At 44.4% G+C, this 115,343-nt stretch carries 95 protein-coding genes, 13 tRNA genes and 1 pseudogene (1 of these 109 running past the window's edge); 72 read left to right on the top strand and 37 right to left on the bottom strand.

The genetic code is table 11. From position 1 onward, the window contains the following. Positions 1-1,752, bottom strand: partial view of a bifunctional 2',3'-cyclic-nucleotide 2'-phosphodiesterase/3'-nucleotidase gene (locus tag L5L98_RS17090; RefSeq protein WP_263142517.1) — the 5' portion only. Its footprint begins 294 nt before the window's first position; 1,752 of the gene's 2,046 nt are visible here — the first part of the coding sequence; it begins with the start codon at positions 1,750-1,752; the stop codon falls past the left edge of the window. Between the two features lie 707 nt (positions 1,753-2,459). On the opposite strand from L5L98_RS17090, the gene L5L98_RS17085 reads away from it, so the two are divergent. Beyond that, positions 2,460-4,604 (top strand): M3 family metallopeptidase, encoded by a 2,145-nt coding sequence (locus L5L98_RS17085; RefSeq protein WP_263142515.1) that lies wholly within the window; start codon positions 2,460-2,462, stop codon positions 4,602-4,604. A 206-nt stretch (positions 4,605-4,810) separates the two neighbouring features. Here the strand turns inward: L5L98_RS17085 and L5L98_RS17080 are convergent, their stop codons facing one another. From L5L98_RS17080 to L5L98_RS17070, 3 genes are all read right to left on the bottom strand, one after another. Beyond that, on the bottom strand, positions 4,811-5,194 hold the full coding sequence (locus tag L5L98_RS17080) for a GCN5 family acetyltransferase (RefSeq protein WP_113940933.1): 384 nt from the start codon (positions 5,192-5,194) through the stop codon (positions 4,811-4,813). Continuing rightward, a complete protein-coding gene (locus tag L5L98_RS17075; protein ID WP_263142521.1) occupies positions 5,195-5,644 on the bottom strand; it encodes an acetyltransferase in 450 nt (149 codons plus the stop codon). Between the two features lie 276 nt (positions 5,645-5,920). Further along, positions 5,921-8,134, bottom strand: a complete 2,214-nt coding sequence (locus tag L5L98_RS17070) for a M3 family metallopeptidase (RefSeq protein WP_263142512.1) — start codon at positions 8,132-8,134, stop codon at positions 5,921-5,923. Positions 8,135-8,375: 241 nt separating this feature from the next. Between L5L98_RS17070 and L5L98_RS17065 the strand changes: the two are divergent. The 3 genes and pseudogenes from L5L98_RS17065 to L5L98_RS17055 all read left to right on the top strand — a co-directional run. Continuing rightward, a pseudogene (locus L5L98_RS17065) lies at positions 8,376-8,589 on the top strand (hypothetical protein); the annotation flags it as partial. Between the two features lie 568 nt (positions 8,590-9,157). Then, complete coding sequence (locus L5L98_RS17060; protein ID WP_263142510.1) at positions 9,158-9,970, top strand: hypothetical protein; 813 nt, start codon at positions 9,158-9,160, stop codon at positions 9,968-9,970. A 197-nt stretch (positions 9,971-10,167) separates the two neighbouring features. Next, positions 10,168-10,467, top strand: coding sequence for a hypothetical protein (locus L5L98_RS17055; RefSeq protein WP_263142508.1), 300 nt, complete (start codon positions 10,168-10,170; stop codon positions 10,465-10,467). A gap of 702 nt (positions 10,468-11,169) precedes the next feature. Here L5L98_RS17055 and ggt read toward each other — a convergent pair. After that, positions 11,170-12,909: a gamma-glutamyltransferase gene (gene ggt / locus L5L98_RS17050; protein ID WP_263142506.1), complete on the bottom strand. Its 1,740-nt coding sequence runs from the start codon at positions 12,907-12,909 to the stop codon at positions 11,170-11,172. A gap of 108 nt (positions 12,910-13,017) precedes the next feature. Between ggt and L5L98_RS17045 the strand changes: the two genes are divergently transcribed. Further along, on the top strand, positions 13,018-14,358 hold the full coding sequence (locus L5L98_RS17045) for a GNAT family N-acetyltransferase (RefSeq protein WP_263142504.1): 1,341 nt from the start codon (positions 13,018-13,020) through the stop codon (positions 14,356-14,358). A 74-nt stretch (positions 14,359-14,432) separates the two neighbouring features. On the opposite strand, the gene L5L98_RS17040 is transcribed toward L5L98_RS17045, so the two are convergent. Together L5L98_RS17040 and L5L98_RS17035 are read right to left on the bottom strand one after the other, a co-directional pair. Next, entirely contained in the window at positions 14,433-15,056 is a 624-nt protein-coding gene (locus tag L5L98_RS17040; RefSeq protein ID WP_219251667.1) for a LysE family translocator, read from the bottom strand. 225 nt (positions 15,057-15,281) lie between these two features. Further along, positions 15,282-15,752 carry a hypothetical protein gene (locus L5L98_RS17035; RefSeq protein WP_263142501.1) on the bottom strand — a complete coding sequence of 157 codons (471 nt, stop codon included), beginning with the start codon at positions 15,750-15,752 and terminating at the stop codon, positions 15,282-15,284. Between the two features lie 297 nt (positions 15,753-16,049). Between L5L98_RS17035 and L5L98_RS17030 the strand changes: the two genes are divergently transcribed. From L5L98_RS17030 to L5L98_RS17005, 6 genes are all read left to right on the top strand, one after another. Beyond that, the gene (locus L5L98_RS17030) at positions 16,050-16,583 is read left to right on the top strand and encodes a YbhB/YbcL family Raf kinase inhibitor-like protein (RefSeq protein ID WP_263142500.1); all 534 of its coding nucleotides are present in this window, start codon (positions 16,050-16,052) and stop codon (positions 16,581-16,583) included. A gap of 11 nt (positions 16,584-16,594) precedes the next feature. Then, positions 16,595-17,761, top strand: coding sequence for a major royal jelly family protein (locus L5L98_RS17025; protein ID WP_263142499.1), 1,167 nt, complete (start codon positions 16,595-16,597; stop codon positions 17,759-17,761). 141 nt (positions 17,762-17,902) lie between these two features. Next, a complete protein-coding gene (locus L5L98_RS17020; RefSeq protein WP_028759587.1) occupies positions 17,903-18,379 on the top strand; it encodes a VOC family protein in 477 nt (158 codons plus the stop codon). Further along, on the top strand, positions 18,366-19,235 hold the full coding sequence (locus L5L98_RS17015) for a glycine betaine ABC transporter substrate-binding protein (protein WP_263142498.1): 870 nt from the start codon (positions 18,366-18,368) through the stop codon (positions 19,233-19,235). The genes L5L98_RS17020 and L5L98_RS17015 overlap by 14 nt, the downstream gene beginning before the upstream one ends. 116 nt (positions 19,236-19,351) lie before the next feature. Next, positions 19,352-19,837, top strand: a complete 486-nt coding sequence (locus tag L5L98_RS17010) for an Atu1372/SO_1960 family protein (protein ID WP_263142497.1) — start codon at positions 19,352-19,354, stop codon at positions 19,835-19,837. Positions 19,838-20,006: 169 nt separating this feature from the next. Continuing rightward, positions 20,007-20,561 carry a sugar O-acetyltransferase gene (locus L5L98_RS17005; protein ID WP_219251665.1) on the top strand — a complete coding sequence of 185 codons (555 nt, stop codon included), beginning with the start codon at positions 20,007-20,009 and terminating at the stop codon, positions 20,559-20,561. Between the two features lie 124 nt (positions 20,562-20,685). Here L5L98_RS17005 and hppD read toward each other — a convergent pair whose 3' ends face one another. Continuing rightward, a complete protein-coding gene (gene hppD / locus L5L98_RS17000) occupies positions 20,686-21,726 on the bottom strand; it encodes a 4-hydroxyphenylpyruvate dioxygenase (protein ID WP_263142495.1) in 1,041 nt (346 codons plus the stop codon). Positions 21,727-21,802: 76 nt separating this feature from the next. After that, positions 21,803-22,963 carry a homogentisate 1,2-dioxygenase gene (locus tag L5L98_RS16995; protein WP_263142494.1) on the bottom strand — a complete coding sequence of 387 codons (1,161 nt, stop codon included), beginning with the start codon at positions 22,961-22,963 and terminating at the stop codon, positions 21,803-21,805. Between the two features lie 207 nt (positions 22,964-23,170). Between L5L98_RS16995 and L5L98_RS16990 the strand changes: the two genes are divergently transcribed. Together L5L98_RS16990 and L5L98_RS16985 are read left to right on the top strand one after the other, a co-directional pair. Then, positions 23,171-24,085: a LysR family transcriptional regulator gene (locus tag L5L98_RS16990; RefSeq protein WP_263142493.1), complete on the top strand. Its 915-nt coding sequence runs from the start codon at positions 23,171-23,173 to the stop codon at positions 24,083-24,085. A gap of 256 nt (positions 24,086-24,341) precedes the next feature. Then, on the top strand, positions 24,342-25,136 hold the full coding sequence (locus tag L5L98_RS16985) for a TIGR00266 family protein (protein WP_113940919.1): 795 nt from the start codon (positions 24,342-24,344) through the stop codon (positions 25,134-25,136). A gap of 111 nt (positions 25,137-25,247) precedes the next feature. On the opposite strand, the gene L5L98_RS16980 is transcribed toward L5L98_RS16985, so the two are convergent. From L5L98_RS16980 to L5L98_RS16965, 4 genes are all read right to left on the bottom strand, one after another. Next, complete coding sequence (locus L5L98_RS16980; protein ID WP_263142492.1) at positions 25,248-28,109, bottom strand: TonB-dependent receptor plug domain-containing protein; 2,862 nt, start codon at positions 28,107-28,109, stop codon at positions 25,248-25,250. Positions 28,110-28,620: 511 nt separating this feature from the next. After that, the gene (locus tag L5L98_RS16975) at positions 28,621-29,868 is read right to left on the bottom strand and encodes a hypothetical protein (RefSeq protein ID WP_263142490.1); all 1,248 of its coding nucleotides are present in this window, start codon (positions 29,866-29,868) and stop codon (positions 28,621-28,623) included. 369 nt (positions 29,869-30,237) lie between these two features. Continuing rightward, the gene (locus L5L98_RS16970) at positions 30,238-30,576 is read right to left on the bottom strand and encodes a hypothetical protein (RefSeq protein ID WP_105252185.1); all 339 of its coding nucleotides are present in this window, start codon (positions 30,574-30,576) and stop codon (positions 30,238-30,240) included. A 109-nt stretch (positions 30,577-30,685) separates the two neighbouring features. Next, positions 30,686-31,147 (bottom strand): EVE domain-containing protein, encoded by a 462-nt coding sequence (locus L5L98_RS16965; RefSeq protein WP_105252186.1) that lies wholly within the window; start codon positions 31,145-31,147, stop codon positions 30,686-30,688. A 277-nt stretch (positions 31,148-31,424) separates the two neighbouring features. Between L5L98_RS16965 and L5L98_RS16960 the strand changes: the two genes are divergently transcribed. The 5 genes from L5L98_RS16960 to L5L98_RS16940 all read left to right on the top strand — a co-directional run bounded on the left by L5L98_RS16960 (position 31,425) and on the right by L5L98_RS16940 (position 36,850). Beyond that, positions 31,425-31,805 (top strand): DUF6508 domain-containing protein, encoded by a 381-nt coding sequence (locus L5L98_RS16960; protein WP_168827411.1) that lies wholly within the window; start codon positions 31,425-31,427, stop codon positions 31,803-31,805. A gap of 139 nt (positions 31,806-31,944) precedes the next feature. Further along, positions 31,945-33,657 (top strand): AMP-binding protein, encoded by a 1,713-nt coding sequence (locus L5L98_RS16955; protein WP_263142489.1) that lies wholly within the window; start codon positions 31,945-31,947, stop codon positions 33,655-33,657. A gap of 353 nt (positions 33,658-34,010) precedes the next feature. Continuing rightward, entirely contained in the window at positions 34,011-34,757 is a 747-nt protein-coding gene (locus tag L5L98_RS16950; protein WP_263142488.1) for a substrate-binding periplasmic protein, read from the top strand. Positions 34,758-34,922: 165 nt separating this feature from the next. Further along, the gene (locus L5L98_RS16945; RefSeq protein ID WP_263142487.1) at positions 34,923-35,963 is read left to right on the top strand and encodes a M14 family metallopeptidase; all 1,041 of its coding nucleotides are present in this window, start codon (positions 34,923-34,925) and stop codon (positions 35,961-35,963) included. After that, a complete protein-coding gene (locus L5L98_RS16940) occupies positions 35,960-36,850 on the top strand; it encodes an alpha/beta fold hydrolase (protein ID WP_263142486.1) in 891 nt (296 codons plus the stop codon). The genes L5L98_RS16945 and L5L98_RS16940 overlap by 4 nt, the downstream gene beginning before the upstream one ends. Before the next feature lie 35 nt (positions 36,851-36,885). Here L5L98_RS16940 and L5L98_RS16935 read toward each other — a convergent pair whose 3' ends face one another. Beyond that, positions 36,886-37,293, bottom strand: coding sequence for a YccF domain-containing protein (locus L5L98_RS16935; RefSeq protein WP_028759602.1), 408 nt, complete (start codon positions 37,291-37,293; stop codon positions 36,886-36,888). A gap of 267 nt (positions 37,294-37,560) precedes the next feature. On the opposite strand from L5L98_RS16935, the gene L5L98_RS16930 reads away from it, so the two are divergent. The 4 genes from L5L98_RS16930 (at position 37,561) to L5L98_RS16915 (ending at position 42,112) form a co-directional block, all read left to right on the top strand. Next, the gene (locus L5L98_RS16930; protein WP_263142485.1) at positions 37,561-38,589 is read left to right on the top strand and encodes a pyridoxal-phosphate dependent enzyme; all 1,029 of its coding nucleotides are present in this window, start codon (positions 37,561-37,563) and stop codon (positions 38,587-38,589) included. Positions 38,590-38,670: 81 nt separating this feature from the next. After that, positions 38,671-39,384 carry an NrtR DNA-binding winged helix domain-containing protein gene (locus L5L98_RS16925; protein ID WP_113940909.1) on the top strand — a complete coding sequence of 238 codons (714 nt, stop codon included), beginning with the start codon at positions 38,671-38,673 and terminating at the stop codon, positions 39,382-39,384. A 357-nt stretch (positions 39,385-39,741) separates the two neighbouring features. Continuing rightward, positions 39,742-40,629: a ribose-phosphate diphosphokinase gene (gene prs, locus L5L98_RS16920; RefSeq protein ID WP_263142484.1), complete on the top strand. Its 888-nt coding sequence runs from the start codon at positions 39,742-39,744 to the stop codon at positions 40,627-40,629. A gap of 10 nt (positions 40,630-40,639) precedes the next feature. Next, the gene (locus tag L5L98_RS16915; RefSeq protein WP_263142483.1) at positions 40,640-42,112 is read left to right on the top strand and encodes a nicotinate phosphoribosyltransferase; all 1,473 of its coding nucleotides are present in this window, start codon (positions 40,640-40,642) and stop codon (positions 42,110-42,112) included. Positions 42,113-42,269: 157 nt separating this feature from the next. Here the strand turns inward: L5L98_RS16915 and L5L98_RS16910 are convergent, their stop codons facing one another. From L5L98_RS16910 to L5L98_RS16890, 5 genes are all read right to left on the bottom strand, one after another. Continuing rightward, complete coding sequence (locus tag L5L98_RS16910) at positions 42,270-42,530, bottom strand: hypothetical protein (protein WP_263142482.1); 261 nt, start codon at positions 42,528-42,530, stop codon at positions 42,270-42,272. 300 nt (positions 42,531-42,830) lie between these two features. Next, positions 42,831-43,004, bottom strand: a complete 174-nt coding sequence (locus L5L98_RS16905) for a hypothetical protein (RefSeq protein WP_006082106.1) — start codon at positions 43,002-43,004, stop codon at positions 42,831-42,833. 726 nt (positions 43,005-43,730) lie between these two features. Next, a complete protein-coding gene (locus L5L98_RS16900; protein WP_263142479.1) occupies positions 43,731-44,453 on the bottom strand; it encodes a ChrR family anti-sigma-E factor in 723 nt (240 codons plus the stop codon). Further along, entirely contained in the window at positions 44,446-45,108 is a 663-nt protein-coding gene (locus L5L98_RS16895; protein WP_028759609.1) for a sigma-70 family RNA polymerase sigma factor, read from the bottom strand. The genes L5L98_RS16900 and L5L98_RS16895 overlap by 8 nt, the downstream gene beginning before the upstream one ends. A gap of 145 nt (positions 45,109-45,253) precedes the next feature. Then, positions 45,254-45,805 carry an LON peptidase substrate-binding domain-containing protein gene (locus L5L98_RS16890; RefSeq protein ID WP_028759610.1) on the bottom strand — a complete coding sequence of 184 codons (552 nt, stop codon included), beginning with the start codon at positions 45,803-45,805 and terminating at the stop codon, positions 45,254-45,256. 101 nt (positions 45,806-45,906) lie between these two features. Here L5L98_RS16890 and L5L98_RS16885 point away from each other — a divergent pair, with 101 nt between their 5' ends. Continuing rightward, entirely contained in the window at positions 45,907-46,521 is a 615-nt protein-coding gene (locus L5L98_RS16885) for a class I SAM-dependent methyltransferase (RefSeq protein WP_263142478.1), read from the top strand. Between the two features lie 295 nt (positions 46,522-46,816). Continuing rightward, positions 46,817-47,761, top strand: a complete 945-nt coding sequence (locus L5L98_RS16880) for a chemotaxis protein CheV (protein WP_105252200.1) — start codon at positions 46,817-46,819, stop codon at positions 47,759-47,761. Between the two features lie 184 nt (positions 47,762-47,945). Here the strand turns inward: L5L98_RS16880 and L5L98_RS16875 are convergent, their stop codons facing one another. Continuing rightward, a complete protein-coding gene (locus tag L5L98_RS16875) occupies positions 47,946-48,587 on the bottom strand; it encodes a hypothetical protein (protein ID WP_131525011.1) in 642 nt (213 codons plus the stop codon). 51 nt (positions 48,588-48,638) lie between these two features. Further along, positions 48,639-48,998: a DUF2750 domain-containing protein gene (locus L5L98_RS16870; protein ID WP_028759614.1), complete on the bottom strand. Its 360-nt coding sequence runs from the start codon at positions 48,996-48,998 to the stop codon at positions 48,639-48,641. Positions 48,999-49,428: 430 nt separating this feature from the next. Between L5L98_RS16870 and L5L98_RS16865 the strand changes: the two genes are divergently transcribed. Together L5L98_RS16865 and L5L98_RS16860 are read left to right on the top strand one after the other, a co-directional pair. Further along, positions 49,429-50,727 carry a lytic murein transglycosylase gene (locus tag L5L98_RS16865; RefSeq protein ID WP_263142475.1) on the top strand — a complete coding sequence of 433 codons (1,299 nt, stop codon included), beginning with the start codon at positions 49,429-49,431 and terminating at the stop codon, positions 50,725-50,727. 135 nt (positions 50,728-50,862) lie between these two features. Continuing rightward, the gene (locus L5L98_RS16860) at positions 50,863-51,351 is read left to right on the top strand and encodes a peptidylprolyl isomerase (RefSeq protein WP_263142473.1); all 489 of its coding nucleotides are present in this window, start codon (positions 50,863-50,865) and stop codon (positions 51,349-51,351) included. Positions 51,352-51,590: 239 nt separating this feature from the next. On the opposite strand, the gene L5L98_RS16855 is transcribed toward L5L98_RS16860, so the two are convergent. Further along, positions 51,591-53,534 carry a M1 family metallopeptidase gene (locus L5L98_RS16855; RefSeq protein ID WP_263142472.1) on the bottom strand — a complete coding sequence of 648 codons (1,944 nt, stop codon included), beginning with the start codon at positions 53,532-53,534 and terminating at the stop codon, positions 51,591-51,593. Positions 53,535-53,788: 254 nt separating this feature from the next. On the opposite strand from L5L98_RS16855, the gene L5L98_RS16850 reads away from it, so the two are divergent. The 4 genes from L5L98_RS16850 (at position 53,789) to L5L98_RS16835 (ending at position 59,944) form a co-directional block, all read left to right on the top strand. Further along, positions 53,789-54,016 carry a DUF3389 family protein gene (locus L5L98_RS16850; RefSeq protein WP_006082094.1) on the top strand — a complete coding sequence of 76 codons (228 nt, stop codon included), beginning with the start codon at positions 53,789-53,791 and terminating at the stop codon, positions 54,014-54,016. A 92-nt stretch (positions 54,017-54,108) separates the two neighbouring features. Further along, positions 54,109-54,780, top strand: coding sequence for an alpha/beta hydrolase (locus L5L98_RS16845; RefSeq protein ID WP_263142470.1), 672 nt, complete (start codon positions 54,109-54,111; stop codon positions 54,778-54,780). 363 nt (positions 54,781-55,143) lie between these two features. Further along, positions 55,144-56,862 (top strand): bifunctional UDP-sugar hydrolase/5'-nucleotidase UshA, encoded by a 1,719-nt coding sequence (gene ushA / locus L5L98_RS16840; protein WP_263142468.1) that lies wholly within the window; start codon positions 55,144-55,146, stop codon positions 56,860-56,862. Positions 56,863-57,283: 421 nt separating this feature from the next. Continuing rightward, a complete protein-coding gene (locus L5L98_RS16835; protein ID WP_173244258.1) occupies positions 57,284-59,944 on the top strand; it encodes a TonB-dependent receptor in 2,661 nt (886 codons plus the stop codon). 89 nt (positions 59,945-60,033) lie between these two features. Here L5L98_RS16835 and L5L98_RS16830 read toward each other — a convergent pair whose 3' ends face one another. Both L5L98_RS16830 and L5L98_RS16825 read right to left on the bottom strand, forming a co-directional pair. After that, positions 60,034-60,393, bottom strand: coding sequence for a TraR/DksA C4-type zinc finger protein (locus L5L98_RS16830; protein ID WP_105252207.1), 360 nt, complete (start codon positions 60,391-60,393; stop codon positions 60,034-60,036). A gap of 187 nt (positions 60,394-60,580) precedes the next feature. Then, positions 60,581-61,531 (bottom strand): tRNA-dihydrouridine synthase, encoded by a 951-nt coding sequence (locus L5L98_RS16825; protein ID WP_105253104.1) that lies wholly within the window; start codon positions 61,529-61,531, stop codon positions 60,581-60,583. Positions 61,532-61,799: 268 nt separating this feature from the next. Here L5L98_RS16825 and L5L98_RS16820 point away from each other — a divergent pair, with 268 nt between their 5' ends. The 11 genes from L5L98_RS16820 to L5L98_RS16770 all read left to right on the top strand — a co-directional run bounded on the left by L5L98_RS16820 (position 61,800) and on the right by L5L98_RS16770 (position 71,572). Next, the gene (locus L5L98_RS16820; protein ID WP_028759624.1) at positions 61,800-62,228 is read left to right on the top strand and encodes a hypothetical protein; all 429 of its coding nucleotides are present in this window, start codon (positions 61,800-61,802) and stop codon (positions 62,226-62,228) included. A gap of 116 nt (positions 62,229-62,344) precedes the next feature. Continuing rightward, on the top strand, positions 62,345-63,214 hold the full coding sequence (locus L5L98_RS16815) for a DUF692 domain-containing protein (protein WP_263142465.1): 870 nt from the start codon (positions 62,345-62,347) through the stop codon (positions 63,212-63,214). After that, positions 63,214-63,960 carry a DUF2063 domain-containing protein gene (locus tag L5L98_RS16810; RefSeq protein WP_263142463.1) on the top strand — a complete coding sequence of 249 codons (747 nt, stop codon included), beginning with the start codon at positions 63,214-63,216 and terminating at the stop codon, positions 63,958-63,960. Before L5L98_RS16815 ends, L5L98_RS16810 begins: the two co-directional genes overlap by 1 nt. 150 nt (positions 63,961-64,110) lie before the next feature. Further along, entirely contained in the window at positions 64,111-64,233 is a 123-nt protein-coding gene (locus tag L5L98_RS16805; protein WP_006082086.1) for a hypothetical protein, read from the top strand. 81 nt (positions 64,234-64,314) lie between these two features. Beyond that, complete coding sequence (locus tag L5L98_RS16800) at positions 64,315-64,683, top strand: YbaN family protein (protein WP_028759627.1); 369 nt, start codon at positions 64,315-64,317, stop codon at positions 64,681-64,683. A gap of 268 nt (positions 64,684-64,951) precedes the next feature. Beyond that, complete coding sequence (apt, locus tag L5L98_RS16795; protein ID WP_263142462.1) at positions 64,952-65,503, top strand: adenine phosphoribosyltransferase; 552 nt, start codon at positions 64,952-64,954, stop codon at positions 65,501-65,503. Positions 65,504-65,621: 118 nt separating this feature from the next. Next, a complete protein-coding gene (gene dnaX / locus L5L98_RS16790; protein ID WP_263142461.1) occupies positions 65,622-68,855 on the top strand; it encodes a DNA polymerase III subunit gamma/tau in 3,234 nt (1,077 codons plus the stop codon). A gap of 223 nt (positions 68,856-69,078) precedes the next feature. Further along, a complete protein-coding gene (locus L5L98_RS16785; RefSeq protein WP_028759630.1) occupies positions 69,079-69,408 on the top strand; it encodes a YbaB/EbfC family nucleoid-associated protein in 330 nt (109 codons plus the stop codon). Positions 69,409-69,420: 12 nt separating this feature from the next. Further along, complete coding sequence (recR, locus tag L5L98_RS16780; RefSeq protein WP_028759631.1) at positions 69,421-70,020, top strand: recombination mediator RecR; 600 nt, start codon at positions 69,421-69,423, stop codon at positions 70,018-70,020. A 440-nt stretch (positions 70,021-70,460) separates the two neighbouring features. Beyond that, on the top strand, positions 70,461-70,952 hold the full coding sequence (locus L5L98_RS16775) for a GNAT family N-acetyltransferase (RefSeq protein ID WP_263142459.1): 492 nt from the start codon (positions 70,461-70,463) through the stop codon (positions 70,950-70,952). 206 nt (positions 70,953-71,158) lie between these two features. After that, a complete protein-coding gene (locus L5L98_RS16770; protein WP_131523277.1) occupies positions 71,159-71,572 on the top strand; it encodes a hypothetical protein in 414 nt (137 codons plus the stop codon). Between the two features lie 384 nt (positions 71,573-71,956). Here the strand turns inward: L5L98_RS16770 and L5L98_RS16765 are convergent. The 5 genes from L5L98_RS16765 to L5L98_RS16745 form a co-directional block, all read right to left on the bottom strand. Beyond that, positions 71,957-72,033, bottom strand: a tRNA-Met gene (locus L5L98_RS16765). 151 nt (positions 72,034-72,184) lie between these two features. Further along, positions 72,185-72,261: transfer RNA gene (locus L5L98_RS16760), tRNA-Met, on the bottom strand. A gap of 145 nt (positions 72,262-72,406) precedes the next feature. Further along, positions 72,407-72,483: transfer RNA gene (locus tag L5L98_RS16755), tRNA-Met, on the bottom strand. A 144-nt stretch (positions 72,484-72,627) separates the two neighbouring features. Beyond that, a tRNA-Met gene (locus L5L98_RS16750) sits at positions 72,628-72,704 on the bottom strand. Between the two features lie 41 nt (positions 72,705-72,745). Then, positions 72,746-72,822: transfer RNA gene (locus L5L98_RS16745), tRNA-Met, on the bottom strand. 257 nt (positions 72,823-73,079) lie between these two features. On the opposite strand from L5L98_RS16745, the gene rlmKL reads away from it, so the two are divergent. The 5 genes from rlmKL (at position 73,080) to rmf (ending at position 79,611) form a co-directional block, all read left to right on the top strand. Continuing rightward, entirely contained in the window at positions 73,080-75,209 is a 2,130-nt protein-coding gene (rlmKL, locus tag L5L98_RS16740) for a bifunctional 23S rRNA (guanine(2069)-N(7))-methyltransferase RlmK/23S rRNA (guanine(2445)-N(2))-methyltransferase RlmL (RefSeq protein WP_168827462.1), read from the top strand. Then, a complete protein-coding gene (locus tag L5L98_RS16735) occupies positions 75,202-75,456 on the top strand; it encodes a glutaredoxin family protein (RefSeq protein WP_131523279.1) in 255 nt (84 codons plus the stop codon). Before rlmKL ends, L5L98_RS16735 begins: the two co-directional genes overlap by 8 nt. 1 nt (position 75,457) lies before the next feature. Next, a complete protein-coding gene (locus L5L98_RS16730) occupies positions 75,458-77,383 on the top strand; it encodes an ABC transporter ATP-binding protein (RefSeq protein ID WP_263142457.1) in 1,926 nt (641 codons plus the stop codon). Between the two features lie 28 nt (positions 77,384-77,411). After that, on the top strand, positions 77,412-79,247 hold the full coding sequence (locus L5L98_RS16725) for a DUF3466 family protein (protein ID WP_263142456.1): 1,836 nt from the start codon (positions 77,412-77,414) through the stop codon (positions 79,245-79,247). A gap of 187 nt (positions 79,248-79,434) precedes the next feature. Further along, positions 79,435-79,611 (top strand): ribosome modulation factor, encoded by a 177-nt coding sequence (gene rmf / locus L5L98_RS16720; protein WP_006082074.1) that lies wholly within the window; start codon positions 79,435-79,437, stop codon positions 79,609-79,611. Between the two features lie 122 nt (positions 79,612-79,733). On the opposite strand, the gene fabA is transcribed toward rmf, so the two are convergent. Both fabA and L5L98_RS16710 read right to left on the bottom strand, forming a co-directional pair. Beyond that, positions 79,734-80,249 carry a bifunctional 3-hydroxydecanoyl-ACP dehydratase/trans-2-decenoyl-ACP isomerase gene (fabA, locus tag L5L98_RS16715; protein WP_028759638.1) on the bottom strand — a complete coding sequence of 172 codons (516 nt, stop codon included), beginning with the start codon at positions 80,247-80,249 and terminating at the stop codon, positions 79,734-79,736. A 74-nt stretch (positions 80,250-80,323) separates the two neighbouring features. Next, the gene (locus L5L98_RS16710) at positions 80,324-82,057 is read right to left on the bottom strand and encodes an AAA family ATPase (RefSeq protein ID WP_263142453.1); all 1,734 of its coding nucleotides are present in this window, start codon (positions 82,055-82,057) and stop codon (positions 80,324-80,326) included. Between the two features lie 221 nt (positions 82,058-82,278). Here L5L98_RS16710 and L5L98_RS16705 point away from each other — a divergent pair. The 11 genes from L5L98_RS16705 (at position 82,279) to L5L98_RS16655 (ending at position 90,070) form a co-directional block, all read left to right on the top strand. Then, positions 82,279-82,369 (top strand) — tRNA-Ser (locus L5L98_RS16705). 454 nt (positions 82,370-82,823) lie between these two features. Further along, positions 82,824-84,821 (top strand): methyl-accepting chemotaxis protein, encoded by a 1,998-nt coding sequence (locus L5L98_RS16700; RefSeq protein WP_263142451.1) that lies wholly within the window; start codon positions 82,824-82,826, stop codon positions 84,819-84,821. A 178-nt stretch (positions 84,822-84,999) separates the two neighbouring features. Further along, positions 85,000-85,090 (top strand) — tRNA-Ser (locus tag L5L98_RS16695). 471 nt (positions 85,091-85,561) lie between these two features. Further along, positions 85,562-85,652 (top strand) — tRNA-Ser (locus L5L98_RS16690). Positions 85,653-86,126: 474 nt separating this feature from the next. Beyond that, entirely contained in the window at positions 86,127-86,771 is a 645-nt protein-coding gene (uvrY, locus tag L5L98_RS16685; RefSeq protein ID WP_006082070.1) for a UvrY/SirA/GacA family response regulator transcription factor, read from the top strand. 103 nt (positions 86,772-86,874) lie between these two features. Then, complete coding sequence (uvrC, locus tag L5L98_RS16680; protein ID WP_263142449.1) at positions 86,875-88,704, top strand: excinuclease ABC subunit UvrC; 1,830 nt, start codon at positions 86,875-86,877, stop codon at positions 88,702-88,704. Between the two features lie 47 nt (positions 88,705-88,751). Further along, positions 88,752-89,300: a CDP-diacylglycerol--glycerol-3-phosphate 3-phosphatidyltransferase gene (gene pgsA, locus L5L98_RS16675; RefSeq protein ID WP_028759642.1), complete on the top strand. Its 549-nt coding sequence runs from the start codon at positions 88,752-88,754 to the stop codon at positions 89,298-89,300. Between the two features lie 214 nt (positions 89,301-89,514). Continuing rightward, a tRNA-Gly gene (locus L5L98_RS16670) sits at positions 89,515-89,590 on the top strand. 44 nt (positions 89,591-89,634) lie between these two features. Beyond that, positions 89,635-89,708: transfer RNA gene (locus L5L98_RS16665), tRNA-Cys, on the top strand. Between the two features lie 49 nt (positions 89,709-89,757). Continuing rightward, positions 89,758-89,844 (top strand) — tRNA-Leu (locus L5L98_RS16660). 139 nt (positions 89,845-89,983) lie between these two features. Next, positions 89,984-90,070 (top strand) — tRNA-Leu (locus L5L98_RS16655). Between the two features lie 467 nt (positions 90,071-90,537). On the opposite strand, the gene L5L98_RS16650 is transcribed toward L5L98_RS16655, so the two are convergent. Continuing rightward, positions 90,538-92,121, bottom strand: coding sequence for a glucan biosynthesis protein G (locus L5L98_RS16650; protein ID WP_242068355.1), 1,584 nt, complete (start codon positions 92,119-92,121; stop codon positions 90,538-90,540). A gap of 452 nt (positions 92,122-92,573) precedes the next feature. Continuing rightward, positions 92,574-93,287 (bottom strand): dipeptidase PepE, encoded by a 714-nt coding sequence (pepE, locus tag L5L98_RS16645; RefSeq protein WP_219251641.1) that lies wholly within the window; start codon positions 93,285-93,287, stop codon positions 92,574-92,576. A gap of 434 nt (positions 93,288-93,721) precedes the next feature. Here pepE and htpX point away from each other — a divergent pair, with 434 nt between their 5' ends. After that, positions 93,722-94,585 carry a protease HtpX gene (gene htpX, locus L5L98_RS16640; protein WP_006082065.1) on the top strand — a complete coding sequence of 288 codons (864 nt, stop codon included), beginning with the start codon at positions 93,722-93,724 and terminating at the stop codon, positions 94,583-94,585. Between the two features lie 109 nt (positions 94,586-94,694). Here the strand turns inward: htpX and L5L98_RS16635 are convergent, their stop codons facing one another. Next, complete coding sequence (locus L5L98_RS16635; RefSeq protein ID WP_219235328.1) at positions 94,695-95,630, bottom strand: LysR family transcriptional regulator ArgP; 936 nt, start codon at positions 95,628-95,630, stop codon at positions 94,695-94,697. 125 nt (positions 95,631-95,755) lie between these two features. On the opposite strand from L5L98_RS16635, the gene L5L98_RS16630 reads away from it, so the two are divergent. Continuing rightward, entirely contained in the window at positions 95,756-96,373 is a 618-nt protein-coding gene (locus L5L98_RS16630) for a LysE/ArgO family amino acid transporter (protein WP_028759646.1), read from the top strand. A gap of 245 nt (positions 96,374-96,618) precedes the next feature. Here L5L98_RS16630 and bcp read toward each other — a convergent pair whose 3' ends face one another. Together bcp and L5L98_RS16620 are read right to left on the bottom strand one after the other, a co-directional pair. Further along, complete coding sequence (gene bcp / locus L5L98_RS16625) at positions 96,619-97,086, bottom strand: thioredoxin-dependent thiol peroxidase (RefSeq protein ID WP_263142444.1); 468 nt, start codon at positions 97,084-97,086, stop codon at positions 96,619-96,621. A gap of 3 nt (positions 97,087-97,089) precedes the next feature. Then, the gene (locus L5L98_RS16620; RefSeq protein ID WP_028759648.1) at positions 97,090-97,641 is read right to left on the bottom strand and encodes a glycine cleavage system protein R; all 552 of its coding nucleotides are present in this window, start codon (positions 97,639-97,641) and stop codon (positions 97,090-97,092) included. 172 nt (positions 97,642-97,813) lie between these two features. On the opposite strand from L5L98_RS16620, the gene dapA reads away from it, so the two are divergent. From dapA to nadE, 10 genes are all read left to right on the top strand, one after another. Then, a complete protein-coding gene (gene dapA, locus L5L98_RS16615) occupies positions 97,814-98,698 on the top strand; it encodes a 4-hydroxy-tetrahydrodipicolinate synthase (RefSeq protein WP_113940880.1) in 885 nt (294 codons plus the stop codon). 3 nt (positions 98,699-98,701) lie between these two features. Continuing rightward, positions 98,702-99,799 carry an outer membrane protein assembly factor BamC gene (bamC, locus tag L5L98_RS16610; RefSeq protein ID WP_198572357.1) on the top strand — a complete coding sequence of 366 codons (1,098 nt, stop codon included), beginning with the start codon at positions 98,702-98,704 and terminating at the stop codon, positions 99,797-99,799. Between the two features lie 368 nt (positions 99,800-100,167). Then, positions 100,168-101,250: an efflux RND transporter periplasmic adaptor subunit gene (locus tag L5L98_RS16605; RefSeq protein ID WP_173244299.1), complete on the top strand. Its 1,083-nt coding sequence runs from the start codon at positions 100,168-100,170 to the stop codon at positions 101,248-101,250. Continuing rightward, a complete protein-coding gene (locus L5L98_RS16600; RefSeq protein ID WP_263142442.1) occupies positions 101,247-104,342 on the top strand; it encodes an efflux RND transporter permease subunit in 3,096 nt (1,031 codons plus the stop codon). Before L5L98_RS16605 ends, L5L98_RS16600 begins: the two co-directional genes overlap by 4 nt. 181 nt (positions 104,343-104,523) lie before the next feature. After that, positions 104,524-106,437: a molecular chaperone HtpG gene (htpG, locus tag L5L98_RS16595; protein ID WP_263142441.1), complete on the top strand. Its 1,914-nt coding sequence runs from the start codon at positions 104,524-104,526 to the stop codon at positions 106,435-106,437. A 298-nt stretch (positions 106,438-106,735) separates the two neighbouring features. Continuing rightward, positions 106,736-107,599 (top strand): co-chaperone YbbN, encoded by an 864-nt coding sequence (locus L5L98_RS16590; protein WP_263142440.1) that lies wholly within the window; start codon positions 106,736-106,738, stop codon positions 107,597-107,599. Between the two features lie 140 nt (positions 107,600-107,739). Beyond that, positions 107,740-108,384, top strand: a complete 645-nt coding sequence (gene adk / locus L5L98_RS16585) for an adenylate kinase (protein ID WP_028759655.1) — start codon at positions 107,740-107,742, stop codon at positions 108,382-108,384. A 112-nt stretch (positions 108,385-108,496) separates the two neighbouring features. After that, positions 108,497-109,516 (top strand): ferrochelatase, encoded by a 1,020-nt coding sequence (gene hemH / locus L5L98_RS16580; protein ID WP_131523292.1) that lies wholly within the window; start codon positions 108,497-108,499, stop codon positions 109,514-109,516. 411 nt (positions 109,517-109,927) lie between these two features. Then, complete coding sequence (locus L5L98_RS16575; protein WP_028759658.1) at positions 109,928-111,232, top strand: inosine/guanosine kinase; 1,305 nt, start codon at positions 109,928-109,930, stop codon at positions 111,230-111,232. 201 nt (positions 111,233-111,433) lie between these two features. Further along, positions 111,434-112,264: an ammonia-dependent NAD(+) synthetase gene (gene nadE, locus L5L98_RS16570; protein ID WP_212600171.1), complete on the top strand. Its 831-nt coding sequence runs from the start codon at positions 111,434-111,436 to the stop codon at positions 112,262-112,264. A 117-nt stretch (positions 112,265-112,381) separates the two neighbouring features. Here the strand turns inward: nadE and L5L98_RS16565 are convergent, their stop codons facing one another. Beyond that, positions 112,382-112,882: a DUF6942 family protein gene (locus tag L5L98_RS16565; protein ID WP_263142437.1), complete on the bottom strand. Its 501-nt coding sequence runs from the start codon at positions 112,880-112,882 to the stop codon at positions 112,382-112,384. Positions 112,883-113,121: 239 nt separating this feature from the next. Between L5L98_RS16565 and L5L98_RS16560 the strand changes: the two genes are divergently transcribed. From L5L98_RS16560 to L5L98_RS16550, 3 genes are all read left to right on the top strand, one after another. Further along, the gene (locus L5L98_RS16560; protein WP_263142435.1) at positions 113,122-114,651 is read left to right on the top strand and encodes an alpha/beta hydrolase; all 1,530 of its coding nucleotides are present in this window, start codon (positions 113,122-113,124) and stop codon (positions 114,649-114,651) included. A gap of 311 nt (positions 114,652-114,962) precedes the next feature. Continuing rightward, positions 114,963-115,039, top strand: a tRNA-Pro gene (locus tag L5L98_RS16555). A gap of 178 nt (positions 115,040-115,217) precedes the next feature. Beyond that, on the top strand, positions 115,218-115,343 hold a 126-nt coding region (locus tag L5L98_RS16550), incomplete at its 3' end, for a transposase (protein ID WP_263142520.1).

Below are 115,343 nucleotides of genomic sequence, written 5' to 3'. Positions count from 1 at the left end.
GTCGCTACCCGTACCAGCAAACTTACCCCCGAAGGCGCGGTAGTTATTTGAGGTAACGATAAACTCTTTCGCGGCAAATTCTTCACCTGTGATGACTTTGCCGTTTTCGTCTTTATAGCTTAAATCAACGATACGGTTTGCGTTGGCATTAACGACGGCGCAATCGCGGTCAAACTTGCTCGGTTGGGTCACATCAATTTTATAGGTTAAGCCATCGAGTACGTCGAAGTTATAGGTTGGATGACCATCCCAGTTGATTAAACCTTGTGGGGTGGTTTTTGCTGGGTCGATTTGATTGAACTGGTTTGCTGAGCACTCGAGCCAATCTTTCAATTCGGCGCCCGTCGCTTTGACTGCCACCATAGTATTGGGATACAGGTACAGATCGGCGGCGTTTTTAAAGGTCAGTGGGCCTTTATCAACTTGCACAAATTGATCGGCATCACTGGTTGTACCGTGGCGACCGCCCGCTTTAAAGGGTGCAGAGGCTGATAGCACTGGCAGACCTTTTAATGCTGCAGGTAATTTCGCTTTCACGTTAGCGATTTGCGCATCGGAAACGATTTGTACCGTAGGGTCGTCCTGCACTAAGGTAAGGAAGCTGTACATGTCGGCTGCGGCAACGCCGATAGGTTCATCCACAAAGGCGAGGGTGCCTTGGTGTTCTGCTGCGACTGCATCTTTAATTGCGGGATCTTGGCTAACTAACTCTTCCTTAGTTGCACCATTATATATGGGGCGAGCTTGCGTTTTGGCACTAAGGACATGCCATTTGCCATCTCTACGTTCAAGTTTAAAGTCAACAACCCCTAAGTTATCACCCCAACGACCTGGCATCACTGCGGGGACGCCGTTCAGTAGGCCTTTAGTGACATCAGTATTGGGTAAGTCGGCATACTTAGCATCAGGGAAGATAGAGTGGCTGTGGCCGAATAGAATCGCATTGATACCATCAACATAAGTCAAAGCGTAAGTGGCATTTTCAGCCATAGGATCGCCAGGATTTTCCGTTGAACCAATGCCAGAGTGAGGAATGGCGATAATGATATCGGCCCCTTTGGCTTTCATTTCGGGGACATATTTTTTCGCGGTTTCAATAATATCTTCGACCGTCACTTTACCCGTCAGATTTTGTTTATCCCACAATAGAATTTGCGGTGGCACAAAACCAATATAACCAATGTTAATGGTTTGATTATTACCTTCACTGTCGATGATGTTTTTTTGTTTGATGATATAAGGGGTGAATAAATGCTCACCTTTTTTAACCTCATTCCAGCAACCATTATCGTCGGCGCAATAAACGTTTGAGTTGATATAAGGGAAATCTGCACCACTAATAGATTTATTTAAGAAATCTAAACCATAGTTAAATTCATGGTTACCGATATTACCGACTTCATAATCTAATAGGTTCATGGCTTTATAGGCTGGATGAATATCACCCATTTGCAGGCCAACTTTAGCCATGTAATCGCCCATTGGGCTGCCTTGTAGTAGATCGCCGTTGTCGACGAGTACGCTGTTTTTGGCTTCGTTGCGTGCAGCGTGGATTAAGCTTGCAGTACGGGCTAGACCGATAGTTGGGTCATTTTTGCCACTGTAGTAGTTGAAATCCATGATATTTGTGTGCAGATCTGTGGTTTCGAGTACCCGTAAATCGGCTTGAACGACTTTGTCGTCATCAGAATTACAGGCGCTTACACCAAGGGCGGCAGTGATCATCACTGCGAGTATTTTCTTATTTAACATAGTTATCTCTATTTATATTTATTTGACCCCAATGCATGTTCCGTAAAAGAACATGCCCATCATCCCGTTAATTCAGCGTAATTTAACTGTTAGGTTAATTTGCCGCTAAGTTAACGAGCGGGAATTATAAAGACATTTGATGATCTGAATGTGACATTAATCGGATAAAAGCTGTTTCAAATTGTGATTCAAGGTTTGCTTGCCTAAATAGTGAGCCGTTTAGCCTGTTTATTTGTTACAGCAATGTTTAAATAATTACAGTAAACAGTTTATTAAGAAGAATTAATATTTGTTATTGGAATGGCATTTTATTTGCTCAGCCCCTTGTCTATGTCGGGGATATTTGACGTAAAACTTCAGTAGAATTGTTTTAAATAATTCTTTTACATCAAATTTTAGCCAATGTTGATCACTTATGCGCGCATGTCTCTTGGCTTGATTGAGGTGAGTTAGGTTTAGCGTAGCGTTGGCATAGGCTTATTTAGACGGGTAATACACATAAAGTGATACAAATTAGCGGCGCTCTGGGCGGGTAAAACTTGGCTGAAATGCGCGTAACTTGTTAAGGTAGTTCATCGAAATTGACGTACGAAGCTACACAAGTTCGTTAAAACAGACTGTTGTAAACCGAAAGCCAAAATCCGTTTGCGCGCACCTTTCACCTTAAAAATACAATCGAAAGGGCAGCAACATCCAAGGGAGTTAATATGCGTAAGTCCGTTATTACCACAGCCGTAGCTGCGGCATTGTTACTTGGCGCTTGTTCAGACAAGCCTGATGTAAGCACCAATGAAGCCAAAAATGCCGTTGCGACTCAATCCGCCGTCAAAGCTGAAGCAGCTAATGTGCTGCTGAGCAAGAGTCCACTGCAAGATCAAGCGCCGCAATTTAATCTTATTCAGTCCGCAGATTATGCTCCCGCCTTCGAGCAGGGCATTAAAGCTCACGATGCAGAAATCGCGGCGATTGTGAATAACAAACAAGCGGCTAGTTTTGACAATACCATTCTCGCCATGGAAACCTCAGGTGAATTATTAACGCGCGTATCGCGTACCTTCTTTAATCTCGCAGGTCTGATTTCTGATGATGATTTCCAGAAAACCGAAGCGGATCTTGCACCTAAGCTATCTGCCCACCGAGATAATATTTATCTTGATCCGACTTTATTTGCCCGTGTTGAAGCCGTATACCAGCAAAAGGGCAGCCTAAATGCGGAAGATCAGCGTTTAGTTGAATACTACTATGAGCAGTTTGTCCGCGCTGGCGCGAAATTGTCGGCCGAAGATAAAGCTAAGATGCGAGACTTTAACGCTGAGCTTGCAACCTTAGCGACGGACTTTTCACAAAACAGCTTAAAATTATTTAAAGATGATGTGATTGTTGTGACTGATAAAGCCCTGTTAGCCGGTTTATCCGACAGCGAAATTGCTACTTTAGCTGCGGCTGCTAAAGCTGCTGGTAAAGAAGGCTATTTGATTACTTTAGTCAACACGACACGCCAACCTGTTCTTTCTAGCCTGAGCAACCGTGAACTGCGCCAAAAAGTGTGGGAAACCTCGGCGCACAGAGCCGTCGCAACCAATGGTCCATTGATTGTTAAAATGGCGCAAATTAGGGCTAAAAAAGCCAATTTACTGGGGTTCGATACTTGGGCATCCTATGCGGTTGCTGATCAAATGGCGAAAACCCCAGCCGCTGTGTATGAAATCCTCGACGATTTAGCGCCAAAAGCTTTAGCTCGCGCCAAAGTGGAAGCGGCTGATATTCAAGCTGAAATCAAAAAGGCGGGCGGTGATTTCGAGCTTCAACCTTGGGATTGGGCTTATTACGCCGATAAAGTGCGTCAAGAGAAATACTCCCTCGATGAAAGCAGCATCAAGCCTTATTTCGAGTTTAATACTGTACTGAAAGACGGGTTGTTTTTCGCTATGCATAAATTGTATGGCATCAGCTTAAAACCGCGTACTGATTTACCTGTGTGGCATTCCGATGTTTTAGCCTTTGAAGTCTTTGATAAAGATAACAGTTCTATTGGCTTATTCTATCTAGACCCGTATGCCCGTGAAGGCAAAGGCGGCGGCGCGTGGATGGATGAGTTCGTCACCCAAAGCGGTCTGCTCGGCACTAAGCCCGTTGTCTATAACGCGCTTAATATTCCTAAGCCAGCCGATGGCCCAACGCTAATGACCTTCGATGAAGTGACCACTCTGTTCCATGAATTTGGCCATGCGATACACGGTTTATTCTCGCAGGTGAAATACCCAAGCGTGGCTGGCACATCAACCGCACGTGACTTTGTTGAGTTCCCATCACAGGTTAACGAAGATTGGAATATCGATCCTGCTGTGATTGCTAACTATGCCAAACACTATAAAACGGGTGAGCCAATTCCTAAGGCGCTGCTCGATAAAATCTTAGCGGCAAATAAGTTTGGCCAAGGTTTTGATACCGTTGAGTACCTGTCAGCGGCCTTGTTAGATATGGAATGGCACTCTATCAGCGCCGATACTCAAATTAGCGATGTAGAGAAGTTTGAGCACCAAGTATTAGCTAAACACGGCCTCGATTTTGCGCCAATTCCCCCGCGTTATAAATCGAGCTACTTTAGCCATGCCTTCTCTGGCGGTTATTCAGCTGGATATTATGCGTATTTGTGGACCGAAGTGTTTGCCGCCGATGCCTTTGCCTATATGGGCGAGCAAGGTGGCTTAAAAGCCGATAATGGTGACAAATTCCGTAAGGAAGTCTTATCTAAAGGTAACAGTGAAGATCTCATGCAAGATTATATTCACTTTACTGGTAAAAAACCGACAACAGAGGCACTGTTAAAGCGCCGCGGTTTAGTCGATTAATTGTAATAAGATAAAGGCTTGTTAGGGAAACCTAACAAGCCTTTATTTATTGATGTTGGGGCGGATTTATTAACCATTTTTTGTTTCAAGACAGGAGGTTTAGAGGATAAGGAAATCTACCGATAACGCGCTAATCACAGTTCCAAAATAGTTTGTTGAAATGTTGTCGAAAGACAGTCTTAAACTATTTTTTATTGATTAAATTGTTATGTTTGATTGTCGCTTATAAAGTTAGCAATAGTGTCCTCCTTACGTTGACTCTCTAATAGCCACTCAACCCTCCATTCTGTTAGGCGTTCACCTGTTTTATGAATGAATTTTCCTGCTTCTGGTTCATCAATCCATTCAAGCTGTTTAACAAGTACTAAAGGCGCTTCAGACCCGTCAGTTTCATTCGAAAATTCAAGAGCCTCATTATAAGTATGAAATGCGTAATAGTAGATTTCACCATCAAATTCATCTGGAGCACCTTGCCAAGGGCGGCACCAAACACGATATTCTAAGACTTGATCATAGAAATAACCGCCGCCTGATTTTGTTTCCGCCGGATACTCTCCAACCCTATTCTCATCGATTGAATCAGGATACATCTACAATCCCTCAATGGAATATAACGCCATATGCAACAGCGGATAAGGTTTACCCTGTCCATCAACGGGTGAGCGACCTGTTACTGAAAAACCAATATGCTGGTAAAAACCTAATGCTTGCTCATTCTGCTCATTAACATCAACCTTTGTGGCTCCCAGTTCATTAATGGCATGTGTCGCTAGCATGGAACCAATCCCTTTTCCGCGCGCGTCAGGTGAGATGAACAGCATTTCAATATTGCCATCATGTACCCCGCAGAATCCGAGGATTTCTCCATTGTCATTTTTAGCGCACTTTAAGTGAACGGCGTCAAAATATTGTTCGAGGATCAACGGCTTTAATTCCTGTAGATCTTCTTCTGCTAAAAAGTCGTGGGTTGCTCTCACCGATGCTTCCCAAATATCGAGCAGACTAAGATGATCTGCTTTTTCTACCATCTCAATATTCATCATATAACTCTATTGAAAATTTAATGCCGCCTAAGTGGCGAATAATAGTGGGTTAACATGTGAAGCGGGAACGTACCATTATTACTAATCCGCATTTAAGAAGTTTAGGCGTAAGTTCCGTAACATCTTTTTCCCAAGATGTTACCTGTCAAGCTGCACTCTGTCATCTTGACCTTTCTCGCTATTTCCCTATTTAGTATCAGTAAAATAAAAACAGGGAGTATTCGCTCCCTGTTTATGATATTTAAAACTTCAATTTAGAGGGATGATGTTATGTTACTCGGCCAGTAATCCGCGGCTACGCAGTAGCGGCTCGATACCGGCCTCTTTACCGCGGAAGTTTTTATACATCAGCATAGGATCATCGCTGCCGCCTTTCGAAAGGATATTGTTACGGAAGGAGTCCGCAGTGGCCTTGTCGAAAATGCCGTTTTCTTTAAAGGCTTCGAAAGCATCCGCACCTAAAATATCCGACCAGAGGTAGCTGTAGTAGCCTGCTGAATAACCGCCTGCGAAAATATGCGAGAAGTAAGTGCTGCGATAGCGTGGGCTAATTTCCTCAATCAGTCTCATTGCTGCTAACGAGTCCGCCTCAAACTTGGCCGCATCCTTTGGCGTTGTATCGGTTAGTGTGTGCCAATCTAAATCGAGTTTAGTGGCCGCCATGTATTCAACGGTAGAAAAACCTTGGTTGAACTTGCTGGCCGCTTGGATTTTCTGTACTAGCTCCTGCGGGATCACTTCGCCGGTTTTGTAGTGCTTGGCAAATTGGGCTAACACTTCTGGCTGAGTCATCCAGTTTTCATTCACTTGCGATGGGAACTCAACGTAATCGCGAGGTACGGCGGTGCCGCCCTGTGAGCGATATTCGACGTTCGATAACATGCCGTGTAGTGCGTGGCCAAATTCGTGGAATAGTGTGCTGGCTTCATCGAAAGTCAGCAACGCTGGCTCATTACCCGCTGGTCGAGGGTAGTTTAATACGTTGACAATAATAGGTTTAGAATCAACGCCATTCATATTGTATTGCTTGCGGAAGGAGTTCATCCAAGCGCCGCCACGTTTGCTGTCACGGGTGAAATAGTCACCCATAAAGATGGCCATCAGTTTGCCGTCTTTATCGTAAACTTCCCAAGTACGAACTTCTGCATTGTATTTGGGTAAGTCGGTACGTTCTTTAAAGGTCAAACCGTACAAACGGTTAGCCGTGTAGAACACGCCTTTTAATGTACTGTCGAGGGAGAAATACGGGCGAGTTTGTTGCTCGTTAAAGCTGTACTTAGCGACACGAATTTTGTCGGCGTAGTAATCCCAGTCCCACGCTTGCAGCTTAAAATTGCCACCTTGAGCGTCAATCATGGCTTGCATATCAGCCACTTCGTTTTTGGCTTGGGCCAATGCCGCTGGCCATACTTTATTGAGTAAACCGTAGACGTTTTCTGGTGTTTTAGCTGTGCGTTCTTCTAACACGAAATCCGCATGGGTTTTATAGCCCATCAGTTGAGCACGTTCAGCACGCAGGGCAGCAATCTTAGCGAGGATAATCTTGTTATCGTTGGCGTTATTGTTGTTACCGCGCTCGATATAGCCTTTGTAGAGTTTTTCACGTAACTTGCGATTATCGGCATAGGTCAAAAAAGGCGTAATAGAAGGGCGAGACGTGGTAAATACCCACTTGCCTTCATGGCCACGTTTTTTGGCGGTTTCAAAGGCAGTGGCAATCACATCTGCGGGTAAACCCGCGAGATCGGCTTTACTATCAACCACTAATTCGAAGGCATTGGTTTCGGCTAATAGATTGTCACCGAAGGTTAAATTGAGTTTGCCAATTTCTTCGTTCAGCGCGCGCAGTTTGGTTTTATCTGGCTCGCTTAAGTTCGCGCCGCCACGGGTGAAAGATTTATAGGTATCTTCCAGCAATTTGGCTTGGGCTGTGCTGAGCTTCAGGTTGTCTTTTGCGTCGTGGACGGCTTTAACTTTTTGAAACAGTTTGTCATTAAGCAAAATATCGTCTTCGGCGGACGATAACATAGGCGACACTTCTTTCGAGAGTGCTTGCAATGCTTCATTCGTATCCGCGCCCGTCAGGTTAAAGAAGACGTTAGAAACGCGCGTCACTAGATCGCCAGAAAACTCCATGGCTTCAATCGTATTGGCGAAGGTGGGTTTGGCTTTATTATCAACAATTGCTTGAATTTGTTCGTGTTGTTGGGCGATTCCCGCTTTAAATGCGGGGAGGAAATGCTCAGGCTTGATTTTATCGAAGGCCGGAATTTCCATAAAAGTATCATAGGGTTTAAAGAATGGATTAGTCGCATTCTGGCTGATAATTTGCGCTGACACTGCATTTGGCGCCGCACTTGTTTGAACACTGGCATCGGGTTGTTGTGTGCTACAAGCGCCCAAAGTTAAGGCTAAAGCGATAGCACTTAGCGTGAGCTTAGCAGTGCGTGGCATGAGGGCTTGCGGTTTGAGGGTTAGTCCCTTCATTATTTGTTCCCCGTTAGGTCAATATTGTTATGGATGTTTGCATGATGATGGCCTTGGATTTCAGGAAAAAATTGAAGTCTACGTGCGGCTAAAACCATTAAATTAAGCTTAATATGACTGTTTAACATGTATCGGACTAGGGGTTCCATCGATTTTGTGTTTAGTTTGTAACAAATGTTTTGTTTCAGGCTTTTAAGCAAAAAATGATGGCAAACTGGGCGAGGATATTACCGCGTCTCAGGCACGTTTTCTTGGCTTAGTTGACCCTAAACCCATTGCAATTGGCGGCTCAACGAACAGTAAATTATTCCCCAATGTTTTAAGTTTTGGCACCGCCATGCTGGGCGTGAGATACACAGGCCATATTGAAAAAAAGTTCATCACCCATAAGCAATTAATGCTGAACATTAAAAATGTATACCGCAGCATTTATCGAGCTATCGGCGGTGAAATAGTGATCTCTACCATTACAAACTTCGTTTGAATTCTTTAATCACAATCAAAGTCGTGGGGTTTCACCCCCTGATGTTTAATTAAGAGTCGAGCAAGGAGGACTGCTCGTCCTATCCTCCTTGGATGCTCCATGACGCCCCCAACGGTGTTGAGAGCCCCTTGTGCTCATTGCCAAATTTGCTATTGCTTCCGAAGGATGCGTCCCTGCACCTGCGAAAGCTAGTCGGTCATCCATGACTGAACTCACGCACTCTTTATTAAATCAAGAGCTCTATTCGCCCTGCGGCAACTCCGAGGGGAGGTGTATTCCTTGGAGTTTAGAGTCGTTAGATAGCAATTCATCAGCAAAAAATAAGTGCGAAAAATGAGAAAGCTAAAACGATATCAAGTGATTACCCATCAAACTGTATAAAAAACCGCTTCCGCAAAAAAGCAAATTCCTATAGCATCATTTATACCAATTGACATGGATGTGGCAGCGGCCATATTTGAGATTTAGTAAGCAATTTATGCCCTGCAAACAGCGCTGCGCATAAATACTAAGACGTTAGGCAAAAAAGGATAGCATTCGTGAATATCTACAATGAAATAGAAAATAAAGTTCTGGATATAAATTGTATTTCAATGACGCTAATCCAATGTAACGCAGAGTGCTCAATGATTTTTACTGGAACTGGGTTTATTAAACAAAACAGTGAAGGTATATTAAACTTTAGGCTTTTATATGATGGACGGCAGGAGCAATCAATACAAGCCAGGCTAGCATTCCGTGACTCATTATCTGCCGGTTCAATTATTCCAGAAGAGCATTTCTTTGATCTTGAAGCTACAGATATTCACGGGAATAAATGGTATTCAGAGAAAATATATTTAAGTGTTGATATTAATGTAAGTCACAATACTGGTGTTATAAGTTCTTATTTAGACTCTCTTAGGCTTGAAAAGCCAGCAAAGGAAAAAGAAGATGCCAGTTTTTCGATAGCTTGTTTAGGCGATTACAGAATACCGTATTCTGTAATGAGACCATGTGGAAATGGTGGTAGCAGACTATGTGAAACTAATATCGAACTTGATGGTGTCAGTGTAAATGTGGTTAATGAAGATAAAGTATTGTATATCTCTGTTAGTTCCTGCGATGTTTCTCGCCAAAAATGTTTTGAAACCTCCATTATTCAGTCTTTAGGCATTCTTCTTGGGAAAAGGTTGCCTGTACTATATGTAGTGAGGGATAAAAATGGAAAAAAAGAAACTGAAATTAAGTCTGATATATATATCAGAGATGGAACGCTAGAAAGCCCAATACATATATATCATCCCGCAAGGAAATGTGACTTTGATAGTTTTTTACAGTCGTATTGTAAAAATACATTACAGGTGAAATAGATACCTTATATGGATTTTGGTATAAATTATTTAATGTTTCAAATAGTGTTCTTGAAGCAAGCACACTATCTTGCGGTGTTGCAATAGAAGGGATAATAAGAGCATATTATGAAGATAGATTCCCTGTTACATCTGCTGAATTAGAAGCTATTTCAGAAGCTAAATCATCATTAAAGAAGCTAGAAATTAATCAAGAAGTGAAGAATAAACTTCAAAACTCACTGGGTAATTTTAAAACTAAGTCTCCTAAGAGAGTTATGTTTGAAATTTGTGAAGAGATAGGACTAGCCGATACCTTAGTCAAAGATTGGTCTGATATGCGAAACAAATCTGCTCATGCTTCGGATGTTGATCTTAACAAGTCTGAATTTGAAGTGGCGTTGTTAAGATATAAACGTTGTTTATATTTTTTCTATCGCATAATGTTTGACATCATAGAGTATCGAGGTAAATGTATTGATTACTCAGCAGATAATCTTCCAGATATTTCAGTATAAATTGCCTAGCAAGGTAATTAAATCTAACTAAAATAGTTGGTTAGGTTTCGCTTCGCTACACATTATAACCCACCATTTTAGTCCGCTTATTGCGGCGTTACCCATAGAAATTTTAATTCGAATTCACTAATTCGAGCTAAAGTCTAACTTGGAAATGTCCAAAAGCGTGCTGCGTAAGGCTTTTAAATCTACAGATTACGCTAATGCCAAAAAGGTGCGCCATGGTGATTTGCGAGACGACCGTCCGCCCCATGGACGGGGCGGTCGAGCATCCACGGACGGACTGGCTGCGAGTCGGAGAGTGAATGCCATGGCAAGCCTATATGAGTGGATACCAGCCAACGCAAGTGTCCCAACGATAGAAATAACTGGCCACCCAGTACAATTCACCTACATGTTTTGTCTTGAAGTGAGTTGCGTTTAGTATGATATTTCATGATTCAGTTGCAGCGTCACTAAAGTAAAAAAACAATGAAAATCAGCACAATAACTTTTCCTCGCAATAAAAGCCCTGCTTATACAGTGATGTATAGCAGGGCTTTTTTAAGCGAGAGTTTGCATTCACTGAGCGGAAGGACAAGCTTTACTCAGGGTTTATGACCTAGTTCGAATAGGTCATAAATCCTTTTATCTCATTCACTTCTTTATCTCACTCATCTCTTTACACTCATCTCTTTCACTAACATTGGCATCATGGGGATGCTAGTAGCCGATAGCTTCGCTACCTGAGTGGCGCGGATCAGACGCACCAAAAATTCCTTGTTCGGTCACCATGATTGATTGTGTACTGCCCATAGCGGATTGAACTTTTACCTTGTGTCCTTTGGCTTCGAGTAGGGAAATGGTATCGCGATTAAAGCTGGACTCGACTCGCAATTCATCGGGTTGCCATTGATGATGAACCCGCGCCGCATTACTGGCTTCGGCGATGTTTAATCCATGGTCGATCACATTCATGATGATCTGCAGTGTGGTGGTGATAATGCGCGAACCACCTGGACTGCCAGTGACGAGGAAGGGTTTGCCATCCTTCATTACTATTGTTGGGCTCATTGAACTGAGTGGGCGCTTATTGCCTTCGACCGCATTGGCATCACCGCCCACTAAACCGTAGCCGTTTGGCACGCCGGGTTTGGCAGAGAAATCATCCATCTCGTTATTGAGCAGAATCCCTGTTCCCTTCGCCACTAAACCTGAGCCGTAGCTGAAGTTTAAGGTGTAAGTATTTGAAACTGCATTACCCCATTTATCGACTACCGAGAAGTGAGTGGTTTGATCGCTCTCATAGGGCGCGAGCTTGCCGGGCTTGATTTCAGCACTCGGTGTTGCCTTATTCATCGCAATTTGGCTGGCGATTTTTTGGGCGTAGTCCTTACTGGTTAAGGCTCTGACGGGCACCTTATAAAAGTCGGGATCGCCTAAGTATTCGCTGCGATCGCTATAGGCGTACTTCATGGTTTCTGCCATCAGATGAATCGTCTGGGCGGTATTGTGGCCGAGTTTGTCTATTGGGAATTGCTGCAATACGTTGAGCATTTCGATGATGTGCACGCCGCCCGATGATGGCGGTGGCATAGACACAACCTCATAGCCACGGTATTCGCCGCGCACGGGTTCACGTTCCACAACCTTATAATTTTTAAGGTCGTCTAAGGTCATAATGCCGCCAGCGTCTTTCACCGCATTGATGAGCTTAGTGGCGGTTTCACCTTCGTAGAATCCTTTGGTGCCTTTTTCAGCGATAAGACTTAACGAATGGGCAAGTTCAGGTTGTTTAAGAATATCATCCACTTGATAGTCACTGCCGTCAGCTTTGTAGAAGATAGCGGCCGTGGTTGGCCATTGGGCCATGCGGCGTTTGAGGCCTGCAAGGGATTGGGCAAGATCTGGGGTGATGTTAATGCCTTCCTGCGCCATTTTAATCGCGGGTGCCGTAACTTGGGCGAGAGTCATAGTGCCATATTTTTCAAGGGCTAAGCTCATGCCCATCACAGTACCTGGCACACCCACGGCAAGACCGTGTTCGCGGCTTAGTTTTTCAACTGCATCACCATTTTCGTCGAGGAAAATGTTTTTCTTGGCTTTAGAAGGAGCCATTTCACGGTAATCGATAGCGATGGTTTTGTTTTCTTTGGCAATATGCACCAGCATAAAACCGCCGCCACCGATATTGCCAGCACGGGGTAAGGTGACTGCCAAACTGAAGGCGACAGCCACGGCGGCGTCAACCGCATTACCGCCTTGCTTTAGGATCTCAACGCCGGTGCGACTGGCGAGAGTTTCTTGGCTTGCGACCATGCCATGCTTAGCCCACACAGGTTGTGCGGTGGCCATCTGGCTGAAAATTGGCGATTCATCGGCAAGCAGACTGGGAGATGATAGTAAGGGAAGCGCCATCGCAATGGCGAGAATAAGAGGTCTAAAAGGTCTTGTTGGACGCATACTCAATCCTGAATTTATTTTAATTATGGCTATGCAATGTGCCGAGAATTAGGCTTAATTGCAACCTCGTATACTTGTTCACACCAGTAAAGGACGATAATTTACCCAATGAGACAGCTTATCTTGGCTTTTGCGAGCTCAATGTCGGATATTTCGGCCAGTGCGTGGAATGCTGCCATGGGTGAGGCGAATCCCTTTTGCCGCCATGAGTTTCTGTTGGCACTTGAGCAAAGCCGTTCCGCCTGCACTGCAACCGGTTGGACGCCTCGACATTTATGCGTGTTCGATGCGGGTGACACATTAAATGATGTCGCCAGCAAGGATAAAAGCTTGTCGCCTTTGGCTGAAGGAGGGGTTATCAGTGTGCAAACTGCTAAGCACTTCAATCAGTTTCCACTTATTGCCGTCATGCCCTTGTACCAAAAATCCCACTCCTACGGTGAGTATGTGTTCGATTGGGCGTGGGCCGAAGCCTATGAGCGCCATGGGCTCGATTACTATCCCAAATGGGTGAATGCGATCCCTTTTACCCCAGTGCAAGGTCAACGGATGGGCATTCATCCCGCATTAGATCGCGCCGAACAACTGCGCGTGGCGGCATTACTGCTGATGACATTGAATCGCCGACTAATATCAGCGCAGGATAATCTCGTACTTGAGGAAGCTATTCTTAATGAGCCAGAGCAGGGCTATACCCCAATTTCCTCATGGCACAGCCTGTTTGTTACCCCAACACAAACGCCGTTATTTGAAAGTTTGCCAAATTCGCTGTTAAAACGCTTAGGTACTCAGTTCCACTGGCATAATCGCAGTTATCGGGATTTTAATGATTTTCTGGCGGGCTTTAGTTCCCGTAAGCGTAAAAATATCTTGAAGGAGCGGGCGCAGTTACAGCCTTTTAATCTTAAGTTTCAGTTTGTCGAAGGGGAGCAGATCACCGCTTCGCAATGGCAGACTTTTATCCAATGTTATCAATTAACTTACCTTAAACGCTCCGGTCATCGCGGCTATTTAACGCCAACCTTTTTTCAGCAGTTGGGGGCACAACTCGCTGCGCAAGTCCTACTCTTGGTGGTTGAAGATGCAAAGGGCGAGATGGTCGCTGGCGCCTTGTATCTCAAAGGTGAGAATACCCGAGGGCAGAAATGCTTATATGGTCGTTATTGGGGGACGACGGTTGAGCTTGACGGTTTACATTTTGAGGCCTGTTATTATCAAGGTATTCAATATTGTATTGAACATGAGTTTCAAGTGTTTGATGCGGGCGCACAGGGGGAACATAAGGTGCTGCGTGGCTTTGAACCCGTAGTAATGTATTCCTACCATAACATCGCCCATTTGGGATTTAAGGCGGCGATTGCCGACTTTGTTGAGCAAGAAACACTGCAAATGCAGCAATATATGGTGCAGATGCAGGATGTGTTGCCCTACAAAAATGCGCCTTCATAAAGACCGAGTTAACGGGACTTTATTGGGCTCATTTTAGGTAGAACGGGTTACATTTAAGCGGTTAGTTCAAACCGTTAGCTCATGGCTAACCAAACACCTACGCCTATCATTAGGCTGCCCGCAATGCGGTTTAACCAGCGAATATTATCACCACGGCTCAAGAAGATGCGCAGGCTTTTGCCACCACTGGCGTAGGCGAGCATAGAGGTAAATTCGGTCACCATGATAATGCTCAGTAAGGCGAGGAGCTGCGGCGCGACGTCGCGCTCGGCATTGATAAAAGGGGGCAATAGCGACACCATAAATGCCCAACCTTTAGGATTGGCAATGGCGGTAATAAAGCCTTGAGAGATCAAGGTGAAATTGCTGGCTCTGGGGTTAGTGTCATCATCACTTAATATGGCCATCTTGCCGCGCGCGCGCCACATCTGTACGCCGATATAGCCTAAATAAATCCCGCCGATCCATTTAAAAATTTGAAATACTTCGGGATAGTTGAGCATGATACTGGCCACGCCCATCACGGCGGCTGTCGCTACTAACGCTACGCCTACCAGTTCACCCAACATCATCCACAGGGTGCGGCGCACACCTATGCTCATACCCAGGGTCATGGCGAGTGTCATGCACATGCCCGGAGTGATAGAAACAAAGAAAAAAGTCGGGATAAACACAGCGAGTAAGGCAAAATCAGGCATGGTTTGGTCATTCTTGGGTGAAGATGAGAAGGTCGATAGTGTAATGAAAACGGCGGATTTAGCCAATCTGCTTATTTTGAACTTGCTCTCTTTAAATGTAATCGGTTGTGTTGGCTGGCGATATTTCACGCAAAAAGCATATTGTAGTTATTATTAACAATATGCTCACTAACCCCATTGTGATTAATTCTGCAGTTGTTCGGTTAACAGCGATTAACTTCATAGTTAACAAGATAAGACATTGACTGTAGGTTCTACATCAGTATCGATCAAGTAGACACTATCGGCGCCCACTATATAATAACTGTATAGGTCTTGGTAAATATGTTCGCCTAATTCACCATAATAAGGACGGCGTGCATTTTTTACCGACTTCCATATTGGCCAAGGTAAAGAAAAATAATCGGCATTGGATTGATTCGTGATATTTAAATCTGAATCAATAGGGAATGGCGTATTGCATTTATCATCATGTTGAATATCACTTATGTTATCTAAGAAGGTTTGATAACTTGACTCATCAATTACTTGTATTCCTGATATCGTAGGGAAATATAATTCCATCGTGAATGCATCGTTATCAAGTTCCTGCCACAGTATGGTTAAAGATAAATGGTCTAATCTGCAACTCAGGTTCGGGTGTGGTTTTAGGTTTCTGTTCAAGGGAAACCAAGGTTGATAAGCCGCTTTAATCATAGCGAATCCTCGTTATATTATTGTATTAAGAACATATCTTAGTCGTTTGGTTGTTACTTTTTTGCATTATTTTTGCTGAAAGTACCATAACCTAAAAATAACTGAGAAGCATGTTGAGATTATCCAATATTTTTTGAAACTCATATCAACCAAATGCGCCTTATCAATCATAATTTGATTGATATGCTAACCCACATTCTCAAATCAATGGTTAATGACTGTTCTAGGACAGTTCAAAAATGGGTTCAGCACATTATGAAATCGCCTTATTTCTCCTCTTTTAAAAAGACTCTCTTGGTGACTGTCGCTTTGGCCGCCAGTATTAATTACGTTATGGCTGACGACAGTGCCTCTGCGTTTAGTCTCGAAAGTAATTTAGCTGATAATTCAAGGTTCCCTCCTGAGTATTATTGGAATCAATTTGGTTGTTCGGGCGAAAATATTGCGCCGCGTTTAACTTGGCAAAATGTACCTGCCGGTACCAAGAGCTTTGCTGTCACTTTATATGATAAAGATGCGCCTACTGGCAGTGGTTTTTGGCACCGTGTTGTGTATGACATTCCGGCACAGGTGTCGACTCTCGCAGGTGGTGTGAATGGCGGAGCACTACCCAGTGGTGCCATTGAAGCTAATACCGATTTAGCTAAACCTGGATTCTTTGGACCTTGTCCACCAGAGGGACGTGAACACAGCTATGTATGGACAGTGCATGCTTTGGATGTGGCGCAGTTGCCGATAGACAAGGGATCAACGCCCGCTTTGGTGGGATTCTATCTTTGGCAGCATAGATTAGGCGAAGCAAGTTTAACGCTTTTAGCTGGCCCACGTTAGGAGGAATGAAGATGACCATATTATCTACGCGCATTACATACCCAATGTTATCAAAGGTTTTTACACTACTGGCAACCAGTTTGTTGTGTTCTCACTCATGGGCGACACAGACTGAGCCGCTGGCAAAAATGGAAGTCTTTGCCGAACTTGATGGGGCTGTGGGCGGTATTACTTTCACATCAGATGAACGATTGATTTTCAGTTATCACCCTTTCTATCAACCTAATATTAAGGTGGCTGAACTTTTAGCGGATGGTAGTACTAAGCCATTTCCTAATTCGGATTGGCAGCAATGCCATGATCCGCAGGGCAAAGCGAAAGAACCTGACACTTGCCTTAATTGGGTTTTAGGGCTGCGAACCGACGATCAAGACAGAGTTAGGCTATTAGACTCTGGCCAGCAGGCGCCACGTATTGAGCCTAAATTAGTGGCGTGGGATACCAAGAAAAACCAATTAGATCGCATTATTCATTTGCCCGCGCCAGTCTCTCTTCCTGAGTCACAACATAATGACTTTGTTATCTCATCTCGATATCAAGCGATTGTGATTGCCGATGAGGGGATTGGCACGGGTCCCATTGGTGAAAAGGCTGCGTTGGTGGTTGTGGACTTAAATACAGGGAAAAGTCGGCGCCTATTACAGGGTGATAACAGTGTGATGCCAGACTTACAGCGGCCACTGATTATCGATAAAGACTCAAAAGATAGAAAGCAGATTGAAGTCTATGTGGGTGCCGATGGCATTGCTTTAGATAAAACCCAAACATGGCTCTACTTTGCCCCGATGAATAAAGACAAAGTTTACCGTGTGCGGATGACAGATCTCATCAATCCTTCGTTAACGCCTGCGGCACTCTCTGCCAAAGTGGAGGCTTATGCCGATAAGCCCGACAACGGTGGCTTAAGTATTGATGAAGCGAATAATTTGTATCTAACGGAAGTGGGAGAGCGGGCCATTGGCGTGATCCCTGCTGATTCTCGCCAGTATCGCACTTATGTCCATGATGAACGTATGGTTTGGCCCGACGGTGTGAGTTATGGCAAGCAAGGTTATTTGTACTCTGGGGCTGCGCAATTACCGTTATCGGCGCCATTAAACAATGGCAAAGCTGAAAACAGTCCACCTTATTATATTTTCCGTTTTAAGCCGTTAGCGGCGGGCGTTCGTGGTAATTAACCTTAACCATTAATCTTATAACCTTACGTCAAGTGCTTATCTGAACTGAATTTATTCACACGATTTTTGCGGATTAAAACGGTTTGGATTTGCACTTGGTTATACCGAGTCACTGAGTCACGACATCCAGAGGATGACAATATGAACATTATCGGATTGGATCACTTTACCATCAGAACCCCCAAACTGGTTGAAACGCTGTTGTTTTATCAAGTCATTCTTGGATTGAAATTAGGTTGGCGGCCACAGTTTGGTTTTCCTGGACATTGGCTCTATGCCTCAAATAAGCCCATTTTGCATTTAGTGGAAGCGGGCGATCAGGCGCTAGATGCCTACTTAGGGGAAAGCAGAAATATTTATGGCTCGGGACGTGTTGACCATTTGTCGTTTCGTGGCACGGATTTACACCAGATGCAGCAGCATTTATGCCAGCAGAGGATGATTTTTCAGGAACGAATTGTGCCTGAGATTGGTGAGCATCAGTTGTTCCTTGAAGATCCGAATGGCATCAAAGTAGAGATGATATTCCCCTATGCAAAGGATAACGCAATCGTAGGGATTGTGATGGATAGGCTCACTATTTTAGACACCAAGGAGCCTGAACATGGCGGAGATTAATGTCTTTAGAAGGCAATTATTGCAAACGTTGGGATTGGGCAGTTTGGCATCATTGGCATTATTTCCTCGAGGTGCGATGGGTATGAATTCATTGAATAAGAGTACAAATATGGAGAGCTCACAGGGTAAGCCGATGATTCGCATGGGAGTGACGGACTTAAGTTTTCATCGCGTCACCGCCGCTGTGGTGGCCCATGTGATAGGGATTATGGGCAAAGAGGTGCAACGAAGCTATGCATTGCACGAGGCTAATTTTGAGCAGCTAGGTGAAGGTAAAGTGGATATGCTGTGTTCAGCATGGCTGCCCCATAGCCATGGGATTTATCGACAAGGTGTCGAAGAGCGAGTTGCTACGCGGCAACTCGGACTACATTATGAGCCCTATGCGCTCTGGGGCGTACCCGATTATGTGCCTGCAGAGCAAGTGTCGAGCATTGAGGATTTACTCAAGCCTGACGTGCAGCAACATATGCGGCCTATCATTCAAGGGATTGGTGAGGGGGCGGGGATCACGCGATTTTCTAAAAATATCATGACGCAATATGGATTAACGGCGGCAGGTTATCAATTTAGAACAGGCACTCAAGCCGACTGTGTCGCGGCTTTTGAGTCTGCCGTAGCGGTAAACGAGTGGGTGATCGTTCCTTTGTGGCATCCACAATTTTTACACCATCAATACGGTATTCGCGATCTTCAGGACCCTAAAGGTTTACTCGGGGGAAAAGATAAAGCGGTATTGCTCGCCCGTGAACGCGAGTTAGCGGTTAATTTCTCGCCCGTACAAATTCAGGTACTTGATAATATAGTATTATCGAATCAAATGGTTGCAGAACTCGATTATGCGGTTAATCGATAAGCAATGACGGAAGATGAGGCCGCTGCGAACTGGCTGACAGTCAATCCTCAGCATTTGACGACCTGGTTAGCCCCGCTGCTTAATCCTGCGAATGCCTCATCTCAGGAGGTGACATTATGATGATCACACCTGAATCGCGGCTAGTAGCGGCAGGGCTTGAACTACCTGAGGTTGCTGCGGCTCTTGGAAATTATGAACCCTATTCAATTGTTGGCAGTCAGTTAATGACCTCGGGTCAGTTTCCCTATTTAGAGGGCGAGCTTCAGTATCAAGGACAATTGGGCGCCGATCATACTGTGAGCGAAGGCTACGCTGCCTGTCGTCTTGCGACCCTAAATGCCATTGCCCAATTGAAACAGGCTTGCGGTGAGCTTTCGCGGATAAAACAAATTTACCGCTTGGAAGGGGTGCTGAATGTGCATCAATCTTGCTTTGAACATCCTAAAGCACTCGAGGGGGCTTCGGATTTATTGCTTGAAATCTTCGGTGAAGCAGGGCGTCACAGCCGGATGATTTGGACAAATCCTGTCATGCCGCTGAACAGTTTGTGTCTAGTGTATTTATTTGCAGAACTCTATTGTGATGACGAACAAAGGCAATGACCTTTGTCTCGATTGAGATTGAATGCTTGAATGTGACTCACATTGGCTGTTAGCTAAATGTTCTGTCAGCAAGACGGGTAGTTCATTCAAGAGCATATGAGGCAGTTCTTGAACTTTCATCAATCGATTGTTAGGGTTAGGTCATCATTGACGGAATGTTGACAATACGATGACTGAGAAACAAAAAATGTTGGCGGGCCAGCCCTATAAGGCTTGGGATAATGAGTTATTGGCTGAGCGGATGCGGGCGAAATCCATTTGTCATCAGTTTAATCTGGCCGAACCGACTTTACTTGATGCCCGAATGGAGCATCTTCGTGGCCTGCTTGATATTCAACACTGTGCCCATATTGAGCCTAATTTCTTTTGCGATTACGGCTATAACATCCATATTGGTAAACAATTTTACGCCAATCATAATCTAACCATATTAGATGTTTGCTCCGTCTCGATTGGCGATAATGTGATGTTTGGTCCCCATGTGATGATTTCTACCGCAACGCATCCTATTAATCCTATCGCGCGGCAAACGACGGAATACGGCGCGCCAATTCAAATCGGCAATAATGTTTGGCTAGGCGGAAACGTCTCTGTACTGCCCGGTGTGACCATTGGTGATAATTGTGTCATTGGTGCTGGTAGTGTCGTGAATAAGAGCATTCCGGCGAACTGTGTGGCGGCGGGGAACCCTTGTAAGGTTATCAAACCTATCGATGTGGACTAGCGCAGGAAAGTTAAAGCCGAGTGATTGGTGTCAAAGCTGATAGTGATTTAGATGACGATATAGATATTCGTAGAAAGAAAAACGGTACGCAGTGCGTACCGTTTTTTATTAGTTGGATGACAATTTACAGTACGCCGCGGCGCATTTGGTCCCGTTCAATTGATTCAAACAGGGCCGTAAAGTTGCCTTCACCAAAACCTAAGTTATTCTTACGTTGGATGATTTCGATGAAAATCGGTCCAAACAGGTTTTTAGTAAATATTTGCAATAAATAGCCTGTATCATCACCATCCACCAGAATTTGGTGATGTTTGATGCGCTCACGATTCTCAGTCACTTGAGGCAACTTGTCGAAAATGGTGTCGTAGTATTCAGGGATGATGTCTAAGCATTGGATTGAGCTGCCTTCCATCGCATCCAGAGATTTTACGATATCGCGGCTTCTAAAGGCTAAATGTTGCACACCTGGGCCATTGTATTCCTTCAGATATTCATCAATTTGGTTTTTATCGCTGCCTTTACCTTCGTTAATCGGGATACAGAAGCTGCCATCGGGCGAACGTAGGGCGTAGGACACTAGCGCGGTTTGTACGCCGCTGATGTCAAAGTAGCGCACTTCAGTAAAACCAAAAATGTTTTTATAGAAGTTAGCCCAATGTTCCATTGTGCCTTTGTAGACGTTGTTGGTTAAGTGATCGACCTCGATAAAGCCTTTCTCTTGGGTGATAATTTGCTCGTCTAAATCTTCAAAATCAGCGGCATAGATATTGTTATCTGCGCCAAAGGTGTCGATGAAATAAATTAAGCTGTCACCAATGCCGTAAATCGCAGGATAAGGCAGATCTTTGTTGGCATCATCGGCGGGTTTTGCACCACGTTCAACGGCAATGCGATAGGCAAAGCCGGCATCTTCTACACGCCAGCCCATAGAACAAATGGCTGGGCCGTGGGATTTAGCAAACTTAGCTGAGAAACCTTCGCGTTCAGTGTTGAGCAGAAAATTAATGTCATTCTGTTTGTAGTACAGGATGTCTTTGTTCTTGGCTTTTTTCAGCAGAGAAAAACCAAAGTCGATAAAGACTTTGTGCATAAAATCAGTATCAGGGCTGGCGAATTCAGTGAATTCGATGCCTAATAAGCCCAGTGGATTTAGTTCGCTTGCCATGTTGTTTTCCTCGTTATTTTAGTGCAACACGCCGTCACTCTAATGACTCCCGCATGGGAGTGCTGGTGGCTTGGGGCTAGTCTTCTAGCCAAGAGCGGTTGTAGTCTTTGCTCATGCAATTTTGTACATGTTCGGTTAATTTCAGTGGGGCGAACGTGTCCACCATCACTGCATATTCATAGGTTTCTTTTTTGCCAATCGAGGCTTCAGTGCGGCCCGGTTGTGGTCCGTGGGCCACGCCTTTTTGATGTAAGGTCATGTAACCCGCTTCAATGCCCGTGCGGCTCATAAAGTCGCCATCGACGTAATACAAGACTTCGTCGCTATCTATGTTGTTGTGGTAATAAGGCGCCGGAATCGATTTAGGGTGGAAATCGTAGGGGCGCGGTACGAAGTTACAAATCACAAAGTTATGGGCGGTAAAGACTAAGTGATCAGAAGGAGGTAGATGGATTTTGCCTACCTTTGGTGCGTATTCTGTGATGTTGAATGCCCAAGGATAAACGCAGCCATCCCAACCCACTAAATCAAAGGGATGCCATTCGAGCGTGGTGAGTTGGTACTTATCGCCAAACTTACACACTAAGGGGAAGGAGCCGCGCTCAACCACAGCATCTTGCAATGTAGGTACGCGTAAATCGCGCTCGCAGTAAGGTGCCGATTCTAATAGCTGACCATACTCGTTACGGAAATGCTTAGGCACTTCCACCATAGAGAATGACTCGATAACGAAAAGTCGCACATTGCTGTAATCGTTGAATTTTAGTTGATAAGTGGTACCGCGTGGGATCACGAGATAGTCCCACTTTTGGATCTTAATCGTGCCGTACTCGCTGTAGAGTGTGCCTTCGCCTTCGTGGACAAAAACCACTTCATCGGCATAGGCGTTACGGTAAAACTCGTCGGTATCGGCGGTGACTTTGGCGGTATAAAGTGCTAAGTCATTGTTATAAAAAATCTTGTTACGGGCGCTGAAAAAATTACCTTCACGGTCGGCGTCGCGGGAATCGAGTTTATAGTTTTGGACCAGCGAGTCTTCCCAATTGGCACCATGGCCTAGGCTATAGGGCGCCACTTCTAATGCTTTGGTTGGCATGTTGTGGTGATATTTATTGGAATAAATATTGGAAAAACCATGGGTTGAGAACAACTCTTCACGGTAAAGCTCGCCGTTTTCCTTTTCAAATGCGATATGGCGCTTATGGGGAATCTGGCCTTGTTTCACATAAAATGGCATGGAGGATCCTTGGTTTTTACAGCGGCGTGAGATTAGCTCTACTTCGCTTGTCGTTATGGTTATGTGATCTTGTTATCAATTTAGTTGCTTGGATGAACAAAAAAAAGAATAATAAATCCGTTATCTCAAGCTAAAAATTAGATGGTATTCTAATCTTTACGAATCGTAGTGTTTCCGTGACATGTTCATTAGAGACAAGGAGTGACCATGCGCATCGATATTGATGCTTTTAATGTGCTGCAAGTGCTGGTGGAAGAGGGCAGTTTTGCCAAGGCGGCGGAGCGATTACACAAGGCGCAATCGGCGGTGAGTTATCAAGTTAAAAAGTTAGAAGAGCACTTAGGTGTGCAACTTTTTAGTCGTGAGCAATATCGTGCGGAACTGACGCAAGAGGGGCGGGTGATTTTGGCCGAGGGGCAAAGGTTACTGCAACACCTTGCAAACATTGAACATCTTGCCAGTCGTTTCAGTGAAGGCTGGGAGCCAAAGTTAGAGCTAGTGATAGATGGAGCCTTGCCGATGGAGCCAATTATGACGGCTTTAAAGCGTATGGCTGAGCATCAAATCCCCACTAAAATTCAGCTCAATATGGAATTTTTAAGCGGTGTACAACACAGATTTGAGCGGGATAATGCCGACTTGATGTTAGTGAAAGATTATCGCACAGGCCCCTACTATCATCCGCAACCTTTGCCTGCAATTACTAGCGTGCTGGTGGCCAGTGCTTCACATCCTTTATCTTTTATTCGCGAAATTAGTTTGTCCGAACTGCAGCAACACGTGGAATTGACTATCGAAGACTCTTCACCCAATAAAAGTTATCGCGATGAAATGCAATTTGGCGGTGATAAAGTGTTTTATCTTTCTGGTTTTATCATGAAAAAGAACGCTTTGTTAAAAGGTTTAGGTTTTGGTTGGTTGCCAGACTTTTTAGTCCAAGAAGAGTTAGCTAAGGGCGAATTAGTTGAAATCGACTTCGTCGGTGGCAGTCGTTTTACGTTTATTCCACAGCTCGTCTCGACCTTAGAGCGTCCGTTAGGCCGTGCGGGACAACTTTTTACCGAGTTGATATTAGAGGAGTTTGCTAAGGCTGAGCAGTTTAATGGCGTGGGTTTGGGTTGATAAGTTTTCACTTGTCATCTTTTGATACAAGTTACCGCATAAAACAATCGCATTTTGACATTTTATGTCATAGATTAATGCCTAGGTCAGATTAAGGCTTAGATTGAGAGTTAAAATAAGGCCTAAATTCAGACTGAGCTTAGATCTAGATTAAGGTCGAGATGAAGAGTGAAATTGAGCCGCGATAGGTAAAGAGCCGTCCATCGGGGTCAATCTAAAGGATAGTAACAAGGAACTGACAGTTAAGGGGAACAGTATGTCTAGACGTTGTCATGAAGTGGATTATGAAATTATCGGCCACAGTATGCAGTTGGTTGAAGTGGAACTCGATCCTAACGAAACCGTGGTCGCTGAAGCGGGCGCGATGAATTATCTAGAGCAAGATATTAGCTTTGAGGCCAAAATGGGCGATGGCTCTGAGCCTGAGTCAGGCTTTTTTGGCAAGTTGGTGGGCGCGGGTAAACGGGCATTGACGGGCGAGAGCATTTTTATGACTCACTTTACCAACCAAGGCAATCAAAAACGTAAAGTCGCCTTTGCCGCCCCTTATCCTGGCACTATCCTAGCGATCGACTTGGCCGAACATGGTGGTGAGCTTATCTGTCAGAAAGACAGTTTTTTGGCTGCGGCTTTAGGTACACGCGTGACGATGAAATTTAATCGCCGCTTAGGTACGGGATTTTTCGGTGGCGAAGGATTTATTCTGCAAAGTCTACAGGGCGATGGTATGGCGTTTATCCATGCGGGCGGCACCTTAGTGAAAAAAGAACTAAAAGGTGAAACCTTAAGAGTTGACACCGGTTGTCTTGTTGCATTTACCTCAGGGATTGATTACGACATAGAGCGCGCAGGCTCATTAAAGTCTATGGTCTTTGGCGGGGAAGGTTTGTTTTTAGCCACACTCAAAGGCCACGGGACGGTTTGGCTACAAAGCTTGCCATTCTCACGTATGGCAGACCGCATTATCGCCCATGCCCCATCAGCGGGTGGCAGTGATCGCGGTGAAGGCTCTGTACTCGGAGGTCTTGGTCGCATGCTCGATGGGCGCTAACACAACATTTTTAATGGGGCGCCTTTATGTAAAAGTAAAAAAAGTGACATATCGAGATTGATGATATGTCACTTCAAATGGGAGATTTTAAATTAGCTTAAGTAACGTTGGTTAGAACTTATAGTTAACGCCTACAGTGATACGTTGTCCCAGAATGTCATAGTAAGCACCTTGGTTATATACACTCGGTTGACGAGGTGGGGTTTCATCAAACATGTTGAGTATGCCCGCACGAACTTGTAATGCATCAGTGATGTTATAGCGACTGGTTAAATCAAATGTAATATATGATGGAATATCATTATAGTTGTTTTGATTTGGTGACCAATCGTTACTTAAAACTGTATTACTACGATAGTTCGCAGTTAGTACTGCAGAGAAATCTCCGTAGGTGTAATCCGTCGTAAAACGATGACGCCAACGTGGCCGCTCTTGTTCGCCTGTTTCTTTTATTTCATCTTCAGCAAAACCTGTTGAATTAAATGAACGTTCTTCTAGATAAGTACTGAAGAGGCGGACCCCCCAGTCACCAAAGCTACTTTCAAACTTATAGTTAGCTTCAATATCTACACCAGAAGTAATGCTGGTCGCAGAGTTAACTGGTTTTTCATAGTAATTGGTGATCTCATGCGTATCAGGATCACGTTCAAGCAATGGACAGAATGGGTTGTCTAGAGTGCTTGATTGGTAGCAATACTTCACAACATCTGGGCCATCAAAACTGTTAATGACATTTTCCATGTCAAATTTCCAGTAATCAACAGTGAAACTTAGGTTTTCAATATAACTTGGGGTATAGACAAAACCGATAGTGATATCATTAGCAACTTCGTTTTTTAAGTCCTCATTGCCGACTATAAATCCTGGACGAGTCGAACCATACCACTCTTGAGATGGTTCGAAATCGGTAGGAATGCCTTGTGCCGCACAGTTTGCCAAGACATTATCTAGATATTCAGGATTTATTTGGTTGCGGTAGCTAGAAGCGCAATAATCCTTTATAGATCTGAATGTTTGTCCTGGTGGGCTATACAAGTCACCTATATTGGGAGCTCTAACAGATTTCGAACGGTTTAATCTAACTCTCAAATCGTCGAAGACAGCCCAGTTTAAGCCTACTTTCCAAGCAGTATCAGAACCAGATGTCGAGTAATCCATATAACGGAAAGCTGTTTCCAGTGTTAAATCTTGTACTAATGTAATGTCACTTAGTAATGGAATTGACAATTCTGCAGAAGTTTCCGTTACATCAAACTCACCTTTAAGTGGCTGAGATTGGTTGTTGAACAGTAAGCCCTCTCGCATAGCTGGATCTGGTAAAGTGTCTGCCTGTTCTTTTCTATACTCGAGAGAGAATGCACTCGATATAAAACCTGCTGGCAATTCAAATAGATCACCACTTACGGATGCTCCGAGAGCTGATTGAGTGATAGATGATCGTCGAATTGCGTCAGTACTTACCCAATCATAGGCGTTTTTATCGTAGATTCCGCGCCCAAATATATTGAGTGGAAGGCATCCATTATTTCGAGCACTTTCACTACGACAGACTACTTCCCCTTTATCATTTTTTATTGTATCAACAGCGTCATAGAAGCGTTGCTCGAACATTTCACCATACCATTCTGTATCAGCTTGAACATGTCCAACGGTAGCATAAGTGTCATAAGACCAATTTTCAGAAAGTGCTCCCTCAAAGCCAAGTGCTATACGGGCAGTCGTTCGTTCTTGGCTATATTTTCGATTACCAAAGTCCGATGCAAGGTATCCTAGAGAAATACCATCTCCTGGTTCTGCTTTGCCTGCATTAACAAGCCTAGCTTCTTCAGCAGCGATAAGTGCTGCTGCTTCAGGGGAGAGAAACCCATTATCATCATGCACTTTCAAACTTAGGAAAGCTGGGGAGCTTTCGCCATAGGCATCTGTTTTACTAAGCGTCGCCTCCATGGTCATTTTATGATCGTCATTAATGTCATAGCTCATGACAGAGAAAAAGTTAATGCGATCTAATGGCGTTTTGATGAAAGAGTTTTCTGCGAAGTTATAACCTTCTCCGCCGAGATAATCGACACGACCAGAAGTCAGCGGAGGTAAAGCTTGTCCTAATTGCATTGGTCTAACATTGCCATTTTCATCAAATGAATATCGAGTACCATTTGAAACAAATGTCCCTGTTTTACTATAGGAAGCTAATACTTGTTGACCATAACCCCATACAACAGACTGTGGGTCATCTGGACCTGTTGCATTTTGATTACGTACAACAATTGGAGCTTCACGTAGGAACTCTCTATCCATAAAGGATAATTGCCCCTGACGAGCCCAACTAAGGTTAGTAACAAAATTAGCTTTACCTACTTCTGAACCAAATGTTATTGAAGCATATTTTTCTTCACCACCATCTTCTGTTGGCTGTGTAGTCGAAACGTCAACCGAAATGCCATCAAAGCTTTTTTTCGTAATAATGTTCACAACACCCGCGATAGCATCTGAGCCATATACTGCTGATGCACCACCAGTTGTGATTTCAATTCGTTCAACCATAGCTGTTGGTATATTGTTAAGATCTACAGAACCTGAACCAGGTGCTCCTGCAACAAATCGACGACCATTAACAAGAACGAGTGTACGGTCAGAGCCTAGTCCTCTTAAGTCTGTATTATTTAATCCGCTAGCAAATACAGTATTATTGGTTGTTTCAGGTGATAGTCCTACTAGTGTGTTGGGCATCTTATGCAGCAAATCAGCAACGTTAACGACACCTGCGTCAATTAACCCATCACCTGATATAACTGTCACAGGTGTAGGCGTGAGTTCACCAATACGCTTAATTTTTGAGCCCGTAACTTCAATACGTTCAAATGTTTCAGTTGGTTCTTCAGTTTGGGCATGAACAAAAGTGGAAGCTGTTAGACTTGCTGCGGCAAATATACCGTAGCGAACCGCTTTTGCCGTTAGTGACAAAGAGTTCATACATTTCTCCTTTATATTTTTTATTGGTTAAATTTATGGTTGTAAATTGAAGCTGCACTTAACAACTCCAACCACATATTTATTTCCAAGTTGCGAGATTGTCAAACAGTAGGCGTTTTTAGGTTGGTTTTGGTGACAATAATTTAAGGTGAGATGAACAATTTTGTTAATTATTTTACACTAATCAAACATCTTGATTCGTTATTTGTAACATGTAATTGTTTTTTGATAGACTGTTTTTAGGTTGGAGGTATTTAATTTGTTGATTATAAAGGTTATTGTTTTTTTATGATTTTATTTGTTTTTTCGCGAGATATTAATTGTAACTGAGTGTTTCTTATTTGGTTATTTTGTTTGCTTTTTTTGTTTATTTTATAATTATCATATATCAATCGTTAGAAAGTATTATTTGCGGGCTTACCAGGTTAATTCATTATAAAGTATTATTAGCAATGAATGATTAATGTTGCTGTGGGTTTAATGAAAGTTTTTTTAAATTATTTTATATTTGCTATTTATTTTTAATATTTCTCTCTATGATTTTTGAAATAAAATACATCATCAAATAGCCCGTGCCTAAGGCTAAAATCACCGCGACGACATTCTCCGTATACAGGCGGTAAGCGTAGAAAGTAACGACCAGTACTGCGATACCAGCAAGGCGAATAAGTAGGCTTTGAGTAAAGTAGCCATGAGCTTTGATATAAGCTAGCTGGTAGCCATTGAGCATCATAAATATAAAAAACATGGAGAAATGCATTAATACTGGGGCCGCTTTAATGTATTGCTCGGGGAATAACCAAGCGACTAACGGCTTGCTCGCAAAGACCATAACGACAAAAAAAATACCGCTGATCCACAAAGAAACTTTCGTCAGCCATGACTTAATTTGTTGCACTTCGTCAAAGCGTTTTTCTCGTACGCACACTGCGACTTCGGGCAGCACAAACCGGTAGATGGGAAAGACAAAAAGCAGGGTGAGGTAAGTGATCATCGGCCGCACCACCACTTGGAAATCACCCAGTTCATCTATGCTGAAATAGGCAATAGTCAGCAGTACGGTGATGTAAATCATCAAGATACTGGCCCCCGCTTCCATGGACGCCGTCAGGCTTTTTTTCATAAAACTGCGTAAACCAGTATCAAAATGCACCGCACTTAAGGGCGGAGTGGCAATATCTTTGCGCCGTTTTAAGTACATATATAAGGCAACAATGAGCGATGACAGTGTCATGCTGTAAAAGAGTGATGCAATGGCGGTTTGTTTTAAGCCATAGAAACATAATAAAAAGCTAGTCACTTGCGCGAGCGGCTCTAACCAAGTGACTCTATTGGAGATGGCATATAGCCGGTACATGGCAATTTGATTGGTAAAATAGACCTTGAGCCCCATACTCAGAATAATCCCAACCAATTGAAAATATTCTACATTGAGCTGAAGTTTGTGTTTGATATAGGGTAAAACTAAGCCCCATGTCAGTAGTACCATAGCGATCAAGCTGTAGCGGAATATATTGGTGATATCCACATCTTGCTTGGTCTGGGAGTAGGTCACCACCATAGAGGAGCGAAATCCCGTCATTAGGATTAGCGACAGTGAGATAATGTCGATCACTGTGTGATAGAGCGCTAGATCGGCTTTGGCAACCCATTGTGCTAGCCAGAGTTTAAATAGAAACCCCACAGAAATACTGGCGAGTGATGCCCAGAACCCCGCAATAATTGCCTGCTTAACCCGTTGAAGTGAGGTGTTTTCCATTATCAAAAATCCAGCGTTAGTCTACGGTCATTATCGGGATGCTATGAATTCAATTAAGATTTTGCCTTAGCCGCATGAGTATTTTTAGGTGACACTTATCTTGTTCTGTTCGATATCTTTTCACCCTGCATGAGTCTAGCATTTAGCCAATTTACGACCAATAGCCAGATAGTAAAGATATGATAAATATCAATATGTTGCTTTATTGTAAGTTAGAACGTTATTGAATGAGGACTGGGGTGATAAATTGTCTTACAGACAACGTTTTTTGATAGATGAAAGCAGTATTAAGAAGTACAACTACGCCCAGATAAGCGCTGGGCGCAGTTGTAAATGTGTCAGTTATAAATGCCATTTTGCCATGGGAAGTTAATCGGTAATGATATTGACGATATCGAGGATTTTACGGCTGTTATTATCGAGTTTGATTAGTGCACCTTCGACTTGAATGCTAATGATGCCATCTCTGTCTAAGGGTACTACGATGCGGCCGCGATCATAAATATCATGCTCAAGCACATCACCACGGTGGAGTTTTTTCTGCCAACCGGGTGGCAGTGGCTGACCTTGGTCAATTTTTTTCTGTAATCCCGGCGGTAGGCTTTTATCCTTTTTGTGGTGCTCATGGTCATCTTTAGCAAAGGTTGAGATGGACATCGTTAAGCTGAGGACAAGTCCTGTGATTACCACTGAGGTCAATTTATTCATCTGTACTCCTAAGGGGCATTGAGTTGATGTTGTGTCCAATGCTGGATGTGGCCAACAATAGGCGATGCGAAATGAACTATAGCTGAACGTTCTAGCTCAAGAGTGCTTTCTAGCGGGTTAACATAAGTACGGCTTGCCATTGTTCGGCGGTCACAGGTTGGATACTGAGTCTTGACCCCTTAGAGACTAAATACATGTCCGCCAGTTGGGGTAAACTTTTTATCAAACTTAAGGGAATAATCTCGTTAAATTTTTCGACAAAGCGGATATCCACTCGCAGCCATCTTGGTTTGGTTGGATCTGACTTAGGGTCGAAATACTTCGATTCGGGATCGAAGGCTGTGCTGTCGGGATACGCATTGGTCACGACTTCTGCTATTCCGACAATTCCGGGCACTTTGCAGCTTGAATGGTAAAAAAATACCTTGTCGCCAATCTGCATCTCATCGCGCATAAAGTTACGCGCCTGATAGTTACGGATCCCATGCCAAGCTTCGGTTTGGTTAGGGCAAGCCTTAAGATCATCTATGCTGAATTCGTCGGGTTCCGATTTCATAAGCCAGTAGTTCATCTTGTTTCCTTTACTCATAGTTGCCGTTAAGCGCTTCAATACCGCTGAGTTTATCTGAATTTTGTCGAATACCCCAGTTCGTCACCCATATCAAACATTGTGAGTTTGATTAAGTTTCCGTTCAGATAACGTGGCTTAGCCTGTTGACAGCAATCTTATTTGGTATGCCTTATGCAAATTCTCGTTTCTAAGGCAAAGCGTCAAATTCGATCTCGGTTTGTGACTGGTGTCGTGCAAGTTGTGGCAGCAGAGGCAACCAAAACCTGTGAGGTGTGTTATGGGGACTTCAACAATGACATCCGATTGTGGCTTATACACTAAATATCTTAAGGATTTTACGGCGGGTGATGTGATCTTAAGTCATGAGCGAATGCTGGAATTTATTAATGACCTGACAACGCAAGGTTGGTTATTGGCTAATTTCACTTGGGACTATTGGTATAACAACAGTTACTTAGTCGATAAACCTGCCTATATTCGTGATGCGAGCATCGCACAATGTAAGTTGCTGCTAACCGCCATGACGCGACTCGAGGTTTTTAGCCCCGGCGTGTTAGAAAATATGCGTCGCCAAGGCGTGTTACTGGCCATTGTTGAGCGGTTACAAAGCTTAAATGTGCCTAAGTCGAGTGCTCATTTTGAGTTTATCAGCCGTTAGCACTGGGCTTTAATGGATTGTTATCTAATAGTTTGTCTTACTCTTTAGTCTAATAAAGTGCTTTTTTACTTGTGACATGATCCGTGGATTGGTTAGTTTGGACCTCGCTAACCATAATAATAAATGCACGGAGGCCTTAATGTCAGTTCCTACAAGCCAAGTTATAAGCCCGCTCAACGTTAGCGAGTTTAGAGGCGAGTCATCACCGAAACTCGTTGAGAAGACCATAGGTCAATATCTTGATGAGATTGCGGCAACGTATCCCGACCAATTAGCTGTCGTCGTACACCATCAACATATCCGCTGGAATTACCGCCAATATCTTGCCCAAATCGATGCGCTCGCCACAGGACTATTAAAACTCGGCATTAAGTCTGGTGATAGGGTAGGGATTTGGTCGCCTAACAATATCGAGTGGTGTTTAACTCAATATGCGACCGCTAAAATTGGCGCCATCATGGTGTGTATTAATCCTGCGTATCGTCCTGAAGAGTTGCAATACGCGCTGAGTAACGTGGGTTGCCGTGCGGTAATTTGTGCTGATAAGTTTAAATCCAGCAATTATCTTGAGATGCTATATGAATTGGCGCCTGAGCTAACCTCTTGCCCAGCGGGTAAATTACAAGCTAAAGCCGTACCTGAGCTTGAATTTGTGATCCGTATGGGCGCGGAGAAATCCGACGGTATGCTGAATTTTGATGACTTGATCGTTGATGTGACCGCCGCTGACAGGATAATGCTCAAGAGTATTGCTAAGGAATTAAGCCCGTACGATGCGATTAATATCCAGTTTACCTCTGGCACGACGGGCAGTCCGAAAGGTGCGACCTTATCACATCATAACATATTGAATAATAGCTATTTAGTCGCAGAGGCGATGAAGTTTACCTGCCACGATAAACTCTGTATTCCAGTGCCTTTATACCATTGTTTTGGCATGGTACTTGGCAGTTTAGTCTGCTTAGCCAAAGGCGCAGCTGCTGTGTTCCCCAGTGAATCCTTCGATCCATTGACGACATTACAAGTGATTGAGCAAGAGCGTTGCACCGCTTTGCATGGCGTACCGACCATGTTTATTGCCGAGTTGGAACACCCAGAATTTGCTCGTTTTGATTTGAGTTCCTTACGAACCGGTGTGATGGCGGGGGCAACTTGTCCTGAAGAAGTGATGCGACGTGTACAAAACCTCATGTATATGAAGGAAGTGCTGATTGGTTATGGGCAGACCGAATGCAGTCCGCTCAATCACATTACTGAAATCGACTCACCCGTAGAGAAACGCGTGCTCACTGTTGGCCGTGCTTTACCCCATACCGAAGTGAAAATTGTCGATGAATTTGGCGAAGTGCTGCCAATTAATCAACCCGGCGAAGTTTGTAGTCGCGGTTACTGCATTATGCAGTGTTATTGGAATGATCCTGAGAAAACGGCGGCAACCATAGACAGTCAAGGCTGGCTACATTCGGGCGATATTGGCCAAATGGATGAACAAGGTTATGTGCAAATTGTGGGGCGTATTAAAGATATGATTATTCGCGGCGGCGAGAATATTTATCCCCGTGAGATTGAAGAGAAACTTTACACCCATAAAGATGTGCTGGATGCGGCGGTCTTTGGCGTTCAAAGTGATAAATACGGCGAGGAAGTGTGTGCTTGGATTAAAGTCCGCTCAGGCTCCGCGATTACAGAGGCAGATATTCGTCATTTTCTCACCGAGAAATTCGCCTACTTTAAAGTGCCGCGTTATATCAAGTTTGTGGATCAGTATCCAATGACAGTGACGGGGAAGATTCAGAAATTCAAAATGCGTGAGCTGATGTATCAAGAGTTATATGAAGATATTAATGCTTAAGTCATTTGGCTTTGAGTTGATTAATACTATTGATATTTGACTTCCAAGCCGCGTAATGCGGCTTGAATTTTATTCAGTCTAGCTATTTCGGTTAGCAGATAAACGAACAAGCTAATTGGCTAACGAAAAAATCGGCGAGTCATACCATCAAGCAAAGCTGCACTTTGAGTTAGCTTTTGCTGCTAATGTCGTTATTCTAATTGTAACAAAACTTCACTTCCCCGCTGTGGCTTGATGGCTATACTAAAACCAGTCATAAAATCTAACCAATCATAAAATCTCGGCAGATAAAAACGAAAGCGTTGAGTTGTCTATGATGTAGTCGTAAATCCATGCAGGCAAAGGAGTACTAAATGGTTCGATGGCGTTCAATGCTCCTTGTGTATTGTCTTTCCTTTATGGGATTGAGCGTAGCTAAAGCGGATACCTTAATGCTTACTTCTTTACTTTGGCCGCCTTATTCAGGAGAGCAATTAATAGAGCAGGGCACCAGTATTGCCGTGGTACGGGCGGCGCTGAACGTTATGGGACACCAATTAGACGTGGATTTCTATCCGTGGAGCCGCGCTGTCAAACTTACGACTATGCCGAACTCTGACTACATAGGTTATTTTCCTGAATACTATGTAGAGACTGAAAAGTTTATCTTTTCAAAACCGATTGGCGAAAGTCCATTGGGGCTGGTGGAGCAAAAGTCCCATCCAGTAAGTTGGAATAATATTGATGATCTTAATCGCTATACCTTAGGTGTGGTGAAAGATTATGTGAATACTCAGGCCTTAGATCGCATGATCGTTTCCGGTGTTCAGCGGACTGAACCTGTGACTTCGGATGAGCATAATGTTAAAAAAGTTGCCGCAGGTCGGATTGATGCCGCGGTGATTGATGTCAACGTTCTGCACTATTTACTCAAGCAAAAGCCCTTACAGCCGCTGGCGACAAAGTTGCAAATCAATCGGCAAATTCTGGCGAATAAGCAGCTCTATATCGCGTTTCGTAATACAGAAGAGGGACGGCGTTGGCGAGATATTGTTGACCAAGGCTTAGCGCAGGTTGACGTAGAAACCATCATTGGAGAGCTACTTTATCGTGAAGATTAATGTAGGATTTTAGGATAGTTTATTCTTTGTTTTACTCGCTATTTTTCCGCTTATTTCCCCGTAAAGTCACTTCTTGTATGCAGTTTGTCATCATTTTGTCTTTGTTCACTATTAGTATCACTTTAACGGCATGAGTTGTTCTCTCATTTTATTGATTAAGGTGACATGAAGAAACTTCCTTTCGAGCTTCCATTTGAGTTAGATACGCTGCAGCAACTCATTGATACTCATCATCTTAAGTTGGATTATCAGATCCTTGCCGACATTCCATTCTGCCAAGAGCATTTCCCCCTTTACAGTGTTGAGTTAGGTGGTACAGATACGCCTTGTCCGACGGTACTCTTTGTGGGTGGCGTGCACGGGGTTGAACGTATTGGATCTCAAGTTATTTTGGCATTGTTGAACAGTTTGTTGCAGCGGCTTGTTTGGGATAAACACCTACAACAGATGTTAACGGGCCTGCGGTTAGCTTTTGTACCTGTAGTGAATCCTGTTGGGTTATTCATGGGAACGCGGGGCAATGGTAATCAAGTGGATTTGATGCGTAACGCTCCGATAGAATCCCGTGAAAAAGTGTCCTTTATGGTGGGAGGACAGCGTATATCGTCACGGCTGCCCTGGTATCGCGGTATTGGGGGAATGGAGCTGGAAACGGCGGGCTTAGTTGCCTATGTACAACAACTGTTGAGTCGCAGTACAAGTTTGATTTCGCTCGATGCCCACTCGGGATTTGGCTTGAGTGATCATATCTGGTTCCCCTACGCCCATACCAGTACTGCCTTCGAAAATGCCAATTATATTTTTCATCTAAAACAATTGTTTGAACAGAGTTATCCCCATCACGGCCATTATCGGCTCGCGCCGCAGAGCCAGTTTTATCGCACTCATGGTGATATTTGGGATTATCTCTATCGCCAGCACCAAGTGGCTGATCCTTCTGCTCAGGTGCCATTTTTACCTTTGACATTAGAGATGGGATCTTGGGCATGGATAAAGAAAAATCCTAGACAAATATTTAATTTTGCTGGCTTTTTCAATCCACAAAAAACACATCGTCACCACAGGATTTTACGCAGGCATACAGTACTCATGCAATTTATGATGGAAGCGGCCTATGCCCAATCGTTAGAGCAGTTAACACCTGAACGTTTGGCTGAGCTGACAGAGCGTGCGCGGCATTATTGGTATCGGGAGTCTCAGTCATGACCACTTGGGTGTTATTAAGGGGATTAATGCGTGATCAGCGCCATTGGAATGGTTTCGATCAGCGTCTGCGACAAAATGGATTGCGAGTGCTGACACCGGATCTTCCGGGCAATGGGACGCTATCCCACGAATTAAGTCCGCTTAAGATTGCCGATTATGCCCATGCCGTGTGGCAGCAATTAGATGAGCAGGTACAGGAAGGGGAGACTATTTATCTCCTCGGCTTGTCTATGGGCGGTATGTTGGCGCTGGAAATGGCATGCCAGCGACCTTGGCAGATAAGGCATGTCTTTGTATTAAACAGCAGTGCGGCGAATTTATCGTCTTGGTATCAAAGATTTAACCCGCTGAATGCATTGAAGGCTTTTTTCATGCGGGCTCGGGGTAACGCTTTACATCCAATCGAGTCGACTATAGTGCGTTTAACCAGTTTTCGTCATCGGCGAGATCGAGAGTTAATTGTCAAGTGGAGTGAGTTTCGCCGCGATACCACACCAAGTGGACGCAATGTATGGCGACAACTTTGGGCGGCTTTTCAATACCAATGTCCATTGACTGTGGAAGTGCCGATAACTGTGCTCTGCGGTGACCGTGATGCGCTGGTGAGTATGGCATCGAGTAAGGCGTTAGCATGGCATTTTTACACCGATTTGATTGTACTTGCTTATTGTGGTCACGATGCTGCTATAGATGCACCCGCAAAACTGGCGCATTATCTGTTGGACATTGTGGGGGCGACTAAGCCGCAAGCGCAGTTTTCTGCGGATAGCGAGTCTGCCAATACTCAATATGATTGCAATGATTTATTGGAGGAAGAAATAGCCTTAAACGAAGCGATATTTGCTGTATGGGATGACAAAGCGCTATCCACTCTTGAAACCAAATAATCGAGAGTGAATAGCGCAGTTAACGCATTGTCTTATTAAGCTTTAGCCACTACGGTTTGGCCTATCGGTGTGAGGCTGAGTAAAGCCAACTTAAGATGCTGTATCCCAAAGGGAATTCCGATAATCGTCACAAAACAAGCTAAGGCGTGGACCAAATGCCCTATGGCTAACCAGATCCCAAACAGTAAGAACCAAATGATATTTCCTACCATGCCTAATGCACCTGTGCCTAAGTCTTCACGTCCAGTTAAGTGGCGACGGTTCATTTGTTCTTGGCCGAAGGGCCAAAAGGTCATTTCGCCGATAACAAAACAGGCGCGGCCGAAGGGAATACCAATGATACTGATAAAACACAGGATACCTGCGAGCCACCAAGCGAGTCCCATTACAAATCCGCCGAGTACAAACCAAGCTATGTTGAATATTAAGCGTAATACAGCCATTGAAAACTCCTTGTGTTTACCCTGTTAGCCTTTATCGTTAGCTTTGATAAATTGAATATATGTCAATGTCTAAGCGATAACTATGCCAACTATTTAACTTATTAATAATCAATGGTTTAAATTTATGCATTCGAGATTCATGTGTCATTTTCACTAGTTTTTCGCCAAATTGATAATTTCTTAAGGGCGTAACAGGAAGGTCGGAGTTACACTAGCCTTCCCTTAACTGGCTTAAAAACCAGAGAATTTAATCGTTTGAGTAGCTTGATGTTTGCAAATTCCCCTGTCGATACATTTGTCTTTGCTGGCAGAGACATATTCCTAAAACGTGATGATTTACTGCATCCGGCGTTTAGTGGCAATAAAGCTCGCAAATTCGGCTATTTTTTAGATCATGAGTTTGTAGGCATCAGCAAGGTGATAGGTCATGGCTCGCCATTAGCTAACTCACTGTGTTCATTGTCAACATTAGCGAAGATGAAAGGCTGGCAATGTGATTTTTATGTAGATCATATTGCCAGTCAAGTGGTTAAACATCCTACGGGCAATTACGCTGCCGCTTTAGCGAATGGCGCTAATATTATCGATTTAAGTGTGTTAATAGCACAAAAGCAGGCGTGCACTCAGTCGCAATCTGAACCTCACGTTTTGTCAAATCTTAAGGCTAGTCCTGAGCCTACTGCGCAAGTGGGCGATGTGCGACTGAGTTGCCCTGATTATATCGAGGCTCAAGTACTCGTGAATGAGCCGACGGCGCTTTTTATCCCAGAGGGGGGGCGCTGTGCTTACGCCGAATACGGGATAAATAGATTGGCGCAAGAGATAGTACAGTTTGCGCAGGCGAATGGATTGGTTGATTTAACGGTGTTTTTACCTTCGGGGACGGGAACGACTGCGTTATTTTTAAATCAGTATTTTATCCGTCAGCAAACGGATATTCGTGTCGTGACTTGTGCCGTTGTCGGTGGCGATGATTATTTGCGCTTGCAATTTTCGTTGCTTAATACCAATACCAGTGAGCATCCACAGATTGTTAATGTCGGCAAGAAATATCATTTTGGTAAACTTTATCCGGAATTTTATGCCATGTGGCAGCGGGTCTGCGCCTCAGGCGTGCAGTTTGAATTACTCTACGATCCCTTAGGTTTTATTGTGCTTGAGGAATATTTACAAGGCGGAGGTTCTCGTCCTGTGATGTATATCCACCAAGGTGGCTTACTCGGGAACGAGACCATGTTGCCACGTTATCAGCGTAAATTTGGGCAAAGTGGCTCATCCTGTGCCTCTGATCATTGACTTAGTGACGCTAAGACATAATATGTTTGAAGCTGTGTAATGCTAAGTTAAGCTGATGATTTGGAACGATGAGAAATATCAATGACTGAAGCGGAATATCTCGCCAATTACGATCCTAAGGTTTTTAAGGCTCAGCTACTGACAGTGGATGCAGTATTGTTTACCTATCACGATCAGCAACTTAAAGTACTCCTAGTACAACGCTCAAATCATCCATTTTTAGGTTTATGGGGATTACCTGGAGGGTTTATCGATGAAAATTGCGATCAATCCCTTGAGCAAACTGTATTACGTAAACTGCATGAGAAAACCGCGGTAGTACCACCTTATATTGAGCAGCTCTGTACTGTGGGTAATCGTAGTCGCGATGTAAGAGGCTGGTCCGTGACTGTGTGTTATACCGCCTTGATGAGTTATCAAGCTTGCCAAATTCAGATTGATTCAGTGAGTGATGTTAAGTGGTGGCCATTAGCAGATGTGTTGCAGATGCCCTTGGCGTTTGATCATTTGCAGTTAATTGAGCAAGCGCGGGAACGCTTAACACAGAAAGCCTTATATTCTTTAGTGCCAGGATTTGCACTGTCTGAACCTTTTACCTTGCCAGAACTGCAGCATGTTCATGAGGTTTTACTGGGCAAGCCTATCCAAGGTAAATCTTTTCGTCGGCGGGTTGAACAGGCCGATTTATTGATCGATACGGGATTAAAGCGCACCGAACGTGGTCGTCCTGCTAATTTATACCGCTTGAAACCCAATACCGCATCGTATCGCTTCTTAAGAAATTTAGAATGTTGATCACAGTGAATGTGGATTTAAGCAAGATATTCGCCTTGCTCAATATGAGTTACGGCGACTGCTTATGCCTTATTCATGGTGACTTTGAATCAGTAAAGGCTGTTTAATTACTGATTTTGCCTTAATGTCTCCGGTTCTTGTATTACTCGATACCCATATTGTAGCTTCTTAGTTGTCGCGCCCACCAATAGTGTCCAAAAGACACTATATGCCATTTAAGCATAACATTTTAGGTTGCGGCGTCTGAAATAGTCTAAAAATCAACTTTACACAATAATGTCTTTAAGACACTATTGTTCATGTAGACAACAAGGGCGCCGTCAATTTCGGCAATCTTGCCACAGACAGGAGGTTACTATGTCTCAACGTATTCAAACGTCTCAAGATGCTTCTCACGCTCAATGTTCGCAAGCCGATTTTTATCGGTTACCCGCAGCTAGCGATGAGACTCACTACCGTTTATTTCAATTTGGTGCGGGGGAAAACCATGTTCAGCTGCTTGTTCCTCCAGCTAAACGAGTAACGATCTTTTTCAGTTATCGGGGCGATCATTCCATCATGCAGCTCTTGTTGTTAACTGATGCACTGCGTCGCAGTGGTGCCGAGCAAATTGATCTGTTATTGCCTTATATGCCGGGCGCTCGCCAAGATAGGGTATGTAATGCTGGTGAGGCCTTGTCGGTAAAAGTCTATGCTAGCCTGATTAATCAGCAGCAATATGCTTCAGTCACCGTTTTTGACCCGCACAGCGATGTCACCGCCGCATTGTTAGACCGAGTTCAGGTAATAGACAACCACAGCTTTGTCGCCGCGATCGCAGCCCAATTATCGGGTGAGCTAGTGTTAGTCTCACCCGATGCAGGGGCGAATAAGAAAGTATTCGGCTTAGCTAAAGCGTTACAGGGAATGCCGGTGATCAGGGCTGATAAACATCGTGATGTGGTCAATGGCCATATTATCGCTACCGAAGTGTTCTGTGATGACTTATCGGGTAAAACCTGCTTAATCGTTGACGATATTTGCGCGGGTGGCAGAACCTTTATTGAACTTGCCATCAAATTAAAGCAAAAGGGTGCACAAAGCGTTATTTTGATCGTGTCACATTATGAAGATAAGGCCAGCGAGTTGGTACTGCGAGAGTCGGGCATAGACAGATTATTTTGTACCGATAGTTTAGGTGTCCCCACACATATTTCGAGCGAGTTCTGTCATTGTCATGCTGTTTTGAGTTATATGAATCATTAAGGAAAATATTATGTACTTGAATCCCGTTACCGCCATTGATGGCTATAAAGTCGACCACCGTCGTCAATATCCCGATAATACTCAAGTGATTTTTAGTAACTTAACCGCCCGTAAATCCCGTCGTGGTTATACTGACCAAATGGTGTTTTTTGGCTTGCAATATTTTATCAAGCATTTCTTGATCGACAGTTGGAACCGTGATTTCTTTCAACAACCTAAAGAGCAGGTCATTCGCCAATTCTCCCGTCGTATCAATAACTATCTCGGGCCGAATAATGTTGGCACTCAGCATATTGAGGAGTTGCATGATTTAGGCTATTTACCAATTAAAATTATGGCATTACCTGAAGGCTCAGTGTATCCATTAAAAGTGCCTTGCTTGATTTTGTACAATACCGATGAGCGGTTCTTTTGGTTGACCAATTATCTCGAAACCATCCTTTCCGCTAATGTGTGGGGTATGTGTACCAGTGCCACTACCGCGCTGCAATATCGCAAAATATTTGAGGCTTATGCGCTAGAAACCGATGGTGACATCGCGTTTGTTGATTGGCAGGGTCACGATTTTAGTTTCCGTGGCATGTATGGTGCAGAGGCCGCGATCATGAGCGGCGCCGCACATTTACTCAGTTTTACTGGGACTGATACCATACCCGCCATTGATTTTCTTGAGCAATATTACCTTGCCGATAGTGATAAAGAACTTGTCGGTGGCAGTGTGCCCGCAACGGAGCACAGTGTCATGTGCGCGGGTGGCATGGAGAATGAATTAGAGACGTTCCGCCGTTTGATTGAAGATATTTACCCAACGGGCATTGTCAGCATTGTTTCAGATTCTTGGGATTTTTGGCAGGTGATGACAGAATTCACCTTAGCGTTAAAAGACCGCATTCTTGCCCGCGATGGCAAAGTGGTGTTTAGGCCTGATACGGGTTGCCCTGTGAAAATCATTTGTGGCGATCCACAAGCACCAATCGGGAGTCCTGAATATAAAGGCGCTATTGAGTGTCTGTGGGACGTCTTTGGGGGTAGCACAACTGCCAAAGGTTACAAAGCGCTGAATAACCATGTTGGACTGATCTATGGCGATTCAATCACCATTGAACGTGCTGAAGCCATTTGTGCTGGCTTAAAGGCCAAAGGTTTTGCGTCAACCAATATTGTGTTTGGGATAGGCAGTTTTACCTATCAACACGTGACCCGAGATACTGACGGTTATGCCGTGAAAGCGACCTTTGCGAAAGTTGATGGTAAAGACAGAGAAATATTTAAAGATCCTAAAACTGATGATGGCACTAAAAAATCCGCTAAGGGTTTAGTAGCGGTATTTAAAGATGAGCAGGGTCAATTTTATCTTAAAGATCAAGCCAGCTGGCAAGATGTCAACAATTGCGAGTTTGTTCCCGTATTTGCCGATGGTGAACTATTAACGGAATATTCTTTAGCAGATATTCGCGCAAGGTTGGCAGAGTCTAGAAGTTGAGCCTATCGATTTATGATTTTTAACGGCTATCGACAATAGCGAAGATAAAACTGGCAATGTGATTTCTATTAGGGTCATATTGTCAGTTAAGTTTTGAATTTATTTTAAGTCGCGTAAGTAAAACGCCCCATAAATAGTCAAATGCAAATACAAGCGATTAAGACAGTAACTGGTTCCGTTTAAGAATTTTATAGGTACGACGGCCAATGTTTTCGAGGTTTTTTAAATCTTTTAGGCTAGGCGCCACCTCACTAAATTGCCAATAACTGATTTCGGCATCTAACATTTCCAGCATTTTCTTCGAACAACCTAAACATTGTCCCTGGCACAGTTGTGCTTCTTCTAAATTGAATGGAATAGTCTCTTTGATCTGGTTTATCAAGGTTTGCATGGCAATTTGAGTATTGGGTTTTGGCATAGATGATGTGCTGAACAGTATTCATGTGTATGAATATTAGCGGATGCTGCAATGGAAAGAGGTGATCTAACGCTGGATTTGACTCATTTGGTTCGGCAGGTATCTGTGTGAGAGAGATACAGCCTGAACCAAATGTGCTCGTCATAATGACGTAAAAAAGGATAGCGTGTTCGTGACATTCGGCTATCAGTCTACTTAAGTGCTCGGTACTGCGAAGATAATGGAAACCGATTAAATACACTTGAGTAAACGGGTACTGCGGTATTAATTTTTAACTTATCGTTTTACTTACTTTTTGACTTATTTGTTCGCGGACAATAACCATTTCATAAAGCTGATGGCTTCTGTACGTTTAGAAAAAGTCTGTCTGTTTTTACCTTGACGATCGGTAAAAGCAATTGAGGTTTTATTTACTGAGATTGAATCTACAGGGAAGTTCACTGTAATTTCATGTCCATTAATTTTGTATGACATATGCCACACTCCTTTTTGTTAATTCACCCATAGGTGAGATAGTTGTAACTATAAAATATCCTTAGCAATTGTGCGAAAGATTCGTTCTATTGAGTATCGAGGTTACCCCATCTTTGATTCATTAATCAAGAGATGCTTAATCGATAAATATTTCATGTTGTCGATTACGTCAATGGAATAACTCGATTCAACCAGTTGACCATAGCTTAATGACAATACTATGACAACAAGGAGAACGGTAAGTTCACAGACATAACCACATGATTTTAGTGATATCGAATGATTGAGCTTATGGGGTTTTGCTTGTAGTAGGCTTTCTTTATGAGGACCGAACTCTGATTGCTAAATATCAGGCTGGGTTAAAAAGGTAAACAACAAGGTGTATCTCAAAACGACGTGCATTATATCAATAAAAATGGCTTATGCAAGTTTAATTTTTATTCGATGTCATTATTTATTTGCTAATGTTGAATTAAAGTGTATTTTTCGTGGCTATTTACTTGATTTAAAGAGGAATAGTCAGGTCTGTTTATAGGTTGGTTTTTATTTTTGTGGTAATTGACTAAGGTTAATATTGCCGTTTTATAGGTAAATGTTATAAAAAATCCCACTAAAATAGGTCATTTTAATGGGATTAATCATAGTCATTTATGTAATGGAATTATTAAACTGAATTTATAAATGAATCTATGCGTTTGCTCTTGTTTAAAAACTCAGTCAAAAGGTTTAATAAATCAGTTCACCTATGGGATTGAGTAGCTTACTCAGACCTTTGGTAAAATGCAGCGGTGCATCTAATACTGTGTAGCATAAGCAACCGTTAATGGTTTTCGGTGAGTGATGATGTTGGCCGTCAAGCACGATAAAATCACCTGGCACATAGTCACCATTAAGATCGGAAAACTCTCCGGCTAGCAATAGTGTTAGTTCATAACCTTTATGGGTATGTTGGGGGATTTCACCTTGGGCATCTATATGCAATAGGCTAGCGCGGGTGTTCGTTTCGTCGACATCAAAACGCATGCGACTGACTTTGCCTAATATTTGCCATGGACGGGCCAAATGCTGACGAAACACCGATGGCACAGTGTAATGCTGTTGCTTTATGTCGACATCGATAGGGGCGTTATTAGGCACATTTGTCGCTGCCGGTTGAGTCATGATTTGCGCCATCATAGCGTCAATGTCCAATGCCGATTCTTGATTGCCGCCTGAGTGTTGCACCTCAACATACTCTCTGTGCATCAACTCTTCGCCCGTATCATTTGCAGCATGACCGCCATCAGGATTTAATGCTAAATTTGCAGCTTGTTCTGTGAATAGGGCAAGCTGCTCACGACAAGCCTCACATAGGTCGCAGTGTGCGGATATTGCTATTGTCATTGATAAAGGTAAGTTCCCATTGGCATGGCTGACGAGTAATTCTTGTTGGGGATGATGCTTAATCATTGTGTGTCTCCAAGAAGCTTTTCAACTTTTCTAGCCCTAATCTTAAACGGGACTTTATGGTCCCTATCGGTACCTTTAGGGCATCGGCTAGCTCTTGTTGAGTGAGTTCTTGCATGTAAATGCCTTGCACAACTTGTCTTTGTGCTATTGGAAGGGCATCAAGATGTTGGAGTAATTTAGCCGTCAACTTGTGATCAGTGAGTGTGTCTTGAGCCATGGTCGCATCACACAGCGGCCAAATATCATCACCGAAAGTATCTTCTCTATTGTGTTGTACCCGTCTAAGCATATCGAAACATTGATTACGCATAATGGTAAACACCCAAGTTGTCACTGACCCTTTTTCTGCATTATATAGATGAGCCTTAGTCCAAACGCTGGTCATGGTTTCTTGTACTAAATCCATCGCCAACCCTTGTTGATTCAGTCTTTGTAAACCAAAGGCTCGGATCTTGGGCATGAAATGCTGGAATAAATGACCAAAGGCGGCTCTGTCTCGGTTGTCTGCTACTTGTAGCATAAACGTGATTAAAGCATCCGCTTGAGGCTCGCAGGTTTGGGAAGCTGGAATTTCGTTATCCATAGCCGAATTAGTCAGAGACGTGATTGGGACATGATACCGAGTTTGCCTGCTTTGTGATTGAATATTTTCCATTATTTTCGCTCTTATCCCAGTCGTGAGTGCTGAGTGTGATATCAGTAACGACAAAATTGAGAAGTGTGTTGCACTTCGGAGCCCAGTTTTGCTGTCAAACTTTCAATCAATACGAAGTGGCTTAAATAAAGGATCATTCACAGTATTATTTAATGACGGCCCGCAATAGATCTCGGGTCATAATATGATCTAAGGCATTAATGCAGGTGTACTTTTCGGATGCTTGTACGGGTAATATTTCTAGCCAGCGCTGGCAGACCCAAGCGATATCATCGAACTGTTCTGTTTGATAGTGCTTGAGATGTTGCGGATATTCCTTAAGAATGTTTTGTAACATTTGACTCAAGTAACGTTCATCGGTCGCAATACGTACAGCAGGCCAATTGTCGATTAAACTGACGTCTCCGCGCTTTAAACCATCGGCTTCGACACTGATTTTATCAAGTTTAAAGCGTTTTGAACCTTGAATACTGATCCCTAATAGTCCGTCTGGTAAGGTTTCAAAATCAATAATATGCACTAAGGTGCCTATGGGCTGAATGGTTTTACCATCTTCTTCAAGCATACATAAGCCAAAGCCTTGGCCTGACTTTAATGATTCGGCGACCAAGCGCTTATATCTAGGTTCAAATACCCGCAGTTGCGTGTAACCTTCGGGCAATAAACAAATAGGTAATGGAAAAAGAGGTAATTTCATCGTGGCCTCTGGTGAACTTATGTTCCTATCATTACGTACCATAATGGCAGTTCGATCAGTAAAATTATTCAACAGTAGTTTACCCATAGTGAGAGGATGGCATGAAATTAAATCCATTTGAGAAAAAGATCGTTCAGCATCCATTACGTTTTTGGCTACAAAATCATCTCGAAGCGCCTTTACTAACGTCTATGATGCCAAAACCTATGGCTTTGTGCGAACGCGCATTAGAAATAGGTTGTGGGTTTGGTAACGGCATTCAGTTGATCCGCGAACATTTTGGCGCGGGACATATCACGGCCGTGGATATCGACCCTGACATGGTTGCTGCGACACAATCCCGTTGGCAATCTCGGCCGCAAGGGTTAAAAGGGCTGAGTTTCTCGGTTGCTGATGCAACATGTTTACCCTTTGGCGATGGCGAGTTTGATGTGGTGTTTGATTTTGCCGTATTCCATCATATTCCAGAGTGGCAAGCGGCCATTAAGGAAGTTGCAAGGGTGCTGAAACCGAACGGATACTTTGTGATAGAGGATTTATATCGTGCCGCAATTTGTAATCCATTGAGCCGACGCTTATTTGAGCATCCACAGCAGAATCGCTTTAATCATAGTGAGTTGTTAACGGTATTGCGCCAGCTGGGATTTGAGATTGTCCGCGATAGAAATACCTTTAATCTTGCGGGTATGGTGCTCGCCCAGAAAATATTGCGTTAGGCGTTAGGCGTTAGAGTTGATCTTAACCTAAATGGAATCGTTAGGATTAAATGATCGCGTTAACACTAAGACCAAATATTAGCAATGCCGCGTATTATCTGAAAATATAAGCTTAGGGATGCAGATATCTGAGATGCGCTAAACGAAGTTTATGGCCGAACTTTGCGAGAGTGGTTGTAATTTTTAGATAAAATAGACTCTCGGCATGGTTCTTCATGGGAGTTTACCGCTATAATTTGAGCTAATCCGTCGCATGTGGGGAAAGGATTTTCCTCAAGAGTAGAGAAGCAGCATTATGGCAAACGTACTTGCAACCGTAGATCAGCGTACCAAACTCGTTGGTGAGAACCGACTTGAGTTGTTGCTCTTTAGCATTAATTCCACGCAGTTATTTGCCATTAACGTCTTTAAAGTCAAAGAAGTCGTCAAGCTTCCTCCCTTGAATGCGATGCCGGGTAGTCATCCGCATATTTCTGGTGTTGCTAATATTCGTGGGATTTCTATCCCCGTGATTGATTTACGTTCGGCCATAGGGTTTAAGCCCGTGCCGCCTAACGAAGATGCCAATATGATCATCACAGAATATAACCGTAGTGTGCAGGGTTTCTTAGTCGGTAAGGTTGAACACATTATCAACATGACTTGGAGCGATATTATGCCACCGCCGAAAACGGCTGGGCGTAATAATTATCTAACGGCAATTACTCGCATAGAGCATCAAGGTCAGTCGCAGTTAGTGTCTATTATCGACGTAGAAAAAGTCTTGGCGGAGATCATTCACTACGATATCCGTTTATCTGAAGGTGTACTCGACGAAACCTTAGTCCATGAAATGCCTGGCAGAAAAATCCTGATTGTGGATGATTCATCGACCGCCAGACGTCAAGTGCGTGAAACGTTAGGCCAACTGGGTATCGAAATTATTGAGGCATCTGATGGCTTACAAGCGCTGACGTTATTGCAGAAATGGCGCGATGAAGGTAAACAAGTTGCCAAAGAATTATTGATGATGATTACCGATGCCGAAATGCCCGAAATGGACGGTTATAAGCTCACTTCTGAAGTGCGTAGCGATAAAGCTATGTCGGATTTATTCATCACCTTAAATACTTCGTTGAGTGGCAGTTTTAACCATGCCATGGTTGAAAAAGTGGGCTGTGATAAGTTTATTTCTAAGTTCCAACCGGATTTGCTAGTGGAAGTGGTGCAAGAAAGATTAAGACAAGTGATCAATCACTGATCGCATTTTGAGATTCGAACTATCGGTGATTGACCTTGAGTCGATCATCGGTAGGTTTAGTGTTTTTAAGGAACGCTTTAATAACAGTTTTTAATACGGTCTTTGAATCACATTCTTTTAACTGCTACCTTTTCAACTGCTTTTCTGCAAACATCTGCCAACCCACTACCTATAACTCGTTCGATTATAACGCTAATTCGGCTGCTACATCGTCTAATACTTGGCGCTTCATTTCTTTGGCGGCGGCGATATGGATACGGGCGAGCCTTAAGGCATAGTTGAATCTTGCTCGACCGACGAGGCGCACAAGTTCGGCAAAAAACTGTGGATCTAAAGTGAATTGCGTCGAATAGTATTGGATAGCGGCATTGACTGAATTAAAAGTCACGCCATCGAATTCAAAACCTGCGCTATAACCTTGGTCGTCAATTTCTTCGCCCTCTAATACCAGTGGCCAACCGGGTGCATTGATACGGTCGCGGGCAATTTGGTACATCATCCAAGCACTTTTTTTAAAACCTTCAAACACTTTGCAGGAGAATTCGGACTCAGCAAGCTCTTCTTCGGTCCAATTAATCCCAATGGCGAGGTGTTTCGCATAAATACGCATCAGTGCATCTTTGACGGCCATACGACAATCCCAAATGGAGCTAAGAGTATGTTGTTTGGCTAATCGCAAACATTCGCTGCAGGCGGGCACAGCTAATGAAGAATGTGGTGTATGTGTGTGTGCAATATATTCGAAGTGTTGATGGCTCGGTTCGCCACAAAACCAGCAGGTATGGCGTTTGTCGAAGGGAATATCGATAAGCGGAATAGCAGACATCAAGGAATGAGCACCTCAGTCCTTGATATCATCAATGGCATACTGAAGCGATTAAACTTCTTCAACATCAACCAAATCTTTTGCTAAAACAATTGGATCAAGTTCAAGACAATCTTCATCGGTTTGCCAATCAACACCGATCAATACACCATCGTCGTTTAGATCTGAGACCCAATATTCTAGAAATTCTTCTAATGAAATAGAAACGGGTTGATAGTCGTGCCATTCGTCGCTGCAATGGGATTTTGCAGTAGCTTCATTTGACCATAATGGCATCACATCTGTGTCTTCAAATTCTGAAGAATCACAAACGACCCAGCCTTCGCCAGTTTCATCCATTAGACCCCAAAGCGTCTGATGTTGTTTTACATTTTTGATAAAGCCAGCCAAAGCCGCATTGATTTCAGTCATGATAGGTCTCTTTGATGTGTGCTGTTAACTTATCCATTATACGGTAACGTGCTGCGATACCAAGGGATTCTTTGTTAAGAATTTTTTTGTGTTGGATAACTGAGCAATAAGCCTATGCCGCAAGGTATTTATGGCGATAAGGATTGTGTTACGTGTCACTATGGGTCAGGATTATCGATAATGAGTCGCCTTGGTACAGGCTGTTTTACTGACTAAATGTGGCTTAGATAGGGGCTTTACGTAGCGGAGAAACGTGTCTTCTATGCTTTTGGCCGTTAAAGGTGTTTTGGATTCTAACCTTTAACTCGTTATGCCAAGGCGAATATCTCTCTAGGGCAATTCCCTCTTGAAGACGGAATATTGTCGTGTTTAGCCACAGCAGTGTGATTACTGTGTCATTGTTGTGAGATCAAATATTGGAGTTGTTGATTTGATTAAAATTAAAGGGTTAACTTATCTGTTTGCGAGTATTGCCGCCTGTGTCAGTCTGAGTGCCTGTTCAAGTGCGCCAACGGCGAGTGCTAATGCAACCAGCTCTAAAGCAAGTGGCATAGCTGCTGAAGTCAATCAAATGCCCGATATCAGTGTTAGTGTACAATCTAATGCTGAGGCGTTTCCAATGTGCTTGACTGGACTGCAAGCGCGGGCACGTGCAGAAGGCCTGTCAGAGGCGACGATAAACTCTACCATTGCAAATTTGAAATTTGTGCCTCGGGTGATTGAGCTCGATCAGCAACAACCTGAATTCAGCCAGACATTCGATAATTATTTCAGTAAGCGCGCCACCGAATGGCGCGTCAATGAAGGCCGTCGTTTACTGCAAAAGCACAGCGTATTACTCAATCAATTAGCCAAAGAATATGGCGTGCCACCGCAATATATCTTGTCTTTTTGGGGGCTTGAAACTAACTACGGTTCCTATAAAGGCAAGATGTCGGTATTGAATTCGCTTGCGACTTTGGCCTGTGAGCCACGCCGTAGCAATTATTTCACCATAGAATTGATGCAAGCCTTAAAGCTGAAAGAAAAGTATCAGTTTGATGATGACACTATGGTGGGATCATGGGCTGGTGCTATGGGACACACGCAATTTATGCCGTCGGCCTATGCCAAATATGCCGTCGACGGTGACGGCGATGGTAAAGCCGATTTATGGAATAGCACCACTGATGCGCTGACTTCCGCCGCGAACTTTTTACAGCACTTAGGCTGGCAGCGAAATGAACGCTGGGGCCGTGAAGTCTTATTGCCAAAGGATTTTAGTTACAGCCATTTAGGTGCAAAGCAGCCCTTGGCGTTATCGGAATGGGCTGCGCTCAATGTCACGCAAGCGAATGGTCAACCTTTGCCTGCCGTTGATATTCAAGCCGCGCTGTATTTACCTGCAGGCCACACAGGGCCTGCCTTTTTAGGTTATGAGAACTTCAATGTGATCATGCGTTGGAATCGCTCTGAGTATTATGCCATTACAGTGGGGCATCTCGCCGATCGCATTAATGGTGGCTTACCTTTGACAGTGAGCCCGCCAGAACAGCCACGCTTAAGTCGCGAGCAAGTTAAGCAACTGCAAGCAAAACTGAATGAGGCCGGATTTGATGTTGGCAAGCCAGATGGTGTGTTGGGGCGTAACTCTGTGGCAGGGCTGCAAGCCTTTCAACGAAGCAAACAGATGATTGCCGATGGCTTCCCAAGCCCAGAGGTGTTTACCGCTTTAGGACTATCACTGTAGTTACTGTCACTTTAGCCAAAGAGCGCTCGCTGCGGGTTTTGAGCGCTTTTAGGCCGGATAAAAAAGTGGAGTGAAAAGCTCAGTTTTGTTAAGCTCGGCCCACAATTGAAATCGAAGAAAATCAAAGGATATTCGATGAGCATTAAAGACGATATGGTTGTGCAGTTTAACTACACGCTGCGTGACGAGAAAGGCGAAGTGATCGAGACGAACGAAGGTCGCGATCCGATTGCCTATTTACACGGTCATGACAACATGATGCCAGGTGTAGAAAACGCGATCAATGGTAAAGCCATCGGTGAAAAGTTCACTGTGACTTTACCTGCTGCCGAAACATACGGTGAGCGCGTAGCGGATGCTGATGCGCACCAACGTGTGTCGGTTAAGCACTTATTGGGCGCGACTGCGTGGAAACCGGGTATGACTGCTGTGGTCAATACTGACCAAGGTCAACGCCAAGTGACTATCGTTAAAGTGGGTAAGTTTATGGCTACTGTGGATGTAAGCCATCCATTAGCGGGCCGCGAACTGACATTTGATATCGAAGTCGTTGGTGCCCGTGACGCGAGTGATGAAGAAATCGCCCACGGCCATGCCCATGGCGCTGGTGGTCATCACCACTAATCTTTAGGCTTCGGGTTCGGCTTCGCACTTGGCTTTTATCTGACTCAATGTGAGATGAGTATAAGTTCAGAATAAGTTGAATGAATCGAGGTCAAAGATTGAATAGCAAAAGCCCAAACCTAGGTTTGGGCTTTTTTGTTTTTATGGTGCTAATGGCTTAATGGTTAGCGCAACCGCTAATGGCAATGGCACTTCATCTCGCTAATGATTTGTTATACCGCTAATAGCTCTTTATCTGGCTAATGGCTATGTTCATGCTCGAGTGGTTTGTCGGCAAACATCATATCTAGACTTGCTTGGGTTTGTGGATGGTAACCGCTGCGAGCCCTGAGATAGACACTCTTGGCCCAGTCGTACTGATCTGTGCTTGCAAGCTTTTGATATAACGGCACGATTAAGCGCATGCGACCAATATGGGTCAAGTGCTGTTTTAATGCGGGTAATACCGAGTAATAGCCGTTGTCTAGGGCGAGTGAATACCATGCAAAAGCGATTTCACTGTTGCCTGTGCCCGTAAAATGGAACGCATTATCTAGCTCGGCAAGCTTGACTTGGTCTAGATTGACTCTTGGCATTTCATTGATAAACCTTAACCACTGGTGCACTGTCCAAGTGCTGGTTTTCAACTCGCTTGCACTAAGTTTTCCGTCGAGCCAAGTTTGTCTTTTGGCATCGATATCATCGAAGGCGTGGGAATTGGGCGGCACTAAAAATGACGGCAAACCTTGACCTTCAATCCAAGTATCCACTTCACCTTCACTGACAAGATGGGGATATTTGTTTAATAGATTCAAAGATAAATATTCACGGAATTGCGCCGTAGTAATACTCTGAAATGCAAAATGATCGAAGTAGCTTTTTACAAAAGTGTCGAAGCGTTCACGGCCAAATTTTTGCTCTAAAAATATTAAGAACAACTGGCCTTTTACATAAGGGACACCGCTGAAGGCTTCGTCGGGCGAACGTTTACCGAGATTGAGATGTAGCACAGAATCGGCAGGAGTAAGTTCTGCAAGCTCGGCAAGCAATTCAGAGTAGCCGATGGTTTGCTCCATCAGCGCTCGGTCACGACCATAGAGATCTTCCATGATGCGGTTCTCAACATAGGTCGTAAAACCTTCATTAAGCCAGAGATCGCGCCAAGTGGCGTTGGTCACTAAATTACCTGACCACGAGTGCGCAAGTTCGTGGGCGATGAGGCTCACTAAGCTTTTATCACCCGCGATCACTGTGGGTGTAATAAAAGACAAACGCGGGTTTTCCATGCCGCCAAAGGGGAAACTTGGTGGCAAGATAAGCAAGTCATAACGTCCCCAAGGGTAATCGCCATAACGTTTAGCAGCGATTTTGATCATTTCTGGCGTGTCGGCAAATTCTTTGCTCGCTTTGTCGAGGATCTCTGGCTCAGCCCAAATGCCCGAGATGTTATCTAAGGGAGCAAACTTTAAATGTCCGGCCGCAATAGCAATCAAATAAGCTGGAATAGCCTGCGGCATAGTGAATTGGGTCTGAGTGCTCGACAGGGTTTTGCGATCGGCACTCATGACCACAGTTATGGCTTTATCGGCAGTAATTATTGCGCTATAGGTTTGGCGAACGGCTGGCGTATCTTGCAGTGGGATCCAACTGCGGGCGTGAATCGCCTGACTCTGACTGAACATAAAAGGCAACTGTTTACCTTGGGTTTGCTCAGGGGTTAACCATTGAATACCAGACGGATTATTCGACGTGTGGTAATTGATTTTAACTTTTTGGGTATCTTCATCGGCAAGTTTGATGGTTAGCGCGGCGCCTTTTACAGCGTCCGCTTTGGCTAAGGTGAAGGGAACGCTTTGCCATTTCCCAGCTGTATTTAAAGCACTTACGCTGTTAATCGTCAGATCTCGAGTATCTAAGATGAGTTCTTTCCCCGCCTTATGCCAAGCTAAATCGAGGGTGGCTTCACCGGATAAGCGGTTGTGTTTAAAATCGACGGTAAGAGTTAGTTCCAAATGACTCACGCTGACTTCAGTGTAATTGGCGTAGGTCAGTGCATCTTGGTTCTGCTGCGTATCTGCTTGTACAACAGTGGCAGTAGGCTCAGTGGTTAAGGTATTTGGAGTGCTATTGGCATAAGCGCAGGGAATTAGTTGCAGGGCAAAGACTAGGGGGCTGCAAAGGACGGTTCGGCGAAGTGAAAGCATTATTTATAGTAGCCTAATGATGAAGTATGTTAGTTCGAGTTTGGGGTGATAAGACCATCAATTCAGCTTGGTTTTCTGTTAACCCACTCTATATAGCGCAAAAGTTTACCTGATAATTCACTGGATTTGTTATCTCACTGTTAGCTCAAATGTAATCAAACTTTAATGGCTTGGATGTTGGTCAGGAAATGCCATCGGTAAAAGAGCACAAGTTTGCTATGATGACGGCGTTTTCACATAGGGTGGTTATCATAATGGTGTTAGATTTTTCGCAGGGTAAGTTAATCGTTACTGAGTTTGAGGTTCAAGTGCGCCTCAACGTTGCCAGTATCGTACTGCAAGCGAGTGCTGAGGATATCGGCTTGAGACGTCAGCCTCCTATGCTGATCGCCGATGGTGGCGGTGTACGTTGGAGCTTAGTATTGGACTCAAATGCTCAGTTACGTGCGATTCAAGATGTGCTGGGCATGGATGCTGAATAACCTGTGCCCGAGTGGTGATGAGTGTTTAACGTATAGATTTATCATCATTTTTTAGTTGATGAGTGTTTAATATCGAATTGGGAATTTTTAGTATGTCAGTTTCTCTTGAGCGTATTGTTGTCGAACCTAAGACTCCTGCTACGGCTGTGGTTATTTGGTTACATGGATTAGGGGATTCGGGGGCCGGATTTGCTCCCGTAGTGCCTGCATTAGGCTTACCTTCAGATCATGCTATTCGATTTATTTTTCCCCATGCACCAGAGCAAGCCGTGACCATTAATGGTGGCTACGTTATGCGCGCTTGGTACGATATTAAAAGCATGGATTTGCATGATAGAGCCGATATGCAAGGCGTGCTTGAGTCGGAGAAAATGGTTGCCGCATTAATTAATGAACAAATCGCAGCGGGTATTGCGAGCCAACGTATCGTATTAGCGGGATTCAGTCAGGGTGGAGTAATGAGTTTATTCTCTGGACTGCGTTTCCCTGAGCCACTTGCAGGGATTATGGCGTTGTCTTGCTATTTGCCGACGGGCGATGTGTTACCCGCTGAATTAAGTGCGGCGAATCGCAATACACCCATATTACAGCAACACGGTCTACAGGATGATGTTGTACCATTATCCGCTGGAATGTTAGCAAAAGAAGCCTTAACGGCGGGCGGCTATCATGTTACGTGGCAGACTTATCCAATGCCTCATTCTGTCATTCCTGAACAATTGAAAGCGATTTCTAAATGGTTATTACAGCGATTTGAAATGTAGATAAGTCTAATTGCTGATAAAAGCAGCATGCGGTAAGTTGAAATTTACCCATGCTTGTTTTTTTAAAGGAACAATCGCGATGTTTTTTCATATTTCCTAAGTTATTTATAACAAACGATTAAAATCCATTTATTCCATTTTTATTTTGTATTCTCTAAATATATAAAAATCAGTCATTCAGCTTATTTTTTATATGAAACAAATCCTTCTTAAAATGCCCGCCAAATTTCATATAAATGTCAAGTTTTTAATAAAAATGACACAATTTATCTTTATTATTTGCTATTATCCGTGACGCTGAACTTGATGGAGTTCACGGCAATCTTTCTATGATAAAATAATTAAAATCAAGGGGTTGATGTAATGAGACATATGCTTATTAAAGGATTAGTTGCAACTGCTGTTCTCGCTGCACTTGCTGGTTGCAATAATAGTGATGACGATAAAGTTCCAACAACGTGTGCTGAAGCGGGAAGTGCTTGTAAAACGTTTACCGTTTTACATACCAATGACAACCATGGCCGTTTCTGGGAAAACAGTGATGGTGAATACGGTTTAGCCGCTCAGAAAACTCTAGTTGATCAAATTCGGGCTGAAGTGAGTAAGAATGGCAGTCAAACCTTATTATTATCTGGTGGTGATATTAATACGGGTGTACCAGAGTCTGATCTTCAAGATGCCATACCAGACTTTACGGGCATGAATAAAATTGGTTATGACGCCATGGCTGTTGGTAACCATGAGTTTGACAATCCGTTATCAGTACTTGATATGCAGCGTCGCCTTGCTGAATTCCCTATGTTAGCGGCGAACATTTACCGTAAAAATGCCGAAGGCAAACCTGGCGAACGTTATTTTGATGCCTATAAAGTATTTGACATTAATGGTCTTAAAGTTGCTGTTATTGGTTTAACGACAGAAGACACTGCTAAGATTGGTAACCCAGAATACATTAGCGATCTAACATTCACCGATCCCAAGGTGGAAGTTGCTAAAGTGATTAAAGAAATTAAAGATGCCAAAGCGGCAGATATCATTTTCGCTACCACGCACATGGGTCATTACGCGGATGGTAAAAATGGTAGTAATGCCCCTGGCGATGTAGCTATGGCTCGCGCATTGAAAGAAGGGGATTTACAAGTTGTTATCGGTGGTCATTCACAGAATCCAGTGTGTATGGAACCGGGAACTGACAACAAAGCATATGCAGCCTTTAAGCCTGGTGATGCATGTGCACCTGATAAACAAAATGGCACTTGGATCATGCAAGCCCATGAATGGGGTAAATATGTTGGCCGTGCAGATTTTGAATACTTTAACGGTGAACTCCATCTAGCGAGCTACAAGCTTGTCCCTGTGAATATGCGCAAACTGGATGATGCTGGTAAGAAAACTGCTGACTTAGCTGGCACTAAAATTGAACCGGATTCAGAGTTAAAAGAACTGCTTTCTTACTATCAAGAGAAAGGTCAAGCTAAGTTAGGCGAAGTCATTGCGACAACGGATGCCCTGTTAGATGGTGAGCGTGCAAACGTGCGTAATAAGCAAACTAACTTAGGCCGTATGTTAGCGATGGCACAAAGTGCTAAAGTGACTGCTGATTTTGGTGTAATGAACTCAGGCGGTGTACGTGCATCTATCAAACCAGGCAACATCAGTTACCGTGACGTGCTGACAGTTCAGCCATTTGGTAATATGGTTACCCTTAACGAAATGACGGGTACTGAAGTTGCGGCTTATTTAGGCGCAGTCGGCAGTCTTCAAGTCGGTTCTGGTGGTTATGCACAAATCACTGGTGTGAAAATGACCATTGACTGTGAGGCTAAAACAGCCAACATCAGCGACATTGGCGGCAAGGATTTTAGCCCAACAGCCACTTATAAGTTCACTGTACCTAGCTTTAATGCTGCGGGTGGTGACGGTTATCCTAAACTAACCAGCCCAATTCAAACGGGTTTTGTTGATGCTGATTTACTCTATTCTTTCTTGAAAGAGAAACAAGTGATTAAAGCTGCTGACTACAATCCTGTAGGCGATATTGTTTATGAGAACTCAAAAAGTGTTGAAGGTTGCCAACTTTAAGTAATCAATCATTACTCAGTGTTTCAATATTAATGCCACTCAAATGAGTGGCATTTTTTATGGTTAATTAATATTGAACTAAGTGTAAATTAATATTCAGCATTTTATTTACGATACACTTTGATTCATTTGTGGCGTGAGTTTCCCAGCGCTCTTTTGGTTAACAATTGATATTTATTGTATCAAATTAAATATTTAATATATTCAACAGGTCTGCATTGCTTAACCCCATGATGTATATCCAGATGTCTTATATTCAAGTTGATTTATTTTGTGTCAATTTGTTTTAATTTGAGATTAATTGTTTTTAATGGTTGACTTAGATGTTGCGCATTAACATTATCCCTACAGCGAAATAGAGTTCGCTTGCCAAATATAAAAATAACAAACATAGGGTTTTATTTACCTCAAGGAGAGATTAATGCGCTATTTAAGTTTAACGGCCAAAGCCGTTCGTACTAGTTTAATTACAGTGGCGACAAGCAGTGTGGTTTTTTCTGGAATAGGCTTTTCTGCAGCGGTAAATGCAGCAGAAGAAAATGCGAAAGTTGAACGCATTGAAGTGACGGGTTCTCGTATTAAACAAGTTGATATGGAAACTGTTTCACCCGTGACTGTCATTAATGCTGCGGATATTGCCATGACGGGTGAAAAAACCGTTGCTGACGTATTGAATAACTCTGCCATAAACAGCTTTGGTTCTTGGCGTGGTATTTCTGGCTATGGATCAGGAGCAAGCTCAACCAGTGATGTCAATTTACGTGGTTTAGGAGCGTCTGCGACATTAGTGTTATTAGATGGACGCCGTATGCCGGGCACGAGTTCAAGCTCTGGCTCTGTGGCCGATACATCTTCTATCCCTATGGCTATCGTGGAGCGTATTGAAATCCTGCGCGATGGCGCCTCGGCAGTATATGGTTCCGATGCGGTTGCGGGCGTGATAAACATTATCACTAAGAAGGAGTTTGAAGGGTTTCAGCTTGATTACAGCACTGAGCAGCCAAGTGTTGAAGGAGGCGATGCCAACCGTTTATCACTTGCAACGGGCTTTAATACTGATAAAGGCAATATCACGCTAACCTATGAATATTATGATACTAAAGCGGTAATGGATCGTGATATTTGGCGAATGGACGATTCAAGTTATAACGCATATAGTGGATATAGCTCAGTACCAAACGGTAAATATGGACCAGGCAATGGTAGCTGGTATAGTAATTCAGATATATGTGAAAAAACGGAAAATACCATAGACTCAGGTGATGGTCGTTGTTTATATAATCATGGTAATGTCACTAAGTTATTTGGCGATCAAACTCGTAATTCGCTGTTATCTAATTTCTCCTATGAGATTTCAGAGAATATAAAATTCCGAGGTCGTGCTTCTGCTTCATTAGCAGAAACTGAAACCCGTTATGCGGGTACGCCAGTATCAACGAATACCCCTGTGATGAGTGCCGATAATAAGTTTAATCCAGTTGGCGAAGAATTAGTGATTTCTATGCGAGGCGCGCAACTTGGCGAGCGAGATACATTAACTGAAACCAACAACTTTGATATTCTAGGTGGCTTTGTTGGTACAATAGATTCAGGGAATGGTATCGACTGGGAATTAAATGCCCAGCACGCAACATCGACGACAAATAGTTTTAATTATAATTTACTGAACGACGATATTATTCAGCAAGAAATTGATTCAGAGCAATATGATATTTTCAATACCTCTGGAATGAGTTATGAGCAGTGGGATCAACAGATGACAGATCTGTATCGTAAAGCAGCGCATACTGGGGTTTATCAGGGCAAATTTGAAAGTACTCAATTGGATGGTCTTGCTTCGACCTTACTGCTCGATGACGGTGATCTTTCGGTCGCTATGGTCGGTGGTCTTGAATATGAAATGATCAAGTTTAAGCAAACCAGTGATCCAGAATCGGCCGCGGGTATTATCTCCGGCGGTTCGGGGGGTGATGATGTGGATGCCACACGTGACCGTAGCGCCGCTTATTTGGAACTCCAAGTAGGCTTACCTGCCAATGTTGAGTTTTCTGCCGCAGTACGTTATGAGCGCTATGAGCAGGAAGGAACTCTCACAGGGCCTCAGGGGGAAGTCGTTAATTCATCGACCTTCGATGCCGTGGTGCCTAAGTTTGGTTTAAGCTGGCGTCCTATAGACACATTATTACTGCGTGCTAGCTATGGTGACTCATTCCGCGCGCCGAATATGAGCGAAATGTTCTCGTCTCAATCCTTGAGTTTTGAGAAGGGTGTTGATTCTTTATGGTGTAATGAACCTGGTAACGTGGATGCCATATATTGCGCGACTAATAATCAACATAAAACCTGGTATGGAGGAAATCCTGATCTAGAGGCAGAAGAGGGCAACTCGTTAACCTTTGGCGGCGTTTGGAATGTCACTGACGCATGGAACTTGGAGTTATCTTATTACTCAATCACCTATGACAACAAAATTGAGTCAATTGATGTGGATGATATCCTGCGTGATGAAATCAAGAATGGTTCTTCTCCCTATGTGACGCGCGGCCCTGATGGCAAGATTGAATATATTGAAGCCGGAGTTCGTAACTTAGCTACAGTTGAGACCTCAGGTATCGATTTTGTTACGGCTTATAACTTAGAAACAGGCTTTGGGGATTTCAATTTCAAACTGGATTTAACTCATGTGCTTGATTTTAAAAAGCAGGATAACGCTGAAGCAGACATGATCGACTACGCAGGGTCGACTGACTCGCCCGATTGGCGCGGTAACTTTGCGACCAGTTGGAAATACGATGATTTCTCTGCCGCATGGACAGTTGTTTATATTGGTAGTCAATCAGCAAGTTATTTCAACGAGTTAGAAGAAACCGACCGTTATGTTGATTACGATAATTACTTTAAACATAACATTCAGTTTGGTTATACCCATGCTTATAACGGCTCTATCACAGTAGGGGTGAATAATGTGTTTGATGCTGAAACACCAAACTATTACACCTATGCCGATTATCGCGATGTGAATGTGGGTTTATATGATGTGTTAGGTAGAACGTATTACCTGAGAATAAACCAGAAGTTTTAGGTTGTCCGCCCTCCCTGGATAACTCAAACCTCCGCTTGCGGAGGTTTTTTTGCTTATAAGGCAGTTTACTGGATGTCGAATGAGCGCTATCAATGCGTGAGGCGCAGTTCGTGGCGGTGTTCATGCTGATAATGCTCGGCGCAGGAGGTGCAGCGTTGTTCGGTGGGATCTTGGCTTAAGCGTTCGGTTTCAATTTCTGCCTCACAATCCGAGCAAAGACCGTAGAGACCTAAGTCGAGCTGGCAAAAGGCGGCATCAAGTTTATTTAATCGGCAAAATAGTGGGTGTTCAGCCAGTGGTGTCTGAGCCAATTTATCAATTAATTCTGCCAGACTCAGGCTAGCGTAATGCTCCCCTATGGCTTCGAGGAACAGAGGGAGCGCGCCTATTTCTTTCCTTAGATTAGCTTCAAGCTCTGACAATTCATGTCTGATATGGGTGGTGCTCACGTAAAATCGCCTATTTCATTTGACTCTAGGCGTCCAGTCTAATAGTTCCACTATCAACGACTATGATAAAGATCAAGTATCTGCCACATTTTCGGTTTTTTAGCCGTTAAAAATCGAAAAAGTACTTCATTCTTATCGCATTATATGTGCTACGGCAAAAGCCCTTTTATCACACATATCGTCGCGATTATTCGTCGCATAAGTTCCGTTGCGCCGTTTCTAATACGCGGACTATTTCTTCCGTTGTTTTAAAGACTCGCAGTTCCCTAAACAAGGTATCGGCTTCGGGATATTGACGGTTGAGATAGGTGAACCACTGTTTGATCCGGGCTGGATAATAGTCACTCTTACGGCCATTGAGTTCCCTTTGGGTATAACTGAGCATGAGCCCTAAGGTTTGCGCCCAAGTATAAGGAGTGGCTCCTGTCTTGATAGTATCAGCCAAGTTCGGCAATGAAATTGCCCCGCGGCCGATCATGATACTGTCGCAGCCCGTGACCTCGATACAACGCTTAGCATCGTCACTGTTCCAAATTTCACCGTTGGCGATCACCGGGATTGGCAAACGTTTGCGCACTTCGGTGATGTATTCCCAGTAGGCTGGCGGTCTGTAACCGTCGACTTTACTGCGCGCATGGATGGCAAGTTCAGTTGCACCGGCTTCATACACAGCAATGGCGTTTTCCATAAACAGTGACTTATCTTCATAGCCCAAACGTATTTTGGCCGTTACGGCATGCTCTTTTGGTACTGCTTGACGCATGGCTTTGACAATATCGTGCACACTCTCAGGATATTGCAATAATACGGCGCCACCTTTACTGCGGTTAACAATTTTTGCTGGACAGCCAAAGTTTGCATCAACACCGTGTGAACCTAGCTCAATGGCACGCAGGGCATTTTCGCCCATACATTGGGGTTCTTGACCAAGCAATTGTACTCGTACTGGCGTACCTGAAGGGGTGTTGCCGTTGTTGAGCAGTTCAGGACACAGTTTGAGAAAGACCTTTTCAGGCAGCAGTTGGTCTACCACTCGCACAAATTCGGTGACGAGCAAATCGTAGGGATTGATGGTCGATAGGATGTCACGCATCAAAGCGTCTACTACGCCTTCCATTGGAGCCAAAATCACACGCACTGCAGTAAACCCATATCTGTTGCAAAGGGCGAGCATTCTACCTTATCAGCCCTAAGTTACAAAGTGGCCTAGTGAAGGAGGATGAATAGGTGCACCAATAAATAAAATCCAAGCTAAACTGATGGTCCTAGCAGGATATTTTTATCATTTCTGTGACTTAGTGATATTTTTTTGCAATAGAATCGAAATAAGGCAGGTCTTTTGTTGTAAGCCAGCTACTTAAACTGTTGTTGGTCATTATTACTCAATAAACAAGAAGGGATTATTTATGAATTCAGTTAAAAAAACAGCAGTTGCAGTAGCGTTAGGTTCAGTTGTGATGAGTTCAGCTTTTGCTGTCAATGCACAAACTAACCCATTTGGTTTTGAAGCTATGGATGCGGGCTATCAAATTGTCGGTTCAGAAGGCAAATGTGGTGAAGCCAAATGCGGCGCAGACATGAAGAAAGCCGCCGCTGAAAAAGCCAAAGAAGGTAAGTGTGGTGAGGCTAAATGCGGTGCTGAGATGAAAAAAGCGGCTGCAGATAAAGCTCATGAGGGGAAATGTGGCGAAGCGAAATGCGGTGCTGACATGAAGAAAGCCGCTGATAAGGCCCATGAAGGTAAGTGTGGTGAAGCAAAATGTGGCGCTGATATGAAGAAAACCGCCGAAAAAGTGGATGCTAAAGTCGAAGCCGTTAAAAAAGAAGTGAAGTAAAGCGGGTTTGTTTTATCCCTGCAGTTATTGGGATAATTGAGCCTAAAGAGGCCAGCCAGCGCTGGTCTCTTGTGTTTTATTCTTAAGCGATTACAGGTTAGCGTTCGTGAGGTTTTATGAATGAACAGAAAAATACGGCACAGGTAGGGCTGGGGTTAAGGCGAGAAATGCTCAGTGAATTTTGTTTACAGGTGCCTGATGCTATTCATTTTTTTGAAGTGGCGCCTGAGAATTGGATGACCTTAGGTGGTAAATTTGGCCGCCAATTTCGTGAGTTGACTGAGCAACATACTTTCTACTGCCACGGTTTGAGTTTATCCATTGGTAGCCCTGAACCTTTAGATCTCGCGTTTGTAAAAAATATCAAAACCTTTATGGATTTACACCAAATCCAAGTCTATTCCGAACATTTAAGTTATTGCTCAGGGCAAGGTCACTTATATGATTTAATGCCTATCCCTTTTACCGACGCTGCAGTGAAGCATGTGGCGGCGCGGGTCAAGCAAGTAGAAGATATTCTAGAGCGGCCGCTTATTTTAGAAAATGTGTCTTTTTATGCCGCTCCAGGTGCGCAAATGACAGAACTTGAATTCGTTAATGCCGTGCTGCAAGAAGCCGATTGTAAACTGCTACTGGATGTGAACAACATCTATGTGAACTCGATAAACCATCAATACGATGCCGATGCCTTTTTACAGGCCATGCCGACGGAGCGCATCGCTTATCTGCATATTGCTGGGCACTACAAACAAGCTGAAGATCTGCTCATTGATACCCATGGCGCAGCCATTAACGATCCCGTCTGGACATTATTACAGCGCTGTTATGCTTTGCATGGGGTAAAACCGACTTTGCTTGAGCGTGACTTTAATTTGCCGACAACCGCTGAATTGTTGCTCGAGATAAATCAAATTCACGGTTATCAAATGGAGGCGTCCAACTCCCATGCCCAAAATAGCGCTCATGCCGTAAAGAGGAGCGCCTAATGGATTTTAAGCAAGTGCAGCAATCCTTTATCGATTATATCCGCGATCCCTCTTCGCCATTGCCCGCGGATACTGATTTCCGGAGTATGCAGGTTTACCGCGAGTTATTTTTTAATAATGTGCTGGGATTTGTGTCGAACGGCTTCCCCGTGCTTAAAATTTTGTATTCTGAGGAGGAATGGCTGACTTTGGTGCAGCGTTTTTTCAGTCAACATGATTGCCAATCGCCCATTTTTATCGATATCGCGGGTGAGTTTTTAGATTTTTTACAGCAGGAATATCAGCCCACGGCTAATGATCCTGTTTTTATGCTCGAATTAGCGCACTATGAATGGCTAGAGTTGGCCGTTGCGGTCGCACAGGCGAGTGAGGATGAATCTCAACTTAGCTCAGCGCAAATTCCGACGCAGGCTTTATGTTTGTCACAGACGGCGAGGGTAGCGCAGTATCATTTTGAGGTGCAGCACATTCGTCAGGATTATCGGCCGCAGCAACGACTTGATACGCCAGTGTTTTTTTGTCTCTATCAAGATGCCGATTGTGAAGTGTGCTTCTTACAGTTAAATCCCTTAAGCGCACAGGTACTGGCATTTCTTCAAGCTCAAGGCCAAGCGGGTTTTAAAGAGATAGTTGATTGGTTAACAATCACTTACCCTCAAATGGCGCCAGAGATTATTGAACAAGGTTGTATGCAGTTACTCGAGCAATTAGCGGCGAAAGGGATAGTGCGCGGACGTCAGTCTTAAGGTTGGGATTATTGCCGAAATAAATACAATAACCCTACATTTAGAGGGTTTTTATTAATTTGACAAACCGCTACAATGTCGGCCGTTTTGTGATCTCAATCACTGTACGATTCCTGCGCACTTATACTTGCACATACTAGAGGAGCTGTAATGAGTAGTCAGCCGTTCAAAGACCCATTTAATTTTTTGTATTTTATTGGTTTTATTTTAGTTTTACTGTTGCCGACTCTGCCAGCAAGTCTGTCTTGGTTAAAGCATTTAGGTTTAATTTAAGCGAGCGTTAATCTCTAGCGCGTAGCCTATTGGCCACTCTTCGAGTGGCTTTTGTTTTTCCGATAAAGGGCATTTAAACCTATGGTATTAAAGCGCGGATTATTTTTACTGTTAGGCTTAACCGCTTTAGTCTTAGGTTTAGTCGGTATCGTGCTACCGATATTGCCGACCGTGCCTTTTATCTTGCTTGCTGCCTTCTGCTTTGCCCGCTCGAGTGAACGTTTACACCATTGGTTGATGACACATCCCTGGTTTGCCGACGCTTTAACCCAGTGGCAAGAGCAGCGAGCAATGCGTAAGGGATTGAAACGCAAAGCCATGATAGTTAGCGCACTCAGTTTTAGTCTGAGTATTATTGTGGTCCCTATCCTTTGGGTAAAAGGTCTGCTGTTTGTCATGGCGTTGATCCTACTTTGGTATCTTAAAGGTATACCTGAAATAGAGGGATGATTGAGTGATTGAATGGGCTCAGGCGCTGTGACTGAAAGTTTAGTCGTGTTCTTGTTGAGGCTATTTAACTGAGTGCCAACAGGGTTTGATCTAAGGCACAAATTGATAACCTTTCCATCACTTGTGCATTGTGATTGTTGCAACTAAAACTAAAGCGGCATAAGCTTTGTCCGACTTTCGACAATGCGTCCACCCAGTGTGGACGTTTTGTTTTATACCGCCACCGCTAGGTTGGTGAATTGATTAAGTAACTTATTAAGCAAATATGATGGCTATGAATACAGAAACCTTATCCTTGATAAAGCAAAGCATTAAAACGATTCCTAATTATCCTAAGGAAGGGATTTTATTTCGAGATGTCACCAGTTTGCTTGAGAATGCAGCAGCCTATAAAGCGACCATTGACTTGTTAGTTGAACATTATCGTGGTCAAGGCTTTACCAAAATTGTGGGTACTGAAGCCCGTGGTTTCTTATTTGGTGCACCGTTGGCTTTAGAATTGGGTATCGGTTTTGTACCTGTGCGTAAACCCGGCAAATTGCCGCGTGCAACCATCAGCCAAAGCTATGAACTGGAATACGGTCATGATAGCCTAGAAATTCATACTGATGCGATTAGCGCAAATGACAAAGTGCTCGTTGTTGATGATTTACTCGCCACTGGCGGTACTATCGAAGCGACCGTTAAACTGATCCGCCAACTCGGCGGTGAAGTTAAACATGCGGCCTTTGTGATCTCATTACCTGATTTAGGCGGTGAAGTCCGTTTAACCGCATTAGGGCTTGAGTTGGTTAAACTTTGTGAGTTTGAAGGCGAATAAATCTGCAGCTAAAGGCGCCTTGGGATAGTTTGATGGCATGTCAAATCATGGCATGTTATCTTTCAAAGTTCTCGGGGCGCATGCTCCCGCTTTTGTATCACATACTCTGGGGAGTTCCATGTCATATCAGGTGTTAGCCAGAAAATGGCGCCCTGCCACATTTGATCAAATGGTTGGCCAAAGCCATGTTTTGCATGCCTTGACCAATGCGTTAAGCCAGCAGCGCTTACACCATGCATACCTGTTTACGGGAACGCGCGGTGTCGGTAAAACCAGCTTGGCGCGACTCTTTGCCAAAGGCTTAAATTGCGAACAAGGCGTGACAGCGACTCCCTGTGGTGTTTGCGGCAGCTGTGTGGAAATCGCCCAAGGCCGTTTTGTCGATTTGATTGAAGTCGATGCCGCATCTCGCACTAAGGTCGATGATACCCGTGAGCTGTTAGACAATGTGCAGTATCGTCCAACCCGTGGCCGCTTTAAGGTTTATCTCATCGACGAAGTGCATATGCTGTCGCGCAGCAGTTTTAACGCACTGCTAAAAACCTTAGAAGAACCCCCCGAGCACGTTAAATTTCTTCTGGCGACAACCGATCCGCAGAAACTGCCAGTGACTGTGTTATCTCGTTGTTTGCAGTTCAATTTAAAAAGCCTGACCCAAGCTGAAATTGGCACTCAGCTCAATCATATCTTGACCCAAGAGCAGTTTCCCTTTGATGCAGAAGCCCTAAAATTGCTGGCTAAAGCTGCCAATGGCAGTATGCGTGATGCCTTGAGTTTGACAGATCAAGCCATTGCCTTTGGTGGCGGTAATGTGATGCTCACTCAAGTGCAAACCATGCTTGGCAGTATTGATGAGCAGCATGTAGTTGCCTTGCTTAATGCCTTAACCGATGCCGATATTGGTGTGTTAATGCATACCTGTGCCCAAGTGCTTGCGTACGGCGCAGATGCCCAAGAAGTGCTACGCAGTTTACTTGAGTTGTTACATCAAATTACCTTGACCCAATTTGCCCCCGCGTGCGCGCAGCAATCCTTGTATAGCGCACAGATTCGCGCCTTTGCCGAACAGCTTAAGCCGGAACAGGTGCAGCTTTATTATCAGATTTTATTAACAGGCCGCAAAGACTTACCCCATGCACCGGATCCTAAATCGGGTCTTGAGATGGCGCTATTACGCGCTGTTGCGTTTGTGCCGGAAAAGCCAGTAAAGCGCTGGCTGCCTGATGCTGTCGCTGAGATCAGTTTACCCGCAGGTCAAACGCCAGTTGCGGCAACTGCTGCAGCGCAAACTCCTGATGTAAATGAACAACAGTTTGCTGAAACACATACAGCTGAAAAAAAAACAGCATTAATTGAGCCTGCAGATACCGTAGAGCAGGCACTTGATGCTGAGCTCGAAGCGGATGCGGCATTAATTGCCGAACAGGCGGTGATTCTAAGTCAGGCGCAGAGTCAGGGATTTAACGCTGGCAGCTTAAACGTTGAGATAGTGAATGCTGAGGTCGAGCCACAAACTCAAACAGTATCAACCGCTCAAGCGCCTTCTCAAGTTACTGAAGCTGCTGCTGACATTGAGGCATCGGTTGCGAGTTTAGATGCTCAGAATAGTGAAGTTCCTGAATTCATTGGGGCAACTGCCGAGTCGAGTATTGTTAATCCAGCAGCGGCTGAAGTGATTGTTGGTTCAAGCGCTGTGGCTATTGGTAGTGACATTGCAGAGAAAGACAGTGCTGTTCAAAAGACTGTTGATGAAAACACTGCTGTTGACTCCCTCGCTAACCATACTCTTACTAATAGTACGCTAGAGCAAAAGGGGCTTGATGAACATAGTCCCTATGGAACTGAAGTCGAGCATTCTTATCCAGCGATGGGATCTTATGCCCAAGAGTCAGCGCCGCTCGATTCCTATCAAGATGCTTATGTTGAATTCACCTCCGGCTCTTACAATGACGATGATTTTCATCACAGCTTTGACTCTCATGCTGTGCCTGATGATGTTCAACACTTAGATAATGTTCAAAATTCTGCTGATATTCAAAGCGCTGTAGGCATGGAAGGCTCAGTTGATAGTCAGTCAGTAGTAATGGCTCAAGTGTCTCCTCAGGCATCAATTCCAACACTAGCCTCCGCATCCTTAGCCGACGACGATATTCTCTCAGCTGTGTTGGCGGCGCGGGATTCACTGTTATCGGATCTTGACGCCTTAAGTGCTAAGGACGGTGATGAAAAAAAGTCGTCATTGGACTCAAAACTTAAGACGCCAAACACTAAATCACATGGTGTAACCTTACCTAAATCGGTTACTAAAATTGAAGCGAGTCAGCCAAGTGTGGCATTTTCTGTTGATCCCGCATCTGATTTAGACCCTGATTTAGCGATAGATTTTGATGATGACTTCGACTTAGATCTTGAGCCTATCGAGCTGCACCAAGCAGTATCTTCAGTCGTCATCTCAACTGGAATTGTCTCTGAGAAGCCTGCCAAACCGTCTGCTACATATGATCGTCCGCCTTGGGAGGCCGCGCCTGAAGCTGAATTTATCGAAGTGACACAAGTCGATAGTAATAAGACTGAGAGTATTCAGCCGGTGAGCGCGCAAGCTACTGATATAAATAATGTTCAAGCTAGTCATGCTCAAGAGCTTTTAGGCGAGAGTTACGCACCTAATCATGCACAAGATGACACTCTATCCCTGAGTGACGGGCAGCTTGCAGCATCAAGTTTGAAGTCGGAGATACTTCAAACTCACGTTGTACGTCAAGAAGAAATACCCGGCTCAGAGTTTGCCTCGGTTAGCACAACAGCACTGACAAATGCGTCGAATACAGTGGAACACACGCAGGAGACACAAGTCGCGCTCAGTTCGACTCAACCTATTAGCGGTCATCCATTAGATTTACATTGGTACAAGTTGATGGCGAGCTTAGAGATCGGCGGGCGAGTGCGGCAACTGGCGGTTAATTCTGTCTGTAAAACTTTGAGTGATCCTTTGCCGTTGCTGCTTAAACCAAACCAGAAGCATCTAGCAGCCGATGTTGCCATAGTGCAGCTTGAGCAAGCCTTAACTACCGCGCTCGGGAACCCAAGACGGGTGCAAGTGGTCATAGGAATCGATGAACAGCGGGAAACGCCCTTAGAGTTACGTAAGCGTTTCCACCAAGAGTTGCTGCAACAAGCGCATCAATCATTGATCCATGATGACAATGTGCAATGGTTGATCCAACGTATGGGCGCCGAACTCGATGCCGATAGTCTAGTATATCCACCAGAGTTGTTGAATTTACGCAGTCAGCAAATACAAGCGTTACCTGAGTTACCTGAGTTAACTGAGTTAACTGAGGCCGCGAGTTAGCCATTATTGGCGAGTCTTTGGGTAAAATTTTTATCGTTAATTTGTAACGCTGTGGTTTAAATTTAGGCTTCGAGTGCATATTTATAGTGATGCTGCTGAGAAACTCTGCATCGAGATCATAAGTTTATTAACAAGATAACGGCATTGATTGCCAATCCCATTTATTTAAGTAAGATTAGCCGCGTTAATGCTTGCGACTAACCCTAATAGAAGAGAAATGACTATGTTTGGAAAAGGCGGTATGGGCAATTTGATGAAACAGGCCCAGATGATGCAAGAAAAAATGGCCAAAATGCAGGAAGAAATCGCCCGTATGGAAATGGTGGGTGAATCTGGTGCTGGTTTGGTGAAAGTGACTATGACAGGCGCGCACACAGTGCGTAAAGTCGAAATCGACCCAAGCCTGATGGAAGACGACAAAGAAATGCTGGAAGATTTGATTGCTGCGGCCTGTAATGACGCTGCTCGTCGAATCGAAGAAAACCAAAAAACTAAAATGGCTGAAGTTACTGGTGGCATGCAATTACCACCAGGCATGAAAATGCCATTTTAATTGAGATAGCCGATGAAATTTAGTCCATTGTTAGATGAGTTAATTCAGTCCCTGCGTTGTTTACCTGGGGTTGGGCCTAAATCGGCGCAACGTATGGCGTTTCAGTTACTTGAACGCGACCGAAAAGCAGGGCTTAAGTTAGCCAGTGCGCTGTCCAGTGCGATGAGTGACGTCGGTCATTGTCAGTCTTGCCGAACCTACACTGAAGAAACCCTCTGTCCGATCTGTGCTAGCCATAAACGCGGAACCTCCTCCACCATTTGTGTGGTGGAAACGCCGGCTGATGTGTTAGCCATTGAAGCGGGTGGACATTTCACTGGCCGTTACTTTGTGCTTTTAGGCCATTTATCGCCCCTCGATGGCGTGGGGCCAGAAGAGTTAGGCTTAGCGTTACTCGAGCGCCATTTGGCATCGGGTGATGTCACCGAACTGATTTTAGCGACAAATCCAACAGTAGAAGGTGAGGCTACAGCGCATTTTATTGCCGATATGGCCAGACGTCACAAAGTGATGATAAGCCGCATTGCCCATGGCGTACCCGTAGGTGGCGAGTTGGAATACGTGGATAGTACTACGTTGGCGCTGTCCTTTAATGGTCGTTTACCACTTTAATTAAACAGTTTATATTAGAACCATACTATTGTTTGTATTGGATTAATTGAAGGCTGAAGTATTCAACTCAATTATCATTTTAGTGCCTGAATCTTATAAACCCGCCAAGATCCTATCTTGAGCGGGTTTTTATTTGCCCAAAGTTTCAACCTAGGTATTGAGGCTGGGTTATGGAGACAGGGCGGTGGTTGATTCAATTCCTATATTGATTGATATCTATCTATATAAAATCCATGTTTATCAATAGTTTTTTAAATTTCATACTTGTCTTATGTGAGCTTCATCCGTAAAGTCGGTTTGATAATAATCGGGTTGAGTTGCTTAATCACAGTGATCCACTGTATGTCTAGTCAATTCGTTGGGCTTAGATCTGTGTGCTTAGTTCTGTGTACGTTTAATTGGCCACGTCTTTTTTATTTGAAAACTAGGGAGGGGACTCATTGGGAAATATTACTATTAGGCATGCAGAGAAGCGTGACGCCGCAGCTATTCAAGACGTATATGCCTGCCCGAATGCCTATACAGGTACCTTGCAACTTCCTTGGCCATCGACCGATAAATGGGAGTCACGCCTTGCTGCAACATCGAATAATATTCATCGTTATGTCGCAGAGATTGAAGGTGAAATTGTCGGTGATTTGGGTTTTGAAGTGTATGAGCAACCCCGCCGTAGGCATGTTGCCTCCTTTGGTATGGGTGTAAAAGACAGTTGGCAAGGCCGCGGTATAGGCAGTGCCTTGATTAACGCGATGCTTGAGCTTACCGATAAATGGATGAATATAAAACGAATTGAATTAACGGTTTATACCGATAATTATGCCGCCATTGGTCTATATAAAAAGTTTGGCTTTGTAATGGAAGGTGAGTCGAAGGATTTTGCTTTTAGAAATGGTGAGTTTGTTAGTGTGTATCATATGGCGCGGTTAAATTAATGTGCTGATATCTATGCTATTTTAGCTGTTACTTAAGGCTCTCACTCTAAGCACTAACTTTAAGAATTTGCTCTAAGCGCTCAATTTAAGAACTTACATCAAGAGGTCACTTTACGAACCGAGGTATTGGAATAGCATTAAGCGCTCATTTTCAGAGCTCGCTTTAGGTGCTAAGTGTATGTCTATCCTAACTTTTAAGGATAAAAATGGGACTCATTTTATTGCCGCTGCTGATACTTTGGTTGGGTGTTGGTATTTATGCCATACGTATCGGCTATCAAGTATTGGCTGGGGCTTCTCAATTAAGCTATGCACTCAATGTTTGCACTCTCGCCTTAGTGGCATTACTGCTTTATCTCTATTTCGGTTTCGCTCAATTTAAGGAAAATAAAGAGTTGTGGGCATTCGAAATATCGATGTTTTTTGCTGCGAATAAGTTTGCTTTTGGCATCATGATGCTTGGTCTAATACTGCACTGGTTCGGTCAAGGTGTTCTCATTTCTGCTTATTTGAAACCTCTACCTTTCATAATGATTTTCACCGTTTCCTTTGGTGCTATGGCAGGCGTCATATTGTCCGACACTTTTATGGCGAAATTTGACATCCAAAAAATGCATTGATGTCAGCTGATCAGTTTAAATCTTATTTTGGACGCTGTTGTTGAAGATGATTTGAATTGATGGCTTTCATCGGTTGTTTATAGTTCGTTGAATCCGATGAGCTACCATGGTGATCTGGTTAGGATTTTACAGAGAGTTATTACGAATTTTAGATACAAAAAAACCAGCTTGTGCTGGTTATTTTTCTCTTTCATAAAGAGAATTGGTTGCGGGAGCTGGATTGCTAATGTTAAATCAGCGACGACCTTCATCCTTTGTTTATAAAGAATTGAGCCCGACGAGTGAGCATGTTGCTCTGTTCTGTATTTAACTGTGGTTTTCTATGAATTTTAGATATAAAAAAACCAGCTTATGCTGGTCAATTTTCTCTTTCACAAAGAGAATTGGTTGCGGGAGCCGGATTTGAACCGACGACCTTCGGGTTATGAGCCCGACGAGCTACCATGCTGCTCCATCCCGCGTCCGATTGTTGTTAATAACTGTTTTAATTCTGTCATCAAAGAATTGGTTGCGGAAGCCGGATTGCTAATGTTAAATCAGCGACTACCTTCGCCTGTTGTTTATAAGGAGTTGAGCCCGATAAGCTGTTTCTCGTTATAAGCATATATAAAGTGGTTGCGGGAGCCGGATTTGAACCGACGACCTTCGGGTTATGAGCCCGACGAGCTACCATGCTGCTCCATCCCGCGTCCGATTATTGCTGTTAATAACTGTTTTAATTCTGTCATCTAAGAATTGGTTGCAGTAGCCTGATTTGAACTGGCTACCTTCGCCTGTTGTTTATAAGGAGTTGAGGCTAATAAGCTGTTTCTCTTTATAAACACATGTAGAAAGTGGTTGCGGGAGCCGGATTTGAACCGACGACCTTCGGGTTATGAGCCCGACGAGCTACCATGCTGCTCCATCCCGCGTCCGATTGTTGCTGTTAATAACTGTTTAATTCTGTCATCTAAGAATTGGTTGTAGTAGCCGGATTTGAACTGACTACCTTTGCCTGTTGTTTATAAGGAGTTGAGCCCGATAAGCTGTTTCTCTTTATAAACACATATAGAAAGTGGTTGCGGGAGCCGGATTTGAACCGACGACCTTCGGGTTATGAGCCCGACGAGCTACCATGCTGCTCCATCCCGCGTCCGATATCTATCTGTATTACTTTACTATTTTGCTTTTAAATGGTTGCGGGAGCAGGATTTGAACCTACGACCTTCGGGTTATGAGCCCGACGAGCTACCATGCTGCTCCATCCCGCGTCCGTCTTCAAAGCGGGGCAGACTATAACGGCAGCGCCTTGGCATTGCAAGGACGAAGATCGAAAAAGATGGTGAACGCTTAAATATAAAGCGGAGTGGGGGGCTTTCATACAATTTAAACATAAGTTAGGGATTTTTCGTTGATTATCTTAGGTCGAGGATGAGACTAAATGGGGTTTCGACTAATAACTGTTTATCTTTTATGTATTCGAGCAGGTATAATGTCGCTTTGATTTTGACTGCGTACTGATTATCCCATGCTTAATTTTTTTGCCGCCGCCCCTAAGGGCTTTGAATATAGCTTAGCCCAAGAGCTGACAGAATTTGGTGCGACTGAAGTAAAAGAGAGTGTTGCTGGTGTGTATTTCACTGCCCCCTTAGCTTTAGCGTATCGGATTACTTTATGGACACGCTTAGCCAGCCGTATCGTGTTGGTTATCTATAAAGGTAGCTGCGAGTCGGCAGAGCAACTTTATAATGCCGCCTATTGTGTCGATTGGCCGGCGCATTTTTCCAATAAAAGCACTTTTAGTATCGATTTTCATGGTACGGGTGGTTTTATCAATAATACCCAGTTCGGCGCACTCAAGATTAAAGACGCGGTTGTGGATAGATTCCGGGACGATGACGTTGAGCGCCCAAATGTGTCACGCGTCGATGCTGACTTTAAAGTTGATGCCCATTTTCGTAATGGCGTAATCACGATTGCGATGAACTTCTCTGGTCCATCACTGCATCAACGTGGCTATCGTTCTACTACTGGTGAAGCACCACTGAAGGAAAACTTAGCCGCCAACATGTTAGTACGCAGTGGCTGGCAAGCAGCGCCTTCGACCTTGCTCGATCCTTTCTGTGGTAGTGGAACTGTGCTGATTGAAGCGGCTTTAATGGCGGCCGATATTGCCCCAGGCTTACAGCGTAGCCGTTTTGGGTTTGAACATTGGCGTCGTCATGATAAAGCTGTGTGGCAAGAAATCGTTGAAGAAGCGAAAGCGCGTGCCTCATTAGGCGTGAAACGTTGCGAGATTAAATTCTACGGCTCAGATATCGATTCTCGCTTAGTTGCGTTAGCCAAACGTAATGCCGAAAATGCCGGTGTACTCGAGTTAATTGAGTTTCAAGTTGCAGATGCGTTGACGATAACACCGCCTGCAGAAAGTGGATATTTGATCACTAACCCACCTTATGGTGAACGTTTAGGCAATGTGTCTGAGTTATTGCAGCTTTACTATCAGCTAGGCGACAAGTTTAAGAAAGAATTTGGCGGCTGGAAAGTGGCCATGCTGTGTAGTGATATCGAGCTGGTATCATCACTTAAGCTTAAAGCCGACAAACAGATGAAGATGTTCAACGGCGCCCTAGAATGTGCCTTTAACATTTATACCTTGCATGCGACCAGTACACGTCGCGATACACCAGTGCTGCCAGACGGCGTCGACATTGCCGATATCGCCCCTGCTTTTGCTAACCGCATTAAGAAAAATGCCAAGTTATTAGAGAAATGGGCCAAGAAAGAAGGCATCGACAGCTATCGTATTTATGATGCCGACATTCCTGAATATAACGTCGCAGTAGATAAATACTTAGATTACGTGATTATTCAAGAATATATGGCGCCAGCAACTATACCTGAAGCCGTAACCAAGCGTCGTTTAAGCGATGTTTTGTTAGCACTGCCGTCGGCCATTGGTATCAATCCGAACAAGATGATCATGAAGACGCGTGAGCGTCAAAAGGGCACGAGTCAGTATCAAAAGCTGGATGAGCGTAAGTTAGAGCTTATCACTACTGAATATGGCGCTAAGTTCAAACTGAACTTAACTGGTTATTTGGATACAGGTTTATTCCTCGATCACAGATTGACACGCCGTTTAGTCGGTCAAAAATCTAAGGGACGCCGTGTACTTAACCTGTTCTCTTACACAGGTTCTGCTTCTGTGCATGCGGCGCTTGGTGGGGCTAAATCGGTGACGACGGTGGATATGTCCAATACCTATATTGCTTGGGCGAAGGACAACTTTGCACTCAATGGGCTTCAAGGTAAGCAGTATGAGTTTGTTCAATCTGACTGCATGCAGTGGATCCGTGATTGCCGTGAACAGTACGATCTGATTTTTATCGATCCGCCGACCTTCTCAAATTCTAAGCGTATGGAAGATTCATTCGATGTGCAGAGAGACCATGTGAACTTACTGGCATCCTTAGTGAAACTGCTCAGCCCAACGGGCGAACTAGTGTTCTCTAACAATAAACGTAAGTTTAAGATGGACATAGAGGCACTGACCAAGATGAACATTAATGTGAAGAACATTGATGACGTGACTTTGCCTATGGACTACAAACGTAATCCACATATTCATAATACTTGGCTTATCACCCATGCCTGAGTTGACTCAAGCAGAATTAGATAATAGGCATTATCTGCTATATCACACAGAGGGATGTCATCTGTGTGAACTGGCCGCGGCCTTATTGGCAGCGGCTGACATTGGCTATCGGGCCATAGATATTTGTGACGATGAATACCTCGCGCAGCGTTATGGCGTATCGATCCCTGTGCTTAAAGCTTGGGATGATAGAGAATTACATTGGCCATTTAACGCAACGCAATTACAAGAGTTTACAGGAGCTTAGTTTGAGTCTGGTTCGTATCAATAGTGGCTCTTTAGCCTATGGTTACACTCCGTTGTTACAAAAAGCGGATTTTACTATTCAACGCGGCGAGCGCGTGTGTATTGTTGGCCGTAATGGTGCCGGCAAGTCGAGTTTATTAAAAGTGTTATCTGGTGATGTACTGTTGGATGAAGGCGAATTCAACATCGCTGGTAATGTGACCGTTAGCCGTCTGCAACAAGATCCGCCAAAGGCTGAGCAAGGCACGGTATACGCTTATATTGCTGCGGGATTAAAGGAAGTGGGCGAGGCGCTTGAGCGTTATCATCAACTGTCCCACGATGTGGCCCATGCCGATCCCGAGCAAATGGAGCGTATGCTGAATGAAATGCAAGGTCTGCAAGAAACCTTAGACCACTACAATGGATGGCAGCTAGATTCTCGTATCCAACAAAACTGCGAGTTGTTAGGTCTCGATCCTGACAAATCCTTGAGCGAATTATCGGGTGGTTGGCAGCGTAAAGTGGCGTTAGCCAGAGCACTGGTGAGCGAGCCAGATCTGTTGTTACTTGATGAACCGACCAACCATTTAGACATAGACACTATCGAGTGGCTTGAAAAGTTTTTACTCGATTATCAAGGCGCTATCGTCTTTATCAGCCACGATAGGGGCTTTATTGCCCGTATGGCGACGCGGATTGTCGATTTAGACCGTGGTGTGGTGACCTCATGGCCGGGCAACTATCAAATGTATCTTGATGGTAAGCAAGAATGGTTGCGCGTCGAAGCCGAGAAAAATGCCTTGTTTGACAAGCGTCTCGCCGATGAAGAAGTGTGGATCCGTCAAGGCGTTAAAGCCAGACGTACCCGTAACGAAGGTCGAGTTCGCGCACTGAAGGCGCTACGTGAAGAGCGAAGTGAACGTCTGAATCGTCAAGGCAATGCTAAAATGGCAGTATCGGATACTGAACGTTCTGGTAAGTTAGTCTTTGATGTGACCGATCTTAACTTCAATCTGCCCGATAAAAATCTGGTTAAAAACTTTAATACGACGGTTATCCGCGGTGACCGTATTGCGCTGATTGGGCCAAACGGTTGTGGTAAATCAACCTTGATCAAGCTGTTAATCGAGAAGCTGCAACCGCAATCGGGCGAAATTAAAGTCGGTACTAAGCTCGAAATCGCTTATTTCGACCAATATCGTGAAGCGTTAGATCCTGAGCAAACCGTTGAAGATAACGTTGGTGAAGGTAAAAAGACCATCACGATCAATGGTCAAGACCGCCACATTTTAAGTTATTTGCAGGACTTCTTGTTCTCGCCTATGCGTGCCAGAACGCCAGTGAAAGCGCTGTCGGGTGGTGAGAAGAACCGTTTGTTATTGGCTAAGTTATTAATTCGCCCAGCAAACTTAATCATTCTCGATGAGCCAACTAACGATCTTGATATTGAGACCTTAGAATTGCTAGAGTCGTTGCTCACTGAATACCAAGGTACGTTGTTGCTAGTGAGCCATGACAGGGCATTTATCGACAATACTGTGACCAGTAGCTGGTGGTATGCGGGTAATGGCCATTGGAGCGAGTATGTAGGTGGTTATCAAGATGCCGTGAACCAAGGGGCAAAGTTTTATTCTGAGGAACCTAGTTCACAAAAGGTGGTCGAAGTTCCTGCGGTTGAAACTAAACCCGTTGAAGTTAAAACTGCAGAACCTGTGAAAGCGGTAAAAAAACTGTCGTATAAGCTACAGCGTGAGTTAGAGTCACTACCTAATGTGATGGAGCAATTGGAGGCAGAAATTCTCGCATTGCAGACCACTATTGGACATTCAGACTTTTATAGTCAGGCGCAGGATAAAGTCAATCAGGTATTGAGTCAGTTGGCTGATAAAGAAAAGCAATTGGAAGTTTGCTTCGAGCGTTGGGAAGAGCTTGAGTCACTGAAGTAAACCAATAATAAAAATGGGAATAGAATTAATGAAGTCAAAGTTGGATAAAGCCCTTTCCTTGGTTGCCTTAGGTGTCCTTGGTATATTAAACAGTGCCCATGCAGCACCTGTCTATGAAATCGTTAATATCGAAAATTATGATCTGAAAGGTACGCTTGAAGGCACTCGTAACGGTTATGCTTTAGGTGTGAATGCCAATGATGAATTAGTCGGTATTTCAAAGGGTAAGAAAAAACTCAGCAGTTCAGATGTCGAAGGCGGCGTGATTGATGTTGCCGATGGTATCGCACCGGAAGAAACCATTACATATTCGATAGATAAAGCCATTATTGCCAATAACTTTGCCTTTATTGCTAAGGAAAATGATGATACATCTAACCCTTGGACCCCCAATTTTGACAGCATTAATGGGACTACACCACCCAATAATGCTGCTGTGATTAACTCAGTTGATAGCTTTTATTACGGTATTAACGATGCCGGTATTAAAGTGGGTAGCATGACTGCTCCTGAAAAGAAAGCTGAGAACACTGCAACTACTGATGTTACCGATGATTACTGGTATTACCGCGACTATGAGTTCCGCGGTGTGGTAAAAGTGGGCAGCACTGAAATTCCATTAGTTCCTCCCTACACGCAATTTGTTAATGCTGATAAGACTAAAACTGTAGAGTTAGGTGGATGGTCTGCAGCAACGGCGGTCAACAACAATAATTTAGTAACCGGTTATGCCAGTACTGCCATCAGTAAATATGGTAGTGATCGTGTTAATTCTTGTTTAAGTACCGATAATACTTTGCCGTTGGATGTATGCGTTCAACGTGAGCAATATCCGAATACAACGGGGACGCGTAATATTCAGTATCAGACCCGTGCTTATGTATGGCAAATTGACAATGATGTTGCTACTGGGACTGAGTTACCTTTGGGGCTGACTCCAGCGACTGATAATACCTTAACCTTTACCGCTCAAGCACTGGGTTTGAATGATAATGGTGTCGTTGTGGGTCGCTCACATGTTTATCGTGGTGGTGACACCAATAATTTGCGTCAAGATGCAGCTTATTGGGCTAAAGATACTGAAGGTAAATACCAATACCATTGGATCCCTATGGTCGATTCGATTTCTAGCTCTATTGCCTATGACATCAACGATAGTGGTATTCTTGTCGGTAGTTATCGCAGCTATATTCAAGGTTATTTGCGCGACAAGTTTTTCTATTTTGATACGAATCAAGCTGATGCAACAATAGTAACCCCGAATGATTTCGCCGTTTCTACAACGGATCTTTCGAGTAAACCAAAGGATATTAATAATAAAGGTCAAGTCGTAGGTTATATAGAAACCACCTATGATAAGGAAAAACCACGTCCTAAGGCGGGCTTCCTGTATGAGAAATCTACCGGTGAATTTAGTAACCTTAACAACTTGTTGACCTGTGAATCTAAGGGCTATGAAAAGGGCTCTGATGGCAATTGGACCCGTCATAAGGTTGAATTTACGGATGGTACTGGAAAAGTACTGACTTATAACAGTGATATTCTCGTTGTTGAAGCGACCAGCATTAATGAAGATGGCACCATAGTGGGAACTGCCTTTATTCGTAAGCCTTCTTTCCAGTTAGACTCTAATGGTAATATTATTGTTGGTGAGAATGGTGAACCACTATTTGAACTGAATGGTAATGGTGATCCAGTGACTGCTTATGTTCTACGTATGGTTGTGCTTAAACCTACAAGCAGTGGCGCAGCCTGTACTATGGATGATAGTCAAGATACCGGTAATTTTGAGCGTTCTGGTGCGGCAACGTTAGCTTGGTTATTTGCCTTGCCATTGGTGTGGTTCCGTCGTCGAATTCGTTAAGTTTTAAGCTTCAATTCAGACTAAAAAAATCGAGGCGAAATGCCTCGATTTTTTTTCGCTAGGATCTCAATAGTTTAATAAATAGTCAGTATAATAGCCGATTTTTTGATTGATCTTGGCGTCAAAAAGCACTATTTCTATGGGTGAAGCTTTTGCTTCTATTTTATGTAGAACAGAGGACGCTTGCATGAAAAGACAAAAACGAGATCGTTTAGACAGAGCTTTTTCAAAAGGATTCCAAGCTGGGGTTGGTGGACGCTCTAAGGAGCTCTGTCCATATGCAAATCTTGATTCGCGATCGCAGTGGTTAGGCGGTTGGCGTGAAGGTGTGGATGGCCGAGTTAATGGGCTATTTAATAAATAATTGAGTTTTACTCATTAATTAAATAGCCCAGAACAAGCAAAGTAATGCAGCATATTGCCCTCAGATGAGGGCATTTTTATATCTGCAGTACTGATATCTTCAGTGTATTGGAGTAAGACTGATCAGAATGTAGACGTATCGCTAAAGACACCGACTTTAAGATCGGTTGCACTGTAGATTTGACGGCCATCAACTTCAAGGATTGCATCGGCAATACCCATCACCAGTTTACGGTGAATAGTACGCTTGATATTGAGTTTATAAGTGACTTTCTTAGCGCCTGGTAATACTTGACCAGTAAACTTTACTTCACCTACACCCAGAGCACGTCCTTTGCCTTCTGCGCCTTCCCAGCCTAAATAGAAGCCAACGAGTTGCCACATGGCATCAAGCCCTAAACAGCCAGGCATTACCGGGTCGGTAATAAAGTGGCAGTCAAAAAACCATAAGTCTGGATTAATATCGAGTTCAGCGACAATTTCACCTTTGCCAAACTCACCGCCATTATCATTGATAGTAACGATTCTATCTATCATCAGCATGTTATCGACAGGCAGACGAGGTGAGTTTGGACCAAATAATTTCCCATGGCCACAGGCGATGAGTTCTTCTTTATTGAAACTGTTTGCTTTGTTCATTGTTTTACTACTCCAGCAATAAGAGCCGCCAAGATTAGCGAACACGTGTAAGCTAAACAACTCCGATCAGCTAATTAGCGGCGAAAAAATCCCAATTTTGCGAGTAATCTCGTGATTATGCCGATTTCCTCCTCGCCATTTCCTGCGAGCTTGTCTAATCGTTCCTGCACAAGGCCGTATAATGAATCATGTGGAAAATCATTATCTTCATCGGCTACACCCGCAGGCATTTGCATTAATAGCTCAACAGCTTGGTCCATATGCTCGATTGCATAGAGGTGAAATAAGCCTTTGCCTACAGCTGTAATCACTTTGGGATTGAGGTTAAGCTGTAACACGTTCGATTTGGGCATGATGACGCCTTGTTCTCCCGTGAGACCACGACGTTCACACAGATTAAAAAAGCCTTCAATTTTCTCGTTGATGCCACCAATCGCTTGCACATTACCAAATTGATCCAATGCACCAGTTATTGCCAGTGACTGAATAATGGGTTGTTCGGCAATCGCTGACATCAAACAGCAGTATTCGGCGAGTGATGCGCTATCACCATCAATTTCTTGATAGGATTGCTCGAAAACGATATTGGCATTTAGGTGTAATGGTGCATCTCGCCCAAAGATACGGTACAAGCAGGCAGAAAGGATCATCATTCCTTTGGCATGTATATTGCCACCAAGTTCAGATTTTCTTTCGATATCGGCGACTTCACCATCACCATAGTGAACAGATGCCGTGATCCGCGCAGGCTCACCATAACTGTAATCGATGGCATCAATGACAGTTAAGCCATTGATCTGACCTACCATAGCACCCGAAGTTGGTAGATTTATGAAGTTGTCATCGAAGCTTTGACCTGAATACTCTTCCGAGCTGTTATGACGATAGTTGGCTTGGGCTAACGCGAGCTCAATACTGCTCGCATTGATACTCGGTTTACCACAATAGGCTTTAGCTTGTACCATCAGTTGGGCAAACTCGAGCATAGACAAACTGAGGCGGCGCTGATGTTCGGTTAACCGTGCACTATAACGAAAAAGTGGCGCTAGGCTTGATTGTTCTAGAGTGACCTCGACACTTTGTGCAACCGTTTGCAACCATGCGACGTATTGTGACTCTGTATAGCGGACCAAGTCGATTTCGCTAGCGAGTTCTGCTAGTAGGGTAAAGTGACGTTGAAATTGCCAATCCTCAGTTCTGACTTGGCTATAAATCATTCCTGCACCGATAAGGACAATTTTACAATTGAGCGGGATAGGACTTAAGTTATTGCTAATCTGATACGCTTTATGGGTTAGGATTTGCATCACTAATTCCCATAAACCTTCACGTTTCCAAAGTGACTCGGCGCAAATAAATACATAATGACATTCGGCCAGAGCACCAGCTTGATACTGGCTTGTTGTTCCTGTTTGTGCCATACGGCCAATGAGGTCTACACGGCGAATATTACCACTGAGGTAGCGATAGCGAGTCGTTTTTTCGGCAATACTGACCTGATTTTCCTGTGGTTTCTCTGATTGCCACTGAAATGTTGCCGCTTTGTCAGTCGGGCGTGTTGCCACTAAATAAGCTGGAGATAACGGCGCTAGGCTATCAATACAGGCTTGGATCATTAATTGGCGGTCAATGCTCGGGAAATCAGCCAGATACAAGTGCTGATCGACAATAGCTTGGTGGAGTTTAAACGCATCTACTGCACGCTCTTGTCCTAAGAGTAATGCGCTTAGATTGTCAGCCGTTTCGGGAAGGGTTGGCAGGCTAAATTCAGGTGCGAGTGAAGACGTGGGTATCAAGAGTGAATTCATATAAGCATTTACCGTGAAAAGTTGCAGTGATTTTACCATACCAAGACGACAAGTCTCTCACTGTATAGGTGTTTTTACGTCTGTTTACTCGATTATTCGTTGAAACTGGTCATGTATTTGTTGTAAAAAACATCGGGGTGAACATAAGTTGAGCATTTGACTCGATATTTAAAAATTGAGGTTTACAAGTTAGCGGTATACTTATATTATTTTCGGCGTTCGGAGGGGTGGCAGAGTGGTTTAATGCACCGGTCTTGAAAACCGGCGTGGGTTTATAGCCCACCCAGGGTTCAAATCCCTGCTCCTCCGCCATATTTAGTCAAAAAGCCGCTAAGCAATTAGCGGCTTTTTGCATTTATACAGTTTGAACCCTTGGGTTCCTGATTTGAAGCGCAGCTCCTGCGCCATATTTACGAGAAAGGCCATCAGTAATGATGGCTTTTTTGTTTGTGCTATTTCCGCTCTTAGGTTTGACCCTAAACGTGGCGTCAGTGCCATGCTTCAGGGAAAGACTATCTGTCATGATTGTTCATTGTGTTAACTCTAGATTCTCCATTCTGATATCAGTGACAGCTACTGATTAATGGGCTTTTTTATCCGCGTTTCTCGTTTATGGTCTACACTAAGTTTGTGGCCAAGTTAATGGTTTTTATGGCCTTTAAAATTTGCACTAGGATGGTGCGACGTATGATTCTCGACAGTCTTGGATCATACGGCCGAACAATTCTTCTCCCATCTGGGTGACTTATTTTAAGTAGAGAAAGCTATGTTGTTACCTACACGTATTTCGCAGCGGCTCACAATGGGCAGCGTAGTGCTACTTCTACTGACTGGGCTCGCGGTTTTTGGTGTGATGTCACTTCGAGGGCAGCCTCGAGTGGTGGCGGCGAGTCAAGAGTTAATTGAGCAAACGGGGAGCAGTATCGTAAGGCAACTCGCACTTAAGTTGGCAAGCATTGAGGGGATTACTTTAAGCCTTGCACACCTCGCAGAAGTGCTACCCCATGAGCAAGCTCTTTATCTTAATTCTTTACCTAATCTAATTGATAACAATGGCGATCTCACTATCGCTGGCGGTGGGATCTGGCCTGAGCCAGATAAATTCGTCGCTGGGAGTATCCGCCACAGTTTCTTCTGGGCCCGTGGTAGCGATAATCTACTGGCTTATTCGGATGACTATAATGCGCCATCTGGCCCTGGGTATCATAATGATCCTTGGTATACGGGCGCGCGGACTAGCTCAGTATCTCAATGTTTATGGTCAGAGGCTTATCAAGATCCGGTTACAAAGGTGGCTATGGTGACATGCAGTGTGCCATATCGTCTCACGGGGACATTTGCAGGGGTCGCAACGATAGATTTAAAACTTGATGATTTAGCCAAATTTTTAACAGAACATGGCAATGTAACTGACGGTTATGCTTTCGCTTTAGACCAAGCGGGTAATATCTTACATTTTCCTGAAACGAATAAGTCCGACACTATGTTACGTTTTACGGATCTCGTCGGGCAGTTACCTTGGCTCTCCCCCGTTGAAGCTGCACTTAAGCAAACCTCAATCAACAAAGTGGTGTCTGTAAGTTTAAATAAGGATGGAAGACTTAATCAGGCGAGTGAGGTGAGCCTTTTTGTAATGCCTGATACTGGATGGGTGATTGGCCTTGTGACGCCTAAAACGCGAGTCACAGGGCTTGCCCGTGAGCTGACATTTGATATTTTATTGTTTTTATTACCATTACTCGCCATTTTACTTTCTCTGGCTTGGTTATCGGGTAAAAAACTGTTGGCGCAACTTGAGGAAACCACAGATCAAATTGCTTCCCTTGGGAGCGGTAGTTTGGGGGCGAATGTTGAACTGCAAATTCAGCGGGATGATGAGATTGGTGCTTTGCGCCGAGCCGTAAACACCTATGCAGGGACGTTAAGGGCAATGTTAGATCTGATCACTCAAGAAGCGAAGAAAATTCAATTTGAGGCAACGCAATTAAGCGGACTTAGCCGTAAGTTAGCTCAGCGCGCAGAGCAACAGCGGCTGGAGAGTGCACAATTAGCCGCTGCGATAACGCAAATGTCTTCAAGCGCCATGGAAGTCGCGAATAATACCAATGATTGTGCTGCAACTGCGCAATCGTCTTTGATTGTAGTGCGAGAAGGGCAAACCCGTGTTGCAGCCAGCAATACTTCCATCGAGGCATTATCAGGAGAAATTGCCAACGCAACTAAGGTGATATCCCAATTGGCCCAAGACAGTCAAAAGGTGGGCGCTGTATTAGATGTGATTAAGGCGATTTCTGAGCAGACTAATTTGCTCGCTCTCAATGCGGCAATTGAGGCGGCTAGAGCGGGCGATCAGGGTCGTGGTTTTGCAGTCGTTGCTGATGAAGTTCGAACCCTTGCGGGGCGAACTCAAGATTCCGCCAATGAAATTAGTACCATGATTAACGCTTTGCAATCGGCTTCGCGCCTCGCTGTGCAAGCAATGCAAGCTGGGGAGTCCCGCACTGTCCATGCGGTTGCGGAGGCCGAGGGCGCTGCCAATTCTCTATCGAGTACCGTACAAAGTTTCGATGATATTTCACAGCGTGCCCAACAAATCGCGTTAGCTGCTCAGCAGCAAAGCCAAGTCACTCAAGAGATTAATGAGTTGGCAGTGCGAATAAATAGCATTAGTGAAGATAACTCCCTCGATGCAACGGCGCTTGATGTGTTAAGCCTTGAGATGCAGAAACTATCTGACCGTTTAATCAATATCAATCGAACTTAGTCTTAATATAGTGTGAAGTGTGCCACCTTAAAATGGCGCTTCAACTGATAAGGGATTCAAAGATAAGTTGAATAACGCGATATTTTTAAGCGGATTGGATGTAGATTGACCATGTAGATTGTTTCTTTAAATTAAGGGTTTACAGCAGAGTAGTAGATAGCTATTATCTCGCTCGTTCGGAGGGGTGGCAGAGTGGTTTAATGCACCGGTCTTGAAAACCGGCGTGGGTTTATAGCCCACCCAGGGTTCAAATCCCTGCTCCTCCGCCATATTTAGTCAAAATGCCGCTAAGCAATTAGCGGCATTTTGCATTCATACCGTTTGAACCCTTGGGTTCCTGATTTGAAGCGCAGCTCCTCCGCCATATTCACGGAAAAGGCCATCAGTAATGATGGCCTTTTTTGTTTGTGCAATTTGAACCAAGGTTCCTCATTCTAAGCTCAGCTCCTCCGCCATATTTAGTCAAAATGCCGCTAAGCAATTAGCGGCATTTTGCATTCATACCGTTTGGACCCTTGGGTTCCTGATCTGAAGCGCAGCTTCTGTGCCATATTCATGGAAAAAGCCATCAGTAATGATGGCCTTTCTTGTTTGTGCAATTTTCATTTCAGTTTTCTCATTCTAATCCCTTTGTTATTCACGGCTTTCGATTTAAGTGAATATGAAATAGTCAATCAACACTATTAACCATAAATTTAAGTTTACAGTGGCGACAGAGATAGCTATTATCTCGCTCGTTCGGAGGGGTGGCAGAGTGGTTTAATGCACCGGTCTTGAAAACCGGCGTGGGTTTATAGCCCACCCAGGGTTCAAATCCCTGCTCCTCCGCCATATTTTACAAAAAAGGCCATGTTTATTCATGGCCTTTTTTGTATGTGAAATTTGAACTAGGGTTCTTCATTCTAAGCGCAGCTCCTACGCCTTTTTGCATTTAAGCTATTAACCTTAGGTTCCTGATTCTAAGCGTATCTCTTCTGCCATTTTCATGTGAAAGGCTATCAGTAATGATGGCTTTTTGTTTTTCTTGAACTGAAAAATTGCCTATATTTGCTGGATATTTTGATATCGATTTAACAGGGATTTTAGGCTGGTCATTCTGGGGTTATTGCTTCGTTTTTAAACGCTTTTTATTGGTATGCTATTCTGGAATCCTTCCTTTAAATATCATCTAGTTAACAATGTTGAATTTATGCTTTGCGAAATGGGGTTGTTGGGCTAAATTAGCCCTATGAACTCGTTATCCGTTTGCCATGTTGCTGTTTCTAACACACGGATCGAGCTGTAAATTGTAAAAGGTGGGTTAAGTTGATTTCGATATATTTGGTTGACGATCATGAGCTTGTGAGAACTGGGATCCGCCGCATCTTGGAAGATGAACGTGGGATCAAAGTCGTGGGCGAAGCCCCTGATGGTGAGACTGCTGTGCAGTGGGCTCGCCAAAATGAAGCGGATGTGATCTTAATGGATATGAATATGCCTGGGATGGGCGGATTGGAAGCCACTCGAAAAATTTTACGATATCAACCCCATGCAAAAATTATTGTATTAACTGTACACACGGAAGATCCGTTCCCAAGTAAGGTGATGCAGGCTGGTGCTTCGGGCTATTTAACAAAAGGAGCGACGCCACCAGAAGTATTGCAAGCGATACGTCAGGTCTCTCGCGGACAACGTTATTTGTCCCCAGAAATTGCCCAACAGATGGCGCTGAGCCAGTTTAATCCTGCCGATGAAAACCCGTTTAAGTCTTTGTCCGAGCGTGAGTTACAGATCATGTTGATGATCACCAATGGCGAGAAGGTTAACGATATTTCTGAGCAACTGAACTTAAGTCCTAAAACCGTTAACAGTTACCGTTATCGTTTATTTGCTAAGCTGGGGATCAGTGGTGATGTCGAACTAACGCGGTTAGCTATTCGCTATAAGATGTTGGATGCTGGCCATTTTTAATGGAAAGTGGATTGCGTTGGTCGATGACTTTAATCTAGCGAGTTCTTGGGTTATATGTTGCTATGTTGTTTGTGTTAAGTCTCCAAAACTGTGGGTGTGAATGATGTCTAATGAATTTAACGCCCAAAGTTTCTTACGTACTGTTTCATCCTCCGCTGGGGTTTATCGCATGTATGACGTCAAAAATGACGTCATTTATGTGGGTAAAGCCAAAGATCTTAAAAAACGGCTCACCTCGTATTTTCGTAAAAACCTCGGTAATGTTAAGACCCAAGCCTTAGTTTCACATATTCACCATATTGATGTGACGCTGACCCACAGTGAAACAGATGCTCTGTTGCTTGAGAATGATTACATCAAGCAATACATGCCAAAATACAATGTGTTGTTGCGTGATGACAAATCTTACCCTTACATCTTATTAAGCCAGCATGAGCACCCAAGGCTTGCCTATCATCGTGGTCCGCAGCGGGAAAAAGGCCACTATTTTGGTCCTTATCCCAATGGCGGTGCTGTGCGTGAAAGCCTACATTTGATGCAGAAGCTGTTTCCTATTCGTCAATGTGACGATCTTTACTACAAATCGCGCTCACGCCCTTGTTTGCAATATCAACTGTCTCGCTGTAGCGCGCCCTGCGTGGGCAAAGTAAGTAACGCTGATTATGATGAGCAAGTGAAATTAGCCAGCCTGTTTTTAAAGGGGAAAGATCAGCAAGTGATCAGCGCCTTGGTTGATAAAATGGAACTTGCGGCCGAGCAGCAAGCCTATGAACAGGCTGCACGATTTCGCGATCAGATCATGGCACTGCGTAAAGTTGCCGAGCAACAGGAAGTCTCTAATAATAAAGGCGATATGGATGTTATTGGAGTGCATTATGCGTCGGGCATCGCCTGTTTCCACCTGCTATTTATCCGCGAAGGTAAAATTTTTGGCAGTCGTAGTTATTATCCTTCAGTACCAGCCCAAACTGATATGGATGAGGTGCTACGCTCCTTTATCCTACAGTTTTATTTAAATGCAGATATTCAACGCACGATTCCAAAAGAAGTGGTGATTAGCCATAATTTTGAAGAATTACATGAACTTGAAGCGGCGATTTCAGAGGCGCTAGATAAAAAGTTTTCGATTAAGACCAATGTTCGCGCCGACAGGGCGAGCTTCTTACGTTTAGCCGTGACCAATGCGACGAATGCAGTGGTTACGCGCCTATCCCATAAGAACACCGTCGAACAGCGTTTTGTGTTACTCGAAGAAATCTTAGAGTTGAGTGGGCCTATCCAGCGGATGGAATGTTTCGATATCAGTCATACCATGGGGGAAAGCACCGTTGCCTCCTGTGTGGTGTTTAATCGCGAAGGGCCGCATAAAGGCGAATATCGTCGTTATAATATCGAGGGTATTACGCCGGGCGATGATTACGCGGCAATGAAGCAAGCGGTAAGCCGCCGTTTCGATAAGATTGAGGCAGGCGGTAAAATCCCTGACATTTTGTTTATTGATGGTGGGCTAGGGCAGTTGCGTATTGCTCAAAAGATAGTGGATGAAAAGTTTGTTCATTTGGATAAAGCACCGCAGCTTATTGGGGTGGCAAAAGGTGAGGGCCGTAAACCTGGGCTTGAAACCTTGATCTTAGGGGATACCGAAACCAGCTTTTCCCTCGAAGGGGATTCGCCAGCACTGCACCTTATCCAACATATTCGTGATGAATCCCATCGATTTGCAATCACTGGCCACCGTAACCGTCGCCAGAAAACCCGTAATACTTCAACACTGGAATCGATTCCAGGTATTGGTCCTAAACGCCGTAAAGCTTTGTTACAGCATTTAGGAGGCTTGCAGGAAGTGAAAGGTGCAAGTGTGGCGGAATTAGTCAAAGTACCAGGGATCAGCATAGAAATGGCACAAACCATTCATGATGCATTGCGAGGGTGATAAAATTAAGGCAAGATTGGCGCTGCTTTTGACTAACTGGTTTGATCATGCCGTTTAACTTACCTATAGCATTAACTCTTTTCAGGCTTTTTTTACTGCCCATTTTTGTGGTGCTGTTTTATTTACCCTATGACTGGACCCCTTTTGTTGCCGCATTTACCTTTTGGCTCGCGGCGTTAACGGATGCATTAGATGGTTATGCTGCCCGTAAATTGAAACAATTAACTCGTTTTGGCGCTTTTCTTGACCCAGTCGCTGATAAGTTGATGGTGATTACAGCTTTAGTTTTGTTGGTCGATCAATACGCGAATATCTGGCTGACATTACCCGCCCTGTTTATGATAGGTCGTGAGATTGTCATTTCAGCGTTGAGGGAATGGATGGCTGAAATTGGTAAACGTGGTACTGTCGCCGTGTCTTGGATTGGTAAATATAAGACGGCTGCGCAAATGGTGGCAATTATTGGGCTGATTTGGCAATACAATCCTTTAATGACGAATGCCGCATTTGTACTGTTATATATCGCCGCTGTATTAACGTTTTGGTCAATGATGAGTTACATTTTAGCCGCTTGGAAAGATCTTACCGCTGAATAGTGCAATAAAAAATCAAAGAGATTATTTAGTGTGCAAGCAGTAAGTTATCGATAAAACAGCGGTTGACACTGGGTGGTAAATCGGTAGAATGCCACCCCGTAGACAAGAGGCAATGTGCAAACAAAGTCTTAACGTTACCAAATATTGATGTTTGATATTAGCTAGGTAATAAAGTGAAATGCTTTGTTTATCTGAGTGACTAGTAAAACAAGATGCGACATTAGCTCAGTTGGTAGAGCGATACCTTGCCAAGGTATAGGTCATCGGTTCGAACCCGATATGTCGCTCCAATATTTTTAAAGTCTAATTCTACTCAACATGAGTTAGCAACTATGGCGCGATGGCAGAATGGCTATGCTGCGGATTGCAAATCCGTCGATCTCGGTTCGACTCCGGGTCGCGCCTCCATAGATTAAAGTATTAATGACACGATTCCCGTCGTTAATATAATGAGTTTGCCCGAGTGGTGGAATCGGTAGACACAAGGGATTTAAAATCCCTCGCTGGTAACAGCGTGCCAGTTCAAGTCTGGCCTCGGGTACCATTATTTTGATAGTGATGGTAAAAATAAAGTCAGAATTTTAAATCGGCTTTTATTAAAGATTTGATTGTTGTACTAAGCGTTAGCTACATAGAGTTAATAATATTTTTGACATGATTCCCGTCATGAATATTCAGAGTTTGCCCGAGTGGTGGAATCGGTAGACACAAGGGATTTAAAATCCCTCGCTGGTAACAGCGTGCCAGTTCAAGTCTGGCCTCGGGTACCAAAAAAGAAAAAGCCTCGATATTTATATCGAGGCTTTTTTGCATTTAGATTTCTACTTTTAGTCGGCATTCTTTGTGAGGGGTTTAAGGTCAAACTTGACTGACGCACTTAACGTACTGCTTACTTTAGTTCGCAGAGGTCCTTGCGGCGACGCACATCAGGAGAGGCTAATAACCCTAAACTCACATAATAGTGCTACGTTTTAAGCTGATAGTGTCATTTTGAAGTAAGCCAGTAGTTATGCTGGCAGAGAAGTCGAGCGATAAGGTATGGGATTATGTTTGCTGAAAAGCAGGTCATGAGTTTTTAGCCTTGGCTTGTTCTATTTATGCTAGAGATAAAACCTATAAATAGTAAGCCTATAAATAAAACCCTAGGCATAAAAAAGCGCCAGTAAATACTGGCGCTTTTTATTCACTTACTCGGTCAGTTTATGTTTGTTAGACAGTGATACTGGTGAATATCAGTTTACTGCCAATCATCGCTATTCCAGCGGTACAGCCAAGTCGCTGCAAGTGGTTTATCGTCTTTCTTAAGCTGTATTCTCAGTTCGGCTACATTGGTACTTTCTGGTTCGAAGCTGATAAATACTCGAGCGCCATTGATGTCTGGGTGGGCGACAATCCGAGACGACAGGATTTTACCTTTGCTGATGCTGGCATCGATGATAATTTTATCAATGTCTTGCGGCTTGATGTTACTGAAATCGATAAGTAATTCTTTGCCTTTTGCTAATACTTGCCCCTTAGTACTGCGGACAACACGTGCTTTTGACGCCGTAGAAGGGCTGTCGTTTGAGGCTGTTATGCGATAGGAGTATTTATAGGGCTGATCCTTTTTTAGTCCGCCTTGCGGCTCCCAATAGGCAACTATGTTGTCGTTGGTTTCAGCATTAGAGGGAATTTCAAGCAACACTAGTTGGCCTTTTCCCCAATCATTGAGGGGTTCAATCCATGCAGAAGGTCGAAGTTGATAGTTTGCACTCAGATCTTGATAGTCTTCAAATTTACGATGGCGCTGGATAAGACCAAACCCTTTTATATCTTCATCGCCAAAAGCACTGATCTGCAGTTTGTTAGGATTATTTAATGGGCGCCATAGGCGTTCGCCATTACCGCGATCGATTTGTAGGCCATCGGAGTTATGTACTTGTGGGCGGTAATCGGGTTTATCTGAGTTATCGAGTCCGCCAAAGAGGAACATAGAGGTCAGCGGTGCAAGACCCACATGCTGGATATCTTTGCGTGGGAATAAGGTTACATCCACTTCGACACGTGATGGTGAACCGGGATAAATACCAAAACGATAGGCGCCAGTGACACTTTGGCTATCTAGCAGAGCATGAACCACGATTGCCGTCTGATATTTAGATGGGCGCTCAACCCAGAAACGCTTAAACAGGGGATATTCTTCACCTTTTGGCTGGGCGACATCAATCGCTAAACCACGATTAGATAAGCCATAGGTTTGCCCTTTAGAGAGCACGCGAAAATAGCTTGCACCTTGAAACATGATGAATTCATCTTTTATTTCATCATCATTGATAGGGTAATGTAAACGCACACCCGCGTATTGGCCCACTTGAGTGATGAGTTTTTCAATGGTGTCGTTAGGGACATCGAACGAAGCTTCTGTTAGCTCAATTGGAATAGCTTTGCTGTTTTCGACCACGTCGATATCGACAAGGTTTTTATAGAGAAAGCCTGGAGCAAAAAGTTGTACCGAAAATTTGGTCGGTGTTCCACCCCAAATCGCGGCATTTTCTTGGTAATTGATTTTGCCATAGGTCGCGAAATCGAGATCAACCAGTTCTTTAGGTGCTTTTTTCGCTTCTTTAAATGGTTTTTGCGACAGTTGTTGAGCGAGTTCAATAACTGTGTCTTGGGAGAATTTTTTAGATTTCTTCTCTGGTGCAGGCGTTGGTGTTGTCTCTGCCGCTGCGGCATTGACGTTGTTTATGCCGACGACATAGACGATGGCGGTCAAGATGACAAAAGGTAGTTTTTTGAGTAATGCCGGATAACCGGTAGGGTAATTCATCATAAGATTCATTCGCAAAATGGAAACTCCTTACTAAAATGACGCTGATTCATAGGCACAATGTATGCTTCAGTCTATCTAATCCCTAAATATTAATAACTTGTCTGCTATAAAATCCTCAGTCGTGGGATTCGAGTAGCTGAGGTAAGGGATAATTTTACCTGCGTAGCTAGAGATTTGTAACATAAATTATGCTTGGCGCTATTTTAGGTGCCGTTCTCAATACTTTGCGGTGTGATTTTACGATAAGTAATAGCAATTGGTACTGCAGTAAAAACTGTCTTGGCTGAGCTAACACTGTTCTCATTGGATTCAGTGGCGTTTTTACACAAAATTGGTGCAGTTGAATCGATAGTGTTAATTAAAAGCTTACAATATCAAATAGTTAATCTTAATTATTGCTAATGAGTGATTCAGGCTCACGGTATTAACTGTGAGCCCATTTAGATATGCTAACGTGGATATTATGACTTGAGTAAGTGCGATAGGTCACTGCCCACAGGAATTAGGATCTCTTGCTGCTCACCACAGAATAAATACGCAGGTTTGTCACCTAAGAGTGATAGTGTGTCTCCTTGTCGCCACAAAGCTGAGCCTTCAACTATGCCTATCACTGGGGTTAATGGGTCGACTTTAGTGAATTCTAATAATCGCTGGGCACGGGTTTCACCATTGTGGCCCGGTGCTTGGTAATTGGAATAGTGTGGATTGAGCTGGAACGGCACTAAGTTTAATGCGTTGAACGACGGCGGTTCGATGATCGGCATATCATTAGTGGTGCGAATACTCAGTCCCGATACGTTTGAACCCGCGCTCCAGCCGATATAAGGCTTACCAAGGGCGACTTGCTCACGAATAAGCGTGACCAGATCATAATGATATAGTTGGTGTAACAGGTGAAAGGTGTTACCCCCACCGATTAAAATTCCATCGGCATCTTTTATTGCTTGTTTAGGGTCTGGATGCTGATGAATACCACTGATATCGAGTTCAAGCTCAGCTAGCCCAGTCACGACAGACGCTAAATAAGTGTCATAACTCATGCTAACCCCTGCATAGGGAATAAAAATCCATTTTTGTGCGTTGGCGGTGAGCGGTTTAATAAAAGGGAGCGCGTGGGCAAGATAAGGCGTATCACCGACACGAGAGCTGCTCAGTAGTAGGGCGTTGATTGTCATTTTGTATCCTGAAATCTCGGAGTGTATTGGTATGTTAACAAAGATTAATTCCGATAAACATAGAGAGTTAAAGCAGAATTGCGCTCTAGCACGGCTAGCAGCGGTGTTTTTCAAGATAGTGATCCCCACCAAGATAGAGCGTTCAGGGCATTCTACTTCTGTATTGCATCAATGCAAAAGTCAGTGATTGATGCGCCTTGAATTAAAGCTCTCAGAACGCGATGAAACTCGTATCTTGAGGTTGCTTGGGCATAAGTTTAAGTTTCGATTAATATACTGTCCCTAGACTCTCGGCCATGAAAGGCAGTGTCTATATACGAGAAAGATACCTATTTTAAAAACTCTTTTCTTTTACCACTTGAATTTCGATGATTTGGACATATTATGTCTTTGAACAAAGTTAAATGGCCTATTCTTGCCCTAAAGGAGCTGAAATGAAGCGTATATTTCTATTGATTGCGACTAACCTAGCTGTGTTGCTAGTAGCCTCAATTGTGATGTCTATTCTAGGCGTGAACACGTCTACTATGGGTGGACTGCTGGTGTTCGCTGCCATTTTTGGATTCGGTGGGGCCTTTATCAGCTTAGCCATTTCAAAATGGATGGCGAAAAAGACCATGGGTTGTGAAGTCATCACCACCCCACGTGACAGTACCGAACGTTGGTTAGTGGAGACGGTTGCCCGTCAAGCTAAGCAAGCGGGGATTAAAATGCCAGAAGTGGCTATTTATCAATCACCTGACATGAATGCGTTCGCTACTGGTCCAAGTAAAGATAATTCATTAGTGGCTGTGAGTACGGGTCTGTTATATGGCATGAGCCAAGATGAAATTGAAGGCGTATTAGCCCACGAAGTGAGCCACGTTGCTAACGGTGACATGGTGACCTTGACACTGATCCAAGGTGTGGTTAACACGTTCGTGATCTTCGCGGCCCGTGTGGTTGCTGGTATTATCAACAACTTCGTGTCGAGTAATGATGAAGAAGGCGAAGGTTTAGGTATGTTCGCGTACATGGCCGTTGTTTTCGTACTAGATATGCTATTCGGTATCTTGGCTTCAATTATCGTCGCTTACTTCTCACGTATTCGTGAGTACAAAGCCGATGAGGGCGCGGCTCGTTTAGCGGGTAAAGGCAAGATGATTGCTGCGCTTGAGCGTTTACGCCAAGGCCCTGAAAGCACGGCAATGCCTGCACAAATGTCTGCCTTTGGTATTAACGGCAAACGTTCAATGGCGGAGATGATGATGAGTCATCCTCCATTAGAGAAACGTATTGCAGCGTTAAGAGCAAGCTAATAAAGAGTGAGTTAACTCTTAAATGTCAAATCTGAGTGCTTAAGACTCACTTGATATTAGATTTAAGACTTTTAACATCGGGCTCAAACTTTGGTTTGAGCCCGATTTTTTATGCCTGCAGCAAATTATGCTGCGCGGTTGCCGCAAGGGCACGGTAAACCAGTGTCGTTTGTTTTGCTTTGATATTCCAATGCTGCCAAAACAGCGGCACGCGCATGCGCCGTTCTGGGGTGATCTCAATCAGTATCCCTTTATCGATTAATGGTTTAGCTTGTAAATGCCCAACGAGCCCATAACCTAAACTCAAGTTAATCGCTTCTAAAAAGCTCTCGGAAGAGGGGATAGTATGTTGCCACCATTGCCCTGGGGTCATATTGAAATACTGGGCGAGAAACTTCTCATGCAACTTATCTTTGGTGGAGAACACTACTGCTGGCGCCTTTGCTAACTGAACTTGGTTGATGGCGTTGAATGACGAGGTGTCACTAAATGATGGAGTATCGCTCAGATCGCTAAAATAGCGTGCGGCAAATTCGGGCGTGGCCACACACAAATATTCCATGGTGCCTAAAAATTCACTGCTGCAACCCGCCATCGGCACTTCGGTTGTGGTGACACATCCGACCGCTTCACCATTTTTCAATAGATGATGGGTGTAGGACTCATCATCGACAATTAATTCCAATAACCAAGCGTGGCGACTGAACATGCCTGCTAGCGCAGGTAAAAACCACGTGGCCAAACTGTCGGCATTCACAGCGATGCGCACTGTGGTTGGATGGTTGGGATCGTCGGCGTCCATCTCGGCTCTTAATTCACTCTCTAGTAATTGTACCTGTGAATAGTGGCGCAACAGGCGCTTACCTGTGGGCGTTGCGACCACAGGATTGGAGCGAATAAGCAGTGACTGACCGACTTTTTCTTCAAGTTGTCGAATGCGCTGTGATACCGCCGACTGGGTGATGTGCAGCACTTTGGCGGCGCGGTCGAAGCCGCCTTCCGAGACCACAACGGCGAGCGCTTTGAGATTCGCGTATTCCAGCATAGTCATCCTCAAATGAGTGTGTTTGGACGGTTATTAATTTTACTTATGATACATAAAAAACATTAGTTATATTAATTTTGTTGTTTTGACTATGCTAGCGCCTTCTTTGAACATGAGAGGTGGTTATGCAAGCGGCATTTATACAGGGTATGGGGATTGGTGGGAGTTTGATTATTGCTGTGGGCGCACAAAATGCCTTTGTGCTCAAGCAAGGCATCAAGCGCTCATACCCGTTACCGATTGCCTTGCTCTGCTCTATTATTGATGCGCTGATGATCACTGCGGGTGTCGCGGGGCTAGGACATATTATTGAGTCGTTTCCCACTATTAAGCATGTGGCGAGTTTCGGTGGTGCTGCGTTTCTACTCTGGTATGGTGCGAATGCGCTAAAGGCGTCGTTTGTGGCTAAGGGCATTGAGATGGATCAAGCCGATAATGCGGACACATTTAAGAAAGCCGTACTGACGACGCTTGGGATCAGTTTGCTTAATCCGCATTTGTATCTTGATACTGTGGTGTTGCTCGGCAGCATTAGCACTCAATTTGATGATTTTGATCGGCCTTGGTTTGGCGCGGGTGCCGTACTGGCATCATTTATTTGGTTTTTTGGCTTAAGTTTTGGTGCGCGTTTGTTAGCGCCCATTTTTACTCGCCCAGCGGCATGGCGTTACCTTGACCGTTTTATTTGGTTAACCATGTGGAGCATTGCCGCTGCGATTATTTGGCCCTATGTGGCAGGATAAACCGACGTTGTGATGCCATAGAATACGGGCATAGCTGAATGCTTTTGCGGTTTTTTCGCTCGGTTTGACTGCATCTTGTGATATGAAAGTGAAAATTTTTCATGAAAAAGGTCCTGATTTCAGGACCTTTTCGTTATCGATTGCCGATTATTTATTCAGCCTACCGACATCAACTGACGACGTTTACACTTTACTGCCGATTAAAGCAGCAGCTTGAAGCCTTGTATTCGTCGTCATATTAGTCATTAACCCGCGATTTGCGCGAGTACGACTTCATGGTGATCTTTGGTTTTAAACTTATCGAATACGTGGGCGATGGTGCCGTCGGTATTGATAAGGAAGCTTAATCTGTGGATGCCATCATAGGTTTTTCCCATGAATTTCTTTTCACCCCAGACCCCAAAAGCGTCGGCGACACTGTGGTCTTCATCGCTCAGTAAAGTGAAGTTGAGTGCTTGTTTTTCAGCAAATTTAGCCAGTTTAACCACAGGATCTGGGCTAATGCCAAATACAGTGACATTATGACTATCGAGCTCGGCTTTACTGTCACGTAGACCGCAGGCTTGCACTGTGCAACCCGGCGTTGATGCTTTAGGGTAAAAGTACACTAAAACAGGACCTTGCTTAAGGCTGTCTGCCAGCGATACTGAGTTACCATGTTGATCTTGCAGTGTAAAGTGAGGCGCTTTTGCCCCAGCCGTTAAGGTATTCATCTATTATCCTCTGTCCTCTAAGATGGCAGTGCCTTCCATACGACGAATAGTACAATCTAAGGTCATATCTTGGGCGAGCTGATAGATACTCTGTTCGAGCTTTTCTAGTTCAACTTTTTCAGGAATATTAATGGTTAGCGACACATTTTGCGTTTGTTCACCACCGGGGAGTTCCTCAGAAAATGAACGTACTGCGGCAAGATCTAATGACCTGTCAGCAAGGAACTGGGTAATGCGTTTAATGGTGCCGCGTTGGTCTTTACCCGTGAAGCGTACTTCGAGGCGAGAAAGGTAGTTTTGTGGTGTGTGTTTAGAGGTGCGTTTCATCACCGTCAGCAGTTCTAACTCAACGCTGAGACTGGGGAACATACTTTCAATTTTTGTTATTGATGCCCACGAGCCAGACAACATCATAATCAGGGTAAATTCGTTACCAAATAATGCCATACGGCTGTCGACGATATCGCAGTCACAGTCACTGGCAAGTCGAGCTAGTTTACTTACAAGTCCAGGACGGTCGAGACCCATCGCTGTTACGACCAGGAAATTGGTCATGAATTTTCCTCACTTTTTCGATATCATAGAGCGAAAACTCAGGGTTAAAGCTGAGTTTTTGTGCGGGATGTAATGCTACCATAACTAATTCAATTTGAGAGCCCCGTTAATGCTTGTCATTAGTGGTTGGCATCAGTACCATAGCGAATCCTGAAATCTTGGGGAAAGTCAGATGATAAACGGAAGCATCGTAGCCTTAATCACGCCAATGAACAGTGATGGCTCAGTAGATTTTGCAAGTCTTGAAAGGTTAGTCGAATTCCATATTGACCAAGGCACAGATGCCATTGTGGCCGTTGGTACTACTGGCGAGTCAGCGACTCTGCCTATGCCTGAGCATGTAGCGGTCGTTTCACAAACCGTTAAATTTGCTGCGGGACGTGTTCCTGTCATTGGTGGCAATGGCGCCAATGCCACATCTGAAGCCGTTGAGCTCACCAAGTCCTTATCTAAGGTGGGTGTTGCCGCTATGCTTGGCGTAACGCCATATTATAATAAGCCAACGCCTAAGGGATTGATTGCGCATTATAAAGCCGTGGCCGCTAGCACAGATATTCCACAAATTCTTTATAATGTTCCAGGTCGTACTGCCGTTGATATGCTGCCAGAAACTGTTGCCGAGCTTGTTAGCGTAAGCAACATTATTGGTGTAAAAGAGGCGACCGGTGACTTATCCCGTGTAAAACGTCTGCGCGAACTGTGCGGCGACGATTTCCTCTTGTATAGCGGTGATGATGCCACTGCCAGAGAGTTTTTACTCTTAGGTGGAAATGGCGTAATTTCTGTTGCTAACAACATAGTACCAAAGGCTTTTAAAGCTATGTGTGATGCGGCGCTCGCGGGCAATGGCGAGTTGGCTCAGAGCATAGATACCCCGCTGCGCGGTTTGTATAGCACACTGTTTTGTGAAGCCAACCCTATCCCAGTAAAATGGGCTGCCCATCGTATGGGTTTGATTGAATGTGGCCATATTCGTTTACCTTTGACTGAACTTTCTGAGCAATGTCATGGTCTGTTGATAGAAGCAATGACTCGTGCCCAGATAGAGGTTAAATAATTAATGTTAAAGAAAGTCACTCCACTGATCTTAGTTGCTGCTGTTGCAGCCTGTAGTTCGCCACTTGATCGCCGCCAAGCGAACGGTAACGACGACTATGTTCAGGCCGAGCAAGCACCTTTGCTTAAGATCCCCGCGGGATTAAAAACGCCACCCTACAATAAAGAATTCGATGTACCAGCACTGGGTTCTAAAGTGAATGCTTCGCTGTATGGCAAAAACTTAGATATCCGTCCGCCACTGCAAGTACTGCCAATGGCGGAAGGTACTCATGTGGAAGAGGGCAGTGACAACATTAAAATCGTGGTTGAATCCATAGACAATGCTGTGGATTTGAAACAAGAAATCTTCACAAACTTAGATGGTTTCTTTGCTCAAAAAGGTATTGCTGTTCGTAGCCGTGATTTTGACAAAGGCAACGTAGAAACCGATTGGATTGAAAGCCGTGAAGTGATTGAATCGAGCATGTGGGGTGCGGATAAAGTTTATCTGTTGCGCCAACGCTATCGTTTTGACGTGGAAACACGTCCACATGGTCGCACTGCCAATATCGTTATTCACTTAGTTGAACACGAAGAGTTCTACGACGATAAAGCGCAACAAGTTTTATTAAGCGGTGAAGATAAGCAAAGATACACTATTGATATGCTGAACAGCGCCATTGCGTATATCAGCGTTAAGCGCGATCAAGCGATCCAATCGAATCGTTTGAAGCAAACCTTAGGTATTAATGTTGATCTCGTGACGCCTGAAGAAGGTAAAGCTTACTGGTCTGCTAAAGCCTCTTATAAGCAAGTGTGGGATCGTCTACGCATAGTGCTACCAGAAATGGGCTTTGAAATTGCCGATATGGATAGTGCTAAAGGATTGTACTTTATCAAGTTTGACGATAACTCTGGTTTCTGGAGTTCATTGTGGGGCGAAGATAAGTTAGCACTGAAAGAAGGTAGCTACCGTTTACTGCTTGAAGATGGTGATACTCCAGAAGAAACGAAAATCTTCCTTCGCGATAACGAAGATCAGCCATTAAGCGATGAAGTAGTTAGCAATGTGTACCAGTCACTGTCAAACCTGATGAAAGAAGAACGTCAAATACGTTAATTTCAGCAGTTGACTAGAAAAGGGCGAATTATCGCCCTTTTTTATTGGCTGCAATTTGAGTTTTAAGCAGGGGATTGTCGATTATCTAGGCGATCTGTGTTGCAGAATTAAATTATCTATATACCAATCTTTTTCAAATGGTTTTAGTGATAAATGTTGATTTAGTGGCAATAAGTAAAATTAATCACTTAACAACCTTGTTATCGTACTGCATTCTGGCAACTCAACCATTGATATCGCCAAAGACACTTAATCATACATATTTTGCGCTATCAGCGTAATTTGTAAGAAAAAGTAAAACGTATTGATGCGATGATGTGAGTGAGTAAACTAGCCGTCATTAATGCGAGTCATTCCTTGGAAGCCCGATGAAAAAAATTATTCTAATAATCGCCATATTGGCCGCGGCATGGTTTGGATACCAAGCCATGCAACCGCAAGAGATTGCTGCAGCCCAGATTAAACTCATACCTAATGTGGTGATTGCCACTGCCGCTATGGCGCCCATTCGCGATGAAGTTGAAGCTATTGGTAGCAATAAAGCCACAGAATCTGTAACGATAACGCCTAAAGTCACCGACATGGTGATAGCGCTTAAATTTGACGACGGCGATATCGTTAAAAAGGGCGAGTTATTAGTCCAACTGCAAAATGCTGAGCAGATCGCTAAGGTTAAAGCCGCGCAAGTCAAAGTCAGTGATAATCAACGTGAGTTAGCTCGGATCAGTTCGTTGGTGACTAGCCGCACTGTGGCCGAGTTAGAACGCGATAGATTACAAACCCTTATTGATACCACCCGTGCCGAGCTCGAACAGGCGCAATCATCACTCAATGATCGCAGTATTCTGGCGCCTTTTAATGGCCGTTTAGGCTTACGTCAAATCAGTGTGGGCAGCTTAGTGTCGCCCGGCACTGTGATTACGACATTGGATGATATTTCTACCATTAAGCTCGATTTTTCAGTGCCAGAGCGCTTTATTCAAGATTTAGAGCCAGGTAAAAAGGTTGAAGCCAAAGCGGTCGCTTTCCCTGATGTGACTTTCAAAGGTGTGGTGACATCGATTGATAGCCGTGTGAATCCAACCACGCGCACAGTGATTGTTCGCGCCGAAATCCCCAATCCTGAGCTGCGTTTATTACCGGGCATGTTGATGAAGGTCAAACTCATCAAGCGTAGCCGCGAGGCCTTGATGTTGCCTGAATCTGCCATTATCCCGATCCAAAACAGCCATTATGTTTACAGCGTCAATGCCGACAAGGTGATTGAACGTAAACAAGTCACTATTGGTATTCGCACCCGTGGCTGGGTGGAGATCTTAGACGGTTTAGCCTTGGGCGAAAACGTGGTGATCCGCGGCTTACTGAAAGTTCATCCTGGGGATAAAGTGCAAACTGAGTTCGCGGAAAAGTTTAGTTATCTTGCCGATACGAACGCGGAGCCAAGTGTATGATCCTTACTGATCTCTCGGTCAAACGTCCCGTATTTGCCTCAGTGATCAGCTTGCTGCTGGTTGCTTTCGGGCTTGTCTCCTTTGATAAATTACCCCTGCGCGAATACCCAAACATAGATCCGCCAGTGGTATCTATCGACACGAATTACCGCGGTGCCAGTGCTGCTGTGGTGGAAAGCCGCATTACCCAATTGATTGAAGACAGGATCAGTGGCGTCGAAGGGATTCGTCACGTGAGTTCATCGAGCAGTGATGGCCGCTCATCGGTTACCTTAGAGTTTGATATTAGTCGTAATATTGAAGATGCAGCTAACGATGTGCGCGACAGGATATCAGGTTTACTCGACAATTTACCCGATGAAGCTGATCCCCCAGAAGTACAAAAGGCCAATGGCAGTGATGAAGTGATCATGTGGCTCAATCTCGTGTCGGATCAAATGACGACCCTAGAATTGACCGATTACACCAACCGTTATTTGTCGGACCGCTTTTCGGTGGTCGATGGTGTGGCGCGGATGCGTATTGGTGGCGGTAAGGTTTACGCCATGCGCGTTTGGCTTGACAGACAAGCCTTGGCCTCTCGCAGTTTAACGGTTGCCGATGTTGAGGCCGCGCTCAGAGCTGAGAACGTCGAGTTACCTGCAGGTTCGATAGAGTCGAAGGAGCGGCACTTTACAGTGCGACTGGAGCGGGGTTATCGCACTGCCGAAGATTTCGCAAACTTAGTGATCACCCAAGGGGAAGACGGTTATTTAGTCAAACTGAGCGATGTCGCACGGGTGGAAATTGGCTCTGATGAAGAGCGGATTATGTTCCGTGGCAACAAAGAGGCAATGATAGGTTTAGGCGTGTCTAAACAGTCAACCGCCAATACGTTAGAAGTGGCGCGCGCAGTGAATGCGCTGGTTGACAAAATCAACCCGACCTTGCCAGCGGGGATGTCGATTAAACGCAGCTACGATAGCTCAGTGTTTATCGAAGCCTCGATTAAAGAAGTGTATCAAACCCTGTTCACAGCGATGATTTTAGTGATTATCGTGATTTATTTGTTCCTTGGCAGTGTGCGCGCTATGTTAATCCCCGCGATCACTGTGCCAGTATCTTTGCTCGGCACCTTTATTGTGCTGTATGCGCTAGGTTATACCATTAACCTCTTGACCTTATTGGCGATGATCCTCGCCATCGGTATGGTGGTGGATGATGCGATTGTGATGCTGGAAAACATCCATAGACGTATCGAAGAAGGAGATTCCCCACTCAAAGCTGCTTTCCTCGGTGCGCGTGAAGTGGCTTTTGCTGTTATCGCGACCACACTCGTGTTGGTCGCGGTATTTATGCCAATCACTTTCCTTGAGGGTGATTTAGGTAAATTATTTAAAGAGTTTGCCGTGACCATGAGTGCGGCGGTGCTGTTCTCTAGCCTAGTAGCGCTCACACTCACGCCCATGATGTGCTCTAAGTTGCTTAAGCCGAGCTCGCAGGATTCTTGGTTGGTGCGTAAGGTCGACGGCATAATGACAAAAGTGTCCAACCGATACCAATTGTCCTTAAAATCCGCCATGGCCCACCCGATATTGGTGTCGATTCTGGTGTTAGTCGCATTAGGTTCTAGTGTCTATTTAGTCCAAAAAGTACCGCAAGAATTTGCGCCACAGGAAGACCGTGGTTCGTTATTCTTGATGGTCAACGGGCCACAGGGCGCGAGTTACGAATACATAGAATCCTATATGAATGAAGTGGAAAACCGCTTGATGCCATTGGTCGAAACGGGTGATATCAAACGTCTGCTCATTCGTGCCCCCCGTGGCTTTGGCCGCGCGGCGGATTTCTCTAACGGAATGGCAATCATAGTTCTGGAAGACTGGGGCAAACGTCGTCCAGTAAAGGAAGTTATCGTCGACATTAATAAACGTCTTGCCAATCTCGCCGGAGTGCAAGCGTTCCCTGTAATGCGCCAAGCCTTTGGTCGCGGTGTAGGTAAACCTGTGCAATTGGTGATTGGTGGACCTAGCTACGAAGAGCTTGCCCGCTGGCGCGATATCATGATGCAAAAGGCGGCACAGAATCCCAAATTATTGGGATTAGATCACGATTATAAAGAGACTAAGCCTCAACTTCGTGTCGTCATCGACAGAGACAGAGCGGCGAGCCTTGGAGTGTCGATTTCAAATATTGGCCGTACGTTGGAATCCATGTTGGGCTCACGCTTAGTGACGACGTTTATGCGTGACGGTGAAGAATACGATGTGATCGTTGAAGGCGAGCGCGATAATCAAAATACGGCGGCGGATCTGCAAAATATCTATGTTCGTTCCGAGCGCAGTCAGGAGCTTATTCCGCTGTCTAACTTAGTGACTGTGGAGGAGTTTGCCGACGCCAGTTCGCTGAACCGTTACAACCGTATGCGCGCGATCACCATAGAAGCCAGTTTGGAAGATGGTTATAGTCTAGGTGAAGCCCTTGATTATATGAATCAATTGGCGCGTACCTATTTACCAGCGGAAGCGGTGATTAGCTACAAGGGCCAATCCCTCGATTATCAAGAGTCGGGTAGCTCTATGTACTTCGTATTCATCCTCGCACTGGGGATTGTATTCCTCGTGCTCGCGGCGCAGTTTGAGAGTTATATCCACCCTGTGGTGATTATGCTTACTGTGCCGCTGGCTACCGTCGGCGCCTTAATTGGTTTGTGGCTCACGGGGCAGAGTCTTAATATTTACAGTCAGATAGGCATTATTATGCTGGTCGGGTTAGCCGCGAAAAATGGCATCTTGATTGTCGAGTTTGCTAACCAATTACGGGATAAAGGCGTTGATTTTGATAAGGCCATTATTCAAGCGTCAGCGCAGCGGTTACGACCTATCTTAATGACAGGGATCACCACTGCTGCTGGCGCCGTGCCATTGGTATTGGCGGTAGGCGCGGGTGCTGAAACTCGTTTTGTGATTGGTGTAGTGGTGTTGTCGGGGATTTTACTGGCAACCTTATTCACTATCTTCGTGATCCCCGCCGCTTATGGACTCTTTGCCCGCAACAGCGGATCGCCCGAAGCTATCGCCCAACAGTTAGAAAAAGAATTAGCCCAAGACTAACGCCTCGTGCAGGTTGATGTTGGAAGCATACATATAGGCGCTTGGTATTCATCAAGCGCCTTATTTTTCGCCATTCGAACCTCGTTTTAGCCCTTGCCCTTGAAAAGCAAATTTGGAGCCCCATTTAGTAAACACTAAGCGTTACTTTTACCAAATTACGTAACAAATAAAGGAAAATTTCATGTCACAACAAGAAACTCATGGTTTTCAAACAGAAGTCAAACAGCTGTTGCATTTGATGATCCATTCTTTGTATTCCAACAAAGAAATTTTCTTGCGTGAACTGGTCTCCAACGCTGCGGATGCGGCGGACAAGCTGCGTTATCTGGCGTTGACCAATGACGCACTCTATGAAGGCGACGGTGAACTGCGAGTCCGTATCAGTGCCGATAAAGAAAAAGGCACTGTGACCATCGAAGACAACGGCGTGGGTATGACCCGCGACGGCGTGATTGAGCATTTAGGCACAATCGCAAAATCAGGCACCGCTGATTTCTTTAAGAATCTATCGGGCGAATCTTCAAAGGATTCACAGTTAATCGGTCAGTTCGGTGTCGGTTTCTATTCAGCCTTTATCGTGGCGAAGAAAGTCACTGTTCGCACTCGCGCTGCCGGTCATAAGGCCGATGAAGCCGTATTGTGGGAATCAGAAGGCGAGGGTAACTTCACCGTTGATACCATCACCAAGGCGAGCCGTGGTACTGAAATTACGCTGCACCTGCGTGACGAAGAAAAAGAATTTGCCGATGATTGGCGCCTGCGTTCGATCATCACTAAATACTCAGATCATATCTCTGTGCCAGTCGAAATGTGGCAAGAAGGCTCGCCAGAGCGTGATGGTCCTGATGGCGAAAAAATTCCTGCGACCGAAGGTCAATGGAAAGTCATGAACAAAGCCACGGCTTTGTGGATGCGCAATAAAGCTGATATCAGTGACGAAGAGTATCAAGAGTTTTACAAACACATTTCCCACGATTACACAGACGCACTACTGTGGAGTCATAATCGGGTAGAAGGTAAGCAAGAATACACTAACCTACTGTATATTCCTGCAAAAGCGCCTTGGGATATGTGGAATCGCGACCGTAAACACGGCCTAAAACTGTTTGTACAACGTGTGTTCATCATGGATGACGCTGAGCAATTTATGCCATCTTATCTGCGCTTCGTGCAGGGCTTAATTGACTCAAACGATCTGCCGCTGAACGTATCCCGCGAAATTCTGCAGGATAACTACGTGACCAAAGCGATGCGTACTGGTATCACCAAACGTGTGCTTGGCATGCTGGAAAAACTGGCGAAAGACGATGCGGAAAAATATCAACAGTTCTGGGCTGAATTTGGGCAAGTGCTGAAAGAAGGGCCTGCGGAAGATTTCGCCAACCGTGAGCGTATTGCTGGCTTATTGCGTTTTGCCTCGACCCATACGGGCAGTGCTGCGCCGACTGTGTCACTTGATGACTACATCAGCCGCATGAAAGAAGGTCAAACTAAGATTTACTACATTGTTGCCGACAGCCATGAAGCCGCCGCTAACAGCCCACATTTAGAGTTGTTACGTAAGAAAGGCATTGAAGTCTTACTGATGTCAGAGCGTATCGACGAGTGGCTAATCAACCACTTAACTGAGTACAAAGAGAAACAACTGCACTCAGTGACCCGTGGTGATTTAGAACTTGGCGAGCTGGAAGATGCATCTGAAAAAGAAGCGCAAGAAAAGCTTGAGCAAGAATCGGTAGCTTTAGTTGAACGCATTAAAGCGGCATTAGGCTCAACCGTTGCTGATGTGAAAGTCACGTCACGCTTAACCGACACTCCTGCCTGCGTGGTGGCGGGTGAAGGCGAAATGTCGACTCAGATGATCAAGCTGATGCAAGCTGCGGGTCAACCTGTGCCAGAAGTGAAGCCGACATTTGAGATCAACCCAGCGCACCCATTAGTATCGCGCTTAAATGATCTTCAAGATGAAACCGCCTTCGCGGATTGGTCAAATCTGCTGCTGCAACAGGCGCAATTATCTGAAAAAGGTAGCCTTGCGGACCCATCGGCCTTTATCAAGCTGATGAACCAAATGTTACTGGCTAACATGAAGTAAATGACTATCGGGGCCTTCTTTGAACGGCCCCGATATTGTTTCTAGTGCAGGAAGAGTGGTTTGTGCCTAGGGCACTCCACTTCCGTGTTGCATCAATTCAAAAGGTGGTCGTTCTGACATTGATGCGCCTTGAATTGAAGCACTCTAGGCGCTCTGAAACTCGACTCTTCAGGTTGCTTGGGTATACAAGCAGTTAAGACAACGATTTTAAAATAGCGCGTTGAAACTGAGTGCTAACACTCAGTTTTAAAAGCATAAGGCCTCCTATATTTGAGGCCTTAAACGTTAAGGGAATACTATGGACAATATCCTCAGCCTGACTAAAGACAATATTCAGCAAGTCGTTGACGCCTCGATGCAACAGATAGTGGTGTTAGCATTTTGGGCACAGCCGCAGGAACAAAGTGTGGCTATGCTAAGCACTTTAGAGCACATTGCCGCGCAAAATGCGGGTCGATTCGTGCTCGCTAAAGTTGACTGTGAAGCAGAGTTAGAAATCGCCAATTACTTTCGCATTCAAAGTCTGCCGACCACGTTAGTCTTGGATAAAGGTCAGCCTGTCGATGGTTTTGCGGGGGTGCAAGATGCGGTGCAAGTCACAGCTATGCTGGATAAACATTTGCCGCCTATGTGGCAGTTACAGTTAGCACAGGCCAAAGCATTGCTCGCGCTTAGCCAAGTGAGCGCAGAGGATCTTGCCACTGCTGCCGTGTTGCTTAAAGACGCGTATGCAGGCTCAAATCAAGCGGGTGAGGTGAGTTTAGTACTCGCCGATGTGTATCTGATGCAGGGCGAATTAGTGTTAGCACAAGCCATGCTTGAGAAAGTAGGGCTTGCCGACCAAGATGGTTATTACCAGAGTTTAAAAGCTAAGCTCGCACTTGCCTTGGATGCGGCGGATACCCCTGAAATTCGCGATTTGCAGCAAAAGTTTGAGCAAAATCCAACAGATTTAGTGTTATTACTCGAGCTGAGTAAGGCATTGCATGCTGCCCACCGCGATGATGAAGCATTAGAACTATTATTCGGTGTGCTCAGTAAAGATTTAGGTGCTGAAAATGGCACAGTAAAACAAGTATTTATGGAAGTATTAACGGCACTTGGCCAAGGTAATCCCATAGCCAATCAATACCGCCGTAAGCTCTATACTTTGCTCTATTAATGAAAAAAATCGCTTAGTAACCGCAGTTTATTTGCGGTTTCTGAGGCTAAAGTCGAAGCTAAAACCCTTCTCAATGGCGGCCAGATGTGCGAAGATCGCCGCCCTAAGAAGAATATCAATGCGAAAAGAGGACTCTTGAGATGCGCATTATCCTATTGGGCGCCCCAGGTGCCGGTAAAGGTACCCAGGCCCAGTTCATTATGGAACAGTATGGTATCCCACAAATTTCCACTGGTGATATGTTACGTGCCGCGGTAAAAGCGGGTACTCCACTGGGTTTGGAAGCGAAAAAAGTGATGGATGCTGGTCAACTGGTTTCTGATGATCTGATCATCGGTCTGGTTAAAGAGCGTATCGCACAGGAAGACTGTGTTAAAGGTTTCTTGTTAGACGGTTTCCCACGTACTATCCCACAGGCGGATGCGATGGCGGCAAACGGTATTAGCATTGATCACGTGATTGAAATCGATGTGCCAGATGAAGAAATCGTTAAGCGCATGAGCGGTCGCCGTGTTCACCCAGGTTCTGGCCGTGTTTACCATGTGGTTTTCAATCCACCTAAAGTGGAAGGTAAAGATGACGTAACTGGCGAAGATTTAGCTATTCGTCCAGATGACGAAGAAAGCACAGTGCGTAAACGCCTCGCGATTTACCACGAGCAAACTAAGCCGCTGGTTGAATACTACGGTAAAGTGGCTGCAGCTGGTCAAACTCAATACAACAAGTTTGACGGTACTCAATCGGTTGCGGCCGTGAGTGAGCAGTTAGCTAGAGTGTTGAAATAACCGAATAAAGGTTAATTTACGAGAACAAGTTCTCATATTAAGAAAAAGCCTGCCGATGCAGGCTTTTTTTATGGGTATCGCAATGTTAGCCTCCAAGTGAACTTCATTAACCATGAGCCTAACGTTGAATCCTTCCCCTGCTTTTGGTGTGTTATTGGTTAACCTCGGCACGCCTGATCAACCTAGTCCTAAGGCCGTTAAACGCTTTTTAAGGCAGTTTTTAAGTGATCCCCGTGTCGTCGATTTATCGCCGTGGATTTGGCAACCGCTGCTGAACGGCATTATTCTCAACACCCGTCCGGCGAAAGTCGCCAAACTCTACCAAAGCGTGTGGACGCAGGAAGGCTCGCCCTTGATGGTGATAAGTGCACGCCAAGCACAAAAGTTGGCGGTGGACTTAAGTGCAACCTTTAACCAGACCATTCCGGTTGAACTGGGTATGAGTTACGGCAATCCCTCCATCGATGCGGGATTTGAACGCCTGAAAGATCAAGGAGCAGAGCGTATTATTGTGCTGCCTTTGTATCCCCAATATTCCTGCTCGACGGTGGCAAGTGTGTTCGATGCCGTTGCCCGTTATCTTAAAACTGTGCGTGACATGCCGCAGGTTCGCTTTAATAAAGACTATTTTGACCATAGCGCTTATATTGCTGCGCTGGCACACAGTGTGACGCGCCACTGGAAAACCCATGGGCAGGCCGACAAGTTGCTCTTGTCATTTCACGGTATTCCACTGCGTTATGTGAAAGAGGGCGACCCTTACCGCGAGCAGTGTTTTGTCACGGCTAAACTGTTGGCGCAAAAACTTGAGCTGAGCGAGTCGCAATGGCAAGTGTGTTTCCAATCGCGCTTTGGCCGCGAAGAATGGCTCACGCCCTACGCCGATAAATTACTGTCCGAGTTACCTGCGCAAGGGATCAAAAGTGTCGATGTGATTTGCCCTGCGTTTGCGACCGATTGCCTCGAAACCTTAGAAGAAATCTCCATTGGCGCTAAGGAAACCTTTTTGCATGCGGGTGGCAGCGACTATCGGTTTATCCCTTGTTTGAACGACGATGAGTTACACATTGAATTATTACGGCAATTAATCCAAGAACAAGCGGTATCTTGGGCCCATACCCAAGCCACCTGAAGATACGAGTTTCAGATCGCCTAGGGTGATTCAATTCAAGGCGCATCAATGACAGAATGTCGGCCACCTTTTGAATTGATGCAACACGGAAGTGAAGTGCCCTAGGCGCTCCGTCCCGGCGTTTTTTAACGCACTTTATACTGTGTTGACTATTTTTAACTTAGCCCACTAGGTCTGCAAATAGCCGCCTTGCCTAAAGCGCGTTAAATTCCCGCTGAATCCTGCATCTTCAGGTTGTTTGGGTATTGGAGCACTGGCTTCGAACTGATTTTGTGATAGAATCTGCGCCCTTCCGGCTAAGGGGTGGGTTTTTTGTCTCGCTAGCCTAGACTCAATATTTTTAGGATGCTGCTTGGCTTGACCGCCTCGGCAGACGCCAATTAGCATGGATGCCAGGAAAAGAGAGCCACTATGAAGTTTCCCGGTCAGCGTAAATCTAAACATTATTTTCCGGTTAAAACCCGAGATCCGCTGCTTGAACAGCTGACTCAACAGCCTCAGCCGTTTGCGACTTATATCAGCGGTATTGATCAAACCTTAGTGGATATCGAAGCGAAAGTGGAAGACGAATTGCTGAGCCGTTATGGCTTGCCCAAAGGTAATTCTACCTTGATCAATGATGAACAGGCCCACAGACTCTACACTGAGTTAAAAATTCATGGTTTGATTAGCGATGAATTTGCTGGTGGCACTATTGGTAACACAGTGCACAACTATTCTATTCTGGCCGATGACCGTTCAGTGCTGTTTGGAGTAATGAGTCAAAATATCGAAGTGGGCAGTTACGCCTACCGCTATTTATGTAATACCTCTTCTAAAGTCGACCTTAACTTTCTACAACCTGTAGATGGTCCTATCGGTCGCTGTTTTACCCTGATTTCTGAGTGCGGCGAGCGAACATTTGCGATCAGCAAAGGCGCTATGGATAAACTCACACCTGAATTTATCGATAAAGACGTAGTGCAGGGCAGTTCAGCCTTAGTGTTGACTGCATATTTGATGCGCGCCAGTGATGGCGACCGTATTACCGATGCGGCCATGTGCGCTATCGAATATGCAAAAGCCGCCGAAGTTCCCGTGGTATTAACCTTAGGCACGCGTTTCTTGATTGAAGAAGATCCACAATGGTGGCAAAACTTCATCAAAGAACATGTCACCATTTTGGCGATGAATGAAGACGAAGGTGAAGCCTTAACGGGTTCACGGGATCCTCTACTTGCCAGTGAAAAAGCCTTGGAATGGTGCGACATGGTATTAACCACAGCGGGTCCAATCGGGCTTTATACTGCGGGTTATACCGAGGACTCAGAAAAACGCGAAACGACTCACACGCTGTTACCGGGTGCGATTCCTGAATTTAACCGTTATGAATTTTCCCGTCCAAAGCTTAAAAGTGACTGTGAAACACCAATCAAAGTGTTTGCCCACATTTCACCTTACATGGGCGGCCCAGAAAAAATCGGTAACACTAATGGCGCTGGCGATGGTGCATTATCGGCATTATTGCACGATCTGGCGGCCAATACTTTCCACAAGACTAACGTGCCAGGCTCAAGTAAACATAAGCGCGATGGCCTATGTTATTCCTCGTTTTCTCAAGTGTGTAAGTACGCTAACCGCGTCGCCTACGAAGTTTTAGCCCAGCATAGCCCGCGTTTATCCCGCGGTTTACCTGAGCGCGAAGACAGCTTAGAAGAATCCTACTGGGAAAGATAAGTCGATAGCTGTATTGGTATTAAGCTAACTGATTTACGCTAGGGCAATAACGGCAAACCGTTGTTGCCCTTATTTTTATGGCGTTTATCAATAATCAATCAGCCAAGCGCTAATTTTAACTACAGGCAGTTGCGAATAAATGTTAACGTTAGTCGGGTTCAGGTAGTCCAAATACAGCGATGATTTAAGGTGGAATTTTCGGTGAAAGCGCAAATCTTAAGAGAAATGAAGGTACTCACGGCTATAGAGCCTGAGTTCGAAGTGCAACGTCGTGTCGCGTTTATTAAAACCAAACTAAAAGAAGCACGTAGCAAGGCATTGGTATTAGGGATCAGCGGTGGGGTGGATTCTTCTACTGCTGGGCGTTTGTGTCAGTTAGCGGTGGACAGTTTAAACCAAGAAAATAGCCAAGGTGGTTATCAGTTTATCGCTGTGCGATTACCCTATCAGATCCAAAAAGATGAGCATGAGGCGCAATTAGCCTGTCAGTTTATTCAGCCCTCTAAGTTGGTCACTGTGAATGTGCATCAAGGCGTTGATGGTGTGCATAGCGCTGCTGTTGCCGCGTTAGTCGAAGCTGGATTGCCTTTGCCCGATGTGGCGAAGGTTGATTTTGTGAAGGGTAACGTCAAAGCCCGTATGCGGATGATAGCGCAATACGAACTCGCTGGACTCGTAGGTGGGTTAGTGGTGGGGACAGATCACAGCGCCGAAAATATCACCGGTTTTTACACTAAATGGGGCGATGGTGCCTGCGATTTAGCGCCATTATTTGGTCTTAACAAGCGCCAAGTTCGCCAACTCGCCGCGTATCTTGGCGCGCCAGAATCGTTAGTCTATAAAGCGCCGACCGCGGATTTAGAAGACAATAAACCCTTACTCGAAGATGAAGTCGCGCTTGGCTTAACCTATGCGCAAATCGATGATTTCCTTGAGGGTAAAGACGTTGGCAAGGCGGTTGAGGACAAGTTGATTGGTATTTATAAGGCGACACAGCATAAACGTCAGCCTATTCCAACCATTTACGACTAACCCTGAATCGTCCTTGAATATGCACTCGTTTGAACTCTGTTCACGAGTGCTTTTTTATGCCTTTGTTATTTGGTGACTAATGCTGTGGTGACAGCCGTTACCACAATCATAATGGAATTATTCACTGTGTTGGGGCTCTGGCGTTGCTAAGTGTTGGCGTGTCAGGGCGATCAGTTGGTTTGGGTATTGGCGATAATCCAAATAGGGCGTGAGTAAAAAATGCTGTCCTAGCGAAGATGGCAGCTTAAGTGCGGTTATGGATTTATTTTGGGCAGTTAAATGCTGCGCACCGGAATCGTTCACGGACATGGTGAGCCCTAAAGCATTTGCAGCTACTTGCCCCGCGACAAGATGGATCTTCGCGTTTGCCATCAATTCAGTGCCGCCTATGCAGAGCAGTTCATTTTGCTTGAGTAACACTTGGTCACGATAGCTGCGCCAATCTTCTCCAACCGCGCTGACTTTTGCCATAATAGTGAAGATCTTACGCCAATGATTGCCATTGAGAGCTATAAGAGTCGCGACAGCATCTGGCTGAGTGTAATGCCAGCTCTCAGGTACCAGCGGCGCTGTAGGAAGATAGTAGACGAACCTAGCGTGTGGATTACCGATTATCATCGAGAGCGTATAAGTTTGGTTGGAATAAGACTATTTTCGATCCTAACCCGATTAAGGCCTATGCGGCTAATAAAATTGCGAGATGAGTAAATTGGGGTGACTAAATTGAAGTGACTAAATTGGAGTGATTAAATTGTACTGCTTACACTAGTGGTTTTTATCGCGGTAAAACGTTTGAAGGATGTTTTTATCTACCCGTATAATCTAGTTGCACATTTTATCTTCATGTAGGAACAGCGATGAAGGCCATCATCATAGGTTCGACAAAACACCTATTTTTAGCTGCAGTGTATGCAAGTACTGGCATAGTGGTGGCGTTACTCGCGACAGGGATCTATTTTCTTAATGCGCGCCCTGAGCTGTCACTTTGGCATACGGTCGAGCTAAAAAATGAGTTCCATTACAATACCAAACTTGCCAATTTTAATGAGTACTTAGCGCTAGAAGACCGCTTATTCGCCGAAGTTGAGCGTAAAGTTGTCAAAAAGATTCCCGCCAATGAATTTTCTCCAGTGAACCGCTATGTCAAAAATAGCTTATCTGATCCTGCCCATTGGCCACAAAACTGGAATCGCAGTTATGAATGGTCTGTGGCTAATGCCGAATTTGGAGTATTACTGCTCCACGGTATGTCGGATTCGCCCTATGCTCTATCCAATGTGGCGGCGCACTTTAAAGGTAAAGCCCATGTGCTCGGTTTAAGATTGCCAGGGCATGGCACGATTCCAAGTGGATTGACTGAGCTTTATTGGCAAGATCTGGCCGCAGCGGTTAATTTAGCCACAGCGCATATGCGGCAAACTCTGAAAGATAAACCATTATTTGTGGTGGCTTTTTCGACGGGTGCCGCCGTCGCGCTGAACCATGAGTTAGAACGTATAAGCCATGATAAAGCCCCTGATTATGATGGAATGATTTTTATCTCTCCCGCGATAGGGCTAGCGCCATCTGCGGCGGCCGCACGCTGGCAGAGTTGGATAGGACGATTGTTGGAGCTGGATAAACTGCAATGGAACAGTATTCAAGTAGAGTACGATCCCTTTAAATACACCTCTTTTGCGGTTAATGCGGGCGATGTAGTTTATCAATTAGCCCTGCGTAACCAAGGTTTATTGGCAGGATTAACGCCGCAGCAACGGGCGCAAGTTCCGTCGATACTCACCTTTCAGTCGGTAGTGGATGCAACCGTTTCAACCGCGGCGGTGGTGAATAATCTGTATCAAACGTTGCCAGAAAAAGGCCATGAGCTAGTGCTGTTTGATATGAACCGACTCGATGTAAATGCCAAGATGGTGTCCAATGATCCGCTTGCGGGCTTGTTGGCGAACATTAATAACCCTGAGTTACATTATCGCGGCACTGTGGTGGAAAATATCAGTAATGAAACCACGCAGGTTCAGGCACGATACTTTGGTTTAGATGAACTGGGTTTAGATGAGCAGAATTTAGATACACAGGATATAGGCACACAGGGTAAAGTGCTCACTCAGGTCAGTGAAAACGTGCGGATATTAGATTTATATTGGCCTGCAGGTGTGTATTCCTTATCCCATGTTGCGCTACCTTTTGGCATAGATGATGGGCTTTATGGCGCAGTGATCCAGCCTGATTTACATAGGATCCAAATCGGAGCCTCAGCTTCGCGCGGAGAGCGCGGCTTGTATAGCGTGTCAGCGTCTGAAATGTTACGACAGAAATGGAATCCATTTTTCCCGTATCTACTCGAGCGCATGGATGAGTACCGACTCGCCCATATGCACTCGCATTGAATGATGATTTAGTAAACGGGTGTCATTATGTCTGTTCTGCAGCTAAATCCTGTTTGAGTATGGACGTAATCAGTATCGAGCAATCATTATCGACGAAAATTGTGTCATTCAGAACATAAACTAAGCAGTTGATCAAAGAGATGTAATGAAGCCCTTGCGCAGTTGCGAGGCAATTGCTACAGTTCTGGCTCGCTTAAGATAAACCCCATAAACAGTATCTTAAGTGATAAGTAATTGAGCAAAAGCCGTAAAGATTATCGCTAAACTGTATTTAGCTAAGTCAGAACAGGTATGCAATATACTTAAAAATTCGGTATGTAGCGCAGCCCGGTAGCGCACTGTCATGGGGTGTCAGGGGTCGGAGGTTCGAATCCTCTCATACCGACCAAATTCCTCTTTTTATAAGAGTTAAAAAGCCTGCAAACTTAATCGTTTGCAGGCTTTTTTATTGTCATCCCAAAACCACCGCCTCTGGCGGTGGTGATTGTTCCTTGAGGCTATAGCCTGAATTATGCCCATGCTAAAAGAGACTTCTTATTCACCACAAGTAAGAGGAAACGAAAAGCATGGGCGATTATAGAAGTTCATCACATGTTTATTGGCGTTGCAAATATCATATTGTTTGGACTCCGAAGTACCGTTTTAAAATGTTAAAAGGAAACCTTGGTAAGGAGTTATACAGGTCAATTTAT

The sequence above is a fragment of the Shewanella sp. SM23 genome (assembly GCF_025654295.1).
Classification (GTDB): domain Bacteria; phylum Pseudomonadota; class Gammaproteobacteria; order Enterobacterales; family Shewanellaceae; genus Shewanella; species Shewanella oncorhynchi.
This window is presented reverse-complemented; position numbering and strand designations above follow the sequence as displayed.

Coding starts and splice junctions, on each gene's coding strand:
- L5L98_RS16835 (WP_173244258.1), top strand. CDS start 57,284: ATGCGCTATTTAAGTTTAACGGCCAAAGCCGTTCGTACTAGTTTAATT.
- L5L98_RS16915 (WP_263142483.1), top strand. CDS start 40,640: ATGTACTTGAATCCCGTTACCGCCATTGATGGCTATAAAGTCGACCAC.
- L5L98_RS16565 (WP_263142437.1), bottom strand. CDS start 112,882: ATGATAATCGGTAATCCACACGCTAGGTTCGTCTACTATCTTCCTACA.
- L5L98_RS17020 (WP_028759587.1), top strand. CDS start 17,903: ATGAACATTATCGGATTGGATCACTTTACCATCAGAACCCCCAAACTG.
- L5L98_RS16605 (WP_173244299.1), top strand. CDS start 100,168: ATGAAAAAAATTATTCTAATAATCGCCATATTGGCCGCGGCATGGTTT.
- dnaX (WP_263142461.1), top strand. CDS start 65,622: ATGTCATATCAGGTGTTAGCCAGAAAATGGCGCCCTGCCACATTTGAT.
- L5L98_RS16650 (WP_242068355.1), bottom strand. CDS start 92,121: ATGAATCTTATGATGAATTACCCTACCGGTTATCCGGCATTACTCAAA.
- L5L98_RS16960 (WP_168827411.1), top strand. CDS start 31,425: ATGGGGACTTCAACAATGACATCCGATTGTGGCTTATACACTAAATAT.
- L5L98_RS17075 (WP_263142521.1), bottom strand. CDS start 5,644: ATGAATATTGAGATGGTAGAAAAAGCAGATCATCTTAGTCTGCTCGAT.
- L5L98_RS16975 (WP_263142490.1), bottom strand. CDS start 29,868: ATGGAAAACACCTCACTTCAACGGGTTAAGCAGGCAATTATTGCGGGG.
- adk (WP_028759655.1), top strand. CDS start 107,740: ATGCGCATTATCCTATTGGGCGCCCCAGGTGCCGGTAAAGGTACCCAG.
- L5L98_RS16710 (WP_263142453.1), bottom strand. CDS start 82,057: ATGAATTCACTCTTGATACCCACGTCTTCACTCGCACCTGAATTTAGC.
- L5L98_RS16930 (WP_263142485.1), top strand. CDS start 37,561: ATGTTTGCAAATTCCCCTGTCGATACATTTGTCTTTGCTGGCAGAGAC.
- L5L98_RS16820 (WP_028759624.1), top strand. CDS start 61,800: ATGAATTCAGTTAAAAAAACAGCAGTTGCAGTAGCGTTAGGTTCAGTT.
- L5L98_RS16925 (WP_113940909.1), top strand. CDS start 38,671: ATGACTGAAGCGGAATATCTCGCCAATTACGATCCTAAGGTTTTTAAG.
- L5L98_RS16850 (WP_006082094.1), top strand. CDS start 53,789: ATGGTGTTAGATTTTTCGCAGGGTAAGTTAATCGTTACTGAGTTTGAG.
- L5L98_RS17080 (WP_113940933.1), bottom strand. CDS start 5,194: ATGTATCCTGATTCAATCGATGAGAATAGGGTTGGAGAGTATCCGGCG.
- L5L98_RS16600 (WP_263142442.1), top strand. CDS start 101,247: ATGATCCTTACTGATCTCTCGGTCAAACGTCCCGTATTTGCCTCAGTG.
- L5L98_RS16875 (WP_131525011.1), bottom strand. CDS start 48,587: ATGTCTGCTATTCCGCTTATCGATATTCCCTTCGACAAACGCCATACC.
- L5L98_RS17035 (WP_263142501.1), bottom strand. CDS start 15,752: ATGATTAAAGCGGCTTATCAACCTTGGTTTCCCTTGAACAGAAACCTA.
- L5L98_RS16845 (WP_263142470.1), top strand. CDS start 54,109: ATGTCAGTTTCTCTTGAGCGTATTGTTGTCGAACCTAAGACTCCTGCT.
- L5L98_RS16725 (WP_263142456.1), top strand. CDS start 77,412: ATGAAGTCAAAGTTGGATAAAGCCCTTTCCTTGGTTGCCTTAGGTGTC.
- pgsA (WP_028759642.1), top strand. CDS start 88,752: ATGCCGTTTAACTTACCTATAGCATTAACTCTTTTCAGGCTTTTTTTA.
- L5L98_RS16980 (WP_263142492.1), bottom strand. CDS start 28,109: ATGAACTCTTTGTCACTAACGGCAAAAGCGGTTCGCTACGGTATATTT.
- L5L98_RS17005 (WP_219251665.1), top strand. CDS start 20,007: ATGACTGAGAAACAAAAAATGTTGGCGGGCCAGCCCTATAAGGCTTGG.
- htpX (WP_006082065.1), top strand. CDS start 93,722: ATGAAGCGTATATTTCTATTGATTGCGACTAACCTAGCTGTGTTGCTA.
- L5L98_RS16965 (WP_105252186.1), bottom strand. CDS start 31,147: ATGAACTACTGGCTTATGAAATCGGAACCCGACGAATTCAGCATAGAT.
- ushA (WP_263142468.1), top strand. CDS start 55,144: ATGAGACATATGCTTATTAAAGGATTAGTTGCAACTGCTGTTCTCGCT.
- L5L98_RS16620 (WP_028759648.1), bottom strand. CDS start 97,641: ATGACCAATTTCCTGGTCGTAACAGCGATGGGTCTCGACCGTCCTGGA.
- L5L98_RS16890 (WP_028759610.1), bottom strand. CDS start 45,805: ATGAAATTACCTCTTTTTCCATTACCTATTTGTTTATTGCCCGAAGGT.
- L5L98_RS16785 (WP_028759630.1), top strand. CDS start 69,079: ATGTTTGGAAAAGGCGGTATGGGCAATTTGATGAAACAGGCCCAGATG.
- L5L98_RS16700 (WP_263142451.1), top strand. CDS start 82,824: ATGTTGTTACCTACACGTATTTCGCAGCGGCTCACAATGGGCAGCGTA.
- L5L98_RS17015 (WP_263142498.1), top strand. CDS start 18,366: ATGGCGGAGATTAATGTCTTTAGAAGGCAATTATTGCAAACGTTGGGA.
- L5L98_RS17025 (WP_263142499.1), top strand. CDS start 16,595: ATGACCATATTATCTACGCGCATTACATACCCAATGTTATCAAAGGTT.
- hppD (WP_263142495.1), bottom strand. CDS start 21,726: ATGGCAAGCGAACTAAATCCACTGGGCTTATTAGGCATCGAATTCACT.
- bamC (WP_198572357.1), top strand. CDS start 98,702: ATGTTAAAGAAAGTCACTCCACTGATCTTAGTTGCTGCTGTTGCAGCC.
- L5L98_RS16885 (WP_263142478.1), top strand. CDS start 45,907: ATGAAATTAAATCCATTTGAGAAAAAGATCGTTCAGCATCCATTACGT.
- ggt (WP_263142506.1), bottom strand. CDS start 12,909: ATGCGTCCAACAAGACCTTTTAGACCTCTTATTCTCGCCATTGCGATG.
- L5L98_RS16880 (WP_105252200.1), top strand. CDS start 46,817: ATGGCAAACGTACTTGCAACCGTAGATCAGCGTACCAAACTCGTTGGT.
- L5L98_RS16905 (WP_006082106.1), bottom strand. CDS start 43,004: ATGTCATACAAAATTAATGGACATGAAATTACAGTGAACTTCCCTGTA.
- L5L98_RS16800 (WP_028759627.1), top strand. CDS start 64,315: ATGGTATTAAAGCGCGGATTATTTTTACTGTTAGGCTTAACCGCTTTA.
- L5L98_RS17010 (WP_263142497.1), top strand. CDS start 19,352: ATGATGATCACACCTGAATCGCGGCTAGTAGCGGCAGGGCTTGAACTA.
- L5L98_RS16630 (WP_028759646.1), top strand. CDS start 95,756: ATGCAAGCGGCATTTATACAGGGTATGGGGATTGGTGGGAGTTTGATT.
- L5L98_RS16895 (WP_028759609.1), bottom strand. CDS start 45,108: ATGGAAAATATTCAATCACAAAGCAGGCAAACTCGGTATCATGTCCCA.
- fabA (WP_028759638.1), bottom strand. CDS start 80,249: ATGAACAAAGCAAACAGTTTCAATAAAGAAGAACTCATCGCCTGTGGC.
- L5L98_RS16810 (WP_263142463.1), top strand. CDS start 63,214: ATGGATTTTAAGCAAGTGCAGCAATCCTTTATCGATTATATCCGCGAT.
- L5L98_RS16940 (WP_263142486.1), top strand. CDS start 35,960: ATGACCACTTGGGTGTTATTAAGGGGATTAATGCGTGATCAGCGCCAT.
- apt (WP_263142462.1), top strand. CDS start 64,952: ATGGCTATGAATACAGAAACCTTATCCTTGATAAAGCAAAGCATTAAA.
- L5L98_RS16945 (WP_263142487.1), top strand. CDS start 34,923: ATGAAGAAACTTCCTTTCGAGCTTCCATTTGAGTTAGATACGCTGCAG.
- L5L98_RS16560 (WP_263142435.1), top strand. CDS start 113,122: ATGAAGGCCATCATCATAGGTTCGACAAAACACCTATTTTTAGCTGCA.
- L5L98_RS16815 (WP_263142465.1), top strand. CDS start 62,345: ATGAATGAACAGAAAAATACGGCACAGGTAGGGCTGGGGTTAAGGCGA.
- rmf (WP_006082074.1), top strand. CDS start 79,435: ATGAAAAGACAAAAACGAGATCGTTTAGACAGAGCTTTTTCAAAAGGA.
- L5L98_RS16985 (WP_113940919.1), top strand. CDS start 24,342: ATGTCTAGACGTTGTCATGAAGTGGATTATGAAATTATCGGCCACAGT.
- prs (WP_263142484.1), top strand. CDS start 39,742: ATGTCTCAACGTATTCAAACGTCTCAAGATGCTTCTCACGCTCAATGT.
- L5L98_RS16935 (WP_028759602.1), bottom strand. CDS start 37,293: ATGGCTGTATTACGCTTAATATTCAACATAGCTTGGTTTGTACTCGGC.
- L5L98_RS16575 (WP_028759658.1), top strand. CDS start 109,928: ATGAAGTTTCCCGGTCAGCGTAAATCTAAACATTATTTTCCGGTTAAA.
- L5L98_RS16900 (WP_263142479.1), bottom strand. CDS start 44,453: ATGATTAAGCATCATCCCCAACAAGAATTACTCGTCAGCCATGCCAAT.
- L5L98_RS17085 (WP_263142515.1), top strand. CDS start 2,460: ATGCGTAAGTCCGTTATTACCACAGCCGTAGCTGCGGCATTGTTACTT.
- L5L98_RS17040 (WP_219251667.1), bottom strand. CDS start 15,056: ATGCCTGATTTTGCCTTACTCGCTGTGTTTATCCCGACTTTTTTCTTT.
- L5L98_RS16860 (WP_263142473.1), top strand. CDS start 50,863: ATGAGCATTAAAGACGATATGGTTGTGCAGTTTAACTACACGCTGCGT.
- L5L98_RS17045 (WP_263142504.1), top strand. CDS start 13,018: ATGAGACAGCTTATCTTGGCTTTTGCGAGCTCAATGTCGGATATTTCG.
- L5L98_RS16950 (WP_263142488.1), top strand. CDS start 34,011: ATGGTTCGATGGCGTTCAATGCTCCTTGTGTATTGTCTTTCCTTTATG.
- L5L98_RS16955 (WP_263142489.1), top strand. CDS start 31,945: ATGTCAGTTCCTACAAGCCAAGTTATAAGCCCGCTCAACGTTAGCGAG.
- L5L98_RS16970 (WP_105252185.1), bottom strand. CDS start 30,576: ATGAATAAATTGACCTCAGTGGTAATCACAGGACTTGTCCTCAGCTTA.
- L5L98_RS16995 (WP_263142494.1), bottom strand. CDS start 22,963: ATGCCATTTTATGTGAAACAAGGCCAGATTCCCCATAAGCGCCATATC.
- L5L98_RS16910 (WP_263142482.1), bottom strand. CDS start 42,530: ATGCCAAAACCCAATACTCAAATTGCCATGCAAACCTTGATAAACCAG.
- L5L98_RS16635 (WP_219235328.1), bottom strand. CDS start 95,630: ATGCTGGAATACGCGAATCTCAAAGCGCTCGCCGTTGTGGTCTCGGAA.
- L5L98_RS16990 (WP_263142493.1), top strand. CDS start 23,171: ATGCGCATCGATATTGATGCTTTTAATGTGCTGCAAGTGCTGGTGGAA.
- L5L98_RS16735 (WP_131523279.1), top strand. CDS start 75,202: ATGCCTGAGTTGACTCAAGCAGAATTAGATAATAGGCATTATCTGCTA.
- uvrC (WP_263142449.1), top strand. CDS start 86,875: ATGTCTAATGAATTTAACGCCCAAAGTTTCTTACGTACTGTTTCATCC.
- L5L98_RS16855 (WP_263142472.1), bottom strand. CDS start 53,534: ATGCTTTCACTTCGCCGAACCGTCCTTTGCAGCCCCCTAGTCTTTGCC.
- L5L98_RS17070 (WP_263142512.1), bottom strand. CDS start 8,134: ATGAAGGGACTAACCCTCAAACCGCAAGCCCTCATGCCACGCACTGCT.
- L5L98_RS16805 (WP_006082086.1), top strand. CDS start 64,111: ATGAGTAGTCAGCCGTTCAAAGACCCATTTAATTTTTTGTATTTTATT.
- recR (WP_028759631.1), top strand. CDS start 69,421: ATGAAATTTAGTCCATTGTTAGATGAGTTAATTCAGTCCCTGCGTTGT.
- L5L98_RS16770 (WP_131523277.1), top strand. CDS start 71,159: ATGGGACTCATTTTATTGCCGCTGCTGATACTTTGGTTGGGTGTTGGT.
- hemH (WP_131523292.1), top strand. CDS start 108,497: ATGAGCCTAACGTTGAATCCTTCCCCTGCTTTTGGTGTGTTATTGGTT.
- htpG (WP_263142441.1), top strand. CDS start 104,524: ATGTCACAACAAGAAACTCATGGTTTTCAAACAGAAGTCAAACAGCTG.
- rlmKL (WP_168827462.1), top strand. CDS start 73,080: ATGCTTAATTTTTTTGCCGCCGCCCCTAAGGGCTTTGAATATAGCTTA.
- bcp (WP_263142444.1), bottom strand. CDS start 97,086: ATGAATACCTTAACGGCTGGGGCAAAAGCGCCTCACTTTACACTGCAA.
- dapA (WP_113940880.1), top strand. CDS start 97,814: ATGATAAACGGAAGCATCGTAGCCTTAATCACGCCAATGAACAGTGAT.
- pepE (WP_219251641.1), bottom strand. CDS start 93,287: ATGACAATCAACGCCCTACTACTGAGCAGCTCTCGTGTCGGTGATACG.
- L5L98_RS16870 (WP_028759614.1), bottom strand. CDS start 48,998: ATGACTGAAATCAATGCGGCTTTGGCTGGCTTTATCAAAAATGTAAAA.
- L5L98_RS16590 (WP_263142440.1), top strand. CDS start 106,736: ATGGACAATATCCTCAGCCTGACTAAAGACAATATTCAGCAAGTCGTT.